88 protein-coding genes, 2 tRNA genes, 1 other RNA gene and 3 pseudogenes are annotated in these 94,846 nt (G+C 48.3%); 63 read left to right on the top strand and 31 right to left on the bottom strand.

The window, feature by feature from the left end; genetic code table 11:
- Positions 1-162: 162 nt before the first annotated feature.
- The 8 genes from efp to F452_RS12580 form a co-directional block, all read right to left on the bottom strand.
- Positions 163-729: an elongation factor P gene (gene efp, locus F452_RS0102310; RefSeq protein ID WP_018964650.1), complete on the bottom strand. Its 567-nt coding sequence runs from the start codon at positions 727-729 to the stop codon at positions 163-165.
- A 238-nt stretch (positions 730-967) separates the two neighbouring features.
- Positions 968-2,206: a hypothetical protein gene (locus F452_RS0102305; protein WP_018964649.1), complete on the bottom strand. Its 1,239-nt coding sequence runs from the start codon at positions 2,204-2,206 to the stop codon at positions 968-970.
- Positions 2,155-2,805: a ribonuclease H1 domain-containing protein gene (locus F452_RS0102300; protein ID WP_018964648.1), complete on the bottom strand. Its 651-nt coding sequence runs from the start codon at positions 2,803-2,805 to the stop codon at positions 2,155-2,157. The genes F452_RS0102305 and F452_RS0102300 overlap by 52 nt, the downstream gene beginning before the upstream one ends.
- A 27-nt stretch (positions 2,806-2,832) precedes the next feature.
- On the bottom strand, positions 2,833-3,843 hold the full coding sequence (locus tag F452_RS0102295; protein WP_018964647.1) for a tetratricopeptide repeat protein: 1,011 nt from the start codon (positions 3,841-3,843) through the stop codon (positions 2,833-2,835).
- A gap of 16 nt (positions 3,844-3,859) precedes the next feature.
- Positions 3,860-4,399, bottom strand: coding sequence for a gamma carbonic anhydrase family protein (locus tag F452_RS0102290; protein ID WP_026292120.1), 540 nt, complete (start codon positions 4,397-4,399; stop codon positions 3,860-3,862).
- A 9-nt stretch (positions 4,400-4,408) separates the two neighbouring features.
- Complete coding sequence (locus F452_RS0102285; protein WP_026292119.1) at positions 4,409-6,196, bottom strand: aminopeptidase P family protein; 1,788 nt, start codon at positions 6,194-6,196, stop codon at positions 4,409-4,411.
- 48 nt (positions 6,197-6,244) lie between these two features.
- A complete protein-coding gene (locus F452_RS0102280; protein ID WP_033317123.1) occupies positions 6,245-7,792 on the bottom strand; it encodes a DUF4301 family protein in 1,548 nt (515 codons plus the stop codon).
- Positions 7,793-8,044: 252 nt separating this feature from the next.
- Complete coding sequence (locus F452_RS12580; protein WP_235316765.1) at positions 8,045-8,137, bottom strand: DUF1661 domain-containing protein; 93 nt, start codon at positions 8,135-8,137, stop codon at positions 8,045-8,047.
- On the opposite strand from F452_RS12580, the gene F452_RS12575 reads away from it, so the two are divergent.
- From F452_RS12575 to F452_RS11280, 4 genes and pseudogenes are all read left to right on the top strand, one after another.
- On the top strand, positions 8,109-8,408 hold the full coding sequence (locus F452_RS12575; RefSeq protein WP_235317487.1) for a DUF1661 domain-containing protein: 300 nt from the start codon (positions 8,109-8,111) through the stop codon (positions 8,406-8,408). The two genes, F452_RS12580 and F452_RS12575, sit on opposite strands and share 29 nt — an antisense overlap.
- Before the next feature lie 105 nt (positions 8,409-8,513).
- Complete coding sequence (locus F452_RS0102275; RefSeq protein ID WP_018964643.1) at positions 8,514-9,707, top strand: M24 family metallopeptidase; 1,194 nt, start codon at positions 8,514-8,516, stop codon at positions 9,705-9,707.
- A 38-nt stretch (positions 9,708-9,745) separates the two neighbouring features.
- Positions 9,746-11,437 (top strand): alkaline phosphatase, encoded by a 1,692-nt coding sequence (locus F452_RS0102270; protein WP_018964642.1) that lies wholly within the window; start codon positions 9,746-9,748, stop codon positions 11,435-11,437.
- Positions 11,438-11,733: 296 nt separating this feature from the next.
- Positions 11,734-11,886: pseudogene (locus tag F452_RS11280) on the top strand (transposase); the annotation flags it as partial.
- Here the strand turns inward: F452_RS11280 and F452_RS0102265 are convergent.
- Both F452_RS0102265 and F452_RS0102260 read right to left on the bottom strand, forming a co-directional pair.
- Positions 11,882-12,313, bottom strand: a pseudogene (locus F452_RS0102265) (conjugal transfer protein TraO); the annotation flags it as partial. The pseudogenes F452_RS11280 and F452_RS0102265 sit on opposite strands and share 5 nt — an antisense overlap.
- A gap of 5 nt (positions 12,314-12,318) precedes the next feature.
- A pseudogene (locus F452_RS0102260) lies at positions 12,319-12,594 on the bottom strand (DUF4138 domain-containing protein); the annotation flags it as partial.
- A 180-nt stretch (positions 12,595-12,774) separates the two neighbouring features.
- Here F452_RS0102260 and F452_RS0102255 point away from each other — a divergent pair.
- The 28 genes from F452_RS0102255 to F452_RS0102115 all read left to right on the top strand — a co-directional run bounded on the left by F452_RS0102255 (position 12,775) and on the right by F452_RS0102115 (position 40,704).
- The gene (locus F452_RS0102255) at positions 12,775-13,320 is read left to right on the top strand and encodes an RNA polymerase sigma factor (protein WP_244263761.1); all 546 of its coding nucleotides are present in this window, start codon (positions 12,775-12,777) and stop codon (positions 13,318-13,320) included.
- A complete protein-coding gene (locus tag F452_RS0102250; protein ID WP_018964638.1) occupies positions 13,310-13,870 on the top strand; it encodes a hypothetical protein in 561 nt (186 codons plus the stop codon). The genes F452_RS0102255 and F452_RS0102250 overlap by 11 nt, the downstream gene beginning before the upstream one ends.
- Before the next feature lie 15 nt (positions 13,871-13,885).
- Entirely contained in the window at positions 13,886-14,662 is a 777-nt protein-coding gene (locus F452_RS0102245) for a DUF4252 domain-containing protein (protein ID WP_018964637.1), read from the top strand.
- A 1,405-nt stretch (positions 14,663-16,067) separates the two neighbouring features.
- Positions 16,068-16,508, top strand: coding sequence for a helix-turn-helix domain-containing protein (locus F452_RS0102240; protein ID WP_018964636.1), 441 nt, complete (start codon positions 16,068-16,070; stop codon positions 16,506-16,508).
- A 51-nt stretch (positions 16,509-16,559) separates the two neighbouring features.
- Complete coding sequence (locus tag F452_RS0102235) at positions 16,560-17,357, top strand: dihydroorotate dehydrogenase electron transfer subunit (protein ID WP_018964635.1); 798 nt, start codon at positions 16,560-16,562, stop codon at positions 17,355-17,357.
- Positions 17,339-18,262, top strand: a complete 924-nt coding sequence (locus F452_RS0102230; RefSeq protein ID WP_026292116.1) for a dihydroorotate dehydrogenase — start codon at positions 17,339-17,341, stop codon at positions 18,260-18,262. The genes F452_RS0102235 and F452_RS0102230 overlap by 19 nt, the downstream gene beginning before the upstream one ends.
- 259 nt (positions 18,263-18,521) lie before the next feature.
- Positions 18,522-19,166, top strand: a complete 645-nt coding sequence (locus tag F452_RS0102225) for a CoA transferase subunit A (protein WP_018964633.1) — start codon at positions 18,522-18,524, stop codon at positions 19,164-19,166.
- A 55-nt stretch (positions 19,167-19,221) separates the two neighbouring features.
- Positions 19,222-19,611 carry a 3-aminobutyryl-CoA ammonia lyase gene (kal, locus tag F452_RS0102220; protein WP_033317114.1) on the top strand — a complete coding sequence of 130 codons (390 nt, stop codon included), beginning with the start codon at positions 19,222-19,224 and terminating at the stop codon, positions 19,609-19,611.
- Positions 19,612-19,637: 26 nt separating this feature from the next.
- Positions 19,638-20,459 carry a 3-keto-5-aminohexanoate cleavage enzyme gene (gene kce / locus F452_RS0102215; protein ID WP_018964631.1) on the top strand — a complete coding sequence of 274 codons (822 nt, stop codon included), beginning with the start codon at positions 19,638-19,640 and terminating at the stop codon, positions 20,457-20,459.
- Positions 20,460-20,500: 41 nt separating this feature from the next.
- Positions 20,501-21,544, top strand: coding sequence for an L-erythro-3,5-diaminohexanoate dehydrogenase (kdd, locus tag F452_RS0102210; RefSeq protein ID WP_004584457.1), 1,044 nt, complete (start codon positions 20,501-20,503; stop codon positions 21,542-21,544).
- 101 nt (positions 21,545-21,645) lie between these two features.
- On the top strand, positions 21,646-22,896 hold the full coding sequence (gene kamA / locus F452_RS0102205; protein WP_018964630.1) for a lysine 2,3-aminomutase: 1,251 nt from the start codon (positions 21,646-21,648) through the stop codon (positions 22,894-22,896).
- 79 nt (positions 22,897-22,975) lie between these two features.
- Complete coding sequence (gene kamB, locus F452_RS0102200; RefSeq protein WP_455566604.1) at positions 22,976-23,995, top strand: lysine 5,6-aminomutase reactivase subunit KamB; 1,020 nt, start codon at positions 22,976-22,978, stop codon at positions 23,993-23,995.
- Positions 23,995-25,386, top strand: coding sequence for a lysine 5,6-aminomutase reactivase ATPase KamC (kamC, locus tag F452_RS0102195; protein ID WP_033317119.1), 1,392 nt, complete (start codon positions 23,995-23,997; stop codon positions 25,384-25,386). Before kamB ends, kamC begins: the two co-directional genes overlap by 1 nt.
- A 27-nt stretch (positions 25,387-25,413) precedes the next feature.
- Entirely contained in the window at positions 25,414-26,985 is a 1,572-nt protein-coding gene (gene kamD, locus F452_RS0102190) for a lysine 5,6-aminomutase subunit alpha (protein ID WP_018964627.1), read from the top strand.
- Entirely contained in the window at positions 26,982-27,773 is a 792-nt protein-coding gene (gene kamE, locus F452_RS0102185; protein WP_004584452.1) for a lysine 5,6-aminomutase subunit beta, read from the top strand. The genes kamD and kamE overlap by 4 nt, the downstream gene beginning before the upstream one ends.
- A gap of 23 nt (positions 27,774-27,796) precedes the next feature.
- The gene (locus tag F452_RS0102180; protein WP_018964626.1) at positions 27,797-28,459 is read left to right on the top strand and encodes a 3-oxoacid CoA-transferase subunit B; all 663 of its coding nucleotides are present in this window, start codon (positions 27,797-27,799) and stop codon (positions 28,457-28,459) included.
- A gap of 45 nt (positions 28,460-28,504) precedes the next feature.
- Positions 28,505-29,644 carry an acyl-CoA dehydrogenase gene (locus tag F452_RS0102175; RefSeq protein WP_026292115.1) on the top strand — a complete coding sequence of 380 codons (1,140 nt, stop codon included), beginning with the start codon at positions 28,505-28,507 and terminating at the stop codon, positions 29,642-29,644.
- Between the two features lie 14 nt (positions 29,645-29,658).
- Complete coding sequence (locus tag F452_RS0102170; protein WP_018964624.1) at positions 29,659-30,444, top strand: electron transfer flavoprotein subunit beta/FixA family protein; 786 nt, start codon at positions 29,659-29,661, stop codon at positions 30,442-30,444.
- Between the two features lie 13 nt (positions 30,445-30,457).
- The gene (locus F452_RS0102165) at positions 30,458-31,465 is read left to right on the top strand and encodes an electron transfer flavoprotein subunit alpha/FixB family protein (RefSeq protein WP_018964623.1); all 1,008 of its coding nucleotides are present in this window, start codon (positions 30,458-30,460) and stop codon (positions 31,463-31,465) included.
- A gap of 111 nt (positions 31,466-31,576) precedes the next feature.
- On the top strand, positions 31,577-32,347 hold the full coding sequence (locus tag F452_RS0102160; RefSeq protein WP_018964622.1) for an enoyl-CoA hydratase-related protein: 771 nt from the start codon (positions 31,577-31,579) through the stop codon (positions 32,345-32,347).
- Positions 32,348-32,394: 47 nt separating this feature from the next.
- Positions 32,395-33,240 carry a 3-hydroxybutyryl-CoA dehydrogenase gene (locus F452_RS0102155; RefSeq protein ID WP_018964621.1) on the top strand — a complete coding sequence of 282 codons (846 nt, stop codon included), beginning with the start codon at positions 32,395-32,397 and terminating at the stop codon, positions 33,238-33,240.
- Positions 33,241-34,227: 987 nt separating this feature from the next.
- Positions 34,228-34,572: a DUF4180 domain-containing protein gene (locus tag F452_RS0102145; RefSeq protein WP_018964619.1), complete on the top strand. Its 345-nt coding sequence runs from the start codon at positions 34,228-34,230 to the stop codon at positions 34,570-34,572.
- Between the two features lie 440 nt (positions 34,573-35,012).
- Positions 35,013-36,494, top strand: coding sequence for a proline--tRNA ligase (gene proS / locus F452_RS0102135; RefSeq protein ID WP_018964617.1), 1,482 nt, complete (start codon positions 35,013-35,015; stop codon positions 36,492-36,494).
- Between the two features lie 56 nt (positions 36,495-36,550).
- Positions 36,551-36,880, top strand: a complete 330-nt coding sequence (locus F452_RS0102130; protein WP_018964616.1) for a hypothetical protein — start codon at positions 36,551-36,553, stop codon at positions 36,878-36,880.
- Between the two features lie 15 nt (positions 36,881-36,895).
- On the top strand, positions 36,896-37,666 hold the full coding sequence (gene trmB / locus F452_RS0102125) for a tRNA (guanosine(46)-N7)-methyltransferase TrmB (RefSeq protein WP_018964615.1): 771 nt from the start codon (positions 36,896-36,898) through the stop codon (positions 37,664-37,666).
- A gap of 17 nt (positions 37,667-37,683) precedes the next feature.
- On the top strand, positions 37,684-38,802 hold the full coding sequence (locus F452_RS0102120; protein ID WP_018964614.1) for an Mrp/NBP35 family ATP-binding protein: 1,119 nt from the start codon (positions 37,684-37,686) through the stop codon (positions 38,800-38,802).
- 26 nt (positions 38,803-38,828) lie between these two features.
- Positions 38,829-39,231: RNase P RNA component class A (rnpB, locus tag F452_RS11110), an RNA gene on the top strand.
- Between the two features lie 90 nt (positions 39,232-39,321).
- A complete protein-coding gene (locus F452_RS0102115; RefSeq protein WP_018964613.1) occupies positions 39,322-40,704 on the top strand; it encodes a YihY/virulence factor BrkB family protein in 1,383 nt (460 codons plus the stop codon).
- Positions 40,705-40,737: 33 nt separating this feature from the next.
- Here F452_RS0102115 and ribF read toward each other — a convergent pair whose 3' ends face one another.
- The 11 genes from ribF to F452_RS12570 all read right to left on the bottom strand — a co-directional run bounded on the left by ribF (position 40,738) and on the right by F452_RS12570 (position 52,004).
- Complete coding sequence (gene ribF / locus F452_RS0102110; protein WP_018964612.1) at positions 40,738-41,709, bottom strand: riboflavin biosynthesis protein RibF; 972 nt, start codon at positions 41,707-41,709, stop codon at positions 40,738-40,740.
- On the bottom strand, positions 41,697-42,992 hold the full coding sequence (locus tag F452_RS0102105; protein WP_018964611.1) for a murein hydrolase activator EnvC family protein: 1,296 nt from the start codon (positions 42,990-42,992) through the stop codon (positions 41,697-41,699). Before F452_RS0102105 ends, ribF begins: the two co-directional genes overlap by 13 nt.
- Before the next feature lie 11 nt (positions 42,993-43,003).
- Positions 43,004-43,867 carry a DUF4292 domain-containing protein gene (locus tag F452_RS0102100; RefSeq protein WP_235317485.1) on the bottom strand — a complete coding sequence of 288 codons (864 nt, stop codon included), beginning with the start codon at positions 43,865-43,867 and terminating at the stop codon, positions 43,004-43,006.
- Entirely contained in the window at positions 43,864-45,603 is a 1,740-nt protein-coding gene (locus F452_RS0102095; RefSeq protein WP_018964609.1) for a tetratricopeptide repeat protein, read from the bottom strand. Before F452_RS0102095 ends, F452_RS0102100 begins: the two co-directional genes overlap by 4 nt.
- Positions 45,604-45,632: 29 nt before the next feature.
- On the bottom strand, positions 45,633-46,067 hold the full coding sequence (dut, locus tag F452_RS0102090; protein WP_012457944.1) for a dUTP diphosphatase: 435 nt from the start codon (positions 46,065-46,067) through the stop codon (positions 45,633-45,635).
- A gap of 57 nt (positions 46,068-46,124) precedes the next feature.
- Complete coding sequence (ispG, locus tag F452_RS0102085) at positions 46,125-47,870, bottom strand: (E)-4-hydroxy-3-methylbut-2-enyl-diphosphate synthase (RefSeq protein ID WP_018964607.1); 1,746 nt, start codon at positions 47,868-47,870, stop codon at positions 46,125-46,127.
- Positions 47,871-48,045: 175 nt separating this feature from the next.
- Complete coding sequence (gene purE / locus F452_RS0102080; protein ID WP_018964606.1) at positions 48,046-48,552, bottom strand: 5-(carboxyamino)imidazole ribonucleotide mutase; 507 nt, start codon at positions 48,550-48,552, stop codon at positions 48,046-48,048.
- Positions 48,553-48,933: a glycine cleavage system protein GcvH gene (gene gcvH / locus F452_RS0102075; RefSeq protein ID WP_004584176.1), complete on the bottom strand. Its 381-nt coding sequence runs from the start codon at positions 48,931-48,933 to the stop codon at positions 48,553-48,555.
- Between the two features lie 51 nt (positions 48,934-48,984).
- Positions 48,985-49,392 carry a heavy-metal-associated domain-containing protein gene (locus F452_RS10645; RefSeq protein ID WP_018964605.1) on the bottom strand — a complete coding sequence of 136 codons (408 nt, stop codon included), beginning with the start codon at positions 49,390-49,392 and terminating at the stop codon, positions 48,985-48,987.
- Positions 49,393-49,431: 39 nt separating this feature from the next.
- The gene (locus F452_RS0102065; protein WP_018964604.1) at positions 49,432-51,681 is read right to left on the bottom strand and encodes a TonB-dependent receptor; all 2,250 of its coding nucleotides are present in this window, start codon (positions 51,679-51,681) and stop codon (positions 49,432-49,434) included.
- A gap of 200 nt (positions 51,682-51,881) precedes the next feature.
- Positions 51,882-52,004 carry a DUF1661 domain-containing protein gene (locus F452_RS12570; RefSeq protein WP_235317484.1) on the bottom strand — a complete coding sequence of 41 codons (123 nt, stop codon included), beginning with the start codon at positions 52,002-52,004 and terminating at the stop codon, positions 51,882-51,884.
- Between the two features lies 1 nt (position 52,005).
- On the opposite strand from F452_RS12570, the gene F452_RS12565 reads away from it, so the two are divergent.
- Together F452_RS12565 and F452_RS11850 are read left to right on the top strand one after the other, a co-directional pair.
- Complete coding sequence (locus F452_RS12565; protein WP_235317486.1) at positions 52,006-52,167, top strand: hypothetical protein; 162 nt, start codon at positions 52,006-52,008, stop codon at positions 52,165-52,167.
- On the top strand, positions 52,097-52,468 hold the full coding sequence (locus F452_RS11850; protein WP_039428502.1) for a hypothetical protein: 372 nt from the start codon (positions 52,097-52,099) through the stop codon (positions 52,466-52,468). Before F452_RS12565 ends, F452_RS11850 begins: the two co-directional genes overlap by 71 nt.
- Positions 52,469-52,741: 273 nt before the next feature.
- On the opposite strand, the gene holA is transcribed toward F452_RS11850, so the two are convergent.
- Both holA and F452_RS0102050 read right to left on the bottom strand, forming a co-directional pair.
- Positions 52,742-53,749, bottom strand: coding sequence for a DNA polymerase III subunit delta (gene holA, locus F452_RS0102055; RefSeq protein WP_018964602.1), 1,008 nt, complete (start codon positions 53,747-53,749; stop codon positions 52,742-52,744).
- 19 nt (positions 53,750-53,768) lie between these two features.
- A complete protein-coding gene (locus F452_RS0102050; RefSeq protein ID WP_018964601.1) occupies positions 53,769-54,545 on the bottom strand; it encodes an AMP nucleosidase in 777 nt (258 codons plus the stop codon).
- Between the two features lie 68 nt (positions 54,546-54,613).
- Between F452_RS0102050 and F452_RS0102045 the strand changes: the two genes are divergently transcribed.
- The 8 genes from F452_RS0102045 (at position 54,614) to F452_RS0102005 (ending at position 65,657) form a co-directional block, all read left to right on the top strand.
- The gene (locus tag F452_RS0102045) at positions 54,614-55,087 is read left to right on the top strand and encodes a type I restriction enzyme HsdR N-terminal domain-containing protein (protein ID WP_018964600.1); all 474 of its coding nucleotides are present in this window, start codon (positions 54,614-54,616) and stop codon (positions 55,085-55,087) included.
- A 2-nt stretch (positions 55,088-55,089) separates the two neighbouring features.
- Positions 55,090-56,046, top strand: coding sequence for an ABC transporter ATP-binding protein (locus tag F452_RS0102040; RefSeq protein ID WP_018964599.1), 957 nt, complete (start codon positions 55,090-55,092; stop codon positions 56,044-56,046).
- Positions 56,047-56,050: 4 nt separating this feature from the next.
- A complete protein-coding gene (locus F452_RS0102035; protein ID WP_026292112.1) occupies positions 56,051-57,379 on the top strand; it encodes an ABC transporter permease in 1,329 nt (442 codons plus the stop codon).
- Positions 57,380-58,029: 650 nt separating this feature from the next.
- Positions 58,030-60,762, top strand: a complete 2,733-nt coding sequence (locus F452_RS0102025; RefSeq protein WP_018964596.1) for a calcium-translocating P-type ATPase, PMCA-type — start codon at positions 58,030-58,032, stop codon at positions 60,760-60,762.
- A gap of 114 nt (positions 60,763-60,876) precedes the next feature.
- Positions 60,877-61,599 carry a nucleoside-specific channel-forming Tsx family protein gene (locus F452_RS0102020; RefSeq protein ID WP_018964595.1) on the top strand — a complete coding sequence of 241 codons (723 nt, stop codon included), beginning with the start codon at positions 60,877-60,879 and terminating at the stop codon, positions 61,597-61,599.
- Positions 61,600-61,619: 20 nt separating this feature from the next.
- On the top strand, positions 61,620-62,921 hold the full coding sequence (locus tag F452_RS0102015; protein ID WP_018964594.1) for an NCS2 family permease: 1,302 nt from the start codon (positions 61,620-61,622) through the stop codon (positions 62,919-62,921).
- A 28-nt stretch (positions 62,922-62,949) separates the two neighbouring features.
- Positions 62,950-63,774, top strand: a complete 825-nt coding sequence (gene ispE, locus F452_RS0102010) for a 4-(cytidine 5'-diphospho)-2-C-methyl-D-erythritol kinase (protein WP_018964593.1) — start codon at positions 62,950-62,952, stop codon at positions 63,772-63,774.
- Positions 63,753-65,657: a YgiQ family radical SAM protein gene (locus F452_RS0102005; protein ID WP_018964592.1), complete on the top strand. Its 1,905-nt coding sequence runs from the start codon at positions 63,753-63,755 to the stop codon at positions 65,655-65,657. Before ispE ends, F452_RS0102005 begins: the two co-directional genes overlap by 22 nt.
- A gap of 189 nt (positions 65,658-65,846) precedes the next feature.
- Here F452_RS0102005 and F452_RS0102000 read toward each other — a convergent pair whose 3' ends face one another.
- Together F452_RS0102000 and holB are read right to left on the bottom strand one after the other, a co-directional pair.
- Positions 65,847-68,006, bottom strand: a complete 2,160-nt coding sequence (locus F452_RS0102000) for an elongation factor G (RefSeq protein WP_026292111.1) — start codon at positions 68,004-68,006, stop codon at positions 65,847-65,849.
- A gap of 243 nt (positions 68,007-68,249) precedes the next feature.
- A complete protein-coding gene (gene holB / locus F452_RS0101995; RefSeq protein ID WP_018964590.1) occupies positions 68,250-69,395 on the bottom strand; it encodes a DNA polymerase III subunit delta' in 1,146 nt (381 codons plus the stop codon).
- A 475-nt stretch (positions 69,396-69,870) separates the two neighbouring features.
- Between holB and F452_RS0101990 the strand changes: the two genes are divergently transcribed.
- The 18 genes from F452_RS0101990 to F452_RS0101895 all read left to right on the top strand — a co-directional run bounded on the left by F452_RS0101990 (position 69,871) and on the right by F452_RS0101895 (position 85,207).
- Positions 69,871-70,512 (top strand): HU family DNA-binding protein, encoded by a 642-nt coding sequence (locus F452_RS0101990; RefSeq protein ID WP_018964589.1) that lies wholly within the window; start codon positions 69,871-69,873, stop codon positions 70,510-70,512.
- Positions 70,513-70,519: 7 nt separating this feature from the next.
- Positions 70,520-70,909, top strand: a complete 390-nt coding sequence (locus F452_RS0101985; protein WP_026292110.1) for a hypothetical protein — start codon at positions 70,520-70,522, stop codon at positions 70,907-70,909.
- 58 nt (positions 70,910-70,967) lie between these two features.
- Complete coding sequence (locus F452_RS0101980; protein ID WP_018964587.1) at positions 70,968-71,390, top strand: hypothetical protein; 423 nt, start codon at positions 70,968-70,970, stop codon at positions 71,388-71,390.
- Positions 71,391-71,438: 48 nt separating this feature from the next.
- Positions 71,439-72,995 (top strand): type IX secretion system response regulator PorX, encoded by a 1,557-nt coding sequence (gene porX / locus F452_RS0101975; RefSeq protein ID WP_018964586.1) that lies wholly within the window; start codon positions 71,439-71,441, stop codon positions 72,993-72,995.
- Between the two features lie 11 nt (positions 72,996-73,006).
- On the top strand, positions 73,007-73,423 hold the full coding sequence (tsaE, locus tag F452_RS0101970; protein WP_004584158.1) for a tRNA (adenosine(37)-N6)-threonylcarbamoyltransferase complex ATPase subunit type 1 TsaE: 417 nt from the start codon (positions 73,007-73,009) through the stop codon (positions 73,421-73,423).
- Positions 73,423-73,650 carry an immunity 17 family protein gene (locus F452_RS0101965; RefSeq protein ID WP_018964585.1) on the top strand — a complete coding sequence of 76 codons (228 nt, stop codon included), beginning with the start codon at positions 73,423-73,425 and terminating at the stop codon, positions 73,648-73,650. Before tsaE ends, F452_RS0101965 begins: the two co-directional genes overlap by 1 nt.
- A gap of 127 nt (positions 73,651-73,777) precedes the next feature.
- Positions 73,778-74,392, top strand: a complete 615-nt coding sequence (locus F452_RS0101960) for a thymidine kinase (RefSeq protein ID WP_018964584.1) — start codon at positions 73,778-73,780, stop codon at positions 74,390-74,392.
- Positions 74,389-75,204: a 5'-nucleotidase, lipoprotein e(P4) family gene (locus F452_RS0101955; RefSeq protein ID WP_018964583.1), complete on the top strand. Its 816-nt coding sequence runs from the start codon at positions 74,389-74,391 to the stop codon at positions 75,202-75,204. Before F452_RS0101960 ends, F452_RS0101955 begins: the two co-directional genes overlap by 4 nt.
- Before the next feature lie 39 nt (positions 75,205-75,243).
- Positions 75,244-75,579 carry a 30S ribosome-binding factor RbfA gene (rbfA, locus tag F452_RS0101950; protein ID WP_018964582.1) on the top strand — a complete coding sequence of 112 codons (336 nt, stop codon included), beginning with the start codon at positions 75,244-75,246 and terminating at the stop codon, positions 75,577-75,579.
- A 26-nt stretch (positions 75,580-75,605) separates the two neighbouring features.
- Positions 75,606-76,829, top strand: coding sequence for an FtsX-like permease family protein (locus tag F452_RS0101945; RefSeq protein ID WP_026292109.1), 1,224 nt, complete (start codon positions 75,606-75,608; stop codon positions 76,827-76,829).
- Positions 76,830-76,974: 145 nt separating this feature from the next.
- Complete coding sequence (locus F452_RS0101940; protein ID WP_026292108.1) at positions 76,975-77,712, top strand: polyprenol monophosphomannose synthase; 738 nt, start codon at positions 76,975-76,977, stop codon at positions 77,710-77,712.
- Positions 77,713-77,722: 10 nt separating this feature from the next.
- Positions 77,723-79,072 carry a dihydroorotase gene (locus F452_RS0101935; RefSeq protein ID WP_018964579.1) on the top strand — a complete coding sequence of 450 codons (1,350 nt, stop codon included), beginning with the start codon at positions 77,723-77,725 and terminating at the stop codon, positions 79,070-79,072.
- A gap of 166 nt (positions 79,073-79,238) precedes the next feature.
- Positions 79,239-79,994, top strand: coding sequence for a hypothetical protein (locus tag F452_RS0101930; protein ID WP_018964578.1), 756 nt, complete (start codon positions 79,239-79,241; stop codon positions 79,992-79,994).
- Positions 79,960-80,355: a GtrA family protein gene (locus tag F452_RS0101925; protein WP_018964577.1), complete on the top strand. Its 396-nt coding sequence runs from the start codon at positions 79,960-79,962 to the stop codon at positions 80,353-80,355. Before F452_RS0101930 ends, F452_RS0101925 begins: the two co-directional genes overlap by 35 nt.
- 55 nt (positions 80,356-80,410) lie before the next feature.
- Positions 80,411-80,487: transfer RNA gene (locus F452_RS0101920), tRNA-Ala, on the top strand.
- A 1,145-nt stretch (positions 80,488-81,632) separates the two neighbouring features.
- A complete protein-coding gene (locus tag F452_RS0101905; RefSeq protein ID WP_018964575.1) occupies positions 81,633-83,633 on the top strand; it encodes an ATP-binding domain-containing protein in 2,001 nt (666 codons plus the stop codon).
- Positions 83,633-84,286 (top strand): hypothetical protein, encoded by a 654-nt coding sequence (locus tag F452_RS11100; RefSeq protein WP_052114555.1) that lies wholly within the window; start codon positions 83,633-83,635, stop codon positions 84,284-84,286. Before F452_RS0101905 ends, F452_RS11100 begins: the two co-directional genes overlap by 1 nt.
- A gap of 309 nt (positions 84,287-84,595) precedes the next feature.
- Complete coding sequence (locus tag F452_RS0101895; protein WP_026292106.1) at positions 84,596-85,207, top strand: hypothetical protein; 612 nt, start codon at positions 84,596-84,598, stop codon at positions 85,205-85,207.
- 187 nt (positions 85,208-85,394) lie between these two features.
- On the opposite strand, the gene F452_RS0101890 is transcribed toward F452_RS0101895, so the two are convergent.
- Positions 85,395-86,099 (bottom strand): DNA alkylation repair protein, encoded by a 705-nt coding sequence (locus F452_RS0101890; RefSeq protein WP_026292105.1) that lies wholly within the window; start codon positions 86,097-86,099, stop codon positions 85,395-85,397.
- A gap of 715 nt (positions 86,100-86,814) precedes the next feature.
- Between F452_RS0101890 and F452_RS0101885 the strand changes: the two genes are divergently transcribed.
- Complete coding sequence (locus F452_RS0101885) at positions 86,815-87,528, top strand: hypothetical protein (protein ID WP_018964571.1); 714 nt, start codon at positions 86,815-86,817, stop codon at positions 87,526-87,528.
- Between the two features lie 179 nt (positions 87,529-87,707).
- Positions 87,708-87,914 (top strand): hypothetical protein, encoded by a 207-nt coding sequence (locus F452_RS12395; protein ID WP_018964570.1) that lies wholly within the window; start codon positions 87,708-87,710, stop codon positions 87,912-87,914.
- A 164-nt stretch (positions 87,915-88,078) separates the two neighbouring features.
- Here F452_RS12395 and F452_RS0101875 read toward each other — a convergent pair.
- Positions 88,079-88,151: transfer RNA gene (locus tag F452_RS0101875), tRNA-Phe, on the bottom strand.
- A 253-nt stretch (positions 88,152-88,404) separates the two neighbouring features.
- Positions 88,405-90,744, bottom strand: a complete 2,340-nt coding sequence (locus tag F452_RS0101870; protein ID WP_018964569.1) for a TonB-dependent receptor — start codon at positions 90,742-90,744, stop codon at positions 88,405-88,407.
- Between the two features lie 147 nt (positions 90,745-90,891).
- Between F452_RS0101870 and F452_RS0101865 the strand changes: the two genes are divergently transcribed.
- Positions 90,892-91,827, top strand: a complete 936-nt coding sequence (locus F452_RS0101865) for a TIGR01212 family radical SAM protein (RefSeq protein WP_018964568.1) — start codon at positions 90,892-90,894, stop codon at positions 91,825-91,827.
- A 51-nt stretch (positions 91,828-91,878) separates the two neighbouring features.
- On the opposite strand, the gene F452_RS0101860 is transcribed toward F452_RS0101865, so the two are convergent.
- The 3 genes from F452_RS0101860 to F452_RS10635 all read right to left on the bottom strand — a co-directional run.
- Positions 91,879-92,442, bottom strand: a complete 564-nt coding sequence (locus F452_RS0101860; RefSeq protein ID WP_018964567.1) for a GNAT family N-acetyltransferase — start codon at positions 92,440-92,442, stop codon at positions 91,879-91,881.
- 107 nt (positions 92,443-92,549) lie between these two features.
- Positions 92,550-93,281: a response regulator transcription factor RprY gene (gene rprY / locus F452_RS0101855; protein WP_026292103.1), complete on the bottom strand. Its 732-nt coding sequence runs from the start codon at positions 93,279-93,281 to the stop codon at positions 92,550-92,552.
- A 504-nt stretch (positions 93,282-93,785) separates the two neighbouring features.
- A partial coding sequence (locus F452_RS10635) for an IS5 family transposase (RefSeq protein ID WP_018964565.1) occupies positions 93,786-94,846 on the bottom strand: 1,061 nt, incomplete at its 5' end.

Here is a 94,846-nt window from a genome sequence, read left to right as displayed (position 1 = left end):
CGAAAACGTTTTATATATAGATCGTCAGCCATTCGATGGGGGAAAGAAGCCGAAGACGTCTTTCATGGAAGCATAAAAAAGCAAAGCACCCGCCAAAGTTCCTGTCGAACTCCGAGCGGGTGCTTTGCTTTTTGTCGTGTGGGAGAGGTTCCCTTGTCAGCTTTATTCTTTTATTCTACCGATGTAGGAGCCGTCGCGGGTATCCACTTCGATGAGCTCTCCCTCCTGAATGAAGAGGGGTACGCGTACTTCTGCTCCCGTCTCCACGGTAGCGGGCTTCAGCGTGTTGGTGGCGGTGTCGCCCTTGAGTCCCGGCTCGGTGTAGGTCACGCGCAGCTTAACGTGCGGAGGCAGTTCGCAGGTGAGTACCGTTTCGCTGGCGGCATGTACCATGGCTTCGACCATATCGCCGTCTTTGAGGAACTGAACGCCGTCGATGCTTGCACCGGGTATGGTGATCTGCTCGAAGGTTTCGGGGTGCATGAAGTTGTATCCCATCTCATCCTGATAGAGGTACTGATAAGGGCGTCGTTCTATTCTGACTTCTTCGACCTTAACGCCGCTGTTCCAAGTCTTATCGAGGATACGTCCTGTAGCCACGTTTTTGAGTTTGGTACGGACGAAAGCCGGGCCTTTGCCGGGCTTGACGTGTAGGAATTCGACGATGAAGTAGTACTGTCCCTCTATTTCGAGACACATGCCGTTGCGAAAGTCTGCAGTTGTAGCCATTTGGGTATAATCGTTTTTTATTGATGACGAAAGGATTAGGGGATAGCTATCGAAATGCTGTCGATCCTTCAAGACGCAGCTAAGTCCCCCTCTTGCGGATGCAAAAGTAAGAAAAATTGTGGGCGTGGCAGAAAGGCCATCGCCCTCGAAAAGAGATATTAAAGCAGGAAGGAATAATGTAACTGTTTGAATACGGATGAGTTGCATGCACATCCGGATCACCGGCTTTGCAAAGCGGTTAGCGGTCTTCCGCAATTAGAAGATAGGCCAGGAAGCGACTCGACCGATCGGTAATGGTAAGGGGGAGATAGCCTGCACGGAGCCTGCCGTCCATGATAAGGGGAGGATGACTGCGTTGCATCATCAAATTCCATTTGTGCGCTTCGCCCTCTGATCGAAAACTCTTAACCTCGAATAGGCCTTTTCGTCCGCTTTCTACCCTCAGGTCATAGAGCAGGATAGCAGCAACGCCCATCGTGTAGCGTACGTTGATCTCGATACAGGGGTGCAGAAACAGGCTGTCTCTCTCGGCATATACGGCCATGTCTACTCCGATATAGCCGGTGTACAATGAGGCGAAGCGTTCCCGTAGATAATCTTTCACAGATGCAGCAGCCTCTTCATGTGCTTGTGTTCCGACTGCTTCGGTCAGTTCGGCTGTCAAATCGGTTTGCGTGGCGAGCCGATTGCCCTGATAGGCTCCTCGCTTGTTGGTGTCGAAACGAGACCATCCAACGAAGTAAAGCTCGCCTTTTCCATCCGAATAAAACTCGGCTGCCCAGTCCTGACGGACATCCAATACCGGCTCCACGCTGAATGAGCCGGCGCGTCGGAGGGCCTTGGCCAGCAGGTCGATTTCATTGTCGGTAGGGGAGGAACTCAGCCAAATCAGTCCCCGTCCGGATGAGCTGGAAGGTAATTTGACCAATAGGGCCGAATCAGGAGGGAAGCATCGCTGCCTTTGTTCCAGGAAATCATCGACGGATGTGAACCAACGGGCAGCTATTTCGCTGTGTCCGATCGCTTCGAGACAGCGTGTTGCTTCACGCCGATGGCTATGCTCATAAAGTTCTTGCGGATAGGGTGGGGATGAGATAGTGGTGAGCCAAGGATAGCGATGCTGAAGAGCGGCCAACCAGACAGGTGACTGTCCCCACATATCCAAGGTATAATCATTCGAGAGGTGGGCAGTGTCGGGGATTTGGAGCAACCGGGCTTCAGGTTTGAGTGGATGCGTGTCGGGGATGGGGAGGGTTTCCTCCGGACAGAATACAAAGTCCTGCCGGCTCTTTGTCAGCCAAGCCGGCAGGAGACCCAAATCGCGCATCATAGTTCGTACTACGGATGGTGGTACGTAGGGCTTCTTCCCAATGATCTCCGGTACCATCTCGTGGCCGGGGTTGAAGAGCAAGAGGCGCGGATGCTTTATTTCCGTCCGAAGTCGGCCGGTATCTCCATCCAGTCGACAGTATTCCATTTATATATAGGGTTGGTAATCCGGTGGGTAGAGAGCCAATGCTCTGCACGCTCTATGAGGTCGAAGATCGCTGCGTTCTTATCTGTGCGAGCAAGAAGGGTTTTGCATTTTTTCTTTCGAACCCAGCCGATAGCCGTCATGCTATCCGAATAGATAGGGTAGTGAGGTCTCTTCATTTTCTCCAAAAGAGCCAAGGCATGAACAATGGCCAGAAACTCTCCGATATTGTTCGTGCCTCCTTCCAGTGGGCCTACGCGAAAGACTTCGGCTTTGGATGCTGTCAGTACCCCTCGATACTCCATCGGGCCGGGATTGCCACTACAGGCTGCATCCACGGAAAGGCTCTCCCAGATAGGCCCCGATTGTGCTACAGTATCTGTATCGGGATACTTATCGGCACCGTGCGTCCCGGTGGATCCATAGGCTTTGCGGTAGAACTCTTCTGCCCCGTCTTCATAGGCCCTTAAAGCATCACTTTCGGTAGTGAAGCTCTTGTAGCGAGCTTTGTTGAATCCTTCCGTTTGTGCTCGGCATTCATCCCAGTTATCATAGACCCCGGGTGTATGCCCTGCCCATACCACATACCACTTCTTTGCCATCAAGGTTGGGTGTTTATCCGCCGGCTACTAATAGAGGTTGCCCTTGTACAGGTCATTGAAATTAACCGCTTCGCTTTCTGCCTCGACTTCCGGCAGCTTGGCACGCCATTCGTCCGCTTCTTTTGTCTGTCCCTGATTCTCCAGTATCTCAACGAGCATCAAGGTCAGGCTGCGCTGCTCCGGCATTTCCTCGATGGCTTCGCGCAAGAACCTTTCGGCTTCGGCTGATCGGCCTTCTTCGATCATGAGCGATGCAATACCACGGTGACCCTCTTCGTTGAAAGGATCCAGGCTCAGCAGTTCCTCATATGCCTGCATGGCATTTTGTGGCTTCCCTTCGAGCATAAAAATACGGGCACGAAGCATGGGCACTTGTTCTTCTTCGGCATCGGATGCTGCTACCAGATCCAGATCTTGTGAAGCTTCGTCGTAACGCTCCAAATCTATGAGCATACGTGCCCGAAGCAATCTGGCCTGAAGAAAGGATTCGTTTTTTTCGATAGCTTGTTTGAGCAGGCAAAGGGCATCTTGAGGGTTCTGCATGTCTCTCATGGCAGAGGCTCCATAGTAGAGGAAGAGGGCCTGCTCTTCGACCTCGGATGTGGATTCAATGCCGGCGCGACAGTCTTCGAGAGCACCCGATGGATTGTTTTGTTCGAGTCTCAGCTTCGCACGGTTCAGCAAGGTCGCCGTATGTGAGGGTACCTCCTCAAGGAGTGAGTCCATCTGAGCCAATGCTTCGTTCAGCAGATGGCGCCGAACTAATACTTCCGTCAAGTAATAACGGGTCTCAAACTCGGGGCGTAGCTCCAAAGCCTTGCGCAAGGCTTCCGTAGCAAAGACCAGTTCTCCCATATTCATGGCTCTGATGGCATCGAACTTGAGCGTGTCGGCTTGGCGTACGGCATGCTCCGGCTCCTCGGCGTGGTGGCTATTTTCGATATTTACCACAGTCGGTTCATTCACATCCGTATCGGAAGATACAGTTGCTTTTTCCTTTTTAGAGTCAGTGCCAAAGAGGCTTTTCAAAAATTTCATTATAGACAATCAAAAACTAAGGAGTATCTTTTTCAGGTGATTCGTCTTTGAACCATGAGGCATACATGCGGTAGTTGTGAGCAATGCGGAAATTCATTTCACGGCTCTGCTCGGGGTCGACTTTCTTGACAAAACGTGCAGGAGCACCGGCATAAATGCTGTTCGGCTCAATCTGCGTTCCCGTAAGCACTACCGAACCGGCAGCAATGATGGCTCCTTCTCCTACGACTACATGATCCAGCACTACGGCACCCATGCCGATAAGGGCATAGTCGCATATCTTGGCTCCGTGGATGACTACATTGTGCCCGACAGATACGTTGTTACCGATTTCGATAGTAGATTTTTGATAGAGCGTATGCAGGACGGAGCCATCCTGGATATTGACATTGTCACCGATCCGAATGGAATTGACATCGCCTCGCAATACGGCATTGAACCATACACTACAGCCTTTGCCCATGACCACATCGCCTACAATAGTGGCATTTTCGGCGAGGAATGTATCCTCGCCGATTATAGGGGTAAAGCCCCTAACACTCTGTATTAATGCCATTTTTTGTGGTTAGATAGTCTGCGTTTTCTCTTTGAGCCAAGCACTTTCCTCGGCAGTCAGTTCGGGAGCAAGCGTCTTGTACACCCACTGCTGGTAGTCATTGTACCACTTCAATTCATCTGCCGTGAGCAAGCTCTTTTCGATGAGTTCGTTGTCGAAATAGAAAGCTGTCAGCGTTTCGAATCCGAAGAATCGGCCGAATTCTGTCTCTACGTTCAACTTGGTCACTACGAGGTTTTCGATTCGGATACCGTATTTACCTGAACGATAAAGCCCCGGTTCATTGCTCGTAATCATTCCGATTTTCATTTCGGTAGGATTCTCATCCATGCGAATGTTCTGCGGCCCTTCATGGACGTTGAGGAAACAACCCACACCATGTCCCGTGCCATGAGCATAGTTCATTCCATTGTCCCAAAGGGCTTTGCGTGCCAGTACATCGATCTGACTACCGCGCGTACCCTCCAGATACTGTGCCGTGGCAATAGCGATATGCCCTTTCATTACAAGGGTATAATCCCGTTTGAGCTCGGACGATGGTGTGCTCAGAGCGACTGTACGTGTGATGTCTGTAGTGCCGTCTTGATACTGTGCTCCGCTATCGAGGAGGAGTACTCCTTCTCGTTTGACCACGTGGGCAGATTCGGGTGTGGCGCGGTAATGAATGATAGCACCATGATCCTGATAGCCGCATATCGTATCGAAACTATCTCCGAAATAGAGGGGCTGAGCAGCACGGAATGCTGTGAGCTTTTCGCCCAATACCACTTCGTCATGGTTGCGACCGGCTTCCCACTCCTGCTCCAACCACATAAAGAATCGGGTAAGGGCAACACCATCACGTACCATAGCGGCACGAACACCGGATAGCTCTTGCTCGTTCTTGATGGCTTTCAAAGCAGTAATTGTGCTGACGCCGTCTATTTTGCGACAAGCAGCAGGAATAAGGTCGTAAAGTGCGCGAGTAATGCGTTTCTTGTCGATAAGCAGCCTTTCTCCGGCAGGCAGTGCAGGGATATATTCATATATGGCTTCGTAGGGCATAATTTTGACTCCGCCTTCTTCCATGGCTGAGCGAACTTCCTTCGTAATCTTCTCCGGGAAAGCAAAGAGGACAGATTCTCGAGCCGATACATAACCGAAAGCAACTCCTACGGGGTTACACTCCACATCTCTACCACGAAGATTGAATATCCAAGCCAATTCGTCCAACATGGTGATAATCGTGGCATTGGCACCTTGTGCAGCCAGTTCTTTATTGACACGTGCGATCTTGTCTTTCACGCTTTCTCCTGTATACTTCACGGGCTGCACGAAAAGCTCTCCTCGAGGGATTTCGGGACGATCTTGCCATGCTTCATCGAAAAGATCCTTATCGGTCCTTAATTTGATGCCGTATATATCCAAAGCTGATTCGGTTGCAAAGGCAGCACCTGCCGGAAAGCAACGTCCATCTATACCCACTGTTTGGCCGGCTTTCAGCTCGGCGGCAAGAAACTGTTCGATGGAGGGAGTTCCGGGGATACCTTCCTTGTAGAGGTCGATAGAGGTACCTTCGAGCTGTTGGCCTGCTTGGAGGAAGTAGCGTCCGTCCGTCCATAGGCCGGCCTTATCTGCTGTGACCACTACAGTACCGGCCGATCCGGTGAAACCGGAAATCCAACGGCGACCTTTCCAGTGTTCGGGTGTATATTCACTTAGGTGGGCATCCGAACTCGGGATGATATAAGCATCGATATGCTCATGACTCATGACTTTGCGCAAAGACGCGAGACGCTGCAAAATATCGTTTGTCATTGTTGTTTAAAAGGTTTTTGGGGAATTGTTTATTATGGGTTGATTATTTTAGTTCTGACAGGGTTGGTGCTCAGGCCGCAAGAGGTCATTGACCGTCTTGACCGGAGCAAATGTACTGATAGGTACTTCTATGAATATCGTATTCCAGTCGTCCATGGCCCCGTTCCACAGCCCCGGTCGTTCAAGGGCGAGCAGCTTACGCCCGTCTTTGCTCTTTTCGGATATGAAGGCCGTTTTGGGATTGACGAACGATTCGAGGTTGAACGGTTCCCCTTTGTAGTCGCGCAAAGAGCAAACCAAATCCACAGGATTGAAGTAGGAGCCTTGTTCGAACATGGCTCTCTTTTGGGGATCGGACATGTCGATCTGAGTACTTTCCAGTATCTGCAAGGAAGAACTGCCGTCCGCTTCGCGAATGATAAAAGGCCCCCCACCGGGTTCACCCTGATTGCGCACCATACCGCAGACACGTATCGGACGGTCTAATTTGCGACGAAGCAGTTCCAAGAGGTCTTTGTCCTCCATCAGGTCTATATTCGAGATCTCGATGCAGAAATTGTCCCGAAGGAAATCGACGATCTCCATCAGTTGGGCATGAACGACCTTGGGCTTTTCCAGTAGTTGGAGATAGTTGAATATATGCTCTCTGGCCTTTACCAGCACGCCGGCGATGAGCTTCTTATATATAATGGTGTCGCACTTGAGAAAGTCGGGGACTACATTGTCGATATTCTTGATGAAAACGATGTCAGCATTTGTCTCCTGAAGATTACGAATGAGTGCTCCGTGGCCACCCGGGCGGAAAAGAAGCTCTCCGTTTTCGAGGCGGAATAGCTCGCCCTCCGGAGTTAGTGCCAATGTATCGGTAGATGAATCTTGTACACTGAACGAAACTTCGTAGCGGATACAGTATTCGTCCTCCAAAAAACGCTGGCGTTTATCTATGTTGTTTTTGAATTCTTCGATGTGCTCGGGCGAAACGGTAAAATGTACCTTGACCTGTCTTGTGCCGCTGCGCTCATAGAGTGCTCCTTCGGCCAAATGCTCTTCGGTGGGAGTTCTGGCTTCTTTTCCATAGCGGTGAAAGAGGAGCAAACCTTTCGGGAGATTGCCATAGTTAAGCCCTTTGGGATAGAGCAGATTCTCCACCACAGTCTTGTATTCTTTGGAAGCTATGAGCTTGGGTACAGTGCGCCAAGCATTGCGCAGGCATGTCTCGTTAAGGGAGTCATAGAACGCAAATCGAGTAAGGTGTGCAAAGAATGCTTTCTCTGCATCCGTAGTCGGCTCATTGTAATCGGCATCGAGGAAGTTGTACAAATCCTTGAACATGCGCGAAGCGGCACCGGATGCCGGTACAAACTTGACAACGTTGCAGTTCGGACTATTCAAATATCTGTCCCATTCCAGTAGATAGGCGGATTTGTCATCCTCATCCAAACGCATGATTCCATTCTCTAATGAAGCAGGTGCAATGATATTAGGATACGGGAATCCATATCTGAGGGCTTCCACCTGACGCATTGCTTCTTCCGGTGTGATACCTTTAGATTCCAGTTGGTTCAGATCATCGTTGTTGAAGAGGGAAGTAGTCATCAAAATTTGCTTTCTATTTTCTTTACGTGTAAAGGTAGGGATATTCTCGCAAATCTTGAATGTAAAAAACAGCTCGTATATTTTCGGATAACCGTTCTCAACGTGAGTTCGATCCAAGCACAGCAGGTCAAAGAGAGCTTATGGACGATTTCGGGATCCGATCCGGACACCTCGCGAGGAGCGATGATTCAGGATACCGAACTCTTGATATGGCAGGGTCAAAACGGAGTGGAATCCTAATGACCGATCGGTTTACGCGCGAAAATTTTCCCGTTTGCTACTCTCCAAAACGTGGCGCGCAAACTTTTTGATTTTGGTGCGGCAAGCAAAAAATTTACGCGCCACAACGAAAAAATTCTCGCGCCACCTGTTTCAGGAAATACAGACCGCAGTTACGGCATTTTTGGAGCGTATTGCTAAGGCTGCGATAGATCGAAGTCGCACGTTCTCGAGCCTCCGGTGTAGCGAAATCATTCGTTTTTATGATTTGCATTGCTGTTTATTGCCCGAATGGATACGACTCAATGTTGCCAATGAAGTCCATGTCAGTCAAATCCCAATATCAGTATTTTCGCAAGTAGAAGAAGCAAATCGGGGAATCGGCAAGGCTCTCTAAATCGGATAAGATGGTTTTCTGTACTGACAAATCGCGATTATTCATGACTTGCGAATATGCTTTTCAGTACTTTTGTTCCGTTAATCAAAATAATCTCAAAATATTATGATCAAATTAGCGTCTGCAGCCTTGAAGGCAGATCTCCGAATACGCCAAGAGCGCGTACGTATAGCAATGGAAGAAGAAGGATATGATGCTTTGCTGGTGACAAGTAATGTCAATTTGCTTTATCTCTCCGGATCCATATATGGAGGAGCAGCCTATTTGCCGGCAGAGGGAGAACCGATCTTTTTCGTTCGTCGTCCACAAGTAATTGAGGAGGGAAATATTTGTCCCATACGTAAACTCGAAGACATTCCCGCATTAATTCAGCATAGAGGAGGCGTTTTGCCTCGACGTATCATGCTTGAAAACGATGAATCTTCCTATAGCGATATCAAGCGCCAACGCAGTATCTTTCCGGATGCCGAATACGGTAATGCTACGGCTTTGTTGCGCCGTTTACGAATGATCAAGACACTGGGTGAAATAGAACTGTTTCGTCGGACTGCAGCCGTGCATGGTGAAGTTTATACACGTATTCCCTCTCTTTATAAGCCGGGTATGACCGATAAAGAGTTTCAGATCGCAATCGAACATTTGATGCGTAGTTATGGTTCCGAAGGTATATTCAGAACATATGGTTCTGCAATGGAAATCTATATGGGCAATGTGATCGTAGGAGATAATGCCGAGTCGCCGTCTCCTTATGATTTCGCGATGGGTGGAGGTGGCACAGATGCTTTGCCGTTGGGCGCAAACGGATCGCCCATGGAGGAAGGTATGTGCGTTATGGTGGATATGGCCGGTAACTATTCCGCATATATATCCGATATGACTCGCAGCTACGCTATCGGAAAAGTATCGGACGAAGCCCTGCGATTGCATGACCTTAGTCGGGAAATTCAGGCGAAGGTAATGGAGAGTGCCGAACCCGGGATGTCGTGTGCCGATCTATACAATCGCTCTGTGGAGATGGTGGAAGCGGCGGGAGCTTCCGATAAATTCATGGGGACGAAGCAACAAGCTAAATTTGTGGGACATGGCATAGGTCTACAGATCAATGAAATGCCTGTGCTAATGGCTCGTAGCAAAGAGGTGCTAACGCCGGGGATGGTAATAGCGTTCGAACCCAAATTCGTTCTTCCCGGTATTGGGGCCGTAGGTAATGAGAATAGTTTTCTGGTTACGGAATCCGGCGTAGAGAAACTAACGATTTGTTCTGAAGAGCTGATAGATCTATCAGCTGTCGCGAAATAATAGAACATTAAATCAATCATTTAACAGATTAACAAACAATGAAACGAATCAAACAAACTCTTAGTACGATTCTTCTTTTTATTATCGTACTCTCTCCGGCTCTATATGCCGGTCAGCCACGGGAGGTCAAGCCTGTTCGGAACGTCATTCTGATGATTCCCGATGGTACTTCTCTCTCAGCAGTTTCTCTGGCTCGTTGGTATCAGCGATACCTGAATCCCGAACGCCAGCACTTGGCTATTGATCCGTATATATGCGGCACTGTGCTGACCTATTCGTCCGATGCTCCTATTGGAGACTCTGCTCCTACTACTTCGTGCTATATGACGGGTATGCCATCTAATACGGGTTTTGTATCGACTTATCCTGTCAGTTCGGGTGATGCTGATCTGATTCCGGTGGATAAGGCTCGTGCTTATTCGCCCTTGGCTACTTTTCTGGAGGCAGCTAAAATTATGAAGGGAAAGAAAACGGGTCTTGTGGTAACTTGTCACTTCCCTCATGCTACTCCTGCCGATTGCTCTGCGCATTCTTATTCTCGTAAGAAATACGATTGGATTGCAGCGCAGATGGTACACCAAAACCTGGATGTTGTGCTCGGAGGTGGAACGCGTTTCCTCCATCCGGAGCTACAATCCGTGCTCAATAGCCGTGGCTATGGACTCTTCTTGGATGATATAAAAGGCATGCGAAGTTTCCAAGGTGATAGGATGTGGGCTTTATTCGGAGAGCGTGAGATGCCCTACGATTTGGATCGGGATACGGCCAAAATCCCTTCATTGGAAGAAATGACTCGTTTGGCTATCGACAAGCTGAACAAATCTGAAGAAGGCTTTTTCCTTATGGTGGAGGGTAGTAAAGTGGATTGGGCTGCACATGCCAACGATCCTGTGGGGATCGCTACCGAATACCTTGCTTTCGATCGCGCTTGTGCTGCAGCATTCGACTTTGCACGTCGAGATGGTGAAACAGCCGTTATCATCGTGTCGGATCATGGCAATAGTGGCGTAAGTATAGGCAAACAAAGTGTCAAAGACTATGATAAGCGTACGGCAAAAGATCTTTTCGATCAGCTCTGTCGTTTCCGTATGACAGCCGACGGACTTGCAGACCGCTTGATGAATACTCCTGTGGACAAGGTCCAGAGTCTGGTGAAGGAGGTCTGTGGTTTCGAGCTGAATGCCCAAGAGCTGGAAGCTCTTTACAACTGTCCTGACTACATCCATAGCCCTATACCCGAAGAACAGCGAAAACTGACTACGGAGTCGCTCTACAGCGGTTCGCTCAGTACTTTTATCGCATCGCTTTACACTGAACATACTTCTATCGGTTTCACCACTCGTGGACATACCGGCGAAGAAGTGCTACTGGCAGCATATCATCCCCAGGATACACGTCCGATGGGAATGGTCATAAACTATGAACTGAATGACTACCTATGCCGTCTGTTTGATTTAGGAGGCCAATTGCCCGTCCTTACTGATAAGATATTTGCTCCCCATACGGAGGTGTTCCAAGGTATGAGCTACAGTATCAAAGGCGGAGAGAAGGAAGGGGAACTACCTGTTCTTGAAGTGAAAAAAGGCAGCCGTCGCTTACTGGTAGCACCTTTCTCCAATACAGTTATTTTCAATAAGAAAGCTGTTGATCTGTCTTCCGTAGTAGTCTATGTAGACAAGACCAATACTTTCTATTTGCCTCGTGAATTGCGTTCTTTATTCGGAGAGTAAGCCCGCTTGATGTGTGTCGGAAACGCATCGAAAGATCAGATCCGATTGTACACATCCCATGAGATGTTGTAGATGGATCCGAATGTTTTTCTCTGATAGAGATAACAAGAATAACTAAAGCGTAGATAGCCCCGAAAGTTTTTGTACAACTTTCGGGGTTTTATTTTCTTATTCGTGTCCGACGGAAAGTGTATTCTCGCTCATGTCTATTGTCTTTTTGATCTGCAATAATGATAAGACAAGGATTCAGTCCTTATTGTAAGCGCTCTTGTCTGTTACTAATACGTCAAACTGACTTACATATTGTTATCAACGACAAGGGTGAAGTCATCAACTATCAAATCACACCGGGCAATTGTGATGACAGAGAACCTCTGAAAGACGGAACATTCACCAAGAATCTTTTTGGCAAACTCATTGCCGACAGAGGCTACATTTCCCAAAACCTTTGACGAAGCGAGAGCGGTCAAGGAGTGTTGCCCCATCGGGCAGAAGCGTCTTCTCTTCATTTAGCTCCTCATAGCCACCAAGGGCAGAGATGCCGAGGTAGGTAAAGATATTCTTCCCTCTGTCTGAGAGGATAGGTTGCATATAACCCACTTGTAAGAGCATATCACGCATCGGCACTTGATGCGAGCGATAAGGCAAGCTCTGCTCTTCGTAGTCTGCCGAAAGGAAGGCATAGTTCTCTCGCTTGAGATACTTGGTGAGCGAAACGCTCACCCCAAATTGACCATTTATAAAGAGCCTTTCGCCCTTGATAAGTGGTACGGATGCCGTGACCTCAATGCCTTTTTGTTTCGGGATGAATCGTTGTACCTCTGCGGAGATGAGTCCACACAGGGCACAAGCGATGAGTAAACAAAACTTCTTCATAGGATTTACCATTTGAGTTTGAGGTTGTCGATCTTCTTAGCCAGTAAGAGGTCTTCCTGCTCAAGGTAGAAAGAGAGCATACGTCCTCCGTTTTTTTCGTAGAGGGTAACTTCGAGTTCCTTATCCTCTGAGAGAGCGAGTTGCTCAAGAGCAAAGACGGTACGTTCACTATCTTCGGCACGCACCTGCATCACTTGATGGTATGCTCGCAAGGGTTGCAGAACTCGCTCCTGAATAGCAGTACACTTGGCAACCTTCTTATCCACCACCTTGAAAGAGAGGTCTATAGGTCAAATTGCAGGCTGTTATTTTAGGTGTAGGTTGGGCTATCATCGTCTGGCGGTCTTCCGATTGTGATAACTTTCCTTCCGATTAGACTCGGTACCGGCAGAAGTTTTTCCTTCCATTTGTAACAAATGGGGCCTTTTTGCATCTTCATATATACAGGGGCATTCTTGCGGATGCCTGCCCTCTACACAAGAGAACGGACTGAGTACGACGTGAATACTATCGCTTTCAAGGAGATTTTTCTTCCGATTCGCCCCTCCATTCGGGCTGTTTGCCACGCGTTTTTGCGCGACGGGGAGGAGGCTGAGGATGCCACCCAAGAGGTCTATCTGCGTTTGTGGGAAGCACGAATGCGGCTGGACGGACTGGACAATCCGAGGGCATATGCCATCCGAATAGCTCGGAACTACTGCCTGAGCCTGATACGAAAGGCAAGCAACAGCCCTTATCCGACTTCCTTGGAGGCTGCCGAGGTGCAGGAATTGTCCGAGGCTCACGGTGGTGAGGCCGATCTACTGCTCTCGGAGCAAATCGGGAGGCTACGGCAGTGGTTGAGGGGTGTGTCCGAATTGCATCGAACGGTCTTTGCCATGAGCCACTTCCGGCGGCTTTCGAATGGCGAGATTGCCGAGCGGTTGGGTCTGACGGAGGGCAATGTGAGGGTGATACTGTGCAGACTGCGTAGAGAAGCTAAGGAGGTGATGAAAGATGATGCGTGAAGAGAGAAATAAAATCGGCTGGCTACTGGAAAGTTTTTATGCCGGTACCACTTCTCCGGAGGAGGAGTTGGAGCTGTATTGCTTGCTGGAGGGATTGCCCGATCCGGCTCCCTACGATTCGGACTTGCAGCTTTTGCGAGCATTGATCGGTCTTCCTGAGCGTGAGACGGCCATGGAGGATGATTCGGATAAGGCTCTCTTGGAAAAGATAGCGAGTTGGGAAGATCGTGTCCGGCATCCTTCAAGGCGGTTATCGCTTCGGTGGGTACGCTACGGGGCTGTAGCCTGTGTGGCTTTGGCACTGGCCATAGGCGTGGCGGTGGAGCTGAATACGGTGGGGCAGCTTTCGTCCAACAGGAACGGGATCGCTCTCGATCGGGACGAAGCCGTTAGGGAAACGGCCTATGCCATGGAGCTATTGGAGTATTGTCTCGATCGCGGGGCTGATGCGGAAGGGGAGTTTGTGGAGATGCTCGGATGGGAAGAGGAAGCCTTGTACACGGAGACAGCTATGTCCGAAGAGGAATATGATAGAAACACAATAGAATAAAAAAGGAGAATAGAGATGAAAGCAAAAATGATCGTAGCCCTGATCGTGGCTGTATGTATGCTGTCCCCGATAGCCAATGCCCAGCGTATAAAAGTGGAAGAACTCAGGAAAGATAACGGCATCGAATCCGTCTATCTCTCCAAGTCGATGCTCAAAATGGCTTCGAAGTACCTGAAACGGAAGACGGATATTAGCATCAATATGTCGTTGCTGGATGGGATGTACATTTTTTCGACCGATATGAATCGCTCTTCGTCCGCGGCTCTGATTCGCAGGACCTTTTCACCGATTATGAGTGGAAGCCGTAAGGACTATGAGGAGCTGATGTCTGTACAGGATGGCAGCGAGCGAATCGGTCTCTATGCCGAGAAGAGCAAGAAGAATACGTTTCGGACACTTGTCCTGTACACGGAGGACACGGAGGAAATACGTGCACTCGTCATGGAAGGGACATTCACGCGAGAGCAGCTCAATCAAATGATTTATCCCAATGGCCGTTCGCGTTATTTCCGCAAGGAGTGGAACGTTTTGAAGCCTGACAACTCGGAGGCTATGCGAAAATATCGCAAGCAAAAGGAGAAATACTACCAAGAGTATCTCAAGGCTCAGAAAAAGCAAAATCAAGAATGGCGCAAGGAACGGGAAAAGTTCCGCCAAGAGATGGAGAAAGCTCGCAAACAATACCGCGAAGAAATGAAAAAGGCCCGGGAAGAACTCCGAAAGGCAGGAGCAGAATCCTATCTGATTTTTCCCGATTCTACCTGGAAGATAGATATGGCCGATCTGGATTGAGCTTTTTCGTTTCAGGGAAACAAGCATCGGTGTCGGATAAATGCGTACTTTTGCCTACGGTTACAGCAGCCTGCTGAGAGCTGCAATGCCGCTTGTATCAAACTATATTAGTAAACGACCTGATGAGAACAATCCTGCACTCCGATTCCCAACTTGTCCTCTGTCCAAGGACTATGACTAACTATGGCCATATCTTTTGTTTATACCTGTGTCATATACCGGATTGAATGAGATATGCAGCTATGGAATGAGGCGGAATAAAGAATAGATACCGTCTCCCCAAAATATAAGGCACCCACACGGTTCGGCTACGAATCATGTGGGTGCCTCTGTTTTATAGCCCAGTGAAAAGGCCTTTTTCGGCCTTCGATTTATATAGAAATGAGTTTCGATCTATATATAAATTGAAAACGATTTATATACAAATCGAAAACGATCTATATATTTATCGAAAACGATTTGTATATAGATCGTTATCCTATCTCTCAAAAGCCCTGTTTCGATCCGAAAAAGTCCACCTCCACACCTTTTGGCCTTCAAAATCCACTTCTTATTAACCTCTTATTTGGAATCATTCCAAACTCATCTTCGTTGTTGAAAACTTTTTTGGCGCGTGTTTTTAGTGCAAGTGTTACGCTAAGGAGAAGGTAGTTTCTTTATTTATCATCAGAGTCGAGAACAGGCTATTCGGCTACTTGGATTTCTCTTTTTTATCATCGGTGCCATATTTTGCCCTTTTTAGGCCGAATATCCCCTTCAAGGCTATTGAGGTAGTGAGAGGTCATCGAAAATTTTTAGAAGCCTTCTGAGCCATGTTTTTTAAGCCACTTAATTTGTTGATACCGCCATTTTGTCAGTTTAGAGGATCCATCTTTATTGCGTTACATTTGTGCAGTCACAAATGGGGATAAATTACACTTCGAAACTCGTTTTCAGTTTACAATCTTGATTCGGTCAGGATGTAATCAAATTGAACCGATCTTAATATACATGTGTATTGCAGCGATTTACACTTGAAAACAAACCGAGCTATACAGCTTTATACACCTTTATATTAAATGTATAATACAATAGTTATCAGGTTATTATATTATATTATATGAAGTATTTGTATCGAAATAGAGTGGGGGAGTGGCGTTGTTGATTCTTAATGGCCTTATAAGTTCTAATGTGATATATTATATTACTTATAACCATTATATTATAGGATAAATCTAAACTGATGGTAGATGTTGATAACTCCAAGCTTATTGACAATCCAAGTGTAATCGCACAAATGTGCGATACATTTGTAATTAGTTTGGGTTGTACATTGCTGTTACCCCGTTTGTGGATGTAAATTCGAATTTGTAAATTTGCTTCTGTGGATATGATTTGCTCAAAAAGGTGACAAAAAGACAGTATTATGATCGATGCAGATGCAATTAAGATGCGTATTCTTTCCATGATGGAGCAGTTGGGAATGACTCCTTCTGCTTTCGCTGATCAAGCCGGAATTTCCCGTTCCGCTCTGACGCACATTACCTCCGGCAGAAATAAAGTGACCTTGGACATGATCAACAAGATCGTGCAGGGATTCGATGAATGGAGTGCGGAGTGGATTATCTTTGGCAAAGGGCCTCAACAATCGGATAAAATGCCTTTTGAGAATGATCTTTTCTCTTATTCTTCCATGCCGGAGCAGGAGTTGCATACAAGGACTAAAGATAATTCTGGCATACAGAGCTCATCGGGCAGACCGGAGCCGGAAATCAAGATCGTTCAAATGCCTGCGAAGCAAATCGAGAGAATTACGGTTTTCTATTCGGATGGCAGCTATCAAGAGTTTCGCTCAAACAAAGAGTAAGCCTCTCTTTTTTCGTAATTTTGCACTCGAATACTGCAACTCGGTTTCTCGATGAAATACAACCATAAACTGCGTGTAGCAGCCAATACGAAGCTAAACGACAGCTATTTCCTTCTTACACTTGTACCGGAGCATAATGAAGCCCGATTATCTCTGCCGGAAATAAAACCCGGACAGTTTGTTCAGGTACTGACTGATGCCCAAGGGGCTTTTTTGCGTCGGCCTATCTCTGTTTGTGATGTCGATTACGAACGGCAGGAACTATTGCTTCTGGTTCAAAAAGCAGGCAAGGGCACACATGCTTTAGCTTTATTGCAAGTATCCGATTCGTTGGATCTTTTATATCCGCTTGGACAGGGCTTTACGCTTAACGATCAGCCGGATGGAGAGTACCGTCCTCTTCTCGTGGGTGGCGGTGTAGGCACGGCTCCTATGCTCTATTTGGCCCGTTGTATCAGAGAGATGGGGATCGTGCCGGATGTTCTGCTTGGTGCGCGTTCTGCCGATCTGATCGTTATGCAGGACAGATTTTCCCGCTTTGCCAACCTGCATTGCACCACAGAGGACGGTTCGTTGGGGGTGAAGGGCTTTGTCACGAACCACCCGACCCTTCGGGAAGCTGATTTTTCTCATATATATGTGTGTGGCCCAAAAGCAATGATGGTGGCTGTAGCATCCCTGGCACGTCAACGAAATGTCCCGTGTGAGGTCTCTCTGGAGAATACCATGGCTTGTGGTATCGGGGCTTGTTTGTGTTGTGTGGAAAATACAAAAGAAGGCAATCTTTGCGTCTGTACGGAAGGACCGGTCTTCAATACAGATAGATTACAATGGTTCGAACAGAAGTAGAAATCGGTAGGGGATTAACTATTAAAAATCCCGTAATGACTGCCAGCGGCACCTATGGCTATGGTACCGAATACAAAGATTTTATCGATATAGACCGGTTGGGTGCCATAGTTGTCAAAGGAACCACGCTCCATCATCGGGAAGGGAATGCGTATCCACGCATGGCCGAGACTCCATCGGGGATGCTGAATGCCGTGGGCTTGCAAAATAAGGGTGTTCACTACTTTGTAGAGCATATATATCCGGTTATCAAGGATTATCGGACGGAGATGATCGTCAATGTAAGTGGCTCCACCTTGGACGATTATGCAGAGACTTCCCGAATAATAAATGAGCTGGAGCATATCCGGGCTATAGAATTGAATATATCTTGTCCCAATGTCAAGCAGGGAGGTATGGCTTATGGCGTTACCTGCGAGGGGGCGGCGTCCGTCGTTAAAGCTGTGCGCCGAGCTTATGACAAGACATTGATCGTAAAACTTTCTCCCAATGTGACTGACATCACAGAGATAGCTCGTGCGGTAGAGGCTGAGGGTGCCGATGCCATTTCGATGGTCAATACGTTTCTTGGTATGGCTATTGATGCGGAAAAACGCCGTCCCATCCTTTCGACCATTACAGGAGGCCTTTCCGGGCCATGTATCAAGCCCATTGCTCTACGTATGGTATGGCAAACCGCCAAGGTGGTACAAGTGCCTATAATCGGTATGGGAGGGATCGCATCTGCGGCTGATGCCATCGAGTTTTTATTGGCCGGAGCCACGGCTGTGCAGGTGGGCTGCTACAACTTCGTAGATCCTGCTGCAGCTTCTCATATAGTCGATGCCATAGAGGATTATCTCCGAAGGCATGGAATCAGTGATGTAAAAGAGCTGATCGGCTCACTCGTAATTGAACATAATTAGAAGGCGTGCAAGGCAATCAATAATCTGTATTATGTTTACTTGTATGTATGTTTATCCTTTGAATGAACTCTTTATGAAACAGCTAATCCCCGACTAATGCTTAGCCATAAGCCTCGGCTCTACTGTTATTTTTGCAACTCCCAAATTGGCACTATCTTTGGTGCGCAATTATATCAACCGAAATAAGTTGATACATACAGATTTGTCACGAAAAGAGAAGGAAATAGAATTCTCAACAAAATAAAAAACAGAAAAAACCATGAATAAAGCGATTTCGGCTGAAAAGTTGTCCGCCTTGTTTAAGGACGGTATGACTATCATGGTGGGTGGCTTTTTAGCGAATGGTACCCCCGAAAGGATTATCGACGAACTAGTAAAGAGCGGTGTCAAGGATCTCACCCTTATTGCCAACGACACGTCCTATCCGGATCGTGGTTGTGGTCGGCTCATTGCAAACCATCAGGTGAAGAAGTTGATAGCTTCTCACATCGGTACGAACCCCATGACCGGTGATCAAATGAATACAGGCGAGTTGATAATCGAATTTAGTCCTCAGGGCACTCTTGCAGAGAGAGTACGAGCAGGAGGAGCCGGCTTGGGAGGAGTATTGACTCCTACAGGGCTTGGGACTGTAATCGAAGAAGGCAAACAGAAGATCGAGATTGATGGCGAGGTTTTTTTGCTCGAAAAACCTATCCGTGCTGACTTTGCCTTTATTAAAGGAAGCGTTGGCGATGAATTCGGGAATCTCATCTATAAAGGTACAACACAGAACTTCCAGCCGCTGATGGCTATGGCAGCAGACTGTGTAGTAGCAGAAATCGAAGAAATCCGCCCTACCGGACAGATCCCCATGGAACAAATCCACACCAGTGGCATATTCGTGGATTATATCCTTCAATAAGCAGTAATCTCTGCTCACAGACCAATCAACTACTCACAATAACTCCAATACGACTATGACAAAGACATCAATGATCCGTCTTCGGATGAGTGCACATGATGCTCATTACGGAGGTAACTTAGTAGATGGGGCTCGCATGCTCCAGCTCTTCGGAGACGTTGCCACAGAACTCCTTATCATGCAAGACGGTGATGAAGGCCTCTTCTGTGCTTATGACAATGTGGAATTTTTGGCTCCGGTATTTGCAGGAGACTATATAGAGGCTGTAGGCGAAATCACTCATGTGGGAAATACCAGTCGAAAGATGAAATTCGAAGCCCGTAAGGTGATTCGTCCTCGTACTGATATTTCGGATTCGGCAGCAGATGTACTTGACGAACCTATAGTGGTATGCCGTGCTACGGGCACATGTGTAGTGCCGGCTAACTGTCAGCGCAACAAATAAGTAAAACCATTATACCGACTGTAATTATGGAAAAATTGATCATTACGGCAGCCATCTGCGGTGCAGAGGTTCTGAAAGAGCATAATCCGGCCGTTCCCTATACGGTAGAAGAGTGTGTACGTGAAGCCAAATCGGCCTATGATGCAGGTGCCAGCATCATTCATCTCCATGTGAGATACGATGATGGTACCCCTACTCAAGATAAAAATCGCTTCAAACAAGTCATGGATGCCATCAAGGCAGTATGTCCCGATGTAATCATCCAGCCTTCGACGGGAGGTGCTGTGGGCATGACGAATGATGAACGTCTGCAACCGACAGAGCTTTCTCCCGAAATGGCCACTTTGGATTGTGGCACCCTTAACTTCGGTGGTGATGAAGTGTTCACCAATACGGAAAACACGATCAAATATTTCGGGGAGAAAATGATCGAGCGTGGTATCAAACCCGAACTCGAAGTCTTCGACAAGAGTATGATCGACATGGCTCTTCGTCTTCACCGCAAAGGTTATATCCAATCCCCTATGCACTTCGACTTCGTAATGGGTGTAAATGGCGGTATCAGCGGAGAAATGCGTGATTTCGTTTTCCTTCGCGAAAGTATCCCCGCAGATGCCACATATACTGTAGCAGGTGTGGGACGCTATGAATTTCCCCTCGCAGCATTGGCTATCATTGATGGAGGACATGTGCGTGTAGGTTTCGAAGACAATGTATATATATCCAAAGGAGTTTTAGCTCGCTCTAATGGAGAATTGGTAGAAAAAGTGGTACGTATGGCCAAGGAAATGGGTCGTGAGATAGCCACTCCGGCAGAAGCCCGTCGGATATTGGGGCTTAGCAAATAAAGGCTCTAAAACTCACAAAATTCACTCAATACGTTTCGACAATGCAAAAGAAAGGAAACAAATACGGCACACACCGTGTATTAGCCCCTCAGGGCGTTCTACCTCAGCCCGCTGAAAAAGTGGACAACAACATGGATGAAATCTACGACAATGAGATTCTCATCGATGTTAAGACTTTGAATATAGACTCTGCAAGTTTCACGCAGATCCATGAACAGGCCGGTGGAGATAAGGCCAAAATCGCCGAAATCATGCTTGGCATTGTAGCCAAACAAGGTAAACATCGCAACCCTGTAACAGGCTCAGGCGGGATGCTTCTCGGTGTAGTTGAAAAGATCGGCGATGCTCTCAAAGACAAAATCGACTTGAAGGTAGGCGATAAGATTGCCACGCTCGTGTCGCTTTCTCTAACGCCGCTCCGCATCGACAAAATCAAGGAAATTCGTCCGGATGTAGATCAAGTGGACATCGAAGGAAAGGCTATTCTCTTCGAAAGCGGTATCTATGCGAAGATTCCTAACGATTTGCCTGAAAAGTTGGCTCTGTCGGCTCTTGATGTGGCAGGTGCTCCTGCTCAGACAGCCAAATTGGTGAAGCCGGGAGATACGGTACTTATTATCGGCGCAGGTGGCAAGAGCGGTATGCTCTGCTGCTACGAAGCCAAGAAACGTGCCGGTGTAACCGGTAAGGTAATCGGTCTTTGCCACTCACAGAAGAGTACGGATCGCTTGAAAGCTCTCGGTTTCTGTGATCATGTATTCTCTGCCGATGCAACGAAGCCGGTACCCGTAATGGAAGAGATCGAAAAGCTTACGAACGGAGAGATGTGTGATGTTACGATCAACAACGTAAACATCACCGATACGGAAATGACGAGCATCCTCTGTACGAAGAATGATGGTATCGTCTATTTCTTCTCTATGGCTACAAGCTTCACCAAAGCCGCTTTGGGGGCTGAGGGCGTAGGCAGTGACGTGACTATGATCGTTGGTAATGGCTATACTAAGGGTCATGCCGAAATCACACTGCAGGAGCTTCGGGAATGTGAGGCTTTGCGTAAAGTTTTCACAGAATTGTACGCTTAATTCGTAAGAAATAAGCTGCTACGGAGAGATGATAAGCCGGTTCGGAATCATTGTCTCCGTAGTATTCTTTTTTAGATAATCAGCCAAAGCTCACAATAACCATGGCAGAAAGTCGTAGAAAGTATTATTTCCCTGATGTCACCGATGAGCAATGGAACGACTGGCATTGGCAGGTCCTCAATCGAATTGAGACGCTCGACCAGCTGAAAAAGTACGTTACACTCACCGCTGAAGAAGAAGAGGGAGTAAAAGAATCGCTCAAAGTGCTCCGAATGGCTATCACACCTTATTATTTGAGTTTGATAGACCCCGAGAATCCTAATTGTCCGATTCGTAAACAAGCTATTCCTACTCATCAGGAATTGGTACGTGCTCCTGAAGATCAGGTAGACCCACTTAGTGAAGATGAAGATTCGCCCGTACCCGGACTGACTCATCGTTATCCGGATCGTGTATTGTTCCTTATCACGGACAAATGCTCGATGTACTGTCGTCATTGTACTCGCCGTCGCTTCGCAGGACAGAAAGATGCTTCTTCTCCTTCTGAGCGTATCGATCGATGCATTGACTATATAGCCAATACACCGACAGTCCGCGATGTTTTGCTCTCGGGAGGCGATGCCCTCCTTGTCAGCGACGATCGCTTGGAATACATATTGAAGCGTCTGCGCGAAATACCTCATGTGGAGATCGTTCGTATAGGAAGCCGTACGCCGGTAGTCCTTCCTCAGCGCATAACGCCTCAATTGGTGGATATGCTCAAAAAGTATCATCCCGTGTGGCTGAACACCCACTTCAACCACCCGAATGAGATTACGGAAGAAGCTGTAGAGGCCTGTGAAAGAATGGCCAATGCAGGTATTCCGTTGGGTAACCAAACGGTTTTATTGCGTGGAATCAATGATTGTACGCATGTGATGAAGAGATTGGTGCATTTGCTTGTAAAGATGCGTGTACGTCCTTACTATATCTATGTATGCGATCTCTCGCTTGGTATAGGTCATTTCCGCACACCGGTATCCAAAGGCATCGAGATTATCGAGAACCTGCGTGGACACACCTCGGGCTATGCTGTCCCCACCTTTGTGGTAGACGCTCCGGGGGGTGGTGGTAAGATACCTGTAATGCCGAACTATGTTGTATCTCAGTCCCCACGACATGTGGTTCTTCGCAACTATGAAGGTGTTATCACGACCTATACGGAACCGGAGAATTATCATGAGGAGTGTGATTGTGAGGACTGTCGAGCCGGTAAGCATAAAGAGGGTGTAGCCGCACTTTCCGGAGGCCAGCAGTTGGCTATCGAGCCTTCCGACTTAGCTCGCAAAAAACGCAAGTTCGATAAGAACTAATTGATTGAAAATAAGCTCCCTCCCCTTTGCAAAGCCATTGGGGAGAGAGCTTGCTTAAAGAGAGAAAGAGAGAAAAAAATTGCCTTTTGTAGAAAAGATCATGCAGAGCCGGAGCATATCCATTTTCGGAATGGAGAAGAACACCGGCAAAACGGAAACGCTCAACTATATCATCAGGCGACTCGATGCCTATCGGCATAGGGTTGCCCTTACTTCTATAGGCATAGATGGAGAAAAGAGTGACCAGGTAACTCAGACGGCCAAGCCGGAAATAGTGGTGCCTAAAGGGATGATATTCGTTACCTCCGAGTTGCATTATCTACAGAAAGAAGTGATTGCAGAGATTATTGATGTCAGCGAAGATCGGACTGCATTGGGACGGCTCATCACGGCCTGCTCTTTGGAACCCGGTAAGATATTGCTCTCAGGGCCTTCCACGACGGGTGGGTTAAGAAAAATGATAACTACCCTATCGAATTCCGGAGTGCAAACTACTATTGTAGATGGAGCTCTTTCTCGCAAGTGTCTGGCATCTCCTGTCGTTACCGATGCTATGATTTTAGCTACCGGAGCTGCTTTGTCCATCAATATACCTCAGTTGGTCCGTAAAACGGCTGCCGTGTATCGATTGATCTCTTTACCTACAGTGGAAGCCGAATTGGCAGAGAGATTAGACCCCATCGAACAAGGCATATGGGGGATAGATGAGTCGGGCAACGTTCACGACTTGGGGATTCGTTCGGCACTGATGCTGAATGCATCTAACAGAAATGACCTGACTCGCTTCGGCAACAGAATTTATGTATCCGGAGCCGTTAGTGATAACTTATTGGAACAGCTTCGCCTCTCTGATGATAAAATCTGTCTCATTATCAGAGATTTTACACGTATGTTTGCTTTGCCGGAAGCAGTAGATCGTTTTCTACAGAGCAAACATGAGATCAAATCTCTGTATGGAGGTAAGCTATTGGCCGTGACAATCAATCCGGTAGCACCCAGCGGGTACAAGCTGAAATCCGAAGTGCTGCGCAGAGAAATGGAAAAAGCCCTCGGCATTCCGGTCTACGATGTAAGAGGGCTAAACTCGCTTGAATGTTGATGAAACTACGGGAACAGATCAATAGCATTAGCGGCCTTCGCTATGTAATAGATGAGTTGTGCATACATTCATCTGTAGGGCGGCGTTGTCTGTTGGAGCAAGAGTTTCTGACCGAGGCTTCCGATATTGAAGAGCTTCTTTCTCGTGTAGAAATAGCCATCTCATACCAAGCAGACCAACGAAAAGAAAGAGGTCTGGATGAGATCGCACACAAATTAATGCAGCTGCGTGACATCCAAGGAACGATATATTCTGTTTCACACCACGTAGTTTGCACGGATATTGATTTTTTCGAGATCAAATTCTTGGCAATTTTAAGTGAAGATATTCGGGATTTGATCCGTTTTTACAAGTTAGATGATCTCACCTCTCCCCTACCCGATTTGTCGCATATTGTTTCCGTTTTGGATCCGGAGGAAAAGAAAATTCCTCATTTCTATATATATGATGCATATTCGGAGACATTGAGAGAGTTGAGAGACAAGCTCAAAAAGGAAACAAACGAAGACGCCAAGATCGAAATTCGCAATGAAAGTTTGCAAGAAGAAGACATCGTCCGAAAGCAACTTTCTCGCCAGCTGTCTCCTTATGCTGCTGGATTGGCTACAACTCTGGAATTGTTGGGAGCGATAGACCTGTTATTAGCAAAGGTCAAGCTATTCCTTCAGCTTGGATGGAGCAAACCGGTTTCCGGTCATAGTGTTACGAACTATACGGGACTGGTACATCCACATGTTCTTAGCCTCCTGGAAGAAAAAGGAGAAAAATTCCAGCCGGTAGATATAGCCCTACCCTCTCTGCCAACCTTAATTACCGGTGCTAACATGGCAGGAAAAAGTGTGCTGCTGCAAGGAGTCGCATTAGCTCAGATCCTCTATCAATATGGCTTTTATGTGCCGGCACAAAAGGCAGAGATATGCCCTGTGGAAAAAGTGATGCTTTCGCTTGGAGATGCGCAAGATATTAGACAGGGGCTTTCCTCTTTCGGGGCGGAAATGATGTGTCTTTCGTCCATTGCCGATGAGGCCGGACAGGGAAAGCAACTACTCGTTTTAGTCGATGAACCTGCAAGGACAACGAATCCTGTAGAAGGACAAGCCATTGTCAGTGGGTTATTGGCTATATTGAGCAGGTATAAGATCCGATCTCTCGTCACTACACATTATGGCAGTATAGACATTCCATGTCGCCGCTTGAAAGTGCGTGGTTTTAGAGAAGACAAAGTGAACCTGCCTCTACAAGTAAACTCCCTCACCAAATGTGTGGACTATACGCTCGAAGAAGTGAGCGGAAACGATGTCCCACACGAAGCAATACGCATAGCAGAGATCCTTGGGGTTAATGAGGCTCTAATGACAGAATGTAAACAGTTTTTGAACAACACGAAATAGCATAAAGCAAGAATACATATCATAAGTATGCAAAAAAGTAAAGTCGGAATTGATTTCTCCAAGGTAGAATATGCCAGAAGCATTGCCGGAGAAATAGCCGGTAACGTACAGACATTCGTCGAACAATACACGACTGTAGCCGTGGAACGCACCCTCTGTCGCCTAATCGGGGTTGATGGAGTGGATGGCAATGCTGTTCCACTACCCAATGTATTGGTCGACCATCTGAAAGACCGGAATGTTTTGGGGCATGGTGCTCTGTTCTTTTTAGCAAATGGAATAGTTGCTACAGGGAAATCTCCTCAGGAAATTGCCGAAGGTGTGGCTGTCGGCGAAATAGATCTTACCTCTTATCCCTTCTGTCCTGCCAACGTCATTGCAGACACATTGGCACCGCTCATAACAGCAGGGATGCAAAAAATAGCTGCCAACAGAAAGAGAAGAGAGGACTATATCGAGACTCTCGGAGAAGGGCCAAGACCTTATCTATACGTTATTGTTGCTACCGGCAATATATATGAAGACGTCGTTCAAGCACAAGCAGCTGCTCGCCAAGGAGCCGATATTATTGCCGTAATACGTACTACGGGACAGAGTTTGCTCGACTATGTCCCTTACGGAGCTACGACAGAAGGATTCGGGGGAACTTTTGCTACACAGGAAAACTTCCGTATCATGCGAAAAGCCTTGGATGAGGTTGGAGAAGAGGTCGGTCGGTACATCAGGCTCTGCAACTATTGTTCGGGTCTTTGCATGCCGGAAATAGCCGTAATGGGAGCACTCGAAGGCTTGGACGTAATGCTCAATGATGCTCTCTATGGAATTCTTTTCCGAGACATCAATATGCAACGTACTCTGGTGGATCAGTACATGAGTCGTGTCATCAACGGATTTGCCGGTGTTATCATCAATACCGGCGAGGATAACTATCTGACCACAGCTGATGCCGTAGAAGAAGCACATACCGTACTTGCCTCGGATTTGATCAATGAGCAGCTGGCTCTTACAGCCGGATTGCCTTCAGAACAGATGGGGCTTGGACATGCATTTGAAATGGATCCCATGCTCGAAAATGGATTCCTTTTCGAGTTGGCCCAAGCACAAATGACCAGAGAAATTTTCCCCAAAGCTCCGCTTAAATACATGCCTCCTACGAAGTTCATGACCGGCAACATTTTCCGTGGTCATTTGCAGGATGCCCTTTTCAATATAATCGGTGTGTGGACCTCTCAGGGTATCCAGCTGCTCGGTATGCCTACCGAAGCTATCCATACTCCTTTTATGAGCGACCGCTATCTTTCGATCGAAAATGCCAAATATATTTTCTCCAATATGAAGAATATCGGATCGGAGGTTGAGTTCAAGGAGGGTGGTATCGTACAGAGCCGAGCACGTGAAGTGCTTGACAAGACCGTCAATTTGCTTGAAAGATTGAAGGAAGAAGGTCTCTTCTCTGCTTTGGAAAAAGGTATTTTTGGTGATGTAAAACGCCCGATGAACGGAGGAAAGGGTTTAAGCGGTGTTGCCAAGAAGGAAGCACACTACTACAACCCGACAATCGAGCTGATGAAAAACTTTAATATGAGTGGTAAGTTATGAGCGGTGGACTATATTCGACAGAAGGAAGAGATTTCGATCAGACATTAGATCTATCGCGCATCAAGCCCTATGGCGATACGATGAATGACGGTAAAGTGCAGCTTAGTTTTACCTTACCTGTTCCGGCTGGAGATGAAGCCATCGAAGCAGCCAAGCAGCTCATCAAGAAAATGGGGATGCAGAATCCTCAAGTAGTATTCTTCCGCGAACTGACAGAAGGTTTTACTTTTTTCAACTGTTATGGAAGCTGCGAACATACAGTAGACTATAGCTCTATCTATGTTCCGAAAGTAGAATCTACGAAATGGGATATGGCTGAAACAGACGACTTTATCCGTGAGAATATCGGCCGAAAGATAGTAGTGGTTGGAGCCAGTACAGGCACTGATGCCCATACGGTAGGCATTGATGCCATCATGAATATGAAAGGCTTTGCCGGTCATTATGGTTTGGAACGCTACGAAATGATCGAAGCATACAATCTTGGCAGTCAGGTTCCGAATGAAGAGTTTATTGCCAAGGGAATCGAGCTCAATGCTGATGCTCTTTTGGTATCTCAAACAGTAACACAGAAAGATGTGCATATCAAGAATCTGATAGAGCTGGTCGAACTCATGGAGGCAGAAGGTCTGAGAGATAAGATGATCTTGGCCTGTGGAGGGCCTCGTATCACTTATGAATTGGCCAAAGAGCTTGGCTATGATGCAGGATTCGGTGCCAATACATATGCGGATGATGTTGCTTCATTCATCGCTCAGGAGTTTCATAAGAGAATGAATAACAAATAGAAATCGATAAAATATTTTTCATCATGGAAAAAGATCAAATCAGAGAAGTGATCGCCAAGCGCGTTGCCCTCGAATTGAAAGATGGTGATGTGGTCAACCTCGGTATAGGTCTGCCGACGATGGTGCCCAATTACCTAAAACCCGGAGTACAAGTATATTTGCAGTCTGAAAATGGCATGATTGGGATGGGCCCTGCTCCGGAAACAGGCAAAGAAGATCCTTATCTGATCAATGCCGGGGGAGGTTCCATTACGGCTATTCCGGGTGCTGCCTCATTTGACAGTGCTACCTCATTTGCCATCATTCGTGGTGGACATGTGGATGTCAGTGTACTCGGAGCATTGCAAGTAGACGAAAATGGGGACTTGGCCAACTGGCTTATTCCCGGCAAGAAAGCACCCGGTATGGGAGGAGCCATGGATTTGCTGGTAGGAACTCGCAAGGTAATTTTGGCCATGGAGCATACAGCCAAGGGTAGCCCCAAAATCATGAAGAAATGCTCTTTGCCGCTTACGGCAAAAGGACAAGTAAACCTGATTATCACAGAAATGTGTGTGATCGAAGTGTGCCCGGAAAAAGGCCTTGTCGTAACAGAAATACATCCGGATTTTACAGCAGAACAAGTACAAGCTGCGACTGAAGCTTCATTGACTTTTGCTTCTGAGATCATCCCGATGCAACAATAAAAAGAGTTTTTAGTATCACTACAAACCAAATAAACTTCAAGAATTATGAACTTTTCTCAGACACCCCAAGAACAATTGTTTCTTGAGATGATCCGCAGTTTCGCCGAGAAAGAAGTAAAACCTCTGGCGGCAGAAATTGACGAGCAGGAACGTTTCCCCATCGAAACAGTAAAGAAGATGGGCGAAATCGGACTGATGGGCATCCCTTTCCCCGTTGAGTACGGTGGTGCCGGCGGTACAAACGTAATGTATTCGATGGCAGTGGAGGAACTAAGCCGTGTATGTGCTACCACTGGCGTGGTTCTTTCTGCACACACATCTTTGTGCGCAGCTCCCATCTACGAAAATGGAACAGAAGAACAAAAGATGAAGTATTTGCCGAAACTCTGTTCCGGCGAATGGATCGGTGCATTTGGACTTACCGAACCCAATGCAGGTACGGATGCTGCTGCTCAGCAAACTTTTGCTGAAGAGAAGGAAGATCATTTCATACTTAACGGTAACAAGATTTTTATCACCAATGCCGAATATGCTCACGTATATGTGGTATTTGCCATGACAGACAAGAGCCAGGGCACACGTGGTATCACAGCATTCATTGTTGAAAAAGGAACTCCCGGCTTCTCTATAGGAAAGAAAGAGCTGAAGATGGGTATCCGTGGTTCGGCTACATGCGAACTTATTTTTGAAAACTGCATCGTCCCCAAAGAGAATCTTCTCGGTCGCGTAGGCGGTGGCTTCAAAATCGCCATGAAAACCCTTGATGGCGGACGTATCGGTATCGCATCTCAGGCCCTCGGTATTGCACAGGGAGCCATGGACGAGACGGTGAAGTACACCAAAGAGCGTAAGCAATTCGGTCGCAGCATCGCTCAATTCCAGAACACACAATTCCAACTTGCCGACCTGCAATGCCGCATTCAGGCATCTCGTTTGTTGGTTCGTTTGGCAAGCTGGAAGAAGGATATGAAGATGCCTTATACGATGGAATCGGCTCAGGCCAAACTCTACTGCGCAGAAACGGCTATGGATATGACTACGAAAGCGGTTCAGTTCCACGGAGGATATGGCTATACTCGTGAGTATCCGGTAGAGCGTATGATGCGCGATGCTAAGATCACTGAGATTTACGAAGGTACCAGCGAAGTTCAACGCTTGGTAATCGCATCCAACTTATTAAAATAATCAAGCATTAGACTATGAATATCGTTGTTTGTATCAAACAGGTACCCGATACTACCGAAATCAAATTGGATCCTGTAAAAGGCACGCTCATTCGTGACGGTGTGCCCAGTATCATGAACCCCGATGACAAGGGAGCTTTGGAACAAGCTCTTCGCTTCAAGGACACCCACAATGCACACGTAACTGTGATCACGATGGGACCGCCACAGGCAGAAGCTATCCTGCGCGAAGCATATGCCATGGGTGCAGATCATGCCATCCTTGTCAGCGATCGTAAGTTCGGTGGAGCCGACACATTGGCCACGAGCTACACCCTCTCTCAAGCGTTGCGAAAGATAGATCATGACCTGATTATCGCTGGCCGTCAAGCTATCGACGGTGATACGGCTCAGGTAGGACCTCAGATTGCCGAGCAGCTTGATCTCCCACAGATCACATACGTGGAAGAAGCCACATTCGATGGCAAGCAAACTCTGACTGTTCGCAAGAGCACGGAAGAAGGACATGAGATTTTGGAAGTAGAGCTTCCTTGTATGCTTACCTTGTTGGCTACGGCTAATAAGCCTCGCTACATGCGCGTTCGTGGCATTATGGAAACCTTCGACAGACCCATTGAATGCTGGGGAGCAAGCGACATTGATGTCGATCCGGAAAGAATCGGTTTGGCCGGTTCTCCCACGAGCGTGAAGAAGTCATTCACCAAGGGAGCCAAGGCCATGGGAGCACTGCATGAAGATATCACTCCCGAAGAAGCTGCTGACATTATCTTCAACAAACTGAAAGAGAAATTCATCATCTGAACAACAAGCAACTATGGATAAGGAATTATATAAAGGTGTTTTCGTCTTCGCAGAACAACGCGAAGGAGTGATTCAGAACGTAGCCTTCGAACTCATCGGAAAGGCTCGTGAACTGGCAGACACCATCGGAGAAAAAGTAACGGCAATTCTTTGCGGCTACAAGGTTGCTGACTTGCCTAAGGAACTTATCGCTGCCGGTGCCGATACGGTGCTTGTCGTAGACGATGAGAAGCTCGAGAACTACCTTACCGAGCCTTACGCTCAGGCCATTACCCAGATTCTTCAGGACAAGAAGCCTGAGATCGTACTCCTCGGTGCTACGACTATCGGTCGCGACCTCGGCCCCCGTCTTTCTTCTCGCTTGCGTACAGGTCTTACAGCAGACTGCACATCGCTTGAGATCGGTGACGAGCGCAACCTGCTGATGACACGTCCGGCTTTCGGTGGTAACCTTATGGCTACGATTATCAGTAAGGTGCATCGTCCTCAGATGTCTACGGTTCGTCCCGGCGTTATGCGTCGTAAGGCTATGGACTACAACCGTCAGGGTACGGTTGAAAACGTAACTATCACATTTGACACAGCCAAGTTCCGTGTTCGCCTGATCAAGAAAGAGCGTGAAGACAAGAATATGGTGGACATCACGGAAGCTCACATCCTTGTCAGTGGTGGTCGTGGCGTTGGTTCACAAGATGGCTTCAGCAAGCTGGCCGAACTGGCCCAGCAGATCCATGCAGAAGTTTCTTCTTCTCGTGCTATGGTTGATGCCGGTCTTATCGGTCACGAACGTCAGGTAGGACAAACGGGTAAGACCGTTCGCCCCGATATCTATATGGCCATTGGTATCTCAGGTGCTATCCAGCACTTGGCCGGTATGGAGGAGAGCGATTATATCATTGCCATCAACAAGGACAAATTCGCTCCCATCTTCCAGGTAGCCGATCTCGGTGTAGTCGGCGACTTGCACAAGATTGTACCCATTCTGACGGCCAAGCTACGTTCTGCCATGCAGGACAAGTAAGAGTCTGAGAGAATCTTAGTATAACAAACCTTGCAAAGGAGCCGATGAGGCGAAGGGCTTTTGTAGCTCGTCGCATTCATTCGGCTCCTTTTTCATTCATCGAAGAGAGTTATGGAATTTCACAATCTGATTATCCAGTCGCAAGATGGCATCACGACGCTGACCATCAACAAACCGGAGACACTGAACGCCCTCTCCTCTGAAGTCCTTTCCGAATTGAAATCGGCCATTGCCGTTATCGCTACAGAAAAGCCTCGAGTGCTGATCATTACCGGAAGTGGCAAAGCATTTGTCGCAGGAGCAGACATAGCCGAGATGCAACATCTGAGTGCAGCCGAGGGAAAAGCCTTTGGAGGGCTTGGAGCAGAAGTATTCCGAAGTATAGAAGAATTGCCTTTCCCCGTTATTGCAGCCATCAATGGCTTTGCATTGGGAGGTGGATGCGAATTGGCCATGGCTTGTGACATCCGCATAGCTTCGGCTAAAGCCAAGTTTGGTCAGCCCGAAGTCGGATTGGGCATCACCCCCGGATTCTCCGGCACACAGCGATTGCCACGCCTTGTCGCTCCGGGTATAGCCAAAGAACTCATCTACACGGGTCGTATCATCGATGCAGAAGAAGCACTTCGTATCGGTCTTGTCAATCGAGTAACAACTCCGGAGGAATTATTACCTGCCACGATGGAAACGGCTCAACTCATTGCATCGCGTTCGGCTTCTGCCGTATCAGCGTCCAAGGAGGCTATCAATCGTGGTACGCAGATGCATATTGCCGAAGGTATTGCCTTGGAACAGAACCTCTTCGGTCTGTGCTTTGCCACAGCCGACCAGAAGGAAGGCATGGCAGCTTTCCTCGAAAAACGTAAACCGGCTTTCAGCTGAGAGCCAAAAAGAACAGTTATTCACATACACTTTTAATCTCCAACAAAATGAAAATAGCAGTAGTAGGTACCGGAGCCATGGGCAGTGGTATCGTTCAATGTATCGCCCAAAACGGTCTGGATGTCCTGATGAAAGGGCGAAGCGAGACTTCTATCAACAAATCGCTCAAAGGAATCGAAAAAAATCTCAACCGTCTGGTTGAAAAGGGCAAGATGTCTGCCGATGAGCAGCAAGCCATTGTGGCTCGCATCCGTACGACGATGGACTTCAATGACCTGAAAGATGCCGATGTCGTGATCGAAGCGATTGCCGAAGAGATGGAAATAAAGAAACAGGCCCTCAGTGCTGTGGCGGAAGTGGTAAGCGAGCAATGTATCATCGCGACCAATACATCTTCATTGAGCATCACAGCTTTGGCAACCGAACTCCCTACCCCATCTCGTGTGATCGGAATGCACTTCTTCAACCCCGTTCCCGTGATGAAACTGGTAGAAGTTATCAGTGCCCAGCAAACTTCGGACGAAGTGATGAAGCAGGTACTGGACTTGTGTGAAAAGCTCAAGAAAACAGCTGTACGCGTGAACGAAGCTCCGGGTTTCGTCGTAAACCGTCTTCTCATACCGATGATCAACGAAGGTATCGGAGCCTATGCCGACGGTGTGGCCAGCATAGAGGAAATAGATCAGGCCATGATGCTCGGTGCCAATCACCCGATGGGGCCTTTGGCTTTGGGCGATTTTATCGGTTTGGATGTCTGTCTGGCTATCATGGAGGTGCTGTTTACCGAATTCGGTGATGCCAAATATCGTCCTCATCCTTTGCTTCGCAAGATGGTACGTGCAGGACAACTCGGCCGCAAGACCGGCAAAGGCTTCTACGACTACAGCAAATAAGTCGTTTTTCTCACCTATCGGATTTGTCCGAAAATAATTGAGGGTGTGCTGAATTTGCTTTTTCAGCACACCTTCATTGTTTTTTTGTCCTTCTCTTCGAGGGCCTTTTCCTTGACTCTTTCATCAAAAAGTTTGGAGAAATCATCCACGATACAAAAAACATCAACTATTATGGCAACTACCGACTCAAAAATCATGCGCCAAAAAAGTTTTCAACAACGAAGACGAGTTTGGAATGATTCCAAATAAGCAGGTGAAAGGAAGTGGATCTTGAAGTCGAAAAGTTGAGGAAGCGGACTTTCTCAAGTCGAAATATGATTTTTGGAAGAGAAGATAACGATCTATATATAAATTGTTTACAATAAATATATAGATCGTTTTCGTTTTATATATAAATCGTTTTCAATTTATATACAGATCGAAAGTCATTTCTATATAAATCGCAGGCTGAAAAAGGCCTTTTCAAGAGGCTATAAAACAGAGGCACCCGCACGATTCGTAGCAGAACCATGCGGGTGCCTTGTATTTTGGTGAAACGGTAGTAAAGTGCTATTCCACTCCTGTCCTCATTGCTGCATGCTTTCCTTTAGTCCGATAGGGGTATAAACAGGATACGGGCGTAGGAGTCATACACCCCGTAGTACAGCATATAGGTCGGGAATCGTAGTACAGGATTATTCTCATCAGATAGTTTAATAACGCGGTTTTATACAAGCAGTAATATCTCTAATACACAGTGGTTTATCCCTATTTGGGATTCTTTGTGAGCAGGCAAATATAGCAAAAAGGAGCAATTCGGATGAATCGTAATCCACACAACCCAAAGCATCGAGCAAACACCTGCCCACAGGAAAGAAAAAGATTTGCCCACTATTCTTTTTGCTGATTACTCGGTATATTTTCGCAATAAATCAAGTATATTTACGCTCTTAACCCAAGGAAGAAACTCTATCATTTCAGGGGTAGTAAACAACAATAGACCACCGTATGAAAATTAAAACTCACAATATCGACAATACAAAAGTAGCTGAAATTATAACAGACAAAATAATCTTAAGATCTACAGAAGACGGATTAGAATTGTTGGGGAATTTGTATTATCAAGGATTTGATAAAATCATTATTCATGAAAAGAATATCACACCTGATTTTTTTGAATTAAAAACTAAAATAGCAGGGGATATACTTCAAAAATTCTCACAATACCAAATGTCGTTGATAATTATTGGCGATTTTTCCAAATATAAGAGCAAGAGCCTGAACGACCTTATTTTTGAATGCAACAAAGGTAAACAAATCAATTTTTTCAAAGATTTAAGCAATGTATTGTAAAGCATGTAAACATAGAATTTTATGCTAACAATGAACTCAGAACAGAGAAACTTCCCGATTATCTGATAAAGGTATGGGAGGGGCTGTTCGAGCAACTCATCATTTTCTGACGGAGCAAAATATTCGACATCTTATTCCTCATGGTCGTAGAGCACTGAAATTGGTTGATTTATTCATTGTAAATGACGACAAACGCCCTATCGCATTTAGGGATATTGCGGAAGACAAGACAGATTACCCCTTCTATGCAAACCATAGAGATATGGTGCAAATCTCCCTCATTTCCATTTACTTACCTTCAATCCTCTTCCTAATACCCTTTCCTCTAATAGTTGCAAGTATCCTTTTCGTAATCCGCACTTCGTTTCAAGGGGTTTTCTGCCGTGATATTACTACCTTTGCGACACTGAAAAATATCTGAATATACTATCATTGAAAAAATGGCAAAAGAACTGAAAGAGCTGACACCGCGGAGCGAAAGCTATTCGCAGTGGTATCAAGACTTGGTTATCAAAGCCGATTTGGCAGAAAATTCGGCCGTACGTGGCTGTATGGTTATCAAGCCTTATGGCTATGCTATATGGGAGAAAATGCAAAGGCAGTTGGACGATATGTTCAAAGAAACGGGACACGTCAATGCCTACTTCCCACTTTTCATCCCGAAGAGCTTCCTGAGCCGTGAAGCAGAACATGTGGAAGGCTTTGCCAAGGAATGCGCCGTGGTAACTCACTATCGACTCAAAGCCAATCCCGATGGAGACGGCGTAGTAGTGGATCCGCAGGCCAAGTTGGAAGAGGAGCTGATCGTTCGTCCGACATCGGAGACCATCATTTGGAATACATATAAGAACTGGATACAAAGCCACCGCGATCTGCCCATCCTCTGCAATCAGTGGGCCAATGTGGTTCGATGGGAAATGCGTACACGCCTTTTCCTCCGGACTGCCGAATTCCTTTGGCAGGAAGGTCATACGGCTCATGCTACAAAAGAGGAAGCCGAAGAAGAAGCCAGACGGATGCTGGAGGTTTATGCCACTTTTGCCGAAGAATACATGGCCATGCCTGTAGTCAAGGGTGTCAAGTCTGCCAACGAACGTTTTGCCGGTGCTGTGGACACCTATACGATAGAGGCGTTGATGCAGGATGGCAAGGCATTGCAGAGTGGTACATCCCACTTCCTCGGGCAGAATTTTGCCAAGGCTTTCAATGTGACTTTTGCCGATAAGGATGGCAATCGCGATTTCGTCTGGGCTACGTCATGGGGCGTATCTACCCGTCTGATGGGTGCTCTTATCATGTCCCATTCGGACGACAACGGTTTGGTACTTCCTCCGAAATTGGCACCTTATCAGGTGGTTATCGTACCGATATACCGCAATGAGGAGCAGCTGGCTCAGATCGACGAGAAGGCCCATCTGATTATTCAGGCTCTGCGAGCCAAAGGCATATCGGTGAAATACGACAACAGCGACAATAAGAAGCCGGGGTGGAAGTTTGCCGAATACGAGCTGAAAGGCGTACCCGTTCGCTTGGCTATGGGGGCACGCGACTTGGAAAACAACACGATCGAAATAGCCCGTCGCGATACTCTGACGAAGGAGACAGTCGGACTGGATGGTATAGAAGAAACAGTCGCTACCCTACTCGATGATATTCAGAAAAATATCTTCCAAAAGGCTCTGAACTATCGCAAAGAAAATACAATCACGGTGGACAGCTACGAAGAGTTCAAAGAAAAGATCGAAGATGGCGGATTTATCCTTGCTCACTGGGATGGGACCTCCGAAACGGAAGAACGAATCAAAGCCGAAACGAAAGCTACCATTCGCTGCATCCCGATGGATGGGGACATGACTCCGGGCAAATGTATGGTGACGGGTAAGCCCTCGCCCCAACGTGTGCTCTTCGCCCGTGCCTATTGATCCGTCAGGGGCCGGACATCAGTAAACAAAGAATCCACTAAAAAACAGAAATACCTATGGCAGAAGAAATCCAAATGTACGACGATGCGGCATCCGTGGCTTTTATTCGCAATTTCATTCCACAGGAATTGAAAGAAAAACTGACCGATGACGACATTGTTTACATCGTCGATCTGATTTACGATTTCTACGAGAGTCGCGGCTTCATGGATATGGCCGAGGACAGCGAGGAAACAGTGGAGGTGGACGAAGACGAACTCGTGGAGTACGTTGTCAAGAATGCCGCACGGGATGAGGTAGGCCACTTCTCTGCCGATGAGATACGCTTTGTCGTACAGGGCGAACTCGAATACTGCGAGAGTATCAATCTCTTCGAAGAGGACTGATACTCTACATTGGGCATGAGTAAGAACAAGCTGGCCAAATTTGCCGACATGGAGACGTTCCCTCACGTCTTCCAGTATCCTTTTGCCGTCTTGCAGCAACAGGAGGGTGGTTTTCCGCTAAAAGGGCGTTGGCACACGGATTTTTTCCACAACGATCACCCTATTGTCTTGGAGCTGGGCTGCGGTAGAGGAGAATATACGGTAGGTCTGGGCAAACGGTATGCGGAGAAAAACTTTATCGGCATCGACATCAAAGGTGCCCGCATGTGGGCCGGTGCCAAAGAGTCTCTTCAAGAAGGGATGCCCAACGTAGCTTTCCTTCGGACGGATATAGAGCTTTTGGATCGGTTCTTTGCCGAGGAAGAGGTGGCCGAAATATGGATCACCTTCCCCGATCCGCAGATGAAGAAAGTAAGCAAGCGACTGACAGGAACACGGTTCCTCTCGCTTTATGACAAGGTACTCGAAAGGGGGGGACGTATCCATCTGAAAACGGATAGCCCTTTCCTCTATACCTATACGAAGGCGTTGGTAGAGCTCAACGGCCTGCCCGTACACGAGATAACGGATGATCTGTACGGCAAAGGATGCGTAGAGAATGAAATCCTCGGTATCCGAACTTATTACGAACAACAGTGGCTGGAACGAGGTCTGACGATCAAGTACATCAGCTTTGGCTTGGGAGAGCCTGACTGCGAGTATCGGGAACCCGATATTGAAATCGAGCCTGACAGCTACCGCAGCTACAATCGCTCCAGAAGAAGTCAGGCACTTCCTTCCGAATAAATAAACCTATTCAGAATATGGCATACGTAACATTATATCCCAATCTTATCCTCGAAGCCCTTGGCAAAGTTCGCTATCCGGGGACAGGAAAAGATTTGGTTTCGGCCGGAATGGTCGAGGACGATATAAGGATCGATGGCAATAAGGTATCGTTTTCGCTCATATTCGACAAAGCGAACGATCCATTCATCAAATCCGTGGTCAAAGCTGCTGAGTCAGCCATCCTGACGTATATCAGCGAAGACGTCGACATCAAAGGCAATATCTCTGTCAAGAGCAAACAGGCAATACCTGCTCCTCCGGCCAAACTTCTGCCCGGGGTGAAGAACATCATTGCCGTATTTTCGGGCAAAGGCGGTGTCGGAAAGAGTACCGTTACGGCTAATCTGGCCGTCTCTCTGGCCAAAGCCGGCTATCGGGTAGGACTTTTGGATGCCGACATATTCGGCCCGTCTATGCCTAAGATGTTCCATTGCGAAGAGGCACGTCCCGTACTCGAAGAAGTGGATGGGCGCGAATTGATCGTTCCCGAAGAGGTGATGGGCGTGAAGATCCTCTCTATCGGATTCTTCGTGGATCCGAACGATGCTGTTCTCTGGCGCGGAAGTATGGCAGGCAATGCCCTGACGCAGCTTATCCGCGACGCTAATTGGGGTGAATTGGACTACTTCCTCATTGACATGCCCCCGGGGACGAGCGACATACACCTGACACTGGTGCAGACACTGGCTATTACCGGAGCCGTTGTCGTGACGACACCGCAGGACGTAGCCTTGGCAGATGCTCGGAAAGGAATCAGTATGTTTGTGGGAGAGAAGATCAATGTGCCGGTACTCGGTTTGGTGGAAAACATGTCGTGGTTCACACCGGCCGAACTGCCACAGAACAGATACTACATCTTCGGGCGTGATGGCGGTAAGAATTTGGCTGAGGAGCTGAACATTCCTTTGCTCGGACAGATTCCGCTGGTGCAGGGTATATGCCAAAGTGGAGACGAAGGTATACCCGTTGCTGTTCGGGACGATTCGATGACGGGAATCGCTTTCCGCGAATTGGCTGCCCGAGTGGTGGAGCAAGTGCACTATCGCAATGAACATCTCGATCCGACTAAGGTCGTAGAGGTGGCACACAGATAAGATATAGAAGACGAAAGAAAAGATAAGCAGCAGATCGGTCTGTCGCTCACTCTTTCGAGAGTGGGAGGAACGTCCGGGCAACGCAGAGCACCGTCCTTCCTAACAGGAAGCTACTCGTGAGGGTAGAGGTACGTAGAAGAGAATGACCGCCATCTTTCTGCTATCGGTTTGTGCTTCGGCACCGACTGGGCAGAGAGGGTAAGGGTGAGAAGGTTGGGGTAAGAGCCCACCGGGTGCAGCGGTGACGCTGCATGCCGTACGTCTGACGGGTTGTAAGATCATGTATACCGGCGCATGTAGGGTAGCTCGCCCGATGCCGGGGGGTAGATCGCTGGAGCCATGCGGTGACGCACGGCCAAGATAAATGACAGACGCTCCGGCTACGTGTGGCCGTGAGTACAGAACCCGGCTTACAGATCTGCTGCTTTTTCTCCCTCTCTCTTCCAATCCGGCACCGAATCGGAAGATTCGGCCTACCAGTATGGATTTACCAAGAATGGATTCAACCCGTTATTTATTATGAAAGAGAGCATTGACGAAAAAGAGAAAAAAAACGATAAGGGATTTTTCAAGCGGTGGTCTATCCGGATAAACCGAATGATTCTTTTTGTCACCAGAGATATGTGGCGCATTACGGACGAAGAGGTATCGGGGCCAAGTCGCTTGATGATCAATTCTTTCAAATCCGTTTTCCTCACAGTCCGTTACTTTATCCAGAATGATCTGGCTACACAGGCGTCTGCTCTCACCTATCGTACGATTCTTTCTATCGTCCCGATGCTTGCCGTCCTGATCGGTATTGCCAAGGGTTTTGGCATTCAGCAGGTAGTACATGATTGGCTCAAAGAATATCTGCCCGGTCATGGACAGGAATTGGATCAGGCTTTGGGTTATGTGGACAACTATCTGGCGCAAGTGCAAGGTGGCGTCTTCGTCGGTATAGGTCTTATCGTGCTGCTCTACACGGTCTTTTCATTGATAGCCACAGTGGAAGATACCTTTACCGATATTTGGCAAACCAATAAAAGACGTACATGGAAGCGAAGGGTAATCGATTATATGGGAGCTTTTTTCCTGTTGCCAATCCTGATCACGGCATCCAGTGGTCTTACTCTAATGATGACTACAATCAAGGGAACATACTTCAGCGAATACATCCTATTCGGCCCTATGCTGGAGTTGATCCTGAATTTGATACCTTACGTGATTATCGTTCTACTTTTTACCGGTACGTATATCGTATTACCCACAGTGAACGTCCGGTTTTGGCCGGCATTTATTTCGGGAGTGCTGGCCGGTATCGTTTTCCAGATATTCCAAGCTCTTTATATCAGCGGCATCCTTTGGATCTCGAAGTATAATGCCATATACGGTAGCTTCGCAGCAGTACCTCTTTTGCTTCTTTGGATACAGCTCTCTTGGACCATTGTTTTGTTTGGTGCACAGCTCAGCTTCTCTATTCAGAATGTTCGGAAATTTGCTTTTGAGCGGGATACGACCAATGTTTCACGCCGCTACATCGACTTCCTGACTATCGTCGTAGCTACACTGATCGTGAAGCGATTCTTGTCGGACGAGCGTCGCCCCCATACTGCGGACTCGCTTGCAGAAGAGAGCAAGGCCCCGATTCGGCTTGTATCCGAAGCCATACACCGCTTGCTCTCCATCGGAGCTATAATGGAGGTGAATTATATGCACGACCCCAAGGCGGAGTTCTTCAGTCCGGCGGTGGATCCGGAAAAGATAACTGTGGGCTTCATCCTCGATCGTATAGATCGCTATGGGAGCGAACACTTCAAGGTAGACAATAAGGTTCGATTCGCGCCCGAATGGCAAGCGGTAGAAGATTCCCGTCAGAGCCTGCACATCCCCCCTGCGGACACGCTACTAAAGAATTTGTAGGAGCTTATTCTCTGAGTACTCAGAGTATTCTGATTACTCAGAGTACTCGGATTGCTCGGACTCGAAGAGAGCTGAGATCCGGCCGTAGTCGGCTTGTATTTGTTGGCGAAGAGCTTCCAGGCTATCGAGCTTCATATCTCCTCTGATGAAGGTCACGAACTCCACTCGAATCTGGGAGCCGTAGATGGTTTTATCAAAGTCGAAGAGATTGACTTCGATCGTTCGCTGGTCGCCGTTGTTTAGCGTAGGCCTGCGGCCTATATACAGCATACCATTGTATCGCTCACCGCTTACAATGGCTCTGACGGCATAGACCCCATCGCAGGGGATCAGCTTGTGGCTGTCGCTTACGGTCAGATTAGCCGTCGGAAAGCCCAGTTCGCGCCCGATCCTAAAGCCATGCTCCACTTTCCCTGTCAGTATGTAGTCATATCCCAATAGCTGATTGGCCAAAGCAAGATTATTGTCCATCAGGGCTTGGCGCACGGCACTCGAACTGGCCGGCACTCCACCTATCTGGGCCTGTGAAGCCTTCTTTACCGTAATGCCCAATGGTGTAGCTATCCGCTTGTATTCTTCCAGACCGGATATGCGTCCATGTCCGAATCGGTGGTCATAGCCGACGAGCAGGGCTTTTACATGGAGTCGTTTGTGCAGGACAGTTGTAATGAAAGTGTCGGCTGTCATCGCCACTAATTCGGGTGTAAAAGGCAGTACCACCGTATAGTCCACTCCTTCCGCTTTGAGTCTGAGGAGTTTTTCGCCTATTGTCGTCAGCTTCTGGTAGGGAGTTCCCGGGCGAACCACTGATATGGGGGGGACATCGAAGGTTATTACCATAGTAGGCAGATGCTTCTCTGTCGCCATCTTTTTGAGCTGATCGAGAAGAAAGCGATGCCCGAAGTGTACACCATCGAATGTGCCGATCGTAGCAGCTACTTTCGGGATCCAAGGAAGATCTCGGAATGGGGCATTATAGTCGTTGGGAATAGCTATCGTAACCATAGTCTTGGGTTTTGTTTGCTGCGTTCTTTCCAGATTTCGAAGTGGATAATAGTCTGGTTGTTGGAGGGATCTGTATAGGCACGTCCGAGAGCCTGACCCGTTTTTACGCGAGTGCCGGCACTTACGTATACCTTACTCAGATTGGCATAAACCGTGATATAGTTACCATGACGTACCATTACTGCCGAATTATAACCGGGTATCACGAATACGCTGGATACCACACCATCGAATACGCTGGTGGCATCGGATCCTGTTGCTACAGCGATGTCAATACCGCCGTTATTAACCTGAACTTTTTTCAGTTCGCTGTGCTGATGCACTCCGAAGTCGCTTACGATTCGGTATTTACCGCGAACGGGGCCGGGCAGGCGACCTTTGTTCTGAGCAAAGCTGCCTGAGAGCGCGCGTTCGGAGGCATCCATGGCATAGCCGCCTTTGGTTTCAGCCTTTCGTTCCGGTTCGGCTGGAACTGGCTTACCCTTGGCTTTGGCTTCGCGAGCCAATCGCTCACGCTCCTCACGTGCACGGCGTTCGGCAGCTTCTATCTCCTTAGCAATCTGTTTCTCGATCTTCCTGTTCAGAGCTTCAGCCTGCTTCTTTTGCTTTCTTAGCTGGGATTCCAAATCTTTTTGTTTGGCACCCAAGGCCTGCACCTGCCGGCGTTGCTCTGCTTGCTGTCCTTCGAGCTTCTTTTTTTCCTCTTCTCTGATCACCAAGAGACGTCCTTTTTCCTTCTTGGCCTCTTCTACGGTCGCACGTTCGGACTCCAGCTTGCTGCGTGTATCGCGAAGACGGACAGAGGCTTGCTTGTATGCGGAAGCGTATTGCTCCAGAAAACGCATTCGTCGCATTCCCTCATCGAAGCTTTTGGCAGATGAGATGAAAAGAATACGATCCAACGAGCGTTTCCGCTTTTGCATAGACTGTAGAGCATGGGCATATTCATCGGATCGGGCCTTCTCCTCCACGGAAAGCCGATGGCATACACCTGTCATAGAGTCTATATCCGACTGTAGCCCTTTTACCTCGCTATCCAAGAGTTGCACTACCTGCTTGCGCTGCGCAACCTGTTTGTTCAGGAGGTTAAGGTGTTTTTGTTTGTCTTGCTTGTCTTTCTTGGTCGTTTGCAGTTCGCGATCGGTTTTTTCGATGGCTTTCAGTGTTTCTTTTCGTTGTTTTTCAAGTTGCTGTACCTGCTTGGATTTCTGTCCGAAAACAGGCAAGAGAAATGCACTGAAGAGAAAGGTGCTACAGAGAAAAAAGCGGATTGAAGACTTCATGTGTAAATGGATTAGAAAAGCTCGGACAGATCTTCCAGCGTCATCCTGCCATAAGTGGATGTGTTGACGCGAGGGATTACATCTGTTTCATCGATATCTGTGAATCTCATTTTAGGCAGGTCGAGAGCAAGAGAGCCTTTGACCTGTCCCAAATGAAGCACTTGCAAAAGGAGGTTTGCAGGCAGGTTCTTCTCGGCACCATACTCTCGGAAAGATGAATAGGTAGTAATAAGTCGGTAGAGGGTGGACGGGTCGTATATACTCATGGAGAGGGGGCGTCCGTTGTTGCCGATCTCGGATATGTATTCCATCCGTCGGTGGTCTTGATAGGAGAGCAATTGCCCTTTTTGAGCACCGGTCGAAAGCAAAAGATCGGATGCCACTACGGATGTGCCATCAGCCTTGAAGAGCTGTGCGAGGAAAAGCGATTCGAAGGCACGATAAGAAAGCTCTATACCGGTAAGTTCGCTAAGCTGCGAATAGGAGGCCGTCACGTAACGTTTGTTAATGGCATCCGTTACGGTCAGTCCTTCGGGCGTGATCCACGCTCGTCCGGCTACAACCAACGGAAAAGGCATAGCGACAAGGCGGATACCGCGATTGCGAACGAGAGTAAACTCGATACGTGTATTCACCTCCTTTTGATCGAATCGGAGAACAGCTTTACCCGTCGCACTGAATCTGTCCTGCCGCGGATAGTGCTCCTGTATGTTAGCAAAAAGAGCGGCAGGACTACTGACTTCCATATCGCTGCCGGCACCGGATATAGAGCCGAATGTGTGGGCGGAACTGCACCCTGCGATAAGCAACGACACAAAAAAGACAACAACGATAAATGCAAGCCCAACGGGGCCAAACTTCTTCCTGAGCATCATTTCTTCTTTTCAGGGATATATATTCCTTGTTCTATTTTCTTGTCCAGCATAGGACTGCCTCCTCCACCGATCTCTTTAGCCCGCTTCCATTCCTGCAAAGCTTCCTCCTTCTCTCCGAGCATATAGAGGACATCGCCATGGTGCTCTACGACATCGGCATCGGGGTTGTCTGCGGTCAGTCCTAAGGCTTTTTCTATGTAGAGTTTGGCCAACGTATAATTTTCTCTTAGAAAGAATACCCAACCGTAAGTGTCGAGTGAGACCGCATTGTCCGGCACCAGCTTGACGCATTGGGCTGCCATTCTTTCGGCTTTAGCCAGATCACCGCCTTCTTTGGCCAAGAAATACGCATAGTTATTGAGTACTCCCACATTGCGTGGGTTCAACTCCAACGCTTTTTCGTAGTTTGCAAAGGCTTCTTCGGGCTTTTTTTCTTCATAGGCCAGATCGCCTAATTGGCTATAAATATCCGATAGACCGTTGGGATCCTTCTCTGCATCGATATGCTCCAGTGCTTCTTGCAGTATGCGCTTGGCTTCCGAACTTTTTTTCTCTATATAGTAGGAAATGGCATCGTAGAGGTAAAATAGCGACACACCCGGCAAATACTGTCGCGCTTGTTCGGATATGCTGTGGACTTCGGTATGGTTCTGGCCGGTAACAGCTCTGCCCAGCATGAATTTCCATGCCCGTTCTTCTTTAGGAGCAAATTCCGTGATAGGTCGGCAAACCTCCATGGCATGGATAGAATCGCCCTGCATTTCCAAGAGTTCGGCATAGAAAAGGCGTGCATCCACTTCTGTGGGATGGCTGGCAAGTATCTTTTCGAGCAGGATATTGTACTCTTTTTTCGGTGCATCCTCTTCGTCTGTGTCAGTGCCGATAAAACGCAGGATGATCGGTAGCTTCTGCTCCGGTGCCACATCCTTGTCTGCGGCTACTTTGATCATTTCGTTGATGGCTGCTTCTTTTTCGTTTGTTCCCAAGTAATAGCTGGCCATAGCAAAATGATACAAGCCACTTGTCGAATCCGTCCGAGCTATCAGTTGCAGTTGCTCGTAGGCTTCGTCGTACTTCTCACTGTCGAGCAGAGTACCGGCATACTTCAGCCTAAACTCATTTACTTCCGGAAAGCGATTGCATAGACGGCGAAGTTCGTTCAGAGCCTTGTTGGTCTGACCGGTCATCAGGTAGAGACGTGCCCGAATCTCAGCATAGTTGGAGGCATCTGCTGCACTGACAGCATTTTGCTCCTCCATACGGTTGTATATGGATATGGCCTTGTCTATCTCTCCGGCTTGTACATACATATTGGCCAGTTTGAACCGAAGTTCATCTTCGGAAGGGAATTGTTCGGACATCTCCTCGTAAAGCCTGACGGCATCATCGGCACGTCCTTGGCGTTCGTATACGGCACCCAATATATTGCCGTAGTTCTTGTTGTCGGGATAGAGCTGATAGGCTTGCTCCAAATAACGCGTTCCTTCCTCCTGACGCCCGATGGCAAAATAGAGTTTTCCCAACTCCGATAACAGAGCTGCATCGTTGGGATTCAACCGATGACAATAACGAAAGATGTCGAAGGCTGCAGCATAATTCTCCTGTTCTCGTAGCCGGATACCCTCATAGAAATATCGGTCTAATTTAGATGCCGTACTGTCTGCAGTGGATGTGCTTCCGGCTACAGGAGAAATAGCCAAAAGAAACAGCAGGAGGATGATAGAATGGATCCGCATCTGTGGTAGTTGAAGGGAGAGATTGATAATTATTCTTTACCTGTATGACCAAAGCCGCCTGCGCCTCGTTCCGTATCGGCCAATTCGTCTGTAAGTACCCATTCGGCCTGTTCATGTCTGGCGATAACAAGCTGGCAAATCCGTTCGCCATCTGCTATGGTAAAAGGAGTATTCGAGAGATTGATCATAATGATCCCTATCTCGCCACGATAATCGGCATCGATGGTACCGGGGCTATTGACCAGCGTAATACCGTGTCGGAGAGCCAGTCCGCTTCGAGGGCGGATCTGTGCTTCGTATCCTACCGGAAGTTCGATGAAGAGGCCTGTTGGGATGAGACGGCGTTCCAGTGGCAACAGCGTAATAGGTTCTTCGATGGATGCACGCAGATCCATACCGGCAGATGCCGAAGTCGCGTATGCCGGCAGGGGATGATGCGAGCGATTGATGATTTTGATTTTCATTGCTTGGGTCTCTTGAGAGGAAAGTGATCGACTGAGAAAAATAGTCCTTCCCAAAAACTAACGCTCTTTCCAGTCTCCGTTTTCTTTGATGAGTTCGATAAGCTGTTGTACGGCCTGCTCCTGAGGAATACCACGACGAACGCACATCTTCTGCTTGTACAGATCGATTCGTCCCGGGCCTGCCCCTACATAGCCATAGTCGGCATCCGCCATTTCACCCGGCCCATTGACGATACAGCCCATAATGCCGATCTTCAATTCTTTCAAATGAGCTGTTGCAGCTTTTATTCGGGCTACGGTTTCTTGCAAATTGTACAATGTACGGCCACAGCCCGGGCAGCTGATATATTCCGTCCGACTCATGCGTAGCCTTGTAGCCTGCAAAATACCGAAAGCCAGGCGATCCACAGCGGCCGAAGGCAGCTTGTCGGCAGTAATCATAATCCCATTGCCTCGCCCTTCGAGGAGTATGGTCCCCATATCGGCCGATGCTTGAATCTGGAGATCTTCCAAGTCGGTGCAGTCATACCTGCGGTGCAGGATAACGGGGCATCGACATCCTGCCAGCTCCAAACGATGAAGCATTGCACGCCATTCGGCTACGGGATTGATACCTACGGATTCAAGCAAGATAACTGTATCAGGATTTGCGTCAATGGTTTGTACACATTCGTCCGTTATATCATCCGGCCGGATGGAACGAAAAACGATATTTTCCGGCAACATATCCCCACGATAATACTGACCGTTAGCTCGGAGTACGATGTCAGGCAAGAGTTCGGTATCGAAATGATCATCTCCATGCCTGCGGTCCGATATGACAATCGGAATATGCTTACTCCCGATAAAGCCCCCGACTGCATGTGTTTCTTGGCGTCGGAGTTTGTCCCGGTCGTAACGATCCGGTTGAGGAACGGCTATCGACGGGTGGCCGTTACGCTTCTCTATATAGGCAACCAGTTTGCGAGCTACCGGAATCTCACACTCCGGATCCTCACTCAGTGACACACGAATGGTATCGCCTATGCCATCAGCCAAAAGCGAACCTATGCCGACAGCACTCTTGATTCGCCCATCCTCACCATCGCCTGCCTCGGTGACACCGATGTGAAGCGGATAGTGCATACCTGCGGTATCCATTCGTTCCACAAGAAGGCGTACAGCCGCTGTCATAACCAAAGTATTCGATGCTTTCATCGAGATCACCACATCGTCGAACTCATGTTCGCGGCATACATCGAGGTACTCCATGCAGCTTTGTACCATGCCTTCGGCTGTATCGCCATAGCGCGTAAGCATACGTTCGGACAGAGAGCCGTGATTGACTCCGATGCGGATAGCTCGCCCTAATCGTTTGGCATCTTCCACGAAAGAGCCGAAACGTTCTCTCACAGCCTTATGTCCCAGATCGAAAGCTTCCTCTTCGGTCAGATTGCTCCCGGACTTCATCTCCACGAAATTGCCCGGATTGATGCGCACCTTCTCCACATGCAGCAGAGCTTCTTCCGCAGCTTTAGGATTAAAGTGAATATCTGCCACCAATGGTGTGTGATAGCCCAAACGGCATAGCCCGGCATGGATATGCCGAAGATTGGCCGCTTCGCGTACACCCTGAGCCGTAAAGCGGACATAATCAGCCCCTGCATCTATGATTCGGGCAGTCTGATCGACAGATGCCTGCGTGTCCATGGTGGACACATTGGCCATGGACTGTATGCGAATGGGAAAATCTCCACCGAGAGGCGTATCACCTATTCGGGCTACGGAGGTCTTGCGTCTTTTATATCCGAACAGATCGGGCATAGTCTTGCTATATTCTTGGGGTTGTCGATTCGATCGGGAACGACACCCCTACTTCGAAAAGATGATAGAGAAAAAAGAAAGGCAGACTACAGCCGATAGCGGCTCATAAATAAGCCACGGCTATAGACTGCCGATCTCTTTTTTGTGTCGAAGACCGACGGGGCAGGACAGGGCTTTAATTCGTTTTGAAGTTATACTTCACCTCTGCCAGCTCGCGATTGGCCTTTACGACTTTTTCTTTGAGCGACTCCTTATAGGCCTCCAGTCGGGCATAGAGAGCTTCATCGCCGGTAGCCATCATCTGGACGGCCAGAAGAGCTGCATTCTGAGCGGCATTGATTCCCACTGTAGCAACGGGGATGCCCGGAGGCATCTGAACGATAGCCAACAGAGCATCCATTCCATCGAGAGTGGCATTGATGGGCACACCTATTACCGGAATAGACGTCATGGAAGCAATCACGCCACACAAATGAGCAGCCATGCCGGCAGCAGCGATAATTACCTTGATACCGCGAGCCTTGGCTCCGTGAGCGAAAGCCTCTACTTCAGCCGGAGTGCGATGGGCCGAAAGTGCCAACATCTCGAATGGAATCTGCATTTCATCGAGCATTTTGGCGGCTTTCTCCATAATGGGCAGATCGGAAGTACTGCCCATGATGATGCTTACCAAAGGCTGCATTTATTGAGCTATCAGCTTTTCGTATTCGGCAGCACTCAGAAGGTTATCGAAGTCGGCAGCATTGGCAGCCTTGACCTTGATAATCCAACCGGCACCGTAGGGATCGCTGTTTACGAGTTCGGGTTGCTCTTCCAGATCAGGGTTCACTTCCAATACCTCGCCGGCGATAGGCATCATCAGGTCGGAAACAGTCTTCACAGCTTCGATCGATCCGAAAACCTCATCAGCCTCGAGCGTTTCGCCTTCGGTAGTAACGTCCACATAGACGATTTCGCCCAATTCGCCCTGAGCATAGTCGGTGATACCGATGAAGACAACGTCGCCTTCTTGGCGAGCCCACTCATGATCCTTAGAATACTTCAGTTCTGCAGGAGTTTTCATTTCTAATTTTCTTGTTGATTATGTTTTGAAAAAATGCTTTTGCAAAGTTAGTCAAAGTTTACGTTCGTACAGCGAACTGCGGTTCGTAGTTTTTGCAACTTTTGGTTCGAGAAAAAGCGAAGCTCTCAAAGCCTCGGTCGGATGTAGAGAAGTTTTCGTATCGGAAGCCTCGGCTTCTTCCACAACCTCGATTTTGTAACCGATCTTTTCGAGTTTGGCAGCCAATTTTTCGAGGGAGGTTTTGTCTTGATCGAATACCAACAGGATGACATTCTTCTCGATGTCGAATCGGATGTCTTTCATTCCCTTTTCGAATTGTAGGGCTTTGCGGATTTTCTTTTCGCACGATTCGCAGTGCATGCGAGGTGTGGGAGATACGTAAACGCTGACTACGTCTTTGGCCAATGCCGCTCCTGCATATGCAAGGAAAAGCAGGAGAGTGAAAACAAAGTGTCTCATACTGATTGAATTTTATGTGTGAATACTGATAGTCCGAGATTAGTCATCAAAGAGATCGAACCGAATACCCATATATACCATGACCCCCTCGGTCGGCCCCCATATCATGGTAGAGTCAAACTCTTTGCTCCATGGATTGTGGGCACTGATAATAGGGTTGGGTTGGCGGTAGTCGGTCAGATTCTCACCACCGAGATATATCGACCATCGGGGAAAGAATCGTGTGATCTGTGCGCTGAGCATCGGGTAGGATGGGAAAGTTTTGTCCCAAGAAAGCGTCCCATCGGCAAGAGTGTACGGATCGGGCATGCGTCCGTCTCCGTTGAGGGAAAGAGTGACATCGCCCTGCCAAAGTCGCAGAGGAGTCTTGTAGGATGCAGTAAGCAGTCCTTTGTAACGTGAGGTAAGCGGCTCCGTAACCAATTTGTCCCCGATGGTATTCCGCACATCCGTGTATCTGAAAGCAGCCATCAGATCCAATCCACGCAACAGTGTGTATGAAGCGTCGAACTGAAATGTATGGGAGAAAGAGCGTCCGGAGAGCGGATAAAAATGGAGTTCGTGGGGATGCCTGTCCATATCTATGACTACACGCTTGTCGAAATCCGTATAGTAGTATTCGGCATTCAGCTCCAATTTCTTGCCATCGGAGATTGGAATATCGAATCCGGCACTGAGACCGTAATTCCACGACTCCTCCTGCAGATTGTCGGTTTCGGGGTGAATGACCATCTTCCTTCCTGAAGCGAGGAGGTGGTTGTTCTCCGTGAGGATGCCATGAGTGCGATAGCCTTTGCCTGCGGACAAACGTATGGAAACAGCCGACACGGGACTGTAACGGATATGGAAGCGCGGTGTCACGAAAAGGCCATGCATACTGCTGTAATCGGCTCTGACACCACCCATCAGCACCAGTTTATCGACGGGTGTATAGGTGTACTGCACATAAGCACCGGGGACGGATTCGAAATGCTTGTCTTGGGTCGGTACCATGTTCGGAAGCTGCTCCGTTTGGGAAGAAAGGCGATAACGATCGTATTGCCAGCTCAGCCCCGATGAAAAGGTGTGTCGAGGATCGAATTGCGTTTCGAACAGGAGCGAGGCATACAGATTGTCCTGCCTTACATCGAGTATCTTCAGACCATAGTTTGCGTCCAACTGTTGCCCTGAGGCATTCATGATCAGAGCAACGTTGGTACCATGCTCCCGCTCCAATATATAAGCCACCTTGCCGAATGCTTCTCCTCGGTGCGTCTTGATCCCTATCCGATAGGGATAGGAGAGGGCATCGGCATGGTGTCCGTACTGGCCTGAGCGTCGATTCTCGTACAAATAGAGGAGTCCGCTTTGGATGATAAGCCGATCGGACTTGTAAGTCCATCGGTTCATGAAGTTGTACTGCCGCTGCTTCGGCATGTCGATGAACGAATCACCATTGCCATCGTGAGCCAGGGAGCGGTCTTCCACATGGGCAAGAAGAGCCGTACTCCAACGATCTCCTATATGAGAGTTCGCCAAGAGGTTCAGCTCACCTCGCAATCCCTGATCCAGATAGGCATTACCCTCGAAGTAGCGATCCGTGTTCGGTTTCTTGTACTCCACGTTGATCTGGCCGGTCATGGACTCAAACCCGTTCTTCACCGAGGCTGCACCTTTGGACACCTGTATGCTTTCTATCCATGTACCCGGTATATAACCCAAAGAGAAAGGTGCGGATATACCTCGAAAGTTGGGATAGTTCTCCGTCTGCATCTGTACGTATTTGCCACTCAGTCCGAGAAGTCTGATTTGTTTCGTGCCGGTGGCTGCATCCGTTGTGGAGACATCCACGGACGGATTGGTGGTAAAACTTTCCCCCAAATTGCAGCAGGCCGCACGGATCAGTTCGCCGGCATTGATCTGTTCTTTGTTCTCTATGCTGAGTCGGGGTCTGGATCGTCCTTTCCGATAGCCCAATACTTTGACGTCATCCATGACTATGGATCGGAGCATCACTGCCACCTCTTTTGCTTCGGGAGCAATGTCCAAAGTATCCGGCACGAAGCCGACACAGCTCACGACCAGACGGTTGGAGAGCTTGGAGCGATGAATGGAAAATCCGCCATCGTCCCCCGTGGCAGTATGTGTATCCGTTCCTAACCAAAAGACAGAGGCAAATGTGACGGGTTCGTTCATATCGTCCACTACTCGTCCGGTGAGTTTGGAATTCTCCTGTGCTCCTACTCCGATAGCAAAGAGGAGCAAAAGAGGAAGGAAGAAAAAGAATCTTCTGATATACTTTTTGTTCATTGAGATTGATTTCGTTTGGGAGACCACTTACATAATTGCAATGATAATATGGTAGTCTCGGTGTTAGAAAAACTGTATGTCGCGTTTGACCTGTTTTAGACGTTTTTTCGAAAGGGCTGAAATTTGATTCAACAGCTACGGTGTTCGGCAGCAATCGGATATGGTAGTGCGGGCGCAACCGTATAGCAGCGTGCGATCGATCAGCCTGTCGTGACCTTGGCAATACGTCCCAAAAATTCTGTGATTGCGGTCTGAGTTTCCTGAAAGAAGTGGAGCCGGAATTTTTTCGTTGCGGCGCGTAATTTTTTTGCTTCTCGCGCCACAATCAAAAAGTTTTCGCGCCACGTTTTTGGGAGTACCAAACAGGAAAATTCCGGTGCGCAAACGGATCGGTCATCAGGAATGCAAAAGGGGTATGACAAGATCTGTCCGGCAGCCGAAAGAGCCGGATGGAAATCAAATAATAAGAATGCAGGAGTTCCCTAACGTAGCACGCCCGTCTTTGGCCGGAAGCGGTGGCGAACAGCCTGATAGCAACGGAGCAGAGGTTGCTTCGATCGGAACAGGGAGAAAGGAGCACAAGGCTGAAATAGAATATGTGGCCACGAATACCGGTGGGAGACTATGCCGCACAGCCGGTGTGTATCGGTCTAAACAGTGGTGGACGATCGTGGGAGTGCAGCCGCCCTCGGACTCGGACTTATCAGCATGGGAATCGCAGCATTCACATGCCGTCCGGCAGCAATCCGATGCGGATTCGGACTCCGTATGCTCCATGCATCCCTGATCGGACAAATATATGGTCGGCACTTGACAAAAAGACCTGCAGCAGGCTTCTATCGTTTCGAAGCCCGCCCCGAAAAGAACTATAAGCATGGATAAGAAAGATGCTACAATTCTTCGGCCTGATCTCATGTGCAGCATACGCATAACTGCCGGAAAATCATTTAATCCCTACAAATATATAAAACTAATGTGCAATACGTCTGTTACTGTTTTCCGGATTCGTATCGGTAGGATATTGGCAAAAGGAAAAAGGTCTTAATCCCCGACCGCAGGATCAATGGAAGATGAAATGGAGTAGCTCCCGAAGCAAATCGCCGCTACCGGCAAACGTGGCGGTCGTATCCACCCCCTTGCTGCGAGCATCTGTCATCCGAATCTCGTGTATAATGTCGAAAACCTTCCTCGTCGAATACATCTTCAGCCCTGTCATATAGTCGCGCACTTGGAAATTGCGTATCGACAATGCTTTCATGACGGCATCGGGATTTTTCTGTGGCAGGTAGCAAGCGATCATCAGGTTGCTGAAATAGTTGAAGAGTACGGGCAGAGTGGCCTGTATGGGGTGTTCCTTTTCATTCCGGGCAAAGTAGTGGGCGATACGAAAGGCTTTGCCCGTTTCGCGATTGACTATGGCACGAAGCAGTTCGAAGTTGTTGAAGGATTTGCTCACTCCGATATGCTGCTCCACGATCTCGGGCGTGACCACTCCCCTACTGTCTTGTGTTATGAGAACGAGCTTGTCCAACTCATTCATCAGCTTCTCCAGATCATTGCCGAGGTAATCGGCCAGCATATGTGCCACTTCGGGCGATACGGTCAGCTTCTTGCCGGCAGCAGCCGACAGGATGAAGTCCGGCATCTTATAGTCCGGTATGGTCTCGGAGACGAATACTTGGCCCACCTTTTCAGCCTTGGAGTAGAAAGCCTTTCGCTTATCCGGTTTCTTCTTATAGGCGATGACCAGAACCGTAGTATCGGGGAAGGTGCCATAATGCGCTTCGAGGGAGTCGATATTGTCCACTAACTGCGCCTCCCGGACGACGATCAACTGCCTCTGTCCCATCATCGGGAAACGGCGCGCTTCGTTCGCTATATCGGCTACGGAAGTTTTGTCGCCATAGAGGATAACCCTGTTGAAGTCCCACTCATCAGCCGGCACCACGTGTGTCTCCAGCAGAGTGGTCAGCTCGTCTATATAGAAGGGTTCTTCGCCGGCCAGCAGATAGAGGGGCGAGAAGTGACGCTTGCGTACGGAATCGACAATATCGGAATAGGAGGCCATGGAGAGGAAGGGGGAAGTGTTACCAGTTGAAGCGAATATGCTTGATGGAAGATTTGTTCTCCCGAATGATTTCGAGAGCATCGATACCGAGCATCAGATGCTCTTCGGCGAAGTTGTCCGTCACGAGCCGATCGCTCTCTTCCGTCTTGACACCTTCGGGAAACATAGGTCTGTCGGAAATCAGAAGCAAGGCTCCCATCGGAATCTTGTTGGCAAATCCTACGGTCATGAGCGTAGCCGTCTCCATATCCACGCCGCTTGCATGCGTACTGCGCAGATAGTCCTTGAACTTCTCATCGTGCTCCCACACCCGCCGGTTCGTGGTATAGACCGTACCTGTCCAGTAGTCCTTGCCTTTGTTCTGAATGGCTGACGAAATGGCTCGCAGTACGGAAAAGGATGGCAGAGAGGGCACCTCCTCGGGCAAATAGTCGTTGGACGTACCCTCGCCGCGTATGGCGGCTATGGGCAGGAGGTAATCGCCCAAAGCATTTTCCAGTTTCAGGCCTCCGCATTTGCCGAGAAAAATCACAGCCTTGGGGTGTATAGCCCAGAGCAAGTCCATGATGGTAGCCGCATTGGCACTGCCCATGCCGAAGTTGATGAGGGTGACACCTTCGGCCGAAGCATTCGGCATGGAGGTATGTTCTCCGACGATAGGTACCCCGTAGTGCTCGGCGAAGACATGCAGATAGTGCGAAAAGTTCGTCAGCAGGATGTACGGTTCGAAATCGGCGAGCTGCCTCTGCGTATATCGCGGCAACCAGTTCTCAACTATCTCTTGCTTCGTTTTCATAAAAACAGACCTATATTTGTAACGCTCGTTCCGAAAATTCTAAGATTCCCGAGCGAAACAAAGATAGGATGATTCAGCTAAACCTCCCCCCTTACGAACATCGTATTCGCCAAGAAGATGAGTCCATGCTCATTTTCGACAGTATTCGGCGTCGCTATGTGGCTCTGACGCCGGAGGAGTGGGTGCGCCAGCACTTCGTCCACTATCTGACCGATGTGCTGGGATACCCGGCCGATCTGATCCGCAACGAAGCACAGCTACGAATAGACCGGCGGAGGAAACGCTGCGATACGGTCATCTACGATACGAATCTGCGGCCGATCGTTCTCTGCGAATACAAGGCTCCGATGGTGTCGCTGACTCAGAAGACGATGGATCAAATCCTCTGTTACAACTTCATCTTCCGCGTACCGCTCTTGCTGCTGAGCAACGGATTGCAGCATGCAGCCTGTCTGGTGGATTACGAACAGAGCGGCTACGTATTCCTGCCCGAAATTCCTTCTTACGAAGAACTGACAACTATCATTCAATCAAACCAATAATTATGCCATTTTTAGAAGCCAATCATATTCGCAAGCGGTATGCAGCCCATACTGCGCTGGACGATGTGAGCATAAGCGTCCGGAAGGGGCGCGTATTCGGTCTGCTCGGTCCTAACGGTGCCGGCAAGACCAGTCTGATACGTATCATCAACCGCATCACCGCTCCCGACGAGGGCGAAGTGATCTTCGACGGCCGTCCCATGCAGGCGGAGGACGTTCGCCGCATCGGCTATCTGCCCGAAGAGCGAGGGCTGTACCCCAAGATGAAAGTGGGCGAGCAGGCCATCTATCTGGCGCAACTCAAAGGAGTGAACAAGCACGAAGCGCGCAAGCGACTCACCGACTGGTTCGAGAAGTTCGACATCATGCCCTGGTGGAACAAAAAAGTGGAAGAGCTGTCCAAGGGGATGCAGCAGAAAGTGCAGTTCGTGTGCACCGTCATTCACGAACCGGAACTACTCATATTCGACGAACCGTTCAGCGGATTCGACCCCGTCAATGCCGACCTGCTGAAGCGTGAGATACTGGAGCTGGCCGGCAAGGAGCGTACGGTCATCTTCTCGACGCACAATATGCAGTCGGTGGAAGAAGTATGCGACGACTTCGCGCTGATCAACAAATCGCGCGTAGTGCTCCACGGAGCCGTGCGCGAGGTGCGCAGGGAGAACAGCCTCGGCATCATCCGCATGGTAGTCGAAGGTGAGCTGCCGGCAGACTACCTCGGCCGAATCCAGATACTGGAGAAGACGGAGCTGCCGGGTTCCATGACGGAGCTGAGAGTGCGCAAGGAAACCTCGGCGCACAACCGCGATCTCGTGCGCGACCTGCCCGAGTCGGTACGGCTCGTGTCCTTCTACGAAGAGATCCCGAGCATGCACGACATATTCATTAAGACCGTAGGCCACGGCATAGAGGAAGAGAATCCGATCCAAGCACAACAAGAAACCGATACACACTGACATTATGAACAACATTAGCACTATCATACAACGCGAATACATGATTCGCGTCCGGAAGAAATCCTTCCTCGTGATGACGATCCTGATGCCCATCCTGTTCGTGGGGATGGTGTCTTTGCCGATCGTATTGGCACAGCTCGGAGGCGACATGAAGACCATCGCCATTGCCGACCGCACGGGTGAATACGAGCAGCTATTCAAGGACAACGACGAATTCCGATTCATCCATGCCGAGAAGACTGCCGAGGAATACAGGAAAATGGGAGCCGACGAATCGGGCATCGACGCCGTCCTCGAAATCCGTCAGGATTTGCTCGAGGATCCCAACGCCGTGGCCATATACGGCTACAAGCAACTGCCGGCATCCGTAAGCAATCATATCTCAGGGATCCTGTCCGACTATCTCTCCGACAAAAAGATAGCATCCTACAACATCCCCAACATCAAACAGATCCTCGCCGACAGCAAGATAGAGCTATCGGTGCACACCTATAAATGGGGCGAAGACGGCACCAACGAACGCACATCGGGCGAATTGGCTTCGGGCATCAGCATGATGATGATGTTCGTCATCTTCTTCCTGATCATGACTTTGGCGGCTATGGTGCAGGCCGGCGTGCTGGAAGAGAAGAAGAACCGGATCATGGAAGTGATGGTGTCCTCTACTCGGCCGTTCGACCTGATGATGGGCAAAATCATCGGCATAGGCCTCGTAGGCCTCACGCAGCTCATCTGCTGGGGAGTGCTCACGGCACTGCTGCTGACGGTAGCACAATTCGCCTTCCTCGGCAATCTGTACAGCCCTGAGGCATTGAGTCAGATGCAGGCTTCCGACATAACGGGTATGGCTTCATCCATGAACGCAGAGGACTTTGCCGAGATGAAGGAAGTGATGAACATCATCGGCGGCATCAACTTCGGAGAGCTGTTCGTCATGTTCCTCATCTTCTTCATTGGTGGCTACCTGCTCTACTCCTCCATCTTCGCCGTCATCGGCTCGATGGTATCGAACGACGAAGACACCAGCCAGTTCATGATGCCCGTGATGATCCTCCTGATGTTCGGTTTCTATGCCGCCTACGGCAGTATGAACAATCCCGAAGGATCGCTCGCATTCTGGTGTTCGCTGATCCCCTTCACCTCCCCCCTTGTGATGATGGTGCGGTTGCCCTATGACGTTCCGCTGTGGCAGGAGTTGCTAAGCATCGGCCTGCTGTACGGATGCTTCGTATTGATGACGTGGATCGGAGCAAAGATCTACCGCGTGGGCGTGCTCATGTACGGCAAGAAGCCATCGATCAAAGAGATCATCCGCTGGATAAACTACAAATAAGGCTCTGCCGACAGGAAGGGGGAAAGGGATTCCTCCTGTAACAGAGAACCGAGTATAAACATCGAACCCCAAACGGCCGCCCGAAAGGTCGTTTGGGGTTTGTTCTTGTATAAATCCGGCCAAAGGCGCAAAAAGGAGAGATACGAACGATGGTTTCGGCCGCGGAAATGCCATTGTTCGGTGGGGAATCTGCATCTTGGGGCGAAAATGTAGAATTCCCGCCGGACAATCTGCATTTCGGACACGAAATTCGCCCCCGCAAGTTGCGGGATGACAAATTCGCACCGAAATAGCTTGCCGCAACTTGCGGGGCGACATCGTTGCACCAAAAAAGCTTGCCGCAACTTGCGGGACGACATTGTCGTGCCAAAAAGGCTTCCCGCAAGTTGCGGCGGGGTTTTCCGGTGACGAGATGCAGATTTCCCGCCGAACAGCCCTTTCCCCACTCGACAAACAACCATTTTCATTTGCGATCGGGAGTGAAAATCCGAATGAAAGCTCCCGGAGGTCGGTTCCTGATCCTACGGTTCCGCTCGGCCATCGTCCGCAAACGCAAGCAATCGTGCTAAAGAAAAAGTACATTTGTCTCCGATTATCGCACTCTGCGTTTCGCGTCATACGAGTCAAGAAAAACTTTTTACACAACACCTATGAATATGCCCACCGAGGAAACCCACAAGGCCACCCTCTCTTCCTCCTCGCATCAGGGACTGTCCGATGCCGAAGTCTTACACAGCCGAGCCACCCACGGCACGAACGAACTGACTCCCCCCGAGCGCGAATCGCTCTGGAGCAAGTTTTTCGAGAAGTTCAAAGATCCCATCATCATCATCCTGCTCGTGGCCATGGTGCTTTCGTTTGCCGTGGCTTGTTACCACTACTTCACGGGCGGAGAGGGCGTCTCCGTCTTTTTGGAGCCGGCAGGGGTGTTGCTCGCCGTCGTATTGGCCACGGGAGTTGCCTTTTTCTTCGAGATGAAATCCGAAAAAGAGTTCGAGATCCTGAATCAGGTCAATGAAGACATATTATATAAGGTATATCGCAACGGCATGATCTGTCAGGTGCTCAAAAAAGAAATCGTCGTAGGCGATCTGGTCGTTCTGGAAACGGGAGAGCAAATCCCGGCCGATGGGCAACTCATCGAAGCCATCTCCCTACAGATCGACGAATCCAGCCTGACGGGCGAACCCGTCGTAAACAAAACCACCGACCGGCAGGACTTCGACACGGAAGCCACCTACCCCTCCGATTACATCTGCCGAGGCACGACCATTCTGGACGGCCACTGCACTTTCAGGGTGGAAAAGGTGGGCGACTCCACAGAATACGGACGGGTGTTCGAGGGTGCCCAACTGGACGACAGCGTACAGACGCCTCTGAACAGACAGCTCGACCATTTGGCCGGCCTGATCACGAAGGTCAGCTACAGCATAGCAGCCTTGGTGCTCATCGGCAGCATCGTCATGTACGCTGCCAACGGCGGATTCAGCCCCTTCGACTGGGCGCATGCCCTCTCCTTCTTCCTCAATAAGATCATGATAGCCGTCACGGTCATCGTCGTAGCCGTTCCCGAAGGATTGCCCATGAGCGTGACGCTGAGTCTGGCCTACAGCATGCGCAGTATGATGAAGACCAACAATCTGGTACGAAAGATGCATGCCTGCGAGACCATGGGGGCTGCTACCGTCATCTGCACGGACAAGACGGGAACCCTGACGCAGAACCGCATGACCGTGGCAGACACATACTTCGATCCGGAGCATGAGGCCGACTCTTCGCTCTTGGCCGAAGCCATGGCCGCCAACTCCACAGCCTATCTGGACTGCTCGGACGAAAAGGCGATACGTCCCCTCGGCAACCCCACCGAAGGAGCCTTGCTACTATGGCTCCGAGAGAAGGGAATAAACTATCTGACCGTTCGCGAGGCCTGCCCCGTGCTCCTGCAACTGACCTTCTCTACCGAACGCAAATACATGGCCACGGTAGTCCGATCGGCTTCCCTCGGCAAGCCCGTGCTCTGGGTCAAAGGCGCACCGGAGATCGTGCTCGGCTTCTGCTCCTTGCCCGATGGAGAAAAAGCCGACTCCTATGCCCGAAAACTCGCCGAATATCAGAGCAAGGCGATGCGTACGATCGGATTTGCATACAAGGAGCTGTCCTCCGACGAGGAGCAGGTATTTGCCAATGGGCGTCTCCACGTGCATGACCTCTGCTTCATGGGTATAGTCGGCATAGCCGATCCCATTCGCTCCGACGTTCCCGAAGCGATCAGCGACTGTATGAAGGCCGGCATTCAGGTGAAAATAGTAACGGGCGACACACCGGGTACCGCCCGGGAGATCGGTCGCCAAATAGGACTGTGGGACGAAAGCTGTACGGAGCGGAATATGATCACCGGTTCGGATTTCGCAGCCCTCACCGACGAGGAACTACGCCCCCGGATAGGCGAACTGCGCGTCATGTCCCGCGCCCGTCCGATGGATAAGGAGAGGCTCGTACGCCTGCTACAGGAAGCCGGCGAAGTGGTGGCCGTGACGGGCGACGGTACGAACGATGCTCCTGCACTCAACCGCGCACAGGTGGGTCTCTCGATGGGCGATGGCACTGCCGTAGCCAAAGAGGCAAGCGACATTACCATTCTGGACAATTCCTTCAGCAGCATCGCCAAGGCCGTTATGTGGGGACGATCGCTCTACCGGAATATCCGCCGTTTCATCCTCTTTCAGATGACCATCAACGTAGTGGCCTGTATCATCGTTCTGATCGGTGCATTTCTGGGCACGGAGTCGCCCCTTACCGTGACGCAAATGCTGTGGGTCAATCTCATCATGGATACTTTCGCCGCCTTGGCCTTGGCTTCGCTCCCTCCCGACAAGGGGGTGATGAAGGAGCAACCCCGCCGGCAGGATGATGCCATTATCAACCCGCCAATGGCTCGACGAATATTCGGACTTGGCGGAGGATTCGTCCTGCTGCTATTCAGCCTGATCCAATACTTCAAACATGCCGAACTCAATAGCATGCCGGACTTCCATCTCGGTGCGTGGGCTGCTGCCCTCTTCGACTTCCGGTCTGTGGAGAATGCCCTTTCCGACTTCGAGCTGAGTGCATTCTTCTCCATATTCGTTTTCCTCCAGTTCTGGAATATGTTCAACGCCAAAGCATTTATGACAGGACGGAGTGCCCTGCACCGACTGTGGAAATGTCGCAACTTCGTTCTCATCGCCCTGCTGATTCTTATAGGACAAATCATCATCACGACTTTTGGCGGAGGCATGTTCCGCGTAGTGCCCCTTGCTCCGATGGACTGGATTCTCATCATCCTCGCGACGAGTCTGATCCTCTGGTTTCGCGAATTGGACCAATTCTTATTCCGCCGATGATCCGACACCATCTTCTTCTCTCCGGGAAGTCTTTTCCCGGAGTGGCTCAACCCGTCTTTTCGTTTGGGCATATTGCCTACTTTTGCAAATCATCTCATTCATAATCCACTAATAATGAAAAAAGCTATTCTTTCCGGAGCTGCCTTGCTCCTCGGCCTGTGTGCCAACGCGCAAAACGTACAGTTGCACTACGATTTCGGTCATTCCATCTACGACGAACTGGATGGACGTCCTAAACTGACTACCACAGTGGAAAACTTCACACCCGACAAATGGGGAAGCACCTTCTTCTTCATCGACATGGATTACACGGGCAAGGGTATCCAGTCGGCCTATTGGGAGATTTCGCGCGAACTGAAGTTTTGGCAAGCTCCCGTCTCCATTCATTTGGAGTATAACGGAGGCCTCTCCTCAAGCTTTACTTTCGGACACGATGCACTGATCGGTGCCACCTACACTTACAACAATCCCTCCTTTACACGTGGATTTACGATCACACCCATGTACAAGCATCTGGGTGCGCACGACTTCCATACCTATCAGATCACCGGCACTTGGTATATGCACTTTCTGGATGGTCTGCTTACCTTCAACGGCTTCCTCGATCTCTGGGGCTTCCCCCAAAGGGAACTGATCGGAGGCCCTGTCCTCAAAGAAGGAGATAAGTTCGTATTCCTGTCCGAACCGCAGTTCTGGCTCAACCTCAATCGCATCAAAGGCATCGACAAGGATTTCAACCTCAGCATAGGAACAGAGATGGAAATCAGCAGGAATTTCGCTCGCATGGACAAATTCACCTGCATCCCTACCCTTGCCGTGAAATGGACTTTCAACTGAACGGAACACTTCAGTAAAAGATGAAAACATGGCAATCCATTCTCGGGTTCAATCCCGAGAAACACTCCGTCCGAACGGAGTTTATTGCAGGGGTGACCACTTTCCTGACCATGAGCTACATCTTGGCAGTGAACCCCGATATTCTTGCCGCAGCCGGGATGGACAAAGGTGCCGTATTCACAGCCACGGCACTTTCTTCGGCTGTGGCTACGCTGCTGATTGCGTTCTTGGCCAAGCTGCCCTTCGCTCAAGCTCCGAGCATGGGGATCAACGCGTTCTTCGCTTTCACTTTGGTTCAAGGCATGGGCTATTCTTGGCAGACTGCACTGGCCGCCGTCTTTGTGGAGGGGATCGTCTTCATCCTGCTGACGGCATTCAATATACGCGAGAAGATCGTCAATTGTATTCCCTATAATCTGCGCTATGCCATCTCCGCCGGTATTGGCATGTTTATCGCTTTCATCGGACTGAAGAACGCTGGCATTATCGTAGCCCACCCGGCTACACTGGTCGCTCTCGGAGCTTTCACTCCGATATTCCTGCTGGCCATCCTCGGTATCATCCTCAGCGCAGCTCTGGTCGTTCGTAAGGTGCGAGGAGCTTTGTTCTACAGTATCGCCATTTGTACGATCGTCGGTATTCCGTTGGGAGTGACGGCCATTCCCGAAGGATTTGCCCCTATCTCCTCTCCGCAGAGCCTGAGCCCCACTTTCCTGCAAATGGATTTCGCCCCTCTCCTTTCGTTCGATATGGCTATGACGATATTCGCTCTCGTATTCATGGATATTTTCAATACGATTGGCACACTGATCGGAGCAGCTGCCAAGACCGAAATGATGGACGAAAAAGGCAATGTCAAGAATATCAAGCAGGCCATGATGGCCGATGCCATCGGTACAAGCCTCGGTGCCATATTAGGCACCTCCACGGTAACTACCTATGTGGAGAGCGGATCGGGCATTGCCGAAGGAGGGCGGACGGGTTTGACGGCATTAGTTACGGGTAGCCTTTTCCTGTTGGCACTTTTTCTGTCGCCCCTGTTTCTCCTTGTCCCGGGTGCAGCGACGACCGGTGCTCTTGTGATGGTAGGAGTATTTATGCTCGGATCCATTTCGATGATCGACTTGTCCGACCTGTCCGAGACTTTCCCTGTCTTCATCACGCTGCTGACAATGGTACTCACCTACTCTATCGCTGAAGGAATGGCCTTGGGAATGCTGGCATTCGTCTTTGTCAAACTCTTGTCCGGACAATACCGTAGCATATCCCTCCCACTTTACATCCTGACTGTTCTTTTCATCCTGCGCTATGCCTTTGCATGACGAATAATCGATTTCAAATAGTCGAGCCATGATCGTTTTTCCCAATGCCAAAATCAACCTCGGCTTGCAGGTTGTAGCCAAGCGAGCGGACGGGTACCACAATATCGAGACAGTCTTCTATCCGATCCCGCTGATCGATGCCTTAGAGATCGAAGCGCGAGAGGATACTTGCGACTGTCTTTCCGTCCATGGCGTTCCTATCGACGCCGTAGCGGAGGACAATTTGGTCATGAAAGCGGTCATGGCTCTTCGCCAAAAATTCGATTTTCCCCCACTGACTATCGAGCTTATCAAGCACATTCCATCAGGAGCGGGCTTGGGAGGAGGCTCTTCGGATGCGTCTTTCATGCTCAAGCTCGTGAGGGACTATTTCTCTCTGCCGATCGATGACGAAGAATTGGCGGCAATAGCACTGACGATCGGTGCCGATTGTCCTTTTTTCATAGGAAATCGACCGGTATTGGCCACTGACCTCGGCCAAGTCTTTACGCCACTGCCCGGTTTCTCTCTGTCCGGTCTCCATATCGCTATAGTAAAACCACCCATCCATATCAGCACAGCAGCTGCATACAAAGGGCTCAAGCATGTAGGTAAACGAGAGACAATGCCGGATGAGATTGTTCACATGCCCGTAGAGGAATGGAGAGGAAAATTGGTGAATGATTTCGAAGAAAGCCTTTTCCCTGCACATCCTCGACTTGCCGAACTAAAAGAAATGCTCTATCGATCGGGGGCTTTGTATGCTGCTATGTCCGGTTCCGGATCAGCACTGTTCGGTCTTTTCCGGGAAAAGCCTCAGCTCGATAAGGCTGCTATCACCGACTGCTTCCAATGGCAAAGCATCATACCCTGACAGATTGGTTGCCCACCTCCAAAAAAGAAATGGAGGCCAGAGGATGGGATGAAGCAGATGTCATTCTCTTTAGCGGAGATGCCTATGTGGATCACCCGTCCTTCGGTGCTGCCGTAGTCGGAAGGATTTTAGAAGCCGAAGGCCTTCGTGTGGCTATCGTTCCCCAACCGAACTGGCGCGACGATCTCCGGGACTTCCGCAAACTGGGGCGTCCTCGCTTGTTTTTCGGAGTTTCGGCCGGAGCGATGGATTCGATGGTGAATAAATACACAGCCAATCGCCGTCTCCGCAGCGAAGACGCTTACACACCGGACAGACGTTCGGATATGCGCCCCGACTACCCGACCATCGTTTACACTCGCATCCTGAAAGAGCTATTTCCGGATGTACCGGTCATTGTCGGAGGGATCGAGGCTTCCCTCCGCCGGCTGACGCATTACGACTATTGGCAGGACAAATTGCTCCCCGGTATACTCTACCAATCAGGAGCCGACCTCCTGATCTACGGCATGGGAGAACTTCCTTTGCACGAGATAGCACAGCGATTGATAGCCGGCGAACCGTTCGATAGTTTGAAGAACATTCGGCAGATAGCCTATCTTGTCCCGAAAGGAAAGACACCTGCGCCCTGCGAAAACGATCGGCACCTCTTCTCCCATGAAGAATGTTTGTCGGACAAACGCAAGCAGGCACAAAACTTCCGGGAGATAGAGATACAGAGCAATCGCTACGAAGCAGACCGCATACTTCAGGCCGTCGGAGGTTCTACCATCGTGGTCAATCCCCCTTTCCCTCCCATGAGTACGGCACAAATAGATCAGTCATTCGACCTACCCTACACGCGCCTGCCTCATCCCCGTTATAAGGGGAAGATTATTTCGGCCTATGAGATGATCAAGCACTCGGTCAATGTTCATCGTGGCTGTTTCGGTGGTTGTGCTTTCTGTACCATTTCGGCCCATCAAGGAAAATTTATAGCCTCGCGCAGCGAAGCATCCGTACTCCGCGAAGTGAAAGAGATCACTGAAATGGAGGATTTCAAGGGGTATCTGAGCGATGTCGGAGGCCCTTCGGCCAATATGTACAAGATGCAGGGCTATGACCTCTCGATCTGCAAACGCTGCAAAAAGCCGAGCTGCATTCATCCGGATGTATGCCCCAATCTGAATGCCGATCACCGTCCTCTACTGGATTTATTGAGAAGGATCGATAAGAATCCCAAGATCAAGAAGAGCTTTATCGGCAGTGGTGTAAGAATGGATCTCCTCCTTCATGATTATAAAGACAAGGCTCTGAAGAAAGCTGCGGACGAATATACGGAAGACCTCATCGTAAAGCATGTATCGGGACGCCTGAAAGTAGCTCCCGAACACAGCTCGGATCGCGTCCTCAACCTGATGCGCAAGCCCCCTTTCCGGCAGTTTGCCGAATTCACCAAACGTTTCCAACATATCAACGAAGCGCACGGGCTGCGTCAGCAACTCATCCCCTATTTTATATCCAGCCACCCGGGTTGCACCGAAGAGGATATGGCCGAACTGGCGATACTGACAAAAAAGCTCGACTTCAAGCTGGAGCAGATACAGGACTTCACTCCTACACCTATGACCTTAGCGACGGAAATGTACTACACCGGCTACCATCCCTATACGCTCCAGCCCGTATATACAGCCATCAAGAAAGAAGAAAAGATGCGCCAGCACATGTTTTTCTTTTGGTACAAACGGGAAGAAGCCGACAAGATCCGTCGCGAGCTACACCGAATCGGACGACCGGATCTCATTGCCAAGCTATTCGACCGCCCTACTCCCTCTCGCAACGATCGCCATACATCTCCATCCGCGCAGTCTCGCAAAGGCAAAAGCAAAAAACGCCATTCTTAACGAAAAAGATTGCTCCTAAAGCCGGAAAATCTTGACGAAAGGCGAAGAGCTTTTGAGTGGTAAAAGGCAGAGACGAAACGAAAGCAATCCTCAAATATCCAGTCGGAGAAAAACTGCATGAGAAAGAGGCTGTGCCAATGGTCGGCGCAGCCTCTTTGATTTAGTTGGTAATAGATCGAAGTGCAGAGACTATGCTTCGTCCTTGGTCTGCTCTTCGTATTCTTTCAGCAGACGCTCCTGTACATCGGCAGGAACCAATTCATAGGAGGCAAACTTCATCGTGAAGGATGCACGTCCGCCGGTGATGGAGCTGAGCGAAGTGGAATAGTTGGAAAGCTCTTTCAGAGGCACTTTCGCCAAAAGCTGCTCATACCCCTTGCGGCTGTTCATACCCATGATGATGGCACGACGTCCCTGCATATCGCTCATGACATCACCCAGATAATCGGCAGGAACCGATACTTCTACATCATAGACAGGCTCCAGAATCTTCGGGCCGGCTTCTTTGAAAGCCGTGCTGAAAGCATTCCGACCGGCCAGCATAAACGATACTTCGTTGCTGTCCACCGGGTGCATCTTACCATCGTAGACCACTACGCGAACGTCGCGGGCATACGAACCGGTCAGCGGGCCCTGCTCCATGCGCGACATGATACCTTTCAGGATGGCAGGCATGAAGCGTGTATCGATGGCACCACCCACTACGCTATTGACGAAGACAAGCTTACCGCCCCATTCCAATTCCACTACCTGCGTGTCGCGCGGAGTGATGCGGAATTCCTGTCCGCCGAATTTGAACGATTCAGGCAGCGGTTTGTCGTCGCTGTACGGCTCCACGATCAGGTGTACCTCGCCGAACTGGCCGGCACCGCCCGACTGCTTTTTGTGACGATAGTCCGCACGAGCAGCCTTCGTAATGGTCTCGCGATAGGGGATACGAGGCTCTATATATTCTATCTCGATCTTTTCGTTGTGTTCCAATCTCCATTTGAGCGTACGCAGGTGGAATTCCCCCTGTCCGCTGACGATGGTCTGACGCAGCTCTTTGCTCTGCTCCACGATCCATGTCGGATCCTCTTCGCGCATCTCATTCAGAGCTGCATTCATCTTTTCCGTATCGGATTCGTTGGCAGCCTTGATGGCACGACGGTACTTGGGTTCGGGGAATTTGACCAGATCGAAACGATGCTCCACGCCCTTTTCGTTTAGCGTATTGCCACGGCGTACCTCTTTGAGCTTCACGGTAGCTCCTATATCGCCGGCACACATCTGATCCACCTTGATGCGTTGCTGTCCGGCCGGCACGAATATCTGACTGATGCGCTCCTTGGAGCCTCGGTCAGCATTGAGCAGGTCTACTCCCTCGGTGAGGGTACCGCTCATTACTTTGAAATATGATACTTCACCAATATGCGGTTCTATCGTTGTCTTGAAGAAATGGACGCAAAGGGGAGCCGAAGCATCGGGCTTCACTTCCTCTCCGCTCACTGCCACAGGAGCCGGCAGCTTGTTTACACCGGGAACCACGTTGCCGAGGAACTCCAGCGTACGGCGCACGCACATATCCTTCTCCGCACTGACGCAGAACACAGGGTACATACCCTGCAAGATCAGACCGGCACGGATACCATCGCGCATCTCCTCTTCAGAGAGACTTCCCTGATCGAAGAATTTTTCCATCAGGCTTTCATCGTTTTCGGCCGCAGCCTCTACCAGAGCCTGGTGCATTTCTTTCGCTTTGTCTTGCTCCTCGGCCGGAATCTCCAGCACCTCGGGCACACCTCCTTCAGGTTTCCAGCGATACATTTTCATCTTCAGCACATCGACCACGGCATTGAACCCTGCTCCCGCATTTACGGGATACTGTACGGGCACGATTTTGGAGCCATATCGCTCCCGAAGCTGTGATACAGCAGAGTCGAAGTCGGCCTTGTCCTGATCCAACTGGTTGATGATGAAGATGGCGGGCTTGTGCAACTGCTCCACATAACGGAATTGATTGATAAGCCCTACTTCCACGCCATACTGCGCATTCACGACTACGAGGGCACAGTCCGTGACGTTCAGAGCCGAGACGGTACCGCCGATAAAGTCGTCCGCTCCCGGGCAGTCGATGAAATTCAGCTTTTTATCCTGCCACTCTACAGAGAAAACCGTAGAGAATACAGAATATCCATACTCCTTCTCTACGGGAAAATAGTCGCAGACCGTATTGCCTGCATCTATGCTTCCTCTACGTTTTATCACTCCACCCTCGAAGAGCATCGCTTCTGCAAGGGTGGTTTTTCCGGCGCCGGAGCTACCCAAAATGGAGATGTTTTTCACCTCATTTGTCTTGTACACTTTCATGGTGAAGTCGTTGTTATTAGTGTTTTTAACAATCCGGATTAGAATCGCCGCTTCGAGAGGCTGTACAGACCTCAGGAAGCGGTGCCAATCATCTTTGCCCGCAATGTAGAAATAATATCCGAAAAAAGCAATAAGAGCCTCGAGCGGATGTGAAAAAGCGACAAAAATACACTGAAAAGGAGATACGATCAGGGCGTACCCCATCTGTGCACAAGCCGTAGGATGAAGGGAAGGCAGGGTTGCTTATTTGAGGCCTTTGGCACGAAGGGCAGGAGTGAGAGCGGCTGTAAGGCGGAGGAAGAGATCGAAAAAAATCATCCGACCGCTTCCGTTCTGACGAATATGGCGGATAGCCAGTTCCACCTCCTCCATCACCGGTCGGATATTCTGTCCCGTAATGCCTCCGCTGAGCATATTGGCGAAGGACTCCTCCTCGGGAGAGAGATAGTTCAGCTTTGCAACGCCTACTCTGCTTATATACAGCTCACGAAAGAGTCGCAAACAATAAGTAAGGAATCCGATTTGGCTGACGCGTCCGAGAGCGGCTAACTCATCTGCCACGGGACGCATCTTGGAGGGATCTCCCTTGATGATACTGCCCATCATTCGCCCCATAAGCACAAAGTTGTCGCGATCCGCCCATTCGCCCCGATAGAGATTCATGGCTCGCCGATAGTTGCCCTCTGCCAAATGTGCTATGCGGATGATGTCGGCCGTATTTCCCTTATTGTTACGAGACAGGGCCTCCACTATTTCGATTTCGTGCAGCAGGCGCACATTGATCAGCTGCGTACGGCTCCTGATCGTACCCAACACCTTGTCCGCCTCGCTGCTGATCATAAAGAAAAGCGTATGCTCGGGTGGCTCCTCTATCAGCTTCAGCAGTTTGTTTGCCATGGCTTCGTTCATCCGCTCCGGTTGCCAAATCATCACTACACGATACGCAGCTTCATAGATGCGGAAGCTGAGTTTCTGCTCCACGGCTTCGGCTTCCTTGCTGTAGATGATAGGTTGGCTGTTGCCGGCCTTGATGTATTCGAGCCAGTCGGCAGGGGTAAAATACGTTTCCGATCCGAGCATCTCGCGCCACTGACGGATGTAGTCATCGCTCGGTGTAGGCGAAGAGGAGGCATTTACGACAGGATAGACAAAAAACAGGTCGGGGTGTGCCAGTGCATCGTATTTCAGACACGATGGGCAATGGCCACAAGCATCCGTATCGGTCGGCGTCTGACAGTTGAGATAGCGTGCGTAGGCCAGAGCCAGAGGGAAAGCCCCTCCGCCCTCTTCTCCGGCGAAGAGCTGGGCATGGGCTATCTGCCCCGTCTGAGCCGTTCGCCTCAGATAGGTTTTCAGGTCTTCAAGTCCGGCAACGTCGCGAAAATACATGGGGCGATGACTGTGTGCTGATTGCCCTGCAAATATACGCAGAAGGGGAGACAAGGGAGTTTCCCTACGCAGTTTTTTCGATCCATAAAGGCTGACTCGGTGCGCAGTCCGTCCGTTCTCGCCGAATACTTGTGGCTATCCGGGCTGTCGCCAAGCAAAAAAGCAGTTCGAATCAATCTTTTCTTCACGAAGCAATATGGTATTACCTGCCTGCTTTTTGTCGGAATAACAAAAGAGAGTTACAAGAAACACATTTGTGATTCTACAAAACTTCCCGTGAGATTCTAAAGAATTGCCATATAGATTCCGGCAATAAGTATTATCTTTGTATCTTGATCAATAGGACTCAAAGCTCTGTTTTTCTTATGTTTCACTCTTAGGTCAGTGCAAAATAGGCACTGCTCCGGTGAGCTGAGGACAGACAGATGCTGACAAGTCTGTATCGAAAACGGAACAACCCTACCCTATCTCGCTTATGTCGATCCTGTATAATTTCCGCAAGATGCCACGACGTCCCGACCAAAATGAATCCGAAGAGGCGGATGAACGGCTTTTTGCCCAAGCTATCATCCGACAGCAGTGCACCACCGAGGACCTTTGTCGGGACATCTCGGATAGGTCGTCCTTCAGCACCGGTGACATCATGGGGCTGATGACAGCCATGGAGGAGTTGATATTCGAATATTTGGCTTCGGGTTATAGCTTCCGGCTGGGCAATATCGGCACGTTCTCGGCCAAAGTAAAGTCCCGCGGTGTAAGTGACAAAAAGGAAATCCGATCCGGTTCCGTCCAAGCCGTGGACATCAATTTCCGCTCCACACCGCAAGCCAAACGACGAATGCGCAGCATGAGTGTGAAGCGCGGTCCGAGCTTCGGCCAATCCCGCCCCAAAGCGGAGGAGGAAGAACGCTATCGCTTGGCGGCAGGGCACATCCGCCACAGAGGATACATTCGGATAGCCGAGTACAGCACACTATCCGGCCTGCTCAAACACAGTGCTACAAGGGAACTGAACCGCTGGGTACAAGAAGGTAAATTGGCGACACGCGGACTCTGCTCGCACAAGGTATACGTCCTGCCTGAACCCACATCGCAAAACAATGAATCGATAGATTAGGCAAACAATGAACCGGCGAAAGCAGCAAGGGCGGAGGCAGCCACCGGGAGAAAGGAGACCGAGTCGCAAGCGAATGGTCTGGGGAGCAATCGTCGTCCTCCTCAACTGCGTCCTCCTCTTTCGCTTGTGCAGTGCCGACAAAGAACCGGACAGCGGAGCGAAAGCGGCGAAAGAGCAGTATTGGCTCAACTACGATCCCGATCGCCCTGTAACGGACATACTGAATTACGACTACGACAATCGCATGATCATCTATCGCGACACAGGCCGACTCTCCGACACCCCCTCTCCCACACCGGATGAAGGCGAGAAAAAAGCGGATCAAGACGATGAGCGCGAACCCCTCAATGACTACGAAGACTACTACGAAGAGCTGTACGACTACTTTCACGATTAGAGAATGTACAACTCTAAAAGAATTATTAGCAAACTAAAAATTAAAGAGTATCTAAAAAATGAGACCCCAGAACAGCAACAAAGGCGCAAAAAACGATGAAGAAAAAGTAGTATCGATTGACAGCGTAGATACTATCTACAACAAATGTATTTTGAACTTGAAAGGCAAAACACTAACAAATACGCAAGGAACAAATAAAATAATTGAGGTCAATCAAGATGAAGTAAAAAGAATTACCATAAATAATAAAGTAAACCGGATTAAATCCCAAACGATCAAAGAAGCTTTAAGAATAGTAATAGAAAAGAAATCTGTGACACGAAAAGAAATATATGACACATTTCTTCGAAGAAACTCTTCAGGAATAGTACTAATCCTTGCAGAAATCCCCTTTATAAGAAAAATCGACCAACCTAATATCACTCTTGAACTTATTGAAGAGGAATACGAAAAGTTTATTTCTAACTTCAAGCAACATTAAACCTGCCACTTCCGTTATACCCTATACTAAATAGAGAAGAACATAATTATGGAGAAAAACATGAGACCGTATACCGTACTATGGGCCGATGATGAGATCGACCTGCTCAAACCGCACATTCTATTTCTCGAACAGAAAGGGTATCAGGTAACACCCGTACTTAGTGGCAACGATGCCATAGAAGCCTTGCAAAATAACGACTTCGACATCGTATTTCTCGATGAGAATATGCCCGGCATCGGCGGACTGGATGCTTTGCAGAAGATCAAAGAACTGAAACCCTACACACCCGTCGTCATGATAACGAAAAGCGAAGAGGAGCATATCATGACACAAGCCATCGGGGGCAAGATAGCGGACTACCTCATCAAACCGGTGAATCCGAATCAGCTCCTCCTGTCGCTGAAGAAAAACCTGCAGCAGCACAGTATCATCAGCGAAACCACGAACATGAACTACCGGCAAGAGTTCGTTCAGCTTGGCGCGCAGATGAGCGGCAAGCTCTCCTTCGAAGAATGGAAAGAACTGTACCGCCGGATCGTATTCTGGGAGATAGAGCTGGAACAAGCCGACAGGCAGATGGGCGAACTCCTCGAAATGCAGAAACAGGAAGCCAACCGTCTCTTTGCCCGATTCGTCACACAGAACTATCGGGAATGGATCGCCAAGCCGGATACACGTCCAACGATGAGTCCGGATCTTTTCAAACAGAAGGTATTCCCCCTACTCGACAATGGCGAAAAGGTATTCTTCATCCTCATAGACAACTTTCGGCAGGATCAGTGGGAAAGCGTGAAATCCATGCTCAGCGAGTTTTACACCTTCGAAGAAGATATGTACCTGTCCATCCTGCCGACAGCGACCCAATATGCACGCAATGCCATCTTCTCCGGCCTGATGCCGTTGCAGATAGAAAAGATGTTTCCCGACCTCTGGGTGGACGAAGAGAGCGAAGAGGGTAAGAACCTGAACGAAGAACCTATGATCCGGACGCTGATCGAACGCTACCGCAAGCACTACAGCTTCTCCTACAATAAGGTATATGAGACCAAATTCGGCGAACGGCTGCTGGGACAAATCCGGTCACTGTCGCAGAATCAGCTCAATGTGATAGTCCTGAACTTCGTGGACATGATGTCCCATGCCCGTACGGACAGCAAGATGATCCGAGAGCTGGCATCCAACGAAGCGGCCTATCGCTCGCTGACGAAGAGCTGGTTCAAGCATTCGACCACCTACAACCTTTTCCGCAGCATTGCCGAAATGGGTTATAAAGTGGTATTGACCACCGATCATGGAACTATTCAGGTGAAGAATCCCGTCAAAGTGGTCGGAGACAGAAGTACCAATACCAACCTCAGATACAAAATAGGCAAGAACCTCGATTACAACCCGAAAGAAGTATTCGAGATCAAAGATCCTGCAAGTGTAGGGCTGCCCCATAACAACCTCTCGGACAAATTCATCTTCACGAAAGAGGATGATTTCTTCGCCTACCCGAATAACTACAACTACTACGTACAATACTATCGCAATACGTTCCAGCACGGAGGCATATCGCTCGAAGAGATGCTTGTACCCGTAATCACGATGCAACCCAAGTAAATACTTCATACATGAATACGATCACTATCGACAGTACGTCCGACCTCGGCCGCGCAGCACGCGACTTCATTGCCCTGATGGGCGACAATACCGTTTTTGCCTTTTACGCCCCGATGGGTACGGGCAAGACCACTTTCATCAAAGCCGTATGCGAGGAGCTGGGCGTATCGGACGTTATCAATAGCCCCACCTTTTCGATTATCAACGAGTACCGCTCGGATCAGACGGGCGAACTGATCTATCACTTCGACTGCTACCGGCTCAACAAGATAGAAGACGCCCTGAATCTGGGTGTAGAAGACTATTTCGATAGCGGTAGTCTCTGCTTCATCGAATGGCCGGAGCTTCTGGAGCCGATACTGCCGAACGATACGGTTCATGTCCGAATCGAAGAGCTGGAAGACGGCAAGCGCAGGCTTACATTCTAATGCCTGCTCCGATGTCGTTCGTCATTCGGGACTTCTATCTCATCCTCTTTGCCTTAGTCGGCCTGGTTTCGCTGCTGACTGCACTGCTTTGTCCGGATTGGCTACTGAGCAGCAGAGGAGCACGCATATGGATCAATGCCTTCGGCAAGCGAGGCGCACGTATCTTCTATATTATAATAGGAGTGGCTCTGCTGAGTGCCGCGGCTTTCGGACTGATCAAGCTCTGAAAAGTATCTTGCAGTAGAATCGTCATCATAAAAAAGCACCCCCCTGCTCAGTCTCATTTTCGTATATTCCTTATAACCTCTTCAAGGGGAAACCTCTACCTTTACGGTCGGAATCAAATTCAGACCGATGGATTACGAAATAGAGAACAACCATGCCGACAATATTCGCAGGGGAAGTATCGAAGTGATATGCGGCTCCATGTTCAGTGGTAAGACAGAAGAGCTGCTACGCCGTCTGCGGAGGGCTAAGATAGCGCGACAGACAGTGGAGATATTCAAGCCGACCATCGACATGCGCTACGACGAAACGGATGTCGTTTCGCACGACAGGAATGCTATCGCTTCTACTCCCGTGGACAATTCGGCCAATATACTGCTGCTATCCTCCCAAGTGGATGTGGTGGGGATAGACGAAGCCCAGTTCTTTGATGAGGGTCTTGTGGAAGTAGCCCAACGATTGGCCGATCAGGGTGTTCGCGTTGTGATCGCCGGATTGGATATGGACTTTCGGCGTCAGCCTTTCGGGCCTATGCCGGGCTTATGTGCCATAGCAGACTCCGTAACCAAAGTTCATGCCGTGTGTGTGGAATGTGGCCGTCTGGCCAGCTATTCTTTCCGTCGTGTCCAAGGCGATCAGCAAGTGATGCTGGGCGAACTGAACGAATACAGCCCCCTGTGTAGAACCTGCTATCGGAAATGCAGTTCTCTCCCTCAAACAGAAGAAATCCATTCGACAATATGATCAGCAGACATCTGACAGTCACAATCATTGCCGGCCTCTCCCTCTTTGTACTGACATTGGGCAGCTGCTCTGTAACCAAACAGGATCCGCAGTGGACTCTCGGCGGAAAGCTCTTTACTTCGGCCTGGATACAACGTTCGGCCGAATATCAAGCTCTCTGCATTCAGGCATACAACATCGCCACAGAAAGAGTGGACGCTCTACCGGCAGAACACAAACAAGGGGCCAAACCTTATGCCATCGTAACAGACATAGACGAGACCATTTTGGACAATACGCCTAACTCCGTGTATCAGGCTCTCAGGGGCAAAGATTATGATGAAGAGACTTGGGGAGAATGGTGTGCACAGGCCGATGCCGACACGCTGGCAGGTGCTTTGTCTTTCTTTCTCCATACAGCGAACAAGGGGATCGAGGTCTTTTACGTCACCAACCGCAGAGACAATCTGCGCGAAGCAATTCTTCAGAACCTTCAGCACTACGGATTTCCCTTTGCCGATGAAGAACATCTGCTTACGACCCATGGGCCATCCGACAAAGAACCTCGTCGGCTGAAAATACAGGAACGGTATGAAATAGTATTGCTCATAGGCGACAACCTGGGCGACTTCCACCACTTCTTCAATACCAAAGAAGAGTCCGGACGCAAACAGGCTCTGGGCCTGACAGCCGGGGAGTTTGGCCGGCGATTCATCATGCTGCCCAATCCCAACTACGGATCTTGGGAACCGGCATGGTACGGCGGAAAGTATCCGCCGCTACCCGAAAGAGACAAAGCACTCAAACGACTGCGCTCACAGAGCAGCAGATAGCCCCCATAAGCAAACACATCGAATAGACAGACTCACACTATGGACAACAAACGACTAAGCAAAATAGAAAGACTGCTTCAGAAAGAACTCAGCGAAATTTTCCTGCGAGATGCCAAATCCCTGCCGGGCGTAATAGTTTCGGTAACGAACGTACGTGTAAGCCCCGACCTCAGCATCGCACGTATACACCTGAGTATATTCCCATCCGAGAAGAGCAGCGAGATTCTTGAGAGCATCAAACACAATACAAAGACGATCCGTTATGACCTCGGGCAGCAAGTTCGTACCCAACTGCGCAAGATACCGGATTTGACATTCTACATAGATGACTCTCTGGATTATCTGGAGAATATAGACCGTCTGCTGAATAAATAAGAAACGGTCGCCCGATCAAAGACGCTGTGCACTTTCCTTTTTTCATAGCCCGCCGCTACCTGTTCTCCCGCAAAAGATTCAGTGCGGTCAATGTGGTTTCGCTCGTTTCAGCGATAGCTGTCTGCGTGGTCTCTTCGGCCTTGGTTTGTATCCTCTCTATTTTCAATGGGTACGAAGCTTTGATCATGACGCATTCGGCTGTAACGGATCCCCCTCTTATGATTCGTTCGGCAGACAATTCGCTGATAAAGGCAGATGATAAAACTTTGCTCACAGCTCTCGAAACGGAAGGGATCGGTTCGTACAGCTTTATCCTCACCGGAGAAGGTCTTGTAAAGACGAAGTATCGACAGCAGGCCGTTTCTCTCATGGGTGTGGACGATCGCTACGCCCAAACCGTCAGGATAGACTCCATCATCTTTGCAGGCACATTCGCTACGAATACGTTATCCGGAGCTACGGCTCTGAATATCGGCGCAGCCATCGCAACCGAAATGCAGCTCGGCGCAGGCTTTGTAGACGACGTAGAGATAATTGTTCCCCGTCGTATCGGGCTGATCAATCCGCTTGTTCCGGCCGGTGCATTCAAGGTGCTCCAAGGACGGGTAGGCTCGGTATTTGCATCCGGCCTGCAACTCGAGGACAATTCCATCATCCTCTCCATAGACAGTCTGCGCAAACTCCTCGATTATTCGGAGCATGAAGCAGAAGCCGTGGCCATACAGCTACAAATGGGTAGCGATGCAGTGCAAACGGCTCTCCGCCTAAAAGAGACACTTGGGAGCGGCTACCAAGTACTCGATTTGGCCGGACAGCATCCCGAAATCACTCACTTGGTAGCGATGGAGAAGTGGATGAGCTACCTGATCCTCCTGTTTATCCTTGTGCTTGCTACATTTAATATAGTCAGCAGCCTCTCCATGCTCCTTATAGAAAAGAAAGAAGACGTCTATACGCTTCACTCAATGGGAGCAACATCCCAAACCATCTCTCGTATCTTTCGGATAGAAGGACTGCTCGTCTCCATGACGGGGGCAGCCATCGGCATTCTGATCGGTATAGGCTTGTGTGTGCTACAGCAGCAGTATGGCCTGATCACCCTGCAAATGGGCTTGGGATCGGTGGCATATCCGGTCAGAATGGATGCAGTGGATCTGGTCATCATATTCCTGACTATATTCACACTCAGCTACTTAGCTGCCTATTATCCTGTCCACTATTTCATCAATCGCAGGCTGAAAAACAGCTGACGAAAGGCCTCATTCGGGAACGAGGACAATGTGCAAAAGCTTTGGAATAAGGTGTTTGCGTATATCAAAGTTCGTATCTTTGTGGCAAAGGAGTGCCGGCTATGCCGATTAGATGTTCAGCAAACGAACTCGGAGAAAGTACACGATGACAGACAGTATAGTTATTATCCCTACCTACAATGAGCGGGAGAACGTGGCCAAAATGATAGAAACGGTCTTCGCTCTACCCAAAACTTTCGATATTCTGATAATCGACGACGGATCGCCCGACGGAACGGCTGCGATCGTCAAAGAGAAACAGGTCATCTATCCTGAAAGACTTCATCTGATCGAGAGACAAGGCAAATTGGGTTTGGGTACGGCCTATATAGCCGGATTCAAATGGAGCATCGCACGAGGGTATGACTATATATTCGAGATGGACTGTGATTTCAGCCATCCGGTAGACAAGCTGATCGGTCTATACAATGCCTGTGCCACAGGAGAAGCCGATGTAGCGATCGGCTCGCGCTATGTATCGGGCGGAGGCGTCAAGGACTGGCCTAAAAGTCGTGTATGGATGAGCTACTATGCATCCGTATATGTGCGTCTCGTAACCCTGATGAATATATGCGACACGACTGCCGGATTTGTTTGCTACCGCCGCGAAGTTCTCGAAGCCATCGATCTTGATTCGGTACATTTCAAGGGCTACGCTTTCCAAATCGAGATGAAATACACGGCCCACTGTCTCGGATTTCGTCTGAAAGAGATTCCCATCACCTTCGTCAATCGTGTTTTGGGAACGTCGAAAATGAACTCCTCCATTTTCGGTGAAGCTTTCACAGGCGTAATCAAGTTACGCTACTGGCACTTATTCAAAGGATTTCCCAAAAGAAAATAGTACGAAAGAGATGAAAATTCTTCTTCGCAATGCACTTATCACCAACGAGGGAAGGACCTTCCTCGGTTCGGTGATGATCGATGGCGCATTTATCTCCCGTATTATCGAAGGAGAGCTACCTGCGGATGACAATCTCTCTGCCGATGAAGTCGTAGAGTGTAGCGGTCTGAGGCTATTCCCCGGATGTATAGACGACCAAGTTCATTTCCGCGAGCCGGGACTGACGCACAAAGCTACCATCGCCTCTGAAAGCCGGGCAGCAGTAGCAGGGGGAGTCACTTCGTTTATGGATATGCCCAATACGAATCCTCCTACCACTACGTGGGAGCGACTGTTGGAGAAAAGGCAGATCGGTGCAGATACGGCATGGGCCAACTACGGCTTTTTCTTCGGTGGCACGAATGACAACATCGATGAGATCAAACGGGTGGACAAGCATTTGGTGCCCGGTCTGAAGCTATTCCTCGGTTCATCTACCGGCAATATGCTTGTGGACAATAAGGATACGCTGGAGAAAATATTCGGAGAATGCGACCTGCTCATCGCCACGCACTGCGAAAAAGAGGAAATCATCCGAGCCAACAAAGAGCACTACAAAGCCAAATACGGGAATGATTTGGACATACATTTCCACCCCCTCATCCGTAGCGAAGAGGCTTGTTACCGCTCATCGGCAGAAGCGGTGGAGCTGGCCGATAGGATGAATGCCCGTCTGCATATCCTGCATCTCTCGACAGAGAAAGAGCTGAGTCTCTTCCGCAACGATATACCCGCAGCACAAAAGCGAATCACGTCGGAAGTCTGCGTACACCATTTGTGGTTCAGCGATGCCGACTACAACAGACTTGGCAACAAGATCAAATGGAATCCGGCCATCAAAAAAGAATCGGACAGGGAGGCTCTTCGTGCAGCCGTACGCAATGGAGGCATCGATATTATAGCTACGGATCATGCCCCGCATCTGCTAAGAGAAAAAGAAGGCAGTTGCTTGCAGGCTGCATCCGGCGGACCACTCGTGCAGCACTCCTTGCTCGCCTTGCTCGAACTCTGCCATCAAGGCATATTCAGCATCGAAGAAATAGTAAGCAAGACTTCTCACATACCAGCCACTCTCTTCGCCATAGAGAAGAGGGGCTACATTCGTCCGGGCTACTATGCCGATCTGGTACTTGTGGATCCGTCATCTCCTCTCACCGTATCTGCCGATAATATACTTAGCCTCTGCGGATGGTCTCCTTTCGAGGGCTTCACCTTCAGTCACAGCGTCGCATACACTTTTGTCAATGGATGCCTGGCTTATGCAAAAGGGTGCTTGGCCGAAAGCCGGCCCACGGTACATCCGCTACTCTTCAACAGATAGAAGAATCGTATTCTTCTCTTGTCGTACCGTTTTGTTTTGCATATTGTCTAATCTTTGCCTATCATTGCTCACGCCGGACAGTTGATGTATCGAATATGGCGATCAAGTCCATAAGCATCTTCTAAACAGGTTACGGCTACAGTATAACATTCGCCCCTCAATCCTCATGGAAGAAGAAAGACAGCAATCACCGCTCGAAGGCCTGTCGGAAGAAGCTCTCAAACACGTCCATCAGCTTGATGAGCCTATACCGATAGAATTGCAAGCCTCTTATTTCCGTTTGTCGGCAGAGATGCGCAGACGTGGCATACAGCTTAGCGAGAACGAAGTCCAAGATGCAGAGCAGCTATTGTTCGATCCTATACTTTCGGACGACATCAAGAAAATGACTCTGCTCCGCCTTGCCATCACAGGCAATATCACAGTATTCAGGATTATCGAACGCTATCTCGAATCCGCTCCCGACTCAATGAGGCCTTGGGCTTTGATGGCCCAGCTGGAAGCTCGCATAGGTATCCTGTCCGATCTGGTAGATGAGAAGCAACTGGTCATAACTAGTGGTCTGGGCGGCCATGATGGCATGATGCGCTTCATGGCCTTTCTCCATACGGACAAATTGCAAGACTTCGAACGCTATCAGGAAGAACTGATAGAGAAGGAGTTGCTATATCGTATCGGCAAAGCATCCGGAGAAATAGAACGACTGGAGATGCACAGCAACTATCTGCTCCTGACCTTCCTTGTCCCGATCAACTATGATCTGAGAAACTTCTTCTCATCCTTCATCGCCGAGTGCAATCAGTTCGGCCACTTTCTGTCCACCACATTTATCATCACCAATACCCAACTGCTTACCCCACAGGGTGCCCAAGTAGCTCTGAAGAAATATGCCGAAGAAAACGACCTTCCTGCAACTAATTAAATATGGTATCGTAGGCGTATCCAATACGCTCATTTCCATGATTGTAATCTTCCTGCTGCTCAAGGTAGCCGGCATGAAAGACGGGCCGGCCAACCTCATCGGTTATATAGCAGGACTCATCAATAGCTTCATTTGGAATCGTAAATGGACATTCCGGAGCCGGACCTCTTGGAGGCAGACATTCGTACCCTTCATCCTTATGTTCGTAATATGCTATGCACTCCAATACGGACTTTTGATGTGGCTCAACGAATACTCCACCTCCTACGACAAGTATTACAACCACCTGATAGGAATGGCCTTTTTCACCATTATCAATTTCCTTGCCAATAAGTTCATTACATTCGGCAAAGAACGGTAGTGCGATATTTGGTCAATAGAGAAAACTCCTTATCTTTGCAGCGCAATAAACCAATGGGGTATTAGCTCATCTGGCTAGAGCGCGACACTGGCAGTGTCGAGGTGAGCGGTTCGAGTCCGCTATACTCCACCAAAAAAGAAGGTGCAAACCGGCAGTCGATGCAGTTTGCACCTTTTTCTTTTGTCCTCATCGGATATTTTTCCTCCTGTCCCTATCCCGACAATCTTCCCAAATAAAAGCCGAGAGCCAATGATCCCTATCAGCATAATTACGAAAGACAGAAGTGATTGTGTTAGAAGTGTTTAGGAAGAAATTGCATCGTTTCCCCAACTCCCTTTTGGACATTGCCACAGAGGCTGAAAACCATGGCCAAACCAAAGTATATAGTTTGGCTTTATCAAAGTATATAGTTTGGTTCGACCAAAGTATATAGTTCGGTTGCACCAAACTATATAGTTTAGTTTCACCAAAGTATATAGTTTAGTTTGACCAAACTATATAGTTTGCTTCAGGAGTATTTTGAGCTTTCTTTGGTCAATAAACAAAGTGCTATGAATCAACCACTTATTTCATATTTTCTGTAGGATGTCATTTTTGACTGTGACATACATTTTTGCCTTCTACCATCTTCCCACAAAAGAAATCGTACCGGAGGGTGATTTTTCCCGGAAACTCTATAAATTCGCAATGCGTATCTCCAATACGCTCTCTCTCCATTAGCCTCTTCTGGCTTTTCGTGAATGCTAAATCTTCCTGGAATATTACATACTCTACCAACAGGACGAGAACGATGTTTAAGCTTATGACGACAATGCTTATAGAGGCAGCCTTTGTTGTCCTTATCTGCACGAATCTACTTGTATATCATTTCGTGAGAGAGCCTTTTACCCTCTAGATTGAAGAATCCTGAGATTTGCATAGGAGACCATTACTTCTCCTTTAGAAGGGTTAGAGTCCTCCTCTTCAGGTGCTCCGGGACACGCTTCTTGTGGCGCACTTGGTCTTTGTGCCCATCGGCTAGCTCTTGGGCAAAGCATGGATTGTAGACTTTGCGAGACGCTGTTCTGTTACGCTTAATCTCTCGAGTAATGGTACTGACTGACAAGCTCAATTCGCGTGCGTACATATTCAAGTATCAAGTGCAATATACCTTTGATGCTAAATACTTGGACCTGAAATTTAGGATGCATGGTTCTGGATTGATCGAATGATTATCTTTGCCGCATCAATGTCTGCATAGTCTTTTTAGCTTTTTCATCCATAAAATATCACAGATAATGAGTAACTATTTTTACTTACAGCTTCAGTTAGATGTCAATAAGCCTGAGTTTGTCGCTCAAGTTGAGGAATATGCGACTACCAACAAGGCTCTGATATATGTGCTGGATAGACCCTTGGCGGAACAAAAGAAATATGATAATTATCCAAAGGGGATGGCCTTAATTGTTCTCAGGCCCAAGCATCGCATTGCGATTCTCAAGATTCCTGAAGCAGAGTCAGAGCAATTCAATGAGCATGTGGAAGATATTATCGAGGATATCGGATATATTTCAGATAGATACGATTATAAGGGGGCTTTGGGAAGGCCCAGAGTTTGGAAGGATCGTCTAATTTCTGTACATGAAGCCCCTATAACGGATGTGATTCAATTTTGGGATGACCTTTCTTTGAAAGATCCATCTGATATAAAAGATGTTGACCTCCTGATTTCTCTTTTGATCGGTAGTATCAATGATATTGAAAGAGTTAAAAGTAATGTGCCTGAGACAACCTTAGACAAGGTTAAACAAAAGATACAATTATTTGATGCAGATCAAACGAGATTCATATATGAAACTCCAAAGAAAAAAACGATTCGGATACAAGGATTATCAGGGACAGGAAAAACAGAATTGCTTCTTCACAAACTAAAAGAACTTTATACCGAAGACGAGAATGCTAAAATTTGTTTCACATGTCATAACAAGATTCTTGCAACAGAAATAAGTACAAGGATTCCTCAGTTTTTCAACTTCATGAAGGTTGAACAACAGATAGAATGGAGGAAGCGGCTATGGTGTGTCAATGCTTGGGGGAGTGCTCGTGATGAAAACTCGGGAGCATATCGATACATATGTGAATTTTATGGCCTTCCATTTTATTCGCTTAGATCAATGTCTTTTGAGAGTGCTTGTAAATTGGCGAAAGAACAAATCACACAAAAAGAGGAGCAGCTTTATGCCTTTACTTACATGTTTGTAGATGAGAGTCAAGATTTTCCCTCTCAGTTTATAGAACTTTGTGAGACCGTTACAGAGAAGACCGTGTATGTGGCAGGAGATATATTTCAAAGCATATTCGATGAAAATATATCAAGAGATATTACTCCAGACTTCTTACTTGGAAAGTGCTATCGAACAGACCCTAAAACTCTAATGTTTGCCCATGCATTAGGAATGGGATTGTTTGAGCAACACAAGCTTAGATGGTTAGAAAAGAAAGAATGGGAGGATTGTGGCTATGAAGTCTCTGTAGTTAATGGTGAGTATCATCTTACAAGAGAGCCGATTAGGAGATTCGAAGATTTGGATAATTCTTTTGAGAGTGTCCGTATGAAACAAGTGGATACAGCTCCTTCTTTAGCTATTGTAGATATTATTTCTTTAGCTATTGTAGATATTATTAAAGAGATTAAAGAAGAACACCCAACTGTACTTCCAGAGGACATAGGAATAATATTTCTCGATACGGAGCAGTACATCTATGAACTGGCATCTTCTATAGAAGCTGAAGTTTATGAATCCTTTCAGTGGGAGGTAAATAAGGCTTATGAGTCCAAACAAAGAGAGCCTCACAAACTTTTGATAAGTAATCGAAATAATGTTAAGGGGTTAGAATTTCCTTTCGTCATCTGCGTTACTAGAGAAATAAGAAACAGCATTATTTATCGTAATGCTTTATATACGATGCTCACTAGATCATTTATACAATCTTATCTCATTACCCAAACAGCACTCTGCTCAGAGATGAAAGAAGGATGGGATCAGATACATCTTGATAAAGAGATGGTCATCAAAGAGCCAAGTAGTGCAGAGAAGGAGCAAATACAGACTCGATTTAGAGATAGTATCCGTCTTCTGTCCTTGGATGATCGACTAAAAACAATATTTGATCGATGTGAGATACCTGATTCGGCACAAGAAAATCTGAGACAGATGCTTCGTCAGCTCCCAAGAGTCGAAGGATGGGAAGACGATAAGCTAGAAGAATGGGTTGATGCCAATAAAAAGTATGTGTGATGAAGTCTTTCAGCAGTGGAATTCCTGGATATATGAAAGAGAGGCTATTAGAAAGGCCTATTCGCTCTCAAATAGACTATATTCATCTAATCGTTGAAGTGACAGAATGTCTTTTAGGGGGGAATCCTTGTATTCATGACAAACCATATGTGCATGTGGTTATCGACAAAATGGCCCGTCTCTTCGTATTCTATAATTCCAATAAATATGCGAGCGTTTTCTATCCCTTCCATATTGAAGAGAGAGAAGAAGCATCTGTTTCAATTTATAATAGAAAGGGAGAAGAGATAAGTTATAAAGAGCTCTCGGCTGTAAGGGAAATCCTTAATGATAACTCGGTTAAACAAAATAGATGGATATCGTTCAGTGACTTATGGTATGACTATATAACTGAGGAAGAACCCTTTCGAAGCAGTGAACAACAAGAAATCGGTGTAACTTTGATAGAAGAGATTCTTCAGTATGAGCCAGCATATGTGCGCTATGATCATGATCCACAAAATGCAAATGGCAATCTACATCCCAGATATCATATTGACATAAACTATTCTCAAGGTGGAACATTTAAACTTGGTTTACAAAACTTAATGACGCAAGATCAGTTCAAAGACCTACATGATCTAAAAACAGACTGCCTCTATCTCAATCTTTAAAAGACATCTTAGTATTTTCAGAAACAATCCCTTGCAGTCCAATCTGAGTAAATAGTTATCTCTTAAAAACGCCAGTTCGATGTAAGAAAAGGCCAATGAATTTGTTTTCTGATTAGTGGTAAACGCCCAAAGAACGTGGATATTATGCTTGAAAAGCAGCGAATTATTTATTTCTTAACAGTTGACAATCAATAAGATATGAACAAACAAAACGCTACTTTATGAAAACAAAATAACAATGTATAGTGCTACACTATCATAGAAAAGAATTTGATTAGCGACTATCCCCTATTTTAATAAGAGCAATATATGAAATTAAAAATCAGTTTCTTGCTGTTGTTTTTCACAATATCACAACAGCTGTCGGCACAAGAAATGGTCAAAGTAACAAGCCATTATGGAATTGGAAATGAAGAGATTCAAGATATAATCGACTTTGAAAACATTTATGTCGAAAAGCTGACCTTTCAAGGAAAACTACTGAAAGGAAAATCTTATATAATAGATTTGGAAGAATACAAAGAAGGGAAACGGGTGAATACCTCTACCCTGTTTGACGGTACTGAAACAGACTATTTCCGGATCAAATCCGAGCATGAATCGATCAAGTTTTTCTTCAAAATCAATGAAGGGAAACTAAAAACTTATATTAGAGGAGCAAAATTTGCAAGCCAAAAGTTCTACTCCACCTTGCCCTATGATCCGGACAAATATGCTGTAAAAGATTTTTTCGGTGAAGAAAAAGAATTAACGGTCGATCTCGATAAACGAAATACCATTTTCGCCATTATCACTCCCACAATTCATGAAGACGGCTCCGGATCATACTGCGAAGTGGTGCAATCGGGTATTGCACCCGAAAAGTTAGGAGAACACTTTAGCATCCCCCATTACTATCTCGTCACAATACGATTCGAATAGATTAAATATTGGATCTCAATCCCTTTCAATATCACCTTATCGGGCTTATCATCTGCTTTCCCACAGGTGTTTATCAGGAATGAGTCCAAACCGATATTCCTTACTGAAGACTTCTTCGATATATGTGTCCGTAAGAAAGGAATAGGATTTATCAAACATCAATTTTTCGAGTAGCTCGTTTTACGATCTACTGCGTATGCTGGTTCTGTGAGGCCCTCCATCTATTTATAATAGGTTTTACCGCTTCCCTATTCACTTTCAGCCAATCCGTGAGGTGGTTGGCCACTGATTTTTTGACGAACAAAATCTCGTCCTCTTTCAAAAGCTCTAATATTTGGAAGACCGGTTCGGGATTGTTGATGAAAGTGTCCAATTTGGTTGCCCAAGGCAACTTGGGACGCAGGCCCTCACTTGCCAGTCTCCTTAGATGAAAATTAGGAGACACAGCCCATCGCTGCATCTTCTTCAGGGTTTCGGCCGGATACTTCCGAATGTAGGGACGAATAGCATATTCACCTGTATTTCTTTTGGTTACCTCTTCGATTGCATTGATGGAAAGCTCAAAGTGGTCGAGACCGTATTCTTGGACAAATTTCCCGATAGGCATGATCCAATAGTAATGGGTAAACATTCCCGTTTCGTTGGGATTTTCTTCTCCCAAAATACCTGTCAAAACGGATAAAGCCCTCTCATAATCTTCCGGAAGATGCTCTTTCAACAGTGAGGCGAAGATGGAGATTCGCCGGGTATATGTTTTCCCGACGACATGATTTTCAACACTTTGGACGAAGCTATCCCGATCGAAATCGGGATATACAATCATAATCTTATCTGATAATAATTCGGCCAAATTCCGGCCGAACATTTCGGTAATACTATACGTCGTTGCCATTTTGTTCGATATTGAATTCAGAATCTGCAACATTGGATGCACTCCAAAGAAGATCGAGATTCTGACGTCTATTTTCCCTAATCGGTTCCCCCTTTTATACAAACAAATATAAATATCATTTGCTCCTTGACAACTCCGGCTACCGACTTATTCAGCACGTACCGGTAGCTATAGAGTAAATAGAATTTCCCCTGTCGGCACCTTTGTCAAATTCAAAAAGGGCTGTAGCGAAAGTTCATTGCGGCACAGCCCACTGTCGTTCGTATTCGATCTATTCGGCCCTAACATATTATAGTACCGAACATCCCATACAACGAGGCAAGACCACCTGCACTCACCATGATGTCTTTGATTATGAGGCGTCCTACACCGGAGATTGAAGGAAATCCATGATGATGAATTGCAAAGGGATTTCTCCCCAAGCCGGCTACTCAAGCCCCGGGATTTACAATGAATAAATTTATTCAACAAAAAATTGCTTTTCACATTATTTTTTATCAGATTTGCGTAAAAGGAACCGATATTAGCAAGCTTATGGACAAATTAAGTTGTAGATTTTGTCTTATCCGGTATCATTTGCTACTGATGGTGATAATCATTGCCTGATTCACTTCGGATACAGCCACTGCTCTGAAAATTATTTTGACATCTTCCTAAACGAAATTTTTCATTCAGAATTCGATAACTATTATTAATCAACTAAACGGAATAGGATATGAACAAAAAGAACATTACCATCGGATCAATCATCGCAGTACTCGCCATACTGCTTATCACTTCTTTCTTGTGGAATAGAAATGTACGTAACAAGCTGCGGATCGCTCAGCACAATGTGGAAGCAGCATTGGACTCCATTCGTTACCTCAAAGATGCCAATGGAAATCTCTATGCGGAAAAGAAATCGTTTATCGCCACTATCAGCGAATTGAGAGAACTGAACAATGAGATGTATGAGAATATCCGGTCATTGCAAAAGAAACTGCAAAAGAAAATTCTGACTGGTTCCGATATAGGCGTAGTCGTGACGGACACCATTTATCAGGACAAGATCATCGAATACACGTTAGACAGTCTGGTAAACATCCCCTTCTCCGATCAGACCATCAATGCCAACAGCCTCGTTCGTATACATCGGGACAATATCCGTCTGCAACAATTCACATACAACTTGGACATTCCGCTCGAAGTCTATTTCACAAAAGACTATCAGATCATCGCTCGCAGCAAGAATGAAAACGTGACATTCAGCAAGCTCAACAGCTTTATCGATCCCTCCATTACGAAGTATCGCAATCGCAAAAGATGGGGATTCGGTATTCAGGCCGGTATCGGCTTTATGCCGGGCTACGACCTCGTAAGCAAAGACATTGTACCTGCTGTAGGCCCCTACCTCGGCGTGGGCATCAGCTACCACATCCTACAGTGGTAAGAGAGACCGGAAACCTCTTTAAAACAAGACTAAAAAAACAGGGCAACGCTAATTGATAGACGTCTGCCCTGTTTTTTCATTAGTAGAGACCATTGCACGGCACTTTGCGTCTTTTAGGGGTTGTGGTTGTTGTATATCACTGATAAATAGCATATTTACACATAATTAACTGTATCAACATGGCAACTAAACCAACCGAACCGGCTCCCGGCTTCCTACAAGTATATACTCAGGTTCGTCGCGACCGGATGAAGCACTCCTTTCTACGCCAAATCAATGCTTGTGTTGATTGGCGAGGTATCCGCACCCTACTGAACAAGAAGTACACCAAGACTCAGAATGCCGTAGGCAACCCTGCCTACGGTTTCGATATACTTATTTCATAACCCAATTAGGAGCCTAATCAAAAAGCTACTAAAAAGAAAAAAGAAAATACCTGACAGAGGTTCAACATGATAAAAGAAACGCCCCGAAATGCTGTATTTCGGGGCGTTTTCGTGTACACTTTCGTGTACTTGGTTTGTAGGTCCTTGGTTTTCAGGATTTATTGTGGTGCCACCAGGAATCGAACCGGGGACACAAGGATTTTCAGTCCTTTGCTCTACCAACTGAGCTATGGCACCTTGTCTCTTGATGGGTGCAAAGATGAGCGTTTTATTTGATACCACCAAATTTTATCGCTGTTTTTTTCTTTCCCGATGCGGTATCAAGCATGATGTTGCGATAAATTTAGGATTAAGACTACGAAAGGGATTCCGAAGTTCCGGTTTCTTACGAGTGTACGATTCCGGTCGGATCCGATTTTCTCGGTCTGAATTGCTTCAAATCGGATCAACGATCCAATTTTACACAACTCGGTTCTACATGAAAGTAGAATTACAGAGTGAATGTGCATTCGAGGCCGAAGCGCAGCGGTTTGGCTTGCTGCTTGAACTTATTGCCCAAAGATTCGAAATAAAAGACGGTGTAGTCCGTATCCGTCAAATTGCGTCCCCAAAACGAAAGGGTAGCCATGCCCATGCCGATACCGATGCGTCCGTTCAGTGTCAGATAGGGCGGTTGGCGCACGGTATTGTCCTCTTTCCAATAGATGGAGCCGGCTCCATTGAGATCCACCGTACAGAAGAGACGATCGATAAGCGAACCGGAGAAGGCCCTATCGTAATGGAGCACCAAGGCATAGGTGTGCAAGGGGATGAAAGGGACGCGTTTGCCTTTGTAATCGAACGAAACCACTTGTCCGCCTATTTTCTTTTCCACGGTGTAATCGACAAATTCGGCACGGGCAAAGCCGTAATTGGCCGTAACGGTCAGTCCCCGCATGATGAGGGCTTGGAGCGAAGCCTCCAGGCCGATACTGCGCGAGCGTCCGGCATTGACGATCATGCGCCCCGTACCGTTGTCCACGAATCTGGTGAGCTGGAGGTCCCGCGTGTCGGTAAGGAAGAGGGCGGCATCGAGGGCAAGTCTCCGCTTCTGCGGCTTCCAGTGCAAGCCGAGTTCGTAACTGTGGCTGTATTCGGGTTTGAAGGAGATCGTCTGCTCCACGTTGTCCACCACGGGTTTGAACGGTTGGTTCATGACGGCGGACATGAGATCGCTTTGTTGCTGTTGCATGATGAGGTCGGCAAAGACCTGCTCGTTGTATCCTCCGGCTTTGTAACCTTTTGCCATCGAAAAGTAAGTAGTCAGGTCAGCCGACGGAGCGTATTTGAGCGAGAATTTGGGTAGTAGTTCCCACGTGGCCTTCGACTCCCTGCCCTCCATCACACTCGGCACACTGAGGGGATAGGTTTGGCCGGTGGCTTTCACCGTAACGAATATCGGAAAGGAAGCAGATTCGTAGTAGTCGAATCGCTGGTATTCGTAGTCCAACCTGAGTCCGATGGTGGCAGAAAGTCCGCGAACGAACAGGTCGTCTATCGTGGACTGGTGGAAGAGGGCGGCTCCGAGCGTAGGCCGGTCGAAGTGTCCGGGAAGGGTGAGATCGCTCGACATATCCGCCGTGAGGATGACAGGGATTTGAGGCATGGCATTGAGTTTGTCGAACTGCGTCTGCAACATGGTGCGGATGCCATCTTTCTTGAAGAGGATAGGAACGTCGAGCGAATTGTAATCATAGAATCCGAACAGGCCGGCACTCCAATGATAGCGACCCGAAGAATTGTCCCGCAGGGCAAATTCCTGCGTCAGGCTATGGTTCTTTTGTCGCTGTGTAATGGCAAACAAATCGAGCCGGGTATAGTCCTGATCCATATTCATCTCATCGTTCAAGAGCTGGAAGCCCGTGGCGGAACTGATGGTGAAGGGGACAAACTTTTTATTCAGCAGGAATCGCGACGTCAGTATATGCCGGCGGTAGTGTCCTTCGTCATTATAGTCTACGGGGTGTAGCACACCGGTGGTTTCATCGTATTTGCGATAAGGGAATGCAGCCTGATCGCCGAAGTCATAATCCGCGCCAAGCGACATTTGCAGGGTTTCGTCCGGGTGCATTTCCAACTTCAGACGTCCGCCGATATTGCTCTCCCCGTCAGCCCATTTGCCGGTGAAGTCGTTACGATTGTAGCCGTCCGCTTTGTCCGCATAGGCGGCATAAGCCAAGGCCATACGTTCCGAGATGTGCAGATTGCCTTTGGCCTTGAAGTTGTAGAAGCCATTCCTCCCTGCACCGCCTGTCAGCTCCGTTCGCTTGGGTGCAAACGGGGATCGGGTATGGACGTTGATCACGCCGGCCATGGCATTTCTGCCGTAGAGAGTACCCTGAGGACCACGAAGGATCTGCACTCCCTGCACGTCGGCCAACTCGAAGTTGAAGGAACTTCTATTCAAATACGGCACTCCATCCACATATATACCGATGGTCTGTCCGCTACTGCGAGCCCCTACCCCTCTTAAATACATGGCTGACGACATTTTGGAGCCGTATTCGGGTATATAAAGATTGGGCACATAGCTCGTCAATACAGGAATGGACGTGATGCGGGACTGCTCCAGAAGACGGGTGTTCAGGATGGAATATGCCCCCGGTAGCTTCATCAGGGCGTTGGTCTCCTTGATGAATGTACCGGTAGAGAGGACAACTACTTTGTCCAAGATGTGTGAGTACAAACTATCCGTTTCTTTTTCGATCGCTTCGGTATGAACCGTGGAAGCCTGCATACAGGGCAGAAAACCGATCAAAGAGAGGCAAATGGCAAACAGCTTTTTCTTCATAAGGGAATAATCTATTGGAATTTGTCGGCCTGAAAATAGAGATTCGCCTCCTACACCAATTCGTTCGCAGCAAAGAGCGCGGAGAAAAGAGAATGGGTTGGCATGGCTTTGTATCAATAGGGTAAAATATCCGCTATCTTTGGTCTAATGATGACAGCTCCAAGCCAAGGATACAGAGAGTTCGGCGACTACCTCCGGCAGGTATTTCCACACTATAAGGTACAGAAGATTACCCTCAACGCAGGCTTCACCTGTCCCAACCGAGACGGACTGAAAGGATGGGGTGGCTGCACCTATTGTAACAATCAGACCTTCAGTCCTGCCTTCGCCATGAGACACCACTCCGTGTCGGAACAGCTAAGAGACGGGATAGCTTTCTTCGCTCGGAAGTATCCTCAGATGAAATACCTGGCCTATTTCCAAGCCTATACCAATACTTATGGAGAGCAAGCCGAGATCATCCGCAAGTACGAAGAAGCCCTGAACTACCCCAATGTAGTAGGCATTATTATAGGTACCCGACCGGATTGCATGCCGGATTCTCTTTTGTCCTACTTGAAGGATTTGTCGGAAAGAGTATTTGTTCTCGTGGAATATGGTGTAGAGAGTACGCTGGACAGCACTCTCCGGCGAGTGAATCGCGGACACCTCTGGTCGGATAGTATGGCAGCTATCGAGCGAACGGCTAAGGCGGGATTGCCGGTAGGTGTGCATCTGATCCTCGGACTACCGGGGGAAAGCAGGGTGGATATACTCAGGCACGCTGACGAGGTATCGGCATTGCCCGTGACCACGCTGAAGTTGCATCAACTGCAAATCATCCGAGGTACGGCCATGGCCAAAGAATACGCAGAGAATCCCTCAGACTTTCATTTTTACTCCGAGGAGGAATATATCGACCTGTGTCTTGATTTCATCGAACGCCTGCGTCCTGATATTGTGCTTGAACGTTTCGTATCACAGTCTCCGGCCGAACTTCTCCTGATGCCGAAATGGGGATTGAAGAATCATGAGTTCACACACCTGATCCGTCGTCGCATTCAAGAACGCAATATCATACAGGGACGGCACTGGAAAGGATAATTTCCCTCCGCTATTTCTACAGGAAGAATCGGTGCGTTTGCCAAAGGCTGATTAACGGGGGCAATTATAGACCGTTCCATACAACAGTTTCGTTGCACTCTTCGCGTCAATCTCTCCATTATTATAAGCCATCAAATACAGCGGCACTCCCCTACCGTCCTCTTCATACGGAGGCTGTGTATAGTCGGTATCAATAATTTCGAATCCGGCTCTTTCATAAAAGCCGATTCGTCGTCTGGCAATCTCCGTCAGGGGAGGCTCAGCTTCCAGCAGTACACATGAATCCGAGGACAGAGCCAATGCTGTCATCATTTCTATGGCAGTCTGCCCTATATTACGATTTCTCCATTCGGGAGCGATGGCAAAATGCTCGATAAAAGACAATTCGGGCGACAAAGTCCAGCTAATGATAAAACCTTTGGCCTCTTCCGCTACATCACGCTCCCCGATCAGAAAGAGGCTGCAAGATGGGTCTGAAAGAACCGTACGTAAGAAATTGTCATACGAGCGTCTCTCCTCTGCAGGAAACGAAGTCGTGTACAGCTCCCATACATATCGGATAACTGCAGATCGATCTGCATCGGAGAAAGACTTTAAGTCAGAAAATCGAAGCATTGTTTTTAGTACTATATAATATGTATCAGGAATAGATAAGGCTGCACAGCAGGATACTGCACAGCCTCATTCTCTTTCCAGACGGAGAGGGGGCGGAAAGTTGCTCTTTAGACCTCTTTGATCAGCTCCTCTTGTAACTCCTTCTCTTTGAGCGGAGTCACCAGCTTATAGCCCTTTCCGTGAATATTCTTGATCTCGATTTGAGAATCACCTTTCAAGAGCTTGCGCAACTTCGTGACATAAACATCCATGCTTCTTGCATTGAAATAGTTGTCATCCGCCCATATCGTCTTCAGGGCATAGTTGCGCTCAAGGGTTTCATTAGCATTGGCACAAAGCAAGGCCAACAGCTCGTTTTCTTTGGTAGTCAATCGAGTCACCTGATCATCGATCGCGATGGTTTGCTTCTGAGTATCGAACAAGTACTTACCGATACGGTAGTAGAGCATATACTTGTTCGAACGTGCACCAGAGCGTCGCAGTACGGCTTCGATACGCATAGCCAACTCTTCCATACTGAAAGGTTTGGTGACATAATCGTCAGCTCCGATTTTGAATCCTTCGATAATATCTTCTTTCTTCGCTTTAGCACTAAGGAAAATAATGGGCATATCCGGATCGATCAACCGTATATCCTGTGCCAACGTGATGCCATCCTTACGCGGCATCATGATGTCGAGCACACAAATGTCATACGAATTCTTGACGTAGTTGGAATAACCCTCTTCTCCATCACCATAAAGATCGACGATGTAATCTTTCGTCTCGAGAAATTCTTTCAAGAGCGGTCCGATATTACTATCGTCCTCGCAGAGAAAGATTCTTGTTTTTTCTTCCATCTTCTTCTCCTCCAAAAAATAGTTGTTTTTATATTAATGGGCTACAAAAGAAGCTCCAGTTTACTGGAGATTGGTGGTGCGCATGCTCTTTTTTCGCCTCAAATGTTCTATTCTGTTATATCCCCACTCTATAAGAACGAAAATTTACGTTTAATTGTTCTGTCCAAAGAAAAAAATAAAACAATATATACTCTATAGACGGCTCTATCTTCATAAAGCAAAAAGACAGAATACTCTCTTCAGGACTGATCGCATAATGTTTTTATAACAAGTTGCAAAATAAACGCTTTCTTGTGAATAATCTTGCTTTTAGAAACAAATTCGACGAAAAACAATCTGAAAAATCTCCTCCATGAATGAGACCTTTGAAAAATAAGGAGATGTATGAAAGAGGCATTCTTCGGATAAAAGGAGCGAAGAATTTGGGAGGAAGCAAGGGATAAAAGGGCTTGTAAATCACCCTTGCGGAGCTACATGAACGAGCTCCGCAAGGGTAATTATGTCTTATCCTACACATGAGGACATAATTATCCCGGGTGTTCTGTATAGGTTAAAGGCGATGCTCTCAAGAATGTTTTGGGTATGGGTCTTTGCAAGCCCTCGGTAGCGACATCGTCCGCCATGAAACCACCGACGAATACTGCCAAAGGTGCGTTCGATAGTAGTCCGTATCGGACTGATTGCTTTGTTTCGTTGCTTCTCTTTCTCGGTCAATGCCCTGTTGCGTTGTGCCTTGTGCATAATCCCGTCTTGAAGGTGATGTGTTTGCAGGTACGAACGATTTTCTCGAGAAGCATATCCTTTGTCCGCCAGGATGGCTGTGCCTTGTGGAATGTTTATACTCTCCAATAGCGGAATAAGCTCCTTCGTATCACTGCGGTTTGCTGCAGTCGTTATCACCCTTTGAACAATGCCTTGAACATTGGTCAAACAATGCTTTTTGTATCCGTAGTGATAACACTTTTGTTTGTACACCCAACGGGCTTCTTCATCCGTCCCTTTACGCTGACGGACAACCTGTTTTTGATAATCCTCCTCCGCCTCTTTTTCCTGCTCGCTCCGATTGTCTTCCCTGTCGTCTGCGACTTCAATCGTAATGCTTCCATTGGGTTTATATGGCGTCTCCACGAGGCTTGCATCGACAAGCACCCCTTCCCTTATCGAAATGTGATGCAGGGAAAGTTGCTTATTAAACTGCACCAAAAGTTTGTCCATCAGGCCCGGTTCGGTCAGTGCCGAACGAAATCGACTGATGGTGCTGTGGTCGGGAGAAACCTCTTCCATTTTCAACCCCAAGAATCGGGAAAAAGTGATTGAATCATTGATACGCTCCTCCAGAGCACAATCACTGAGGTTGTACCATATCTCCGGAAGCAACATCTTGAATAAGAGAATCACGTCATAAGCCGGGGCACCGATGGCATTTTGTCGCTTCGTGTATTTCTTGTTGATCAGCGTCCGAATCGGACGCCAATCAATAAGCCTGTCAATCTGATTGAGGAAGTCGTTTTGTGCTTTGCGATAACGCTTTGAAAGGAGTGCGTCTGCAAATGTTACATGCTCAT

Source organism: Porphyromonas gulae DSM 15663 (assembly GCF_000378065.1).
Taxonomy (GTDB): Bacteria; Bacteroidota; Bacteroidia; order Bacteroidales; family Porphyromonadaceae; genus Porphyromonas; species Porphyromonas gulae.
Note: the sequence above shows the minus strand (reverse complement) of the source record. Positions and strands in the feature narration are given on the sequence as shown.

What these genes read in the sequence shown, in the direction of transcription:
- F452_RS0102105 (WP_018964611.1), bottom strand. Translation starts at nt 42,992, where the DNA reads ATGAAGTCTTCAATCCGCTTTTTTCTCTGTAGCACCTTTCTCTTCAGT.
- F452_RS0102160 (WP_018964622.1), top strand. Translation starts at nt 31,577, where the DNA reads ATGGAATTTCACAATCTGATTATCCAGTCGCAAGATGGCATCACGACG.
- rprY (WP_026292103.1), bottom strand. Translation starts at nt 93,281, where the DNA reads ATGGAAGAAAAAACAAGAATCTTTCTCTGCGAGGACGATAGTAATATC.
- rbfA (WP_018964582.1), top strand. Translation starts at nt 75,244, where the DNA reads ATGGACAACAAACGACTAAGCAAAATAGAAAGACTGCTTCAGAAAGAA.
- F452_RS0102045 (WP_018964600.1), top strand. Translation starts at nt 54,614, where the DNA reads ATGATTCAGCTAAACCTCCCCCCTTACGAACATCGTATTCGCCAAGAA.
- kce (WP_018964631.1), top strand. Translation starts at nt 19,638, where the DNA reads ATGGAAAAATTGATCATTACGGCAGCCATCTGCGGTGCAGAGGTTCTG.
- F452_RS0101960 (WP_018964584.1), top strand. Translation starts at nt 73,778, where the DNA reads ATGGATTACGAAATAGAGAACAACCATGCCGACAATATTCGCAGGGGA.
- dut (WP_012457944.1), bottom strand. Translation starts at nt 46,067, where the DNA reads ATGAAAATCAAAATCATCAATCGCTCGCATCATCCCCTGCCGGCATAC.
- F452_RS0102270 (WP_018964642.1), top strand. Translation starts at nt 9,746, where the DNA reads ATGAAACGAATCAAACAAACTCTTAGTACGATTCTTCTTTTTATTATC.
- F452_RS0101905 (WP_018964575.1), top strand. Translation starts at nt 81,633, where the DNA reads ATGAGTAACTATTTTTACTTACAGCTTCAGTTAGATGTCAATAAGCCT.
- F452_RS0101860 (WP_018964567.1), bottom strand. Translation starts at nt 92,442, where the DNA reads ATGCTTCGATTTTCTGACTTAAAGTCTTTCTCCGATGCAGATCGATCT.
- kamE (WP_004584452.1), top strand. Translation starts at nt 26,982, where the DNA reads ATGAGCGGTGGACTATATTCGACAGAAGGAAGAGATTTCGATCAGACA.
- F452_RS0101935 (WP_018964579.1), top strand. Translation starts at nt 77,723, where the DNA reads ATGAAAATTCTTCTTCGCAATGCACTTATCACCAACGAGGGAAGGACC.
- F452_RS0102145 (WP_018964619.1), top strand. Translation starts at nt 34,228, where the DNA reads ATGAAAATTAAAACTCACAATATCGACAATACAAAAGTAGCTGAAATT.
- F452_RS0102305 (WP_018964649.1), bottom strand. Translation starts at nt 2,206, where the DNA reads ATGGAATACTGTCGACTGGATGGAGATACCGGCCGACTTCGGACGGAA.
- F452_RS0102165 (WP_018964623.1), top strand. Translation starts at nt 30,458, where the DNA reads ATGGATAAGGAATTATATAAAGGTGTTTTCGTCTTCGCAGAACAACGC.
- F452_RS10645 (WP_018964605.1), bottom strand. Translation starts at nt 49,392, where the DNA reads ATGAGACACTTTGTTTTCACTCTCCTGCTTTTCCTTGCATATGCAGGA.
- F452_RS0101870 (WP_018964569.1), bottom strand. Translation starts at nt 90,744, where the DNA reads ATGAAGAAAAAGCTGTTTGCCATTTGCCTCTCTTTGATCGGTTTTCTG.
- F452_RS0102170 (WP_018964624.1), top strand. Translation starts at nt 29,659, where the DNA reads ATGAATATCGTTGTTTGTATCAAACAGGTACCCGATACTACCGAAATC.
- F452_RS0102255 (WP_244263761.1), top strand. Translation starts at nt 12,775, where the DNA reads ATGCCTGCCCTCTACACAAGAGAACGGACTGAGTACGACGTGAATACT.
- F452_RS0102275 (WP_018964643.1), top strand. Translation starts at nt 8,514, where the DNA reads ATGATCAAATTAGCGTCTGCAGCCTTGAAGGCAGATCTCCGAATACGC.
- F452_RS0102235 (WP_018964635.1), top strand. Translation starts at nt 16,560, where the DNA reads ATGAAATACAACCATAAACTGCGTGTAGCAGCCAATACGAAGCTAAAC.
- F452_RS0101980 (WP_018964587.1), top strand. Translation starts at nt 70,968, where the DNA reads ATGAGACCCCAGAACAGCAACAAAGGCGCAAAAAACGATGAAGAAAAA.
- F452_RS0101895 (WP_026292106.1), top strand. Translation starts at nt 84,596, where the DNA reads ATGAAATTAAAAATCAGTTTCTTGCTGTTGTTTTTCACAATATCACAA.
- kamC (WP_033317119.1), top strand. Translation starts at nt 23,995, where the DNA reads ATGAAACTACGGGAACAGATCAATAGCATTAGCGGCCTTCGCTATGTA.
- ispG (WP_018964607.1), bottom strand. Translation starts at nt 47,870, where the DNA reads ATGCCCGATCTGTTCGGATATAAAAGACGCAAGACCTCCGTAGCCCGA.
- kal (WP_033317114.1), top strand. Translation starts at nt 19,222, where the DNA reads ATGACAAAGACATCAATGATCCGTCTTCGGATGAGTGCACATGATGCT.
- F452_RS0101865 (WP_018964568.1), top strand. Translation starts at nt 90,892, where the DNA reads ATGATGACAGCTCCAAGCCAAGGATACAGAGAGTTCGGCGACTACCTC.
- F452_RS0102285 (WP_026292119.1), bottom strand. Translation starts at nt 6,196, where the DNA reads ATGACAAACGATATTTTGCAGCGTCTCGCGTCTTTGCGCAAAGTCATG.
- holA (WP_018964602.1), bottom strand. Translation starts at nt 53,749, where the DNA reads ATGGCCTCCTATTCCGATATTGTCGATTCCGTACGCAAGCGTCACTTC.
- F452_RS0102095 (WP_018964609.1), bottom strand. Translation starts at nt 45,603, where the DNA reads ATGCGGATCCATTCTATCATCCTCCTGCTGTTTCTTTTGGCTATTTCT.
- F452_RS0102100 (WP_235317485.1), bottom strand. Translation starts at nt 43,867, where the DNA reads ATGATGCTCAGGAAGAAGTTTGGCCCCGTTGGGCTTGCATTTATCGTT.
- F452_RS0102020 (WP_018964595.1), top strand. Translation starts at nt 60,877, where the DNA reads ATGAAAAAAGCTATTCTTTCCGGAGCTGCCTTGCTCCTCGGCCTGTGT.
- F452_RS0101985 (WP_026292110.1), top strand. Translation starts at nt 70,520, where the DNA reads ATGAACCGGCGAAAGCAGCAAGGGCGGAGGCAGCCACCGGGAGAAAGG.
- purE (WP_018964606.1), bottom strand. Translation starts at nt 48,552, where the DNA reads ATGCAGCCTTTGGTAAGCATCATCATGGGCAGTACTTCCGATCTGCCC.
- F452_RS0101930 (WP_018964578.1), top strand. Translation starts at nt 79,239, where the DNA reads ATGGAAGAAGAAAGACAGCAATCACCGCTCGAAGGCCTGTCGGAAGAA.
- F452_RS0102180 (WP_018964626.1), top strand. Translation starts at nt 27,797, where the DNA reads ATGGAAAAAGATCAAATCAGAGAAGTGATCGCCAAGCGCGTTGCCCTC.
- F452_RS0102240 (WP_018964636.1), top strand. Translation starts at nt 16,068, where the DNA reads ATGATCGATGCAGATGCAATTAAGATGCGTATTCTTTCCATGATGGAG.
- F452_RS0102290 (WP_026292120.1), bottom strand. Translation starts at nt 4,399, where the DNA reads ATGGCATTAATACAGAGTGTTAGGGGCTTTACCCCTATAATCGGCGAG.
- F452_RS0102245 (WP_018964637.1), top strand. Translation starts at nt 13,886, where the DNA reads ATGAAAGCAAAAATGATCGTAGCCCTGATCGTGGCTGTATGTATGCTG.
- F452_RS0102225 (WP_018964633.1), top strand. Translation starts at nt 18,522, where the DNA reads ATGAATAAAGCGATTTCGGCTGAAAAGTTGTCCGCCTTGTTTAAGGAC.
- F452_RS0102250 (WP_018964638.1), top strand. Translation starts at nt 13,310, where the DNA reads ATGATGCGTGAAGAGAGAAATAAAATCGGCTGGCTACTGGAAAGTTTT.
- F452_RS0102230 (WP_026292116.1), top strand. Translation starts at nt 17,339, where the DNA reads ATGGTTCGAACAGAAGTAGAAATCGGTAGGGGATTAACTATTAAAAAT.
- F452_RS0102015 (WP_018964594.1), top strand. Translation starts at nt 61,620, where the DNA reads ATGAAAACATGGCAATCCATTCTCGGGTTCAATCCCGAGAAACACTCC.
- kamA (WP_018964630.1), top strand. Translation starts at nt 21,646, where the DNA reads ATGGCAGAAAGTCGTAGAAAGTATTATTTCCCTGATGTCACCGATGAG.
- F452_RS0101990 (WP_018964589.1), top strand. Translation starts at nt 69,871, where the DNA reads ATGTCGATCCTGTATAATTTCCGCAAGATGCCACGACGTCCCGACCAA.
- F452_RS0102175 (WP_026292115.1), top strand. Translation starts at nt 28,505, where the DNA reads ATGAACTTTTCTCAGACACCCCAAGAACAATTGTTTCTTGAGATGATC.
- trmB (WP_018964615.1), top strand. Translation starts at nt 36,896, where the DNA reads ATGAGTAAGAACAAGCTGGCCAAATTTGCCGACATGGAGACGTTCCCT.
- F452_RS0102050 (WP_018964601.1), bottom strand. Translation starts at nt 54,545, where the DNA reads ATGAAAACGAAGCAAGAGATAGTTGAGAACTGGTTGCCGCGATATACG.
- F452_RS11100 (WP_052114555.1), top strand. Translation starts at nt 83,633, where the DNA reads ATGAAGTCTTTCAGCAGTGGAATTCCTGGATATATGAAAGAGAGGCTA.
- F452_RS0101940 (WP_026292108.1), top strand. Translation starts at nt 76,975, where the DNA reads ATGACAGACAGTATAGTTATTATCCCTACCTACAATGAGCGGGAGAAC.
- kamD (WP_018964627.1), top strand. Translation starts at nt 25,414, where the DNA reads ATGCAAAAAAGTAAAGTCGGAATTGATTTCTCCAAGGTAGAATATGCC.
- F452_RS0102300 (WP_018964648.1), bottom strand. Translation starts at nt 2,805, where the DNA reads ATGGCAAAGAAGTGGTATGTGGTATGGGCAGGGCATACACCCGGGGTC.
- holB (WP_018964590.1), bottom strand. Translation starts at nt 69,395, where the DNA reads ATGTATTTTCGCGACGTTGCCGGACTTGAAGACCTGAAAACCTATCTG.
- F452_RS0102040 (WP_018964599.1), top strand. Translation starts at nt 55,090, where the DNA reads ATGCCATTTTTAGAAGCCAATCATATTCGCAAGCGGTATGCAGCCCAT.
- F452_RS0101965 (WP_018964585.1), top strand. Translation starts at nt 73,423, where the DNA reads ATGCCTGCTCCGATGTCGTTCGTCATTCGGGACTTCTATCTCATCCTC.
- efp (WP_018964650.1), bottom strand. Translation starts at nt 729, where the DNA reads ATGGCTACAACTGCAGACTTTCGCAACGGCATGTGTCTCGAAATAGAG.
- F452_RS0101925 (WP_018964577.1), top strand. Translation starts at nt 79,960, where the DNA reads ATGCCGAAGAAAACGACCTTCCTGCAACTAATTAAATATGGTATCGTA.
- F452_RS12395 (WP_018964570.1), top strand. Translation starts at nt 87,708, where the DNA reads ATGGCAACTAAACCAACCGAACCGGCTCCCGGCTTCCTACAAGTATAT.
- F452_RS0102120 (WP_018964614.1), top strand. Translation starts at nt 37,684, where the DNA reads ATGGCATACGTAACATTATATCCCAATCTTATCCTCGAAGCCCTTGGC.
- F452_RS11850 (WP_039428502.1), top strand. Translation starts at nt 52,097, where the DNA reads ATGACAAGATCTGTCCGGCAGCCGAAAGAGCCGGATGGAAATCAAATA.
- F452_RS0102035 (WP_026292112.1), top strand. Translation starts at nt 56,051, where the DNA reads ATGAACAACATTAGCACTATCATACAACGCGAATACATGATTCGCGTC.
- F452_RS0102295 (WP_018964647.1), bottom strand. Translation starts at nt 3,843, where the DNA reads ATGAAATTTTTGAAAAGCCTCTTTGGCACTGACTCTAAAAAGGAAAAA.
- ribF (WP_018964612.1), bottom strand. Translation starts at nt 41,709, where the DNA reads ATGGTTACGATAGCTATTCCCAACGACTATAATGCCCCATTCCGAGAT.
- porX (WP_018964586.1), top strand. Translation starts at nt 71,439, where the DNA reads ATGGAGAAAAACATGAGACCGTATACCGTACTATGGGCCGATGATGAG.
- F452_RS0101885 (WP_018964571.1), top strand. Translation starts at nt 86,815, where the DNA reads ATGAACAAAAAGAACATTACCATCGGATCAATCATCGCAGTACTCGCC.
- proS (WP_018964617.1), top strand. Translation starts at nt 35,013, where the DNA reads ATGGCAAAAGAACTGAAAGAGCTGACACCGCGGAGCGAAAGCTATTCG.
- gcvH (WP_004584176.1), bottom strand. Translation starts at nt 48,933, where the DNA reads ATGAAAACTCCTGCAGAACTGAAGTATTCTAAGGATCATGAGTGGGCT.
- F452_RS0101890 (WP_026292105.1), bottom strand. Translation starts at nt 86,099, where the DNA reads ATGGCAACGACGTATAGTATTACCGAAATGTTCGGCCGGAATTTGGCC.
- F452_RS0102005 (WP_018964592.1), top strand. Translation starts at nt 63,753, where the DNA reads ATGGCAAAGCATCATACCCTGACAGATTGGTTGCCCACCTCCAAAAAA.
- ispE (WP_018964593.1), top strand. Translation starts at nt 62,950, where the DNA reads ATGATCGTTTTTCCCAATGCCAAAATCAACCTCGGCTTGCAGGTTGTA.
- tsaE (WP_004584158.1), top strand. Translation starts at nt 73,007, where the DNA reads ATGAATACGATCACTATCGACAGTACGTCCGACCTCGGCCGCGCAGCA.
- kdd (WP_004584457.1), top strand. Translation starts at nt 20,501, where the DNA reads ATGCAAAAGAAAGGAAACAAATACGGCACACACCGTGTATTAGCCCCT.
- F452_RS0102025 (WP_018964596.1), top strand. Translation starts at nt 58,030, where the DNA reads ATGAATATGCCCACCGAGGAAACCCACAAGGCCACCCTCTCTTCCTCC.
- F452_RS0102130 (WP_018964616.1), top strand. Translation starts at nt 36,551, where the DNA reads ATGGCAGAAGAAATCCAAATGTACGACGATGCGGCATCCGTGGCTTTT.
- F452_RS0101955 (WP_018964583.1), top strand. Translation starts at nt 74,389, where the DNA reads ATGATCAGCAGACATCTGACAGTCACAATCATTGCCGGCCTCTCCCTC.
- F452_RS0102000 (WP_026292111.1), bottom strand. Translation starts at nt 68,006, where the DNA reads ATGAAAGTGTACAAGACAAATGAGGTGAAAAACATCTCCATTTTGGGT.
- F452_RS0102065 (WP_018964604.1), bottom strand. Translation starts at nt 51,681, where the DNA reads ATGAACAAAAAGTATATCAGAAGATTCTTTTTCTTCCTTCCTCTTTTG.
- F452_RS0102155 (WP_018964621.1), top strand. Translation starts at nt 32,395, where the DNA reads ATGAAAATAGCAGTAGTAGGTACCGGAGCCATGGGCAGTGGTATCGTT.
- F452_RS0102115 (WP_018964613.1), top strand. Translation starts at nt 39,322, where the DNA reads ATGAAAGAGAGCATTGACGAAAAAGAGAAAAAAAACGATAAGGGATTT.
- F452_RS0102280 (WP_033317123.1), bottom strand. Translation starts at nt 7,792, where the DNA reads ATGACTACTTCCCTCTTCAACAACGATGATCTGAACCAACTGGAATCT.